Annotated in this window: 105 protein-coding genes and 2 tRNA genes (2 of these 107 running past the window's edge); 62 read left to right on the top strand and 45 right to left on the bottom strand. The window is 70.3% G+C overall.

Going from position 1 to position 112,135, the window contains the following annotated elements; translation table 11 throughout:
* A protein-coding gene (locus tag AC4GYY_RS07085) for a MarR family winged helix-turn-helix transcriptional regulator (protein ID WP_491119566.1) crosses the window boundary here: on the bottom strand, window positions 1-333 show its 5' portion. Its footprint begins 156 nt before the window's first position; only the first 333 of its 489 coding nucleotides appear in the window; the start codon lies at window positions 331-333; its stop codon lies beyond the left edge, outside the window.
* An 84-nt stretch (window positions 334-417) separates the two neighbouring features.
* Here AC4GYY_RS07085 and AC4GYY_RS07080 point away from each other — a divergent pair, with 84 nt between their 5' ends.
* The 11 genes from AC4GYY_RS07080 to AC4GYY_RS07030 all read left to right on the top strand — a co-directional run bounded on the left by AC4GYY_RS07080 (window position 418) and on the right by AC4GYY_RS07030 (window position 8,990).
* Window positions 418-1,494, top strand: a complete 1,077-nt coding sequence (locus AC4GYY_RS07080; protein ID WP_491120226.1) for a branched-chain amino acid aminotransferase — start codon at window positions 418-420, stop codon at window positions 1,492-1,494.
* 39 nt (window positions 1,495-1,533) lie between these two features.
* Window positions 1,534-1,605, top strand: a tRNA-Gln gene (locus AC4GYY_RS07075).
* A gap of 139 nt (window positions 1,606-1,744) precedes the next feature.
* Complete coding sequence (locus tag AC4GYY_RS07070; protein WP_491119565.1) at window positions 1,745-2,512, top strand: histidine phosphatase family protein; 768 nt, start codon at window positions 1,745-1,747, stop codon at window positions 2,510-2,512.
* Window positions 2,509-3,393 (top strand): NAD(P)H-hydrate dehydratase, encoded by an 885-nt coding sequence (locus AC4GYY_RS07065; RefSeq protein ID WP_491119564.1) that lies wholly within the window; start codon window positions 2,509-2,511, stop codon window positions 3,391-3,393. Before AC4GYY_RS07070 ends, AC4GYY_RS07065 begins: the two co-directional genes overlap by 4 nt.
* A gap of 108 nt (window positions 3,394-3,501) precedes the next feature.
* A complete protein-coding gene (locus AC4GYY_RS07060; protein ID WP_491119563.1) occupies window positions 3,502-3,960 on the top strand; it encodes a hypothetical protein in 459 nt (152 codons plus the stop codon).
* On the top strand, window positions 3,957-4,925 hold the full coding sequence (locus AC4GYY_RS07055) for a cytochrome c oxidase subunit II (protein WP_491119562.1): 969 nt from the start codon (window positions 3,957-3,959) through the stop codon (window positions 4,923-4,925). Before AC4GYY_RS07060 ends, AC4GYY_RS07055 begins: the two co-directional genes overlap by 4 nt.
* Window positions 4,926-4,942: 17 nt before the next feature.
* Window positions 4,943-6,790, top strand: coding sequence for a cbb3-type cytochrome c oxidase subunit I (locus AC4GYY_RS07050; protein ID WP_491119561.1), 1,848 nt, complete (start codon window positions 4,943-4,945; stop codon window positions 6,788-6,790).
* A complete protein-coding gene (locus tag AC4GYY_RS07045; protein ID WP_491119560.1) occupies window positions 6,787-7,404 on the top strand; it encodes a cytochrome c oxidase subunit 3 in 618 nt (205 codons plus the stop codon). Before AC4GYY_RS07050 ends, AC4GYY_RS07045 begins: the two co-directional genes overlap by 4 nt.
* Window positions 7,401-7,709 (top strand): hypothetical protein, encoded by a 309-nt coding sequence (locus AC4GYY_RS07040; protein WP_491119559.1) that lies wholly within the window; start codon window positions 7,401-7,403, stop codon window positions 7,707-7,709. The genes AC4GYY_RS07045 and AC4GYY_RS07040 overlap by 4 nt, the downstream gene beginning before the upstream one ends.
* On the top strand, window positions 7,697-8,575 hold the full coding sequence (locus AC4GYY_RS07035; protein WP_491119558.1) for a cytochrome c oxidase assembly protein: 879 nt from the start codon (window positions 7,697-7,699) through the stop codon (window positions 8,573-8,575). Before AC4GYY_RS07040 ends, AC4GYY_RS07035 begins: the two co-directional genes overlap by 13 nt.
* Window positions 8,568-8,990, top strand: coding sequence for a c-type cytochrome (locus tag AC4GYY_RS07030; protein WP_491119557.1), 423 nt, complete (start codon window positions 8,568-8,570; stop codon window positions 8,988-8,990). Before AC4GYY_RS07035 ends, AC4GYY_RS07030 begins: the two co-directional genes overlap by 8 nt.
* 60 nt (window positions 8,991-9,050) lie before the next feature.
* Here the strand turns inward: AC4GYY_RS07030 and AC4GYY_RS07025 are convergent, their stop codons facing one another.
* Window positions 9,051-9,803, bottom strand: coding sequence for an ankyrin repeat domain-containing protein (locus AC4GYY_RS07025; protein ID WP_491119556.1), 753 nt, complete (start codon window positions 9,801-9,803; stop codon window positions 9,051-9,053).
* A gap of 37 nt (window positions 9,804-9,840) precedes the next feature.
* The gene (locus tag AC4GYY_RS07020) at window positions 9,841-11,523 is read right to left on the bottom strand and encodes a Tle-like phospholipase domain-containing protein (RefSeq protein ID WP_491119555.1); all 1,683 of its coding nucleotides are present in this window, start codon (window positions 11,521-11,523) and stop codon (window positions 9,841-9,843) included.
* A 118-nt stretch (window positions 11,524-11,641) separates the two neighbouring features.
* Here AC4GYY_RS07020 and AC4GYY_RS07015 point away from each other — a divergent pair, with 118 nt between their 5' ends.
* Genes AC4GYY_RS07015 through AC4GYY_RS06990 form a run of 6 tightly spaced genes read left to right on the top strand, consistent with a single transcriptional unit; the run spans window position 11,642 to window position 17,507 of the window.
* Window positions 11,642-12,547 carry a 3-oxoacyl-[acyl-carrier-protein] synthase III C-terminal domain-containing protein gene (locus AC4GYY_RS07015; protein ID WP_491119554.1) on the top strand — a complete coding sequence of 302 codons (906 nt, stop codon included), beginning with the start codon at window positions 11,642-11,644 and terminating at the stop codon, window positions 12,545-12,547.
* Entirely contained in the window at window positions 12,544-13,485 is a 942-nt protein-coding gene (locus AC4GYY_RS07010; RefSeq protein ID WP_491119553.1) for an NAD-dependent epimerase/dehydratase family protein, read from the top strand. The genes AC4GYY_RS07015 and AC4GYY_RS07010 overlap by 4 nt, the downstream gene beginning before the upstream one ends.
* The gene (locus AC4GYY_RS07005; RefSeq protein WP_491119552.1) at window positions 13,473-14,300 is read left to right on the top strand and encodes an MBL fold metallo-hydrolase; all 828 of its coding nucleotides are present in this window, start codon (window positions 13,473-13,475) and stop codon (window positions 14,298-14,300) included. The genes AC4GYY_RS07010 and AC4GYY_RS07005 overlap by 13 nt, the downstream gene beginning before the upstream one ends.
* Before the next feature lie 8 nt (window positions 14,301-14,308).
* A complete protein-coding gene (locus tag AC4GYY_RS07000; protein WP_491119551.1) occupies window positions 14,309-15,427 on the top strand; it encodes an ATP-grasp domain-containing protein in 1,119 nt (372 codons plus the stop codon).
* 2 nt (window positions 15,428-15,429) lie between these two features.
* On the top strand, window positions 15,430-16,536 hold the full coding sequence (locus AC4GYY_RS06995) for a GNAT family N-acetyltransferase (protein ID WP_491119550.1): 1,107 nt from the start codon (window positions 15,430-15,432) through the stop codon (window positions 16,534-16,536).
* The gene (locus AC4GYY_RS06990) at window positions 16,533-17,507 is read left to right on the top strand and encodes a Rieske 2Fe-2S domain-containing protein (RefSeq protein ID WP_491119549.1); all 975 of its coding nucleotides are present in this window, start codon (window positions 16,533-16,535) and stop codon (window positions 17,505-17,507) included. Before AC4GYY_RS06995 ends, AC4GYY_RS06990 begins: the two co-directional genes overlap by 4 nt.
* Here the strand turns inward: AC4GYY_RS06990 and AC4GYY_RS06985 are convergent.
* Complete coding sequence (locus tag AC4GYY_RS06985; RefSeq protein ID WP_491119548.1) at window positions 17,483-18,766, bottom strand: hypothetical protein; 1,284 nt, start codon at window positions 18,764-18,766, stop codon at window positions 17,483-17,485. The two genes, AC4GYY_RS06990 and AC4GYY_RS06985, sit on opposite strands and share 25 nt — an antisense overlap.
* 35 nt (window positions 18,767-18,801) lie before the next feature.
* Here AC4GYY_RS06985 and AC4GYY_RS06980 point away from each other — a divergent pair, with 35 nt between their 5' ends.
* Entirely contained in the window at window positions 18,802-19,182 is a 381-nt protein-coding gene (locus tag AC4GYY_RS06980; protein ID WP_491119547.1) for a hypothetical protein, read from the top strand.
* 4 nt (window positions 19,183-19,186) lie between these two features.
* On the opposite strand, the gene AC4GYY_RS06975 is transcribed toward AC4GYY_RS06980, so the two are convergent.
* The 14 genes from AC4GYY_RS06975 to sctU form a co-directional block, all read right to left on the bottom strand.
* Window positions 19,187-19,525: a hypothetical protein gene (locus tag AC4GYY_RS06975; protein WP_491119546.1), complete on the bottom strand. Its 339-nt coding sequence runs from the start codon at window positions 19,523-19,525 to the stop codon at window positions 19,187-19,189.
* Window positions 19,526-19,565: 40 nt separating this feature from the next.
* On the bottom strand, window positions 19,566-20,870 hold the full coding sequence (locus tag AC4GYY_RS06970; protein WP_491119545.1) for a phage tail tip lysozyme: 1,305 nt from the start codon (window positions 20,868-20,870) through the stop codon (window positions 19,566-19,568).
* Between the two features lie 80 nt (window positions 20,871-20,950).
* A complete protein-coding gene (locus AC4GYY_RS06965; protein ID WP_491119544.1) occupies window positions 20,951-21,823 on the bottom strand; it encodes a hypothetical protein in 873 nt (290 codons plus the stop codon).
* A gap of 63 nt (window positions 21,824-21,886) precedes the next feature.
* Complete coding sequence (locus AC4GYY_RS06960; RefSeq protein WP_491119543.1) at window positions 21,887-22,396, bottom strand: hypothetical protein; 510 nt, start codon at window positions 22,394-22,396, stop codon at window positions 21,887-21,889.
* A gap of 82 nt (window positions 22,397-22,478) precedes the next feature.
* Complete coding sequence (locus AC4GYY_RS06955) at window positions 22,479-22,682, bottom strand: hypothetical protein (protein WP_491119542.1); 204 nt, start codon at window positions 22,680-22,682, stop codon at window positions 22,479-22,481.
* A gap of 66 nt (window positions 22,683-22,748) precedes the next feature.
* On the bottom strand, window positions 22,749-23,474 hold the full coding sequence (locus AC4GYY_RS06950; RefSeq protein ID WP_491119541.1) for a DUF6683 family protein: 726 nt from the start codon (window positions 23,472-23,474) through the stop codon (window positions 22,749-22,751).
* An 85-nt stretch (window positions 23,475-23,559) separates the two neighbouring features.
* Complete coding sequence (locus tag AC4GYY_RS06945; protein WP_491119540.1) at window positions 23,560-24,165, bottom strand: hypothetical protein; 606 nt, start codon at window positions 24,163-24,165, stop codon at window positions 23,560-23,562.
* A gap of 138 nt (window positions 24,166-24,303) precedes the next feature.
* Window positions 24,304-24,654, bottom strand: coding sequence for a helix-turn-helix domain-containing protein (locus AC4GYY_RS06940; RefSeq protein WP_491119539.1), 351 nt, complete (start codon window positions 24,652-24,654; stop codon window positions 24,304-24,306).
* Window positions 24,651-25,427, bottom strand: a complete 777-nt coding sequence (gene sctT, locus AC4GYY_RS06935) for a type III secretion system export apparatus subunit SctT (RefSeq protein ID WP_491119538.1) — start codon at window positions 25,425-25,427, stop codon at window positions 24,651-24,653. Before sctT ends, AC4GYY_RS06940 begins: the two co-directional genes overlap by 4 nt.
* Before the next feature lies 1 nt (window position 25,428).
* Window positions 25,429-25,698, bottom strand: a complete 270-nt coding sequence (gene sctS / locus AC4GYY_RS06930) for a type III secretion system export apparatus subunit SctS (RefSeq protein ID WP_491119537.1) — start codon at window positions 25,696-25,698, stop codon at window positions 25,429-25,431.
* Window positions 25,699-25,710: 12 nt separating this feature from the next.
* Entirely contained in the window at window positions 25,711-26,412 is a 702-nt protein-coding gene (gene sctR / locus AC4GYY_RS06925; RefSeq protein ID WP_491119536.1) for a type III secretion system export apparatus subunit SctR, read from the bottom strand.
* Between the two features lie 6 nt (window positions 26,413-26,418).
* A complete protein-coding gene (locus AC4GYY_RS06920) occupies window positions 26,419-27,420 on the bottom strand; it encodes a FliM/FliN family flagellar motor switch protein (RefSeq protein ID WP_491119535.1) in 1,002 nt (333 codons plus the stop codon).
* The gene (locus tag AC4GYY_RS06915) at window positions 27,417-27,731 is read right to left on the bottom strand and encodes a FliO/MopB family protein (protein WP_491119534.1); all 315 of its coding nucleotides are present in this window, start codon (window positions 27,729-27,731) and stop codon (window positions 27,417-27,419) included. The genes AC4GYY_RS06920 and AC4GYY_RS06915 overlap by 4 nt, the downstream gene beginning before the upstream one ends.
* On the bottom strand, window positions 27,731-28,882 hold the full coding sequence (gene sctU / locus AC4GYY_RS06910; RefSeq protein WP_491119533.1) for a type III secretion system export apparatus subunit SctU: 1,152 nt from the start codon (window positions 28,880-28,882) through the stop codon (window positions 27,731-27,733). The genes AC4GYY_RS06915 and sctU overlap by 1 nt, the downstream gene beginning before the upstream one ends.
* Window positions 28,883-29,362: 480 nt before the next feature.
* On the opposite strand from sctU, the gene AC4GYY_RS06905 reads away from it, so the two are divergent.
* From AC4GYY_RS06905 to AC4GYY_RS06850, 12 genes are read left to right on the top strand one after another with little or no spacing between them, the layout of a single operon-like run.
* On the top strand, window positions 29,363-30,076 hold the full coding sequence (locus AC4GYY_RS06905) for a lytic transglycosylase domain-containing protein (protein WP_491119532.1): 714 nt from the start codon (window positions 29,363-29,365) through the stop codon (window positions 30,074-30,076).
* Entirely contained in the window at window positions 30,073-32,073 is a 2,001-nt protein-coding gene (locus AC4GYY_RS06900) for an FHIPEP family type III secretion protein (protein WP_491119531.1), read from the top strand. Before AC4GYY_RS06905 ends, AC4GYY_RS06900 begins: the two co-directional genes overlap by 4 nt.
* 20 nt (window positions 32,074-32,093) lie before the next feature.
* Window positions 32,094-34,169 carry a type III secretion system outer membrane ring subunit SctC gene (gene sctC, locus AC4GYY_RS06895; RefSeq protein WP_491119530.1) on the top strand — a complete coding sequence of 692 codons (2,076 nt, stop codon included), beginning with the start codon at window positions 32,094-32,096 and terminating at the stop codon, window positions 34,167-34,169.
* A complete protein-coding gene (locus tag AC4GYY_RS06890) occupies window positions 34,166-35,287 on the top strand; it encodes a hypothetical protein (protein ID WP_491119529.1) in 1,122 nt (373 codons plus the stop codon). Before sctC ends, AC4GYY_RS06890 begins: the two co-directional genes overlap by 4 nt.
* Before the next feature lie 33 nt (window positions 35,288-35,320).
* The gene (locus tag AC4GYY_RS06885; protein WP_491119528.1) at window positions 35,321-35,641 is read left to right on the top strand and encodes a hypothetical protein; all 321 of its coding nucleotides are present in this window, start codon (window positions 35,321-35,323) and stop codon (window positions 35,639-35,641) included.
* A gap of 12 nt (window positions 35,642-35,653) precedes the next feature.
* A complete protein-coding gene (locus AC4GYY_RS06880) occupies window positions 35,654-36,052 on the top strand; it encodes a hypothetical protein (protein ID WP_491119527.1) in 399 nt (132 codons plus the stop codon).
* Between the two features lie 20 nt (window positions 36,053-36,072).
* Window positions 36,073-36,837 (top strand): type III secretion system inner membrane ring lipoprotein SctJ, encoded by a 765-nt coding sequence (gene sctJ / locus AC4GYY_RS06875; protein ID WP_491119526.1) that lies wholly within the window; start codon window positions 36,073-36,075, stop codon window positions 36,835-36,837.
* The gene (locus AC4GYY_RS06870) at window positions 36,834-37,331 is read left to right on the top strand and encodes a hypothetical protein (protein ID WP_491119525.1); all 498 of its coding nucleotides are present in this window, start codon (window positions 36,834-36,836) and stop codon (window positions 37,329-37,331) included. The genes sctJ and AC4GYY_RS06870 overlap by 4 nt, the downstream gene beginning before the upstream one ends.
* On the top strand, window positions 37,328-37,924 hold the full coding sequence (locus AC4GYY_RS06865) for a FliH/SctL family protein (protein WP_491119524.1): 597 nt from the start codon (window positions 37,328-37,330) through the stop codon (window positions 37,922-37,924). The genes AC4GYY_RS06870 and AC4GYY_RS06865 overlap by 4 nt, the downstream gene beginning before the upstream one ends.
* Window positions 37,921-39,249: a FliI/YscN family ATPase gene (locus tag AC4GYY_RS06860; RefSeq protein ID WP_491119523.1), complete on the top strand. Its 1,329-nt coding sequence runs from the start codon at window positions 37,921-37,923 to the stop codon at window positions 39,247-39,249. The genes AC4GYY_RS06865 and AC4GYY_RS06860 overlap by 4 nt, the downstream gene beginning before the upstream one ends.
* A 7-nt stretch (window positions 39,250-39,256) precedes the next feature.
* Entirely contained in the window at window positions 39,257-39,718 is a 462-nt protein-coding gene (locus tag AC4GYY_RS06855) for a hypothetical protein (protein WP_491119522.1), read from the top strand.
* Window positions 39,715-40,359 carry a hypothetical protein gene (locus AC4GYY_RS06850; protein ID WP_491119521.1) on the top strand — a complete coding sequence of 215 codons (645 nt, stop codon included), beginning with the start codon at window positions 39,715-39,717 and terminating at the stop codon, window positions 40,357-40,359. Before AC4GYY_RS06855 ends, AC4GYY_RS06850 begins: the two co-directional genes overlap by 4 nt.
* A 15-nt stretch (window positions 40,360-40,374) precedes the next feature.
* Here the strand turns inward: AC4GYY_RS06850 and AC4GYY_RS06845 are convergent, their stop codons facing one another.
* Both AC4GYY_RS06845 and AC4GYY_RS06840 read right to left on the bottom strand, forming a co-directional pair.
* Complete coding sequence (locus AC4GYY_RS06845; protein WP_491119520.1) at window positions 40,375-40,872, bottom strand: DUF427 domain-containing protein; 498 nt, start codon at window positions 40,870-40,872, stop codon at window positions 40,375-40,377.
* A gap of 16 nt (window positions 40,873-40,888) precedes the next feature.
* A complete protein-coding gene (locus AC4GYY_RS06840; protein ID WP_491119519.1) occupies window positions 40,889-42,253 on the bottom strand; it encodes an ABC1 kinase family protein in 1,365 nt (454 codons plus the stop codon).
* Between the two features lie 192 nt (window positions 42,254-42,445).
* On the opposite strand from AC4GYY_RS06840, the gene AC4GYY_RS06835 reads away from it, so the two are divergent.
* The 7 genes from AC4GYY_RS06835 (at window position 42,446) to AC4GYY_RS06805 (ending at window position 47,398) form a co-directional block, all read left to right on the top strand.
* Window positions 42,446-43,594 (top strand): zinc-dependent alcohol dehydrogenase, encoded by a 1,149-nt coding sequence (locus AC4GYY_RS06835; protein ID WP_491119518.1) that lies wholly within the window; start codon window positions 42,446-42,448, stop codon window positions 43,592-43,594.
* Window positions 43,595-43,605: 11 nt separating this feature from the next.
* Window positions 43,606-44,151 (top strand): hypothetical protein, encoded by a 546-nt coding sequence (locus tag AC4GYY_RS06830; protein ID WP_491119517.1) that lies wholly within the window; start codon window positions 43,606-43,608, stop codon window positions 44,149-44,151.
* A complete protein-coding gene (locus AC4GYY_RS06825; RefSeq protein WP_491119516.1) occupies window positions 44,148-44,390 on the top strand; it encodes a glutaredoxin domain-containing protein in 243 nt (80 codons plus the stop codon). Before AC4GYY_RS06830 ends, AC4GYY_RS06825 begins: the two co-directional genes overlap by 4 nt.
* Window positions 44,391-44,522: 132 nt before the next feature.
* Window positions 44,523-45,323, top strand: a complete 801-nt coding sequence (gene xth, locus AC4GYY_RS06820) for an exodeoxyribonuclease III (protein ID WP_491119515.1) — start codon at window positions 44,523-44,525, stop codon at window positions 45,321-45,323.
* The gene (locus tag AC4GYY_RS06815; protein WP_491119514.1) at window positions 45,320-46,054 is read left to right on the top strand and encodes a DUF72 domain-containing protein; all 735 of its coding nucleotides are present in this window, start codon (window positions 45,320-45,322) and stop codon (window positions 46,052-46,054) included. The genes xth and AC4GYY_RS06815 overlap by 4 nt, the downstream gene beginning before the upstream one ends.
* Window positions 46,051-47,076, top strand: coding sequence for an ATP-dependent DNA ligase (locus AC4GYY_RS06810; RefSeq protein ID WP_491119513.1), 1,026 nt, complete (start codon window positions 46,051-46,053; stop codon window positions 47,074-47,076). Before AC4GYY_RS06815 ends, AC4GYY_RS06810 begins: the two co-directional genes overlap by 4 nt.
* Window positions 47,066-47,398 carry a hypothetical protein gene (locus AC4GYY_RS06805; protein ID WP_491119512.1) on the top strand — a complete coding sequence of 111 codons (333 nt, stop codon included), beginning with the start codon at window positions 47,066-47,068 and terminating at the stop codon, window positions 47,396-47,398. The genes AC4GYY_RS06810 and AC4GYY_RS06805 overlap by 11 nt, the downstream gene beginning before the upstream one ends.
* Before the next feature lie 4 nt (window positions 47,399-47,402).
* Here the strand turns inward: AC4GYY_RS06805 and AC4GYY_RS06800 are convergent, their stop codons facing one another.
* Window positions 47,403-47,894, bottom strand: coding sequence for a nucleoside deaminase (locus tag AC4GYY_RS06800; protein WP_491119511.1), 492 nt, complete (start codon window positions 47,892-47,894; stop codon window positions 47,403-47,405).
* Window positions 47,895-47,956: 62 nt separating this feature from the next.
* On the opposite strand from AC4GYY_RS06800, the gene AC4GYY_RS06795 reads away from it, so the two are divergent.
* Entirely contained in the window at window positions 47,957-48,787 is an 831-nt protein-coding gene (locus AC4GYY_RS06795) for an aldo/keto reductase (protein WP_491119510.1), read from the top strand.
* A 62-nt stretch (window positions 48,788-48,849) separates the two neighbouring features.
* On the opposite strand, the gene AC4GYY_RS06790 is transcribed toward AC4GYY_RS06795, so the two are convergent.
* Window positions 48,850-48,925, bottom strand: a tRNA-Thr gene (locus AC4GYY_RS06790).
* A 152-nt stretch (window positions 48,926-49,077) separates the two neighbouring features.
* Between AC4GYY_RS06790 and AC4GYY_RS06785 the strand changes: the two genes are divergently transcribed.
* Window positions 49,078-50,295, top strand: a complete 1,218-nt coding sequence (locus tag AC4GYY_RS06785; RefSeq protein WP_491119509.1) for a PAS domain-containing protein — start codon at window positions 49,078-49,080, stop codon at window positions 50,293-50,295.
* Here the strand turns inward: AC4GYY_RS06785 and AC4GYY_RS06780 are convergent.
* Entirely contained in the window at window positions 50,292-51,515 is a 1,224-nt protein-coding gene (locus AC4GYY_RS06780; RefSeq protein WP_491119508.1) for a multidrug effflux MFS transporter, read from the bottom strand. The two genes, AC4GYY_RS06785 and AC4GYY_RS06780, sit on opposite strands and share 4 nt — an antisense overlap.
* Window positions 51,516-51,642: 127 nt before the next feature.
* Here AC4GYY_RS06780 and AC4GYY_RS06775 point away from each other — a divergent pair, with 127 nt between their 5' ends.
* Window positions 51,643-53,454, top strand: coding sequence for a diguanylate cyclase (locus AC4GYY_RS06775; RefSeq protein ID WP_491119507.1), 1,812 nt, complete (start codon window positions 51,643-51,645; stop codon window positions 53,452-53,454).
* A 65-nt stretch (window positions 53,455-53,519) separates the two neighbouring features.
* The gene (locus AC4GYY_RS06770; protein ID WP_491119506.1) at window positions 53,520-54,539 is read left to right on the top strand and encodes an LLM class flavin-dependent oxidoreductase; all 1,020 of its coding nucleotides are present in this window, start codon (window positions 53,520-53,522) and stop codon (window positions 54,537-54,539) included.
* Between the two features lie 109 nt (window positions 54,540-54,648).
* On the opposite strand, the gene AC4GYY_RS06765 is transcribed toward AC4GYY_RS06770, so the two are convergent.
* Genes AC4GYY_RS06765 through AC4GYY_RS06750 form a run of 4 tightly spaced genes read right to left on the bottom strand, consistent with a single transcriptional unit; the run spans window position 54,649 to window position 60,963 of the window.
* On the bottom strand, window positions 54,649-56,142 hold the full coding sequence (locus AC4GYY_RS06765) for an MFS transporter (RefSeq protein WP_491119505.1): 1,494 nt from the start codon (window positions 56,140-56,142) through the stop codon (window positions 54,649-54,651).
* Window positions 56,139-57,608: a tryptophan halogenase family protein gene (locus AC4GYY_RS06760; RefSeq protein ID WP_491119504.1), complete on the bottom strand. Its 1,470-nt coding sequence runs from the start codon at window positions 57,606-57,608 to the stop codon at window positions 56,139-56,141. The genes AC4GYY_RS06765 and AC4GYY_RS06760 overlap by 4 nt, the downstream gene beginning before the upstream one ends.
* Window positions 57,605-59,170 carry an alpha-amylase family glycosyl hydrolase gene (locus AC4GYY_RS06755; protein WP_491119503.1) on the bottom strand — a complete coding sequence of 522 codons (1,566 nt, stop codon included), beginning with the start codon at window positions 59,168-59,170 and terminating at the stop codon, window positions 57,605-57,607. Before AC4GYY_RS06755 ends, AC4GYY_RS06760 begins: the two co-directional genes overlap by 4 nt.
* Window positions 59,167-60,963, bottom strand: a complete 1,797-nt coding sequence (locus AC4GYY_RS06750) for an alpha-amylase family glycosyl hydrolase (protein WP_491119502.1) — start codon at window positions 60,961-60,963, stop codon at window positions 59,167-59,169. Before AC4GYY_RS06750 ends, AC4GYY_RS06755 begins: the two co-directional genes overlap by 4 nt.
* 164 nt (window positions 60,964-61,127) lie before the next feature.
* On the opposite strand from AC4GYY_RS06750, the gene AC4GYY_RS06745 reads away from it, so the two are divergent.
* Complete coding sequence (locus tag AC4GYY_RS06745; protein WP_491119501.1) at window positions 61,128-62,150, top strand: LacI family DNA-binding transcriptional regulator; 1,023 nt, start codon at window positions 61,128-61,130, stop codon at window positions 62,148-62,150.
* A 29-nt stretch (window positions 62,151-62,179) separates the two neighbouring features.
* Here AC4GYY_RS06745 and AC4GYY_RS06740 read toward each other — a convergent pair whose 3' ends face one another.
* On the bottom strand, window positions 62,180-64,546 hold the full coding sequence (locus AC4GYY_RS06740; protein WP_491119500.1) for a hybrid sensor histidine kinase/response regulator: 2,367 nt from the start codon (window positions 64,544-64,546) through the stop codon (window positions 62,180-62,182).
* Between the two features lie 429 nt (window positions 64,547-64,975).
* Here AC4GYY_RS06740 and AC4GYY_RS06735 point away from each other — a divergent pair, with 429 nt between their 5' ends.
* Together AC4GYY_RS06735 and AC4GYY_RS06730 are read left to right on the top strand one after the other, a co-directional pair.
* On the top strand, window positions 64,976-65,602 hold the full coding sequence (locus AC4GYY_RS06735; RefSeq protein ID WP_491119499.1) for a hypothetical protein: 627 nt from the start codon (window positions 64,976-64,978) through the stop codon (window positions 65,600-65,602).
* Window positions 65,603-65,811: 209 nt separating this feature from the next.
* Entirely contained in the window at window positions 65,812-66,927 is a 1,116-nt protein-coding gene (locus AC4GYY_RS06730; protein WP_491119498.1) for a TIGR03032 family protein, read from the top strand.
* Here the strand turns inward: AC4GYY_RS06730 and AC4GYY_RS06725 are convergent.
* From AC4GYY_RS06725 to AC4GYY_RS06715, 3 genes are read right to left on the bottom strand one after another with little or no spacing between them, the layout of a single operon-like run.
* Window positions 66,924-68,234, bottom strand: a complete 1,311-nt coding sequence (locus AC4GYY_RS06725; RefSeq protein ID WP_491119497.1) for a sulfotransferase — start codon at window positions 68,232-68,234, stop codon at window positions 66,924-66,926. The two genes, AC4GYY_RS06730 and AC4GYY_RS06725, sit on opposite strands and share 4 nt — an antisense overlap.
* A gap of 2 nt (window positions 68,235-68,236) precedes the next feature.
* Window positions 68,237-69,457, bottom strand: coding sequence for a dipeptidase (locus AC4GYY_RS06720; protein WP_491119496.1), 1,221 nt, complete (start codon window positions 69,455-69,457; stop codon window positions 68,237-68,239).
* Window positions 69,454-70,137 (bottom strand): helix-turn-helix domain-containing protein, encoded by a 684-nt coding sequence (locus tag AC4GYY_RS06715; RefSeq protein ID WP_491119495.1) that lies wholly within the window; start codon window positions 70,135-70,137, stop codon window positions 69,454-69,456. The genes AC4GYY_RS06720 and AC4GYY_RS06715 overlap by 4 nt, the downstream gene beginning before the upstream one ends.
* A 102-nt stretch (window positions 70,138-70,239) precedes the next feature.
* Between AC4GYY_RS06715 and AC4GYY_RS06710 the strand changes: the two genes are divergently transcribed.
* From AC4GYY_RS06710 to AC4GYY_RS06675, 8 genes are read left to right on the top strand one after another with little or no spacing between them, the layout of a single operon-like run.
* Entirely contained in the window at window positions 70,240-72,219 is a 1,980-nt protein-coding gene (locus AC4GYY_RS06710; protein ID WP_491119494.1) for a serine hydrolase domain-containing protein, read from the top strand.
* Complete coding sequence (locus AC4GYY_RS06705) at window positions 72,219-73,208, top strand: dipeptide epimerase (protein WP_491119493.1); 990 nt, start codon at window positions 72,219-72,221, stop codon at window positions 73,206-73,208. Before AC4GYY_RS06710 ends, AC4GYY_RS06705 begins: the two co-directional genes overlap by 1 nt.
* Complete coding sequence (locus AC4GYY_RS06700; protein ID WP_491119492.1) at window positions 73,205-74,482, top strand: peptide MFS transporter; 1,278 nt, start codon at window positions 73,205-73,207, stop codon at window positions 74,480-74,482. Before AC4GYY_RS06705 ends, AC4GYY_RS06700 begins: the two co-directional genes overlap by 4 nt.
* Window positions 74,483-74,539: 57 nt before the next feature.
* Window positions 74,540-76,777 carry a TonB-dependent receptor gene (locus AC4GYY_RS06695; protein ID WP_491119491.1) on the top strand — a complete coding sequence of 746 codons (2,238 nt, stop codon included), beginning with the start codon at window positions 74,540-74,542 and terminating at the stop codon, window positions 76,775-76,777.
* Window positions 76,778-76,779: 2 nt separating this feature from the next.
* Complete coding sequence (locus tag AC4GYY_RS06690; protein WP_491119490.1) at window positions 76,780-77,826, top strand: N-acetyltransferase DgcN family protein; 1,047 nt, start codon at window positions 76,780-76,782, stop codon at window positions 77,824-77,826.
* Window positions 77,827-77,842: 16 nt separating this feature from the next.
* A complete protein-coding gene (locus AC4GYY_RS06685; protein WP_491119489.1) occupies window positions 77,843-78,946 on the top strand; it encodes a YkvI family membrane protein in 1,104 nt (367 codons plus the stop codon).
* A complete protein-coding gene (locus AC4GYY_RS06680) occupies window positions 78,943-80,499 on the top strand; it encodes a serine hydrolase (protein ID WP_491119488.1) in 1,557 nt (518 codons plus the stop codon). The genes AC4GYY_RS06685 and AC4GYY_RS06680 overlap by 4 nt, the downstream gene beginning before the upstream one ends.
* 2 nt (window positions 80,500-80,501) lie before the next feature.
* Window positions 80,502-82,457 carry a serine hydrolase domain-containing protein gene (locus tag AC4GYY_RS06675; RefSeq protein ID WP_491119487.1) on the top strand — a complete coding sequence of 652 codons (1,956 nt, stop codon included), beginning with the start codon at window positions 80,502-80,504 and terminating at the stop codon, window positions 82,455-82,457.
* Between the two features lie 53 nt (window positions 82,458-82,510).
* Here the strand turns inward: AC4GYY_RS06675 and AC4GYY_RS06670 are convergent, their stop codons facing one another.
* Window positions 82,511-84,151: a M28 family metallopeptidase gene (locus tag AC4GYY_RS06670; protein WP_491119486.1), complete on the bottom strand. Its 1,641-nt coding sequence runs from the start codon at window positions 84,149-84,151 to the stop codon at window positions 82,511-82,513.
* A gap of 145 nt (window positions 84,152-84,296) precedes the next feature.
* On the opposite strand from AC4GYY_RS06670, the gene AC4GYY_RS06665 reads away from it, so the two are divergent.
* From AC4GYY_RS06665 to AC4GYY_RS06655, 3 genes are all read left to right on the top strand, one after another.
* Window positions 84,297-85,736 carry an NAD-dependent succinate-semialdehyde dehydrogenase gene (locus tag AC4GYY_RS06665; RefSeq protein WP_491119485.1) on the top strand — a complete coding sequence of 480 codons (1,440 nt, stop codon included), beginning with the start codon at window positions 84,297-84,299 and terminating at the stop codon, window positions 85,734-85,736.
* A gap of 63 nt (window positions 85,737-85,799) precedes the next feature.
* Window positions 85,800-86,798, top strand: a complete 999-nt coding sequence (locus AC4GYY_RS06660; RefSeq protein WP_491119484.1) for a hypothetical protein — start codon at window positions 85,800-85,802, stop codon at window positions 86,796-86,798.
* 126 nt (window positions 86,799-86,924) lie between these two features.
* On the top strand, window positions 86,925-87,764 hold the full coding sequence (locus AC4GYY_RS06655; RefSeq protein ID WP_491119483.1) for a hypothetical protein: 840 nt from the start codon (window positions 86,925-86,927) through the stop codon (window positions 87,762-87,764).
* 39 nt (window positions 87,765-87,803) lie between these two features.
* On the opposite strand, the gene AC4GYY_RS06650 is transcribed toward AC4GYY_RS06655, so the two are convergent.
* Together AC4GYY_RS06650 and AC4GYY_RS06645 are read right to left on the bottom strand one after the other, a co-directional pair.
* The gene (locus AC4GYY_RS06650; protein ID WP_491119482.1) at window positions 87,804-89,063 is read right to left on the bottom strand and encodes a glycosyltransferase family 4 protein; all 1,260 of its coding nucleotides are present in this window, start codon (window positions 89,061-89,063) and stop codon (window positions 87,804-87,806) included.
* Window positions 89,053-91,083: a hypothetical protein gene (locus AC4GYY_RS06645; protein ID WP_491119481.1), complete on the bottom strand. Its 2,031-nt coding sequence runs from the start codon at window positions 91,081-91,083 to the stop codon at window positions 89,053-89,055. Before AC4GYY_RS06645 ends, AC4GYY_RS06650 begins: the two co-directional genes overlap by 11 nt.
* Before the next feature lie 374 nt (window positions 91,084-91,457).
* On the opposite strand from AC4GYY_RS06645, the gene AC4GYY_RS06640 reads away from it, so the two are divergent.
* From AC4GYY_RS06640 to AC4GYY_RS06630, 3 genes are read left to right on the top strand one after another with little or no spacing between them, the layout of a single operon-like run.
* The gene (locus AC4GYY_RS06640; RefSeq protein ID WP_491119480.1) at window positions 91,458-92,273 is read left to right on the top strand and encodes a sulfotransferase family 2 domain-containing protein; all 816 of its coding nucleotides are present in this window, start codon (window positions 91,458-91,460) and stop codon (window positions 92,271-92,273) included.
* 14 nt (window positions 92,274-92,287) lie between these two features.
* Window positions 92,288-93,085, top strand: a complete 798-nt coding sequence (locus AC4GYY_RS06635; protein WP_491119479.1) for a hypothetical protein — start codon at window positions 92,288-92,290, stop codon at window positions 93,083-93,085.
* Between the two features lie 14 nt (window positions 93,086-93,099).
* Window positions 93,100-93,888, top strand: coding sequence for a hypothetical protein (locus AC4GYY_RS06630; protein WP_491119478.1), 789 nt, complete (start codon window positions 93,100-93,102; stop codon window positions 93,886-93,888).
* A gap of 3 nt (window positions 93,889-93,891) precedes the next feature.
* On the opposite strand, the gene AC4GYY_RS06625 is transcribed toward AC4GYY_RS06630, so the two are convergent.
* Window positions 93,892-94,935, bottom strand: a complete 1,044-nt coding sequence (locus AC4GYY_RS06625) for a hypothetical protein (RefSeq protein ID WP_491119477.1) — start codon at window positions 94,933-94,935, stop codon at window positions 93,892-93,894.
* 119 nt (window positions 94,936-95,054) lie between these two features.
* Here AC4GYY_RS06625 and AC4GYY_RS06620 point away from each other — a divergent pair, with 119 nt between their 5' ends.
* Window positions 95,055-97,235, top strand: coding sequence for a M3 family metallopeptidase (locus AC4GYY_RS06620; RefSeq protein ID WP_491119476.1), 2,181 nt, complete (start codon window positions 95,055-95,057; stop codon window positions 97,233-97,235).
* Between the two features lie 62 nt (window positions 97,236-97,297).
* Here AC4GYY_RS06620 and AC4GYY_RS06615 read toward each other — a convergent pair whose 3' ends face one another.
* The 3 genes from AC4GYY_RS06615 to AC4GYY_RS06605 all read right to left on the bottom strand — a co-directional run bounded on the left by AC4GYY_RS06615 (window position 97,298) and on the right by AC4GYY_RS06605 (window position 101,020).
* Window positions 97,298-98,953, bottom strand: coding sequence for a M10 family metallopeptidase (locus AC4GYY_RS06615; protein WP_491119475.1), 1,656 nt, complete (start codon window positions 98,951-98,953; stop codon window positions 97,298-97,300).
* Window positions 98,954-99,092: 139 nt separating this feature from the next.
* On the bottom strand, window positions 99,093-99,863 hold the full coding sequence (locus AC4GYY_RS06610) for a hypothetical protein (RefSeq protein ID WP_491119474.1): 771 nt from the start codon (window positions 99,861-99,863) through the stop codon (window positions 99,093-99,095).
* Window positions 99,860-101,020 carry an acyl-CoA dehydrogenase family protein gene (locus AC4GYY_RS06605; protein ID WP_491119473.1) on the bottom strand — a complete coding sequence of 387 codons (1,161 nt, stop codon included), beginning with the start codon at window positions 101,018-101,020 and terminating at the stop codon, window positions 99,860-99,862. Before AC4GYY_RS06605 ends, AC4GYY_RS06610 begins: the two co-directional genes overlap by 4 nt.
* An 84-nt stretch (window positions 101,021-101,104) precedes the next feature.
* Between AC4GYY_RS06605 and AC4GYY_RS06600 the strand changes: the two genes are divergently transcribed.
* Window positions 101,105-101,875 carry an FkbM family methyltransferase gene (locus tag AC4GYY_RS06600; RefSeq protein WP_491119472.1) on the top strand — a complete coding sequence of 257 codons (771 nt, stop codon included), beginning with the start codon at window positions 101,105-101,107 and terminating at the stop codon, window positions 101,873-101,875.
* A 39-nt stretch (window positions 101,876-101,914) separates the two neighbouring features.
* Here the strand turns inward: AC4GYY_RS06600 and AC4GYY_RS06595 are convergent, their stop codons facing one another.
* The 7 genes from AC4GYY_RS06595 to AC4GYY_RS06565 all read right to left on the bottom strand — a co-directional run bounded on the left by AC4GYY_RS06595 (window position 101,915) and on the right by AC4GYY_RS06565 (window position 110,435).
* The gene (locus AC4GYY_RS06595) at window positions 101,915-103,204 is read right to left on the bottom strand and encodes a choice-of-anchor tandem repeat GloVer-containing protein (protein WP_491119471.1); all 1,290 of its coding nucleotides are present in this window, start codon (window positions 103,202-103,204) and stop codon (window positions 101,915-101,917) included.
* A gap of 165 nt (window positions 103,205-103,369) precedes the next feature.
* A complete protein-coding gene (locus tag AC4GYY_RS06590) occupies window positions 103,370-104,215 on the bottom strand; it encodes an HTD2 family dehydratase (protein WP_491119470.1) in 846 nt (281 codons plus the stop codon).
* Entirely contained in the window at window positions 104,215-105,777 is a 1,563-nt protein-coding gene (locus AC4GYY_RS06585; RefSeq protein ID WP_491119469.1) for an acyl-CoA dehydrogenase family protein, read from the bottom strand. Before AC4GYY_RS06585 ends, AC4GYY_RS06590 begins: the two co-directional genes overlap by 1 nt.
* Window positions 105,770-106,981 (bottom strand): acetyl-CoA C-acetyltransferase, encoded by a 1,212-nt coding sequence (locus AC4GYY_RS06580; protein WP_491119468.1) that lies wholly within the window; start codon window positions 106,979-106,981, stop codon window positions 105,770-105,772. Before AC4GYY_RS06580 ends, AC4GYY_RS06585 begins: the two co-directional genes overlap by 8 nt.
* 4 nt (window positions 106,982-106,985) lie before the next feature.
* Entirely contained in the window at window positions 106,986-108,188 is a 1,203-nt protein-coding gene (locus AC4GYY_RS06575; RefSeq protein WP_491119467.1) for a CoA transferase, read from the bottom strand.
* 151 nt (window positions 108,189-108,339) lie between these two features.
* The gene (locus AC4GYY_RS06570) at window positions 108,340-109,512 is read right to left on the bottom strand and encodes an acyl-CoA dehydrogenase family protein (RefSeq protein WP_491119466.1); all 1,173 of its coding nucleotides are present in this window, start codon (window positions 109,510-109,512) and stop codon (window positions 108,340-108,342) included.
* Window positions 109,513-109,520: 8 nt separating this feature from the next.
* The gene (locus AC4GYY_RS06565; protein WP_491119465.1) at window positions 109,521-110,435 is read right to left on the bottom strand and encodes an SDR family NAD(P)-dependent oxidoreductase; all 915 of its coding nucleotides are present in this window, start codon (window positions 110,433-110,435) and stop codon (window positions 109,521-109,523) included.
* A 116-nt stretch (window positions 110,436-110,551) separates the two neighbouring features.
* Between AC4GYY_RS06565 and AC4GYY_RS06560 the strand changes: the two genes are divergently transcribed.
* Window positions 110,552-111,718: an acyl-CoA dehydrogenase family protein gene (locus AC4GYY_RS06560; protein ID WP_491119464.1), complete on the top strand. Its 1,167-nt coding sequence runs from the start codon at window positions 110,552-110,554 to the stop codon at window positions 111,716-111,718.
* A gap of 82 nt (window positions 111,719-111,800) precedes the next feature.
* Window positions 111,801-112,135, top strand: partial view of a S8 family serine peptidase gene (locus AC4GYY_RS06555; RefSeq protein WP_491119463.1) — the beginning only. The gene runs 1,762 nt beyond the window's last position; 335 of the gene's 2,097 nt are visible here — the first part of the coding sequence; it begins with the start codon at window positions 111,801-111,803; its stop codon lies beyond the right edge, outside the window.

Below are 112,135 nucleotides of genomic sequence, written 5' to 3'. Positions count from 1 at the left end.
GCCTGCGTCCGTGAGCCGCAGCAGCCGCTGGCGCCGATCGCGCGCGCCCGGCCGGGTCTCCACCAGTCCGCGTTCGCTCAGCTCGCCCAGCACCCGTCCCAGCGACTGTTTGGTGATCGCCAGCAGCGCCAGCAGGTCGCTCACCGTCATGTCGGGCTTGCGCGCGATGAAGTAGAGCGCGCGGTGGTGCGCGCGGCCGAGCCCCATCTCCGCCAGCCCCCGATCGATCGCGCGCGTCACGTGCGCGTTGCCGAAATAGAGGAGTTCCAGCCCCCGGCGGATCTCGGGCTCGCGCAGGAACAGGGGCGAGGCAGGCTGGGGTGAGGCAGTCATGTTGACCGGCATAGCCATCGCCCGTACGCATCCGCAAGCCGCGCCGCGCCTCCGACCGCGGCGCAATGGAGCCTTTTCAACGTGATCTTCGCTCGCCAGCCCCACCCGTCCCCCATCCCGGACGCGGAGCGCAGCGCGATGCTCGTCGACCCCGGCTTCGGCCGGGTGTTCACCGATCACATGGCGGTGATCCGCTGGTCCGAGGAGCAGGGCTGGCACGGCGCCGGGATCGCGCCGCGCGCCCCCATCGCCTTCGATCCAGCGACCGCGGTGCTCCACTATGCGCAGGAGATCTTCGAAGGACTCAAGGCGTATCGGCTGGACGATGGCGGGATCGCGCTGTTCCGCCCGGAGGCAAACGCCCGTCGGCTGCAATCCTCGGCGCGGCGGCTGGCGATGCCCGAGTTGCCCGAGGCGCTGTTCCTCGGCTCGATCGAGGCTCTGGTCCGCGCCGACGCGGAGTGGATCCCGCCGATCGACGGCGGCTCGCTCTACCTGCGCCCGTTCATGATCGCGAGCGAGGTGTTCCTTGGGGTCAAGCCCGCCGCCGACTATCTCTACATGGTCCTCGCCTCCTCCGCCGGATCCTATTGGAAGGGCGGGGCGCGGGCGATCTCGCTCTGGGTCAGCCACGATTACACCCGCGCCGCGCCCGGCGGCACCGGCGCGGCGAAATGCGGCGGCAATTACGCGACCAGCCTGGTCGCGCAGCAGGAGGCGATCCGGCGCGGCTGCGACCAGGTGGTGTTCCTCGACGCGGTCGAGCGTCGCTGGATCGAGGAGCTGGGGGGCATGAACATCTTCTTCGTGTTCGCCGACGGCAGCCTTCGCACGCCGCCGCTGACCGGCACGATCCTGCCCGGGATCACCCGCGATTCGATCCTGACGCTGGCGCGCGACGCCGGGCTGACGGTGCGCGAGGAGCCCTATGCGCTCGAAGACTGGCGCACGGACGCCGCAAGCGGGCGTCTGGTCGAGAGCTTCGCCTGCGGCACCGCGGCGGTGGTGACCCCGATCGGCCGGGTCGCCGGCCCCGATTACGGCTTCACGATCGGCGGCGGCGCCACAGGGCAGACGACCCAGCGGATGCTTGATGCGCTGACCGCGATCCAGCGCGGCCGCGCCCCCGATCCGCACGGCTGGCTCCGGCGTCTCGACTAAGCGGGATCACGCGCTATAAGCGCCGCCTCCCAGACGGATTGGGGCGTCGCCAAGTGGTAAGGCAGCGGCTTTTGGTGCCGCCATTCGCAGGTTCGAATCCTGCCGCCCCAGCCGGGCCTGTGCGCCCGGCGCCGGGAGCGACGGGCGCGCCCATGCGCTGTGCGCGGACCCGAACCCGAACCCGAACCCTGGAGCGAAAGGCGCCCACGTCCATGATCGCGCCACGATCCGCCGCCCGATCCGTGCTCGCGTGAGCACGCCCAGGCATCCCAGCCGGCTGTGGATCGTCCGCCACGGCGAGAGCGCAGGCAACGTCGCGCGCGACGAAGCGCACGCCAGCGGCGCGGCGCGGATCGCGCTGTCGGCCCGCGACGTGGACATCCCGCTCTCCCCGCGCGGCCGGGACCAGGCGACCGAGCTGGGGGCATGGTTTGCCACGCTCGACCCCGCCCGGCGCCCCGAGGTGCTGCTCGCCTCGCCCTATGCGCGCGCGCTCGAGACGGCGCGCCTGTTCCGCGCCGCGGGCGGGGCGGCCGGGGACGAGCCGATCTGCATCGACGAGCGGCTGCGCGAGAAGGAGTTCGGCATCCTGGACGGGCTGACGACCAGCGGCGTCGCCGCCGTCCACCCCGAGCAGGCGGAGTTCCGTCGCATCCTCGGCAAGTTCTATCATCGTCCGCCCGGGGGCGAGAGCTGGTGCGACGTCATCTTCCGCCTGCGCGCGATCATGGACACGATCGCCCTTCACCACGCCGAGCGGCGGGTGATGATCGTGGCGCACCAGGTGGTCGTCCTGTGCCTCCGCTACGTGATCGAGCGGCTGACCGAGGAGGAGATCCTCGCCATCGACCGCGACGGGGACGTCGCCAACGGATCGGTGACCGAATACGCCTTCGACCCCGCCCTCGGCCACGCCGGGGGATTGTCGCTGATCCGCTACAACGCCGTCTGTCGGCCGCGGGACGGGGTGGCGGCGGTCACGGCGGAGCCCGAGCGCACGACGGGGGTGAGGGGATGAGCCGCGACGCGACACCGATCGACAGTGGCTGGATCGCCGCCAATCCACTTCCGGTCCACGCCAGGGGTACCACCAAGAACAGCCGCGGTCGGGTGCTCGTGGTCGGCGGTTCGCGGTCGGTGCCCGGCGCGCTGCGGCTGACGGGGGAGGCGGCGCTGAGGGTGGGCGCGGGCAAGGTCCAGCTGGCGACGGTCGCGTCGGCGGCGCTCGCACTCGGCATCGCGGTCCCCGAAGCGGGCGTCGTCGCGCTCGCGGAGGATGACGAGGGCGAGATCGGCGCGGGCCCGCAGACCGGCCTCGCCAAGCCGCTCGCCGGCTGCGATGCGGCGGTCGTCGGCCCCGGCATCACGGCGGCGGGCGCCGCGGGATCGGTCCTGCGCGCGATGCTCGAGCAGTGCGGCCGCGAGGCGATGCTGGTGATCGACGCGGTCGCGATCGCGTGCGCGCGCGACTGCCGGCACGACCTGGCGGCGCTCCGCGGCAGGCTGGTCCTCACCCCGCATCACGGCGAGATGGCGGCGCTGACCGGCAAGGACGAAGGCGAGATCGCCAAGGACGCGGCCGCCACCGCGCTGCAGGTCGCAGCGGAGCTCGGCGCCGTCGTGGTGCTGAAGGCGAGCGATACGGTCATCGCCGATCCGCAGGGCGCGCTGCTGCATTATGGCGGCGGCGGGACCGGGCTGGCGACCGGCGGGTCGGGAGACGTGCTCGCGGGGGCGATCGCCGGACTGCTGTCGCGCGGCGCATCGCCGTTGGTCGCGGCGGGCTGGGGCGTCTGGCTCCACGGCCAGGGCGGGCGCCGGGTGGCGACCACCGGGGGACCGATCGGCTTCCTCGCACGCGAGGTTCCCGTCGAATTCCCCCGGCTCCTCCCGCAATGATCGGCTGACCCGGCGGCGGCTCGCGCAGCCTGATGCAAAGCAATCGACATCCGCGCACCCGGAGAGCAGACCCGCCGGATGCAGGCGCGTCCCCGCAAGGCAAGATGGATGTCCGCCCGGCCGCGCGTTCGCCCGATCGTCCTCGTCGCGCTCGGCGTGGCGGCGTGCAGCAACGAAGCGCGCGACCTGGGGCCGACCTCGCCGCTGACGCGCCCCGCAGGCGACGCGGATGCGCGCATCGCGCTCTATCAGGACAACCTCTACCAGCTTTCGCAGGGCGGGCGTTACTTCGCGTGGTACGGCTGTTCGGGATGCCACGGGGAGTCGTCGCCGGGCGTCCAGAACCTTGCCGACCGGGTGCGCGACGGCGGCTTCGCGGCGGTCTTCGCGCGGATCGCCGATGGTCACGGGCGACTGGCGTTCGCCGCGCGTGTGCCGGTGGAACAGCTGTGGCAGATCACCGCCTACGTTCGCGATCTGCCCAGGCACACGCCGGAGAAGCGCAGGCGGCTCACCGTCGATCAGAAGGGCGAGCCCGCAGGCGCGACGTGGGGCGGGCCGCAATGAAGCGCGCACTGGCGAGTGCGCTGCCGCTCGCCGCGTGCTCGGGCGTGCAATCGCCGCTGGCGCCGCAGGGCGATCAGGCGCGTGCGCTCCACCATCTGCTGCTGCTGATGGTCGGCGTGACGGGCGTCGTCTATCTGGTGGTGTTAGGGGGGCTCGGGTGGGCGCTCTGGCGAGGTCGCCGGGTGCCGGCGAAGGCCGCGCGGGACGACCGGGCGCTCGACCGTGGCCTTCCGGCCGCGGCGGCGATCATCGTCATCGGCCTGACCGTGCTGATCGTCGGCAGCTTCGTGGCCGACCGGGCGCTGTTCGCGACGCGGGGCGCTCCGGCCCTGGAGGTGCGGGTGATCGGGCATCAATGGTGGTGGCGGGTCCAATATCGGGATCCGACGAGCCGAACCTGGATCGAGACCGCCAACGAGCTCCACCTCCCGCGGGGCCGCACCACCCGCGTGACGCTCGCCTCGGCGGACGTGATCCACAGCTTCTGGGTGCCGAACGTCGCCGGCAAGCTCGACATGATCCCCGGCCGGCGCAACGTGCTCGATCTGACGCCCCGGCGCGACGGCTGGTTCCGCGGGCAATGCGCGGAGTTCTGCGGCGCGCAGCACGCGCATATGGCGTTCGACGTGAAGGTCGAGAGCCCGTCGGCGTTCTCCGCCTGGCTGGCGGCGGAGGCGCGGCCTGCGTCCACGGCGGCCGGTCGCGGCGCGCAGGTGTTCGCCGGCGCCTGCGCCGCCTGTCACCGGATCCGCGGCACGGTCGCGAACGGGCGCGCCGGCCCGGACCTGACGCACCTCGCTTCGCGCCGCTCGATCGCCGCGGGGACGCTGGCGATGACGCGCGGCGGGCTGCAGGCGTGGATCGTGCAGCCGCAAGCGCTCAAACCGGGGACGCAGATGCCGGCCGTCGCCCTCGCGCCAGCCGACGCCGACGCGGTCTCGCGCTACGTGGCGGGGCTGCGATGACGCCCGATCAGCCCCGGATGGACCGGCTCTCGCTCACCTGGCGCGATGCGCCGGGGCTCTGGGGGTTTCTCACCACGGTCGATCACAAACGGATCGCGGCGCGCTACATCGTCACCGCGCTGCTGCTAATGTTCCTCGCCGGGATGCTCGCGCTCGACATGCGCTGGCAGCTGTCGGTGCCCGAGAACACGCGCATGGGGCCGCAGCTCTTCGACGAGAGCTTCTCGCTCCACGGCTCGACCATGCTGTTCCTCGTGTCGGTGCCGGTGATGGAGGCGATGGCGCTGTGGCTGGTCCCGCTGATGCTGGGGCAGCGCAACATGGCGTTTCCCCGATTGGGGGCGTTCAGCTTCTGGCTGTATCTGGGCGGCGTGCTGACGCTGTGGATCGCGCATGCGATGGACGTCACGCCCGATCTCGGCTGGTTCGAATATCCGCCGCTCAGCGGGCCGACCTATTCGCCCGGCCACCGCGCCGACATCTGGGCGCAGATGATCACCTTTACCGAAGTCGCGGCGCTCGCCGCCTCGGTCAACGTCGCCGCCACCATCCTGAAGATGCGTCCGCCGGGGATGACGCTGGCGCGGATGCCGGTGTTCCTGTGGGCGATGCTGGTCGCGTCGATCATGACCATCCTGTCGATGCCCGCGATCATGCTGGTCACCTCGATGCTGATCGCCGACCGGCTGGTCTCGACCCACTTCTTCTCGCCTGCGACCGGGGGCGACGTCCTGCTGTTCCAGCACCTGTTCTGGTTCTTCGGCCATCCGGAGGTGTACATCATCTTCATCCCGGCGACCGGCTTCGTTTCGTCGATCGTCGAGACGTTCTCGCGGCGGCCGCTGTTCGGGCACAACGTCCTGGTGCTGTCGATCATGTCGATCGGCGCGCTCGCTTTCGGGCTTTGGGTCCACCACATGTTCGCAGTCGGCCTGCCGCGACTGGGGAATGACTTCTACACCGCCGCGAGCATGGCGATCGCGGTGCCCGCGGGACTGCAGATCTTCTGCTGGATCGCGACGATCTGGAACGGCCGCCCGTGGCTGGCGACGCCGATGCTGTGGGTGATCGGCTTCGTCGTCACGTTCGTGCTCGGCGGACTCTCCGGGATCATGACCGCGTCGGCCGCGCTCGACCTGCAGCTGACCGACACCTATTTCGTCGTCGCCCATTTCCACTACGTGCTGGTGGGAGGCGCGATGTTCCCGCTCTTCGGCGCGTTCTGCTACTGGTATCCCAAGGCGACCGGACGGATGATGTCGGAGGCGTGGGGCCGCATCGCCTTCGCGCTGATCGTCGGCGGCTTCAACCTCGGCTTCTTCCCGATGCACTTCCTGGGGCTGATGGGGATGCCGCGGCGCGTCTACACCTATCCCGAAGGCATGGGTTGGGACACGCTCAACCAGGTCGCGACCGCGGGCAGCGCGCTCTCGGTGGTGGGCGGGCTCGTCTTCGTCGGCAATGCGTTGTTGAGTTATTGGCGGGGCGCGCCGTCGGGGGACGATCCGTGGAACGGCTCCACGCTCGAGTGGGGCAGCGCCTCGCCGCCGCCGGCGTGGAACGTGGCCTATACGCCGACGGTCGAGTCGCTCACGCCGATGTGGGACGATCGCTTGGCCTTGCGCGTCTACGACGGCATCGCGATCGACCGACGCGAGGTGCTCGTGACCTCCGTCGCCGACGCGACCCCGCTCTACCGCCAGAAGAGCGCGGCGCCGTCGATCTGGCCGCTGGTGTCGGCGCTGGCGGTCACGGCGATGTTCCTCGGCAGCATCTTCACGCCGTGGGCGATCGTCGCCGGCGCGCTGCCGATCGCGGCGGCGCTGATCGGCTGGTTCTGGCCCAAGCCCGGGGAGGCGAAATGACGTCCCCGCGCGAGATCGAGATCATCGGCGATCTGTCGGACCTTCCCACCACCGAGGAGGGCTCGCGCCACCTCGTCTGGTGGGGGAACATCGGCTTCATGGTGATCGAGGGCACCGGCTTCGCACTCGCCGCCGCGGCCTATCTTTATCTCATGACCCAGCTGCCGCACTGGCCGCCGCCGGGCGACCGCGCGCCCGACCTCACCTGGGGCGTGATCTTCACCGCCGGCTTGCTCGCGAGCGAGATCCCGAATCTGTGGGTGCTCCGCTGCGCGCGTCGCAAGGACGCGCGCGGCGTACGCCGCGGCGTGATGGCAATGGCGGCGATCGGGCTCGCCCTGTTCGTGCCGCGCGGGTTCGAGTTCGCGCACCTGAACGTCGACTGGCACACCGACGCTTATGGCTCGGTGGTCTGGCTGCTGCTGGTGCTTCACACCACGCATATCGTCACCGATTGGGGCGATACCGCGGTGCTCGCGGCGCTGATCGTCACGCGGGAGGTCGAGCCCGATCGCTTCGCCGATATCGAGGACAATGCGAACTATTGGAGCTTCGTGGTCCTGACCTGGCTGCCGATCTACGCGCTCCTCTATTGGTCGCCGAGGGCGGTGTGAGCGCGCGCGCGCAGGCCTGGACCGCGCTGGTCTTGCCGCCGGCGGCCTGGTTCGTGTTCGAGCAGGGCCTGTCCGCGCTGCTTCACGCCGATTGTTCGCGCACGGGCGTCGGCATCGTCTGGGGCGCGGCGAGCCTGGGTGCCTGTGCGCTCGGCGCGCGGCTTGCGTGGCGGCGCGCGCATCCGCAGGGCGTGCAGGCCGATCCCTGGCTCGCGCATCTGGCGATCGCCGTCGCGGCGATCTTCGCGCTCGCGATCGCCTTCCAGACGCTCGCGATCCTGCTGGTGCCGGCATGCCTGCGCTGAGGCGGCTCTTCCTGGCGCTCGCCGCGCTGTGGACCGCGCCCGCCTGGGCGCACGAGACCGGCCGCCCGCACGACGAGCCGCCGGGCTGGACGCTCGATCCCGCGATCGTGGTGCCGCTGCTCGTCGCAGTCGGCGTTTTCGCGGTCGGCTGGCGGCGGCTCCGCGCTCGCTCCGGGCGGGGCGCGGCGGCGCTCGTCGGGCGCGCGCGGCTGTTCGCGTCCGGCTGGGCGACGCTCGCGCTCGCACTGGTCTCGCCGCTGCACGCGGCGGGAGAGCGGTCGTTCGCCGCGCACATGCTGGAGCACGAGCTGATCATGCTCGTCGCCGCCCCCCTGCTGGTGCTGTCGGAACCGCTGGCGATCATGCTCTGGGCGTTCCCGCCCGTCGCCCGACACCGAATGGGCGGCTGGGCAGGAGCGCGACCCGTCGCGGCGCTCTGGGCGACGCTCTCCCGGCCGGTGGCGGCCACGCTACTGCAAGCCGCGGCGCTGTGGCTGTGGCACGCGCCCTTCCTGTTCGATCGCGCACTGGCGAGCGACGGTTGGCACGTCGCGCAGCACCTGTCGTTTCTGGTCAGCGCGCTCCTGTTCTGGAGTGCCATGTTGTCGCGCCGCACTCCCGCAGGAGTCGCCGCTCTGTGTCTGGTCGCGACCTCGATCGTATCCGGCGCGCTCGGTGCGCTAATGGCGTTTGCGACGAGCCCTTGGTACGCCGGCTACGCCCGGCTCGGCACCGCCCCCTTCGGCCTGACTCCGGCGGAGGACCAGCAACTGGCGGGGCTGCTGATGTGGGTTCCGGGCGGCCTGGTCCACGCCGGCGCGGCGCTCGTGCTGATGCGCCGGGTGTTGAGGCCCGCGCGTGCTTAGGCGCCCGCTCCCCGCCAGCCTGATCTGGCTCGTGTCGCTGATCCTGCTCGTGGTCGGCGTCGCGGCGCTCGCCGGCGTGATCCTCTACGCACAGACGCAGGCAGCCGCACGGACGCGCGCAGAGGGGGCGGCGCACGGCTCCACCGAGGCGGGTCGCGCCGCGCTCGTTCGCTACGGCTGCGGCGGGTGCCACGTCATCCCCGGCGTCGCGGGGGCGGGCGGCATGGTCGGCCCGAGCCTCGCAAAGATCGCCGTCCGGGCCGAACTCGCGGGCAGGCTTGCCAACCAACCCGAGGCGATGGTGCGCTGGCTGATGCATCCGCAGCAGGTGGCCCCCGGGACCGGCATGCCGGAGATGGGCGTCACCCAGCGCGACGCCCGCGACATGGCGGCTTACCTCTACACCGAAGACTGACTTCCAACCGCTGCGGGTCGCGAGAGCGCGGACCTTCCGCGCCGCCCGCGCCACCCGTCCTCACGCAGCGCTCGGGGGCCATTCGCCGCGGGCGGCGCGATCGGCGAGGTCGCGCGGAGCGGGGGTGGGCTGTGGCCAGCCCAGCGCGCGGGCGTGGGTCCACAGCCGCGCTTGCGCCGCCGCATCGACGGGCGACTCGGTCACCATCGGCGTCGTCGCCGCGGTCGCCAGATTGGCGCCGGCCGCATCGAGCGCCCAGGGGTCCGCGCCGCGGGCGATCAACAGCTCGGCGATCGCGAATCGCTCCATGTCCAGCGCGAGGTGGAGGGGGCGGCGGCCGAGCGGCCCCGTCACGTTCGGGTCGGCTCCATAATCGAGGAGCAGCCGGACTCCGGCCGGCGATCCCAGCGCGATCGCCGCACGGAACGGCTCCAGCACCGCCCCGGCCGGCGTCGGCGCGGCGTTCGCCTCGAGCAGCGTCAACGCGAGGTCGGGCTCTCGGGCATAAAGGGCGAGGATCAGCGCCGCGCCGTCGCCGGCCGGATCGGGCGAGGCCCCGCGCGACAGCAGGATCCGCAGCAGCTCGGGGCGTCCGGTCGCGACGGCGATCTCGGCGAGCGACAGCCCGGCCGCGGTCTGGCGCGCGAGCGTCGGATCGCGGGCGAGCAGATCGTCGACGCGCTCGGCGTCCGCCGCCAGCAGCGCATCGATCAGCGATCGGCCACTCGCCCCCAGCGCCGGATCGCGGCGCAGCGCCTCGGCTTCGGGCAGGTCCGCCCCGTCGACGAAGGCCTCGGTCGCGATCCCGTCCATGGGCCCGGCCTTCACCGCGGCGCGCGGGCTGTCAAGCTCAGCGGCCGCCGGTGCTCGCCAGCACCCAGTCCATCATGTGGCGGTTGATCGGTGCCATCGGTCCGTACTGCTGGAGCCAGCTCGATCCCGCGGGCGCGACGCCGGGCAGGCGGTGCGTCGTGCCGAAGGCGTCGGGAAGCGGCAGCGCCTCCTGCACCGTGGTCAGGAACTCGCCGGGGACGCTGAAATTGTCGGCGGTACCGGGCAGCCGCCCCGCCTCCTTCGCGACGTGCCGGCCCTGCATCCGCGAGATCGGATTCAGGCCGGCGGCGTTGAAGGTGATCGCCTCGCGACCGGACGCATTGGCGGCGTGCGCGGCGAGGCCGCCGCCCAGCGAGTGGCCGACGAAGTCGACCTCGATCGACGGATCGACCCGCGAGATCGAGCGTCCGATCTCCAGCGCGCGAGCATAATGGTTCGAGGGCAGGCCGACGCCCTGGAGCCCGTTGGAGACCCAGTCGCCGGCGCGGCCGCCCGAGCCGCGGAACGCGATCGTGTATGCCTCATGGCCAGGCGTGCCGCTCGCATAGACCTCGGCGTGAAACGCGCCCCGATCGAGCATCGCGGGCTCGAGGTTGAGCTTCGCCAGCTCGCCGGCGTCGGTCACCGCCCGCGTCCCTGCCGGCAGCGTCCCGCGGCCATAGACGTGCTCGGCCAGTTGCGCCTTGGCGTGGAGTTCGGCCGGCGGCAACTCGGCCCGCGCCAGCGGCTGCGCGCCGGTGAGTGCCGGGCCTGCGTCGTTGGCGGCGGTGAGCGTCGGGGCGCGCAGCTCGCCGCCGTTGCGGGCGAGCGGGGCGAGATCGTTCGCCGCCTGGCGGGTGACGCCGGGCGCGGCTTCGCGCACCACCTGTGAGACGACGGCGTTGCCGCTCTCTCGCGCCAGCGCTTCCGCGCCGCCGCGGGCCGCGCCCTCGGCCACGCCGCGCGCGCCCGCGGTCAGGGCCGCGCGCGCCGGACCGCCGCCGACCGGGACCAGATAGGTCGCGACGGTGCCGACATCCATCCCGATCTCCTCGGTCCGGCCCTCCGCGAGCGCTGCGCCGTAGCGATCCGCCGTGTCGCCGACGAAGCCGCTGGCCGCATCCCATGCGTCCTGGAGGTCGCGGCCGACGCGGCTCGGGTCCTGGATCGCCGAGGAGACGTAGCTGCGGGTCGCATCGGCGGCGGTGCCGACCGCGCCAACGACCTTGTCGCCGAGTTCGGCGCGCGCGGCGGGGGAGACCTGCGCCTCGACCAGCGTCGTCCCCAGCTGCCCGACGGTCCCGACCAGTCCGACGCCCTCGCGCAGCACGCCGCCGGCGACGCCGACGGTGAAGCGGGTGTTCGATTCGACGCCGGTGATCGCGCCGCGCAGCCCCTGCGAGACGATGTCGTTGCCGGTGATGTGGCTGCGCGCATAGTCGGCCGCGCCGCCGAGGGCCTGCCCGGTCGCGTTGACCGCGGTCGTGATCCCGCTGCGGCCGGCTTCCGTCGCCTGGCCGATGCCGTCGCGGACGGTGGCGGCGACCGCGCGGACGTCGCCGTGGCCGATCGCGTCACCGAGCCGGCCGAAGAAGCCTTTGGGCTCCGGCGCCGGAGGGTTCCAGCCGGACCGATACGGAGCCGCCTGCGGCGCCACCGGGGATCGCGGCGGAGCAGGAGGGGGCGGCGGAGGTGACGCCTGGCGGACCGGATCGAGCATGACTCGCCTTTCGGCTGTGGAACGGCACCCGACATGGCGGCTTCGGCCCGACGCCGCCATAATCGGAACGATTAGCGGTGCGCTTGCAACCGTCGCTGCTCGGCGGGCATGAGGGCGCATGGGGTTCGCGCTGGCCGGGACTGGGGTGTACGAGCCGGCGGCGCGCGATGGCCGCCCCCGTGCGAGCGCGGTGGAGACCACCTCGACGATGGCCGCGGCCGCTGCGCGCGAGGCGCTCGCGGGCGCCGGCTGGGCGACACGCGACGTCGACGCGCTGATCGGTGCAGCGAGCGTGATGGAGCAACCGATCCCCGGGACGGCGGCGCTGATCGGGCGGCGGCTAGGTCTGGCGGGCGGCGCGACGTTCGACGTCAACGCGACCTGCCTGTCGGCGCTGGTCGCGCTCGACCTCGCCGTCATGGGGGTGACGGCGCGGCGCTGGCGACGGGTGCTGATCGCGGGCGCGGACCTGCCGAGCCGTGCCATCGATCCGGCCGATGCCGACCTCGCCAGCATCTTCGGCGACGGCGGGGCGGCGATGGCGGTCGAAGAGGGGGAGCATGAGGTGCTCGCGAGCCGGTTCGAGACCTGGCCCGACCACGTCGATCTGTGCGCGCTGGAGGCGGGGGGCACCCGGCTCGATCCGCGCGGCGATCGCGACGCTTTCCTCGCGGCGAGCCGGTTCCGGATGGCGGGGCCGGCGCTCTACCGAGCAACGGCGCGCGTCTTTCCTCCCTTCCTCGATCGGCTGCTCGCCGCCGCCGGCGTCCGTGCCGACGAGCTCGACCTGATCGTTCCGCACCAGGCGAGCCGCCCGGCGCTCGACCATCTCAGGCGGATGCTGGGCGGGGATCCTGCGCGAACGGTCGACATCTTCGACGCGCACGGCAACCAGGTCGCGTCCAGCCTGCCGCACGCGCTTCACGTCGCGCGGGTCTCCGGCCGGTTGCGGCCGGGCTCGACCGTGCTGCTGGTCGGAAGCGCGGCGGGGATCACGCTGGGCGGAATGGTGATCCGCTGGTGAGTCGCGTAGCGCTCGTCACCGGCGCGACCGGCGGTCTCGGGCGCACGCTCGCGCCGATGCTGGCGGCGGCTGGCTGGACGGTGCGCGCGACCGGGCGGCGACCCCGCGCGGGCGAGCCGATCCGCGCGCTCGATCTGACGCGCGAGGCCCCCTGCGACTTGCTGGAGGAAGTCGACACCGTGTTCCACCTCGCGGCACTGTCGGCCCCGTGGGGGCCGCACACCGTGTTCGAGGCCATCAACGTCGCGGCGACGCGGCGGCTGGCGGCGGCGGCGGCGCGCGCGGGTTGCCGACGCTTCGTCCATGTCTCGACGCCGTCGATCTACGCCGAGGCCCGCGATCGGATCGGTCTCAGCGAACGCGATCCGCCCGCGCGGCGCTTCGCCAACGCCTATGCCGCAACGAAATGGGCCGCCGAGCAGGCGCTTGCCGAGGCCAGGATCGCGGTGACGATCGTGCGGCCGAGAGCGATCGTCGGCCCGGACGATAGGGTGCTGCTGCCGCGTCTCGTCCGGGCGATCGGGCGGGGCCGCGTTCCGCTGCCCCGCGGTGGCGCGGCGCTGGTCGAGCTGACCGACGCGCGCGACGTCGCCTCCGCGCTGATCGCCGCTGCCGACTCGCCGCCGACCGTCGTCAACGTCTCCGGCGGCGCGCCGCGGCCGGTGCGCGCGATCGTGGAGCGGGTCGCGGCGCGGCTGGGGCGGCCGATCCGGATCGTTTCCGAGCCGCGCCGCGGGGCGCTGGCGCTGGGCGGCGCGCTGGAGGTGGCAGGGCGGATCGTCGGCCGCGAGCCGCCGCTGACGCGCTACACCGCGATGACGCTCGGCTGGTCGCAGACCTTCGATCTGGCGCACGCGCGCGCCCACCTCGGCTGGACCCCGACGGTCGCGCCCGAGGCGGCGATCGACCATGCGCTGGGGGACCGATGCGCCGGGTGATCCTCACCGGGTTCCGGGTCGGCCATTGCCGCCACCCGCAGGCGATGACGATCCGCGGCGGCCGCTGGGCGCCGATCGAGTTTCCCGCGCTCGCCTTCCTAATCCGCCATCCCGAGCAGGGCTGGGTGCTGTTCGACACGGGCTACGATCCCGCCTTCTGGCGGGCGACGCAGCCGTTCCCCGAACGCCTGTACCGCTGGGCGACCCCGCCGACGCTGCGCGCGGGGGAGGACCTCGGCGCACAACTGGCCCGCGTCGACGTCGACCACCGCGACGTCCGCCACGTCGTCCTGTCGCATTTCCATGCCGACCACATGGCGGGAACGCACCGCTTTCCGAGCGCGACGATCCATGCGGCGCGCGCCGGATATGACGCGATGTGCGAAGGCGGCCGGCTGGCGAGCGTGCGCCGCGGGATGCTGCGCGCGCTCTCGCCTTCCGACCTGCCCGCGCGCACACGCTGGTTCGAGGATGCGCCGTGCGTCGCGCTCCCGGGCGATCTCGCGCCCTTTGCGGACGGCGCCGACCTGCTCGGCGACGGCAGTCTGCTGGCGGTGCCGCTGCCGGGGCATTGCCCCGGCCATTGGGGGTTGGTGGTCCGCGAGGAGGCCGGGCTCCACTTCCTCGTCGCCGACGCGGCCTGGTCGAGCGCCGCGATCCGCACCGACACGCCGCCGCCCTGGCTGACCGCGACGCTGCTCGGCGACGCGCGGGCGGGCCGGGCGACGCTGCACGACCTTCACCGGCTGCGGACCCGCAATCCCGACATCCGCCTCACCCCCTCGCACTGCGCCGAGTGCGCCGCGCGGCTGTGAGCGGGTTGGTGATCGTCACCGGGGCGCGGGCGCCGGTGGCTCTGGAGGTCGCGCGGTCGTTCCGCGCGCTCGGCTGGACCGCCCATCTCGCCGACTCGGTCCCGGCGACCGCCGCCCGCTGGGCTCGCCCGTCGTTTCCGGTCCATCGCCTGCCGTCGCCGCGGAGGCGCTTCGCCGAGTTCCGAGCGACGGTCGCTCGGCTGGTCGAGTGGACCGGAGCGACGCTGGTCGTGCCGACCTGCGAGGAGGTGTTCTATCTCGCCGCCGCGCAGCCCCCCGCCCCGCTGTTCGCGCCGTCGCTCGACGTGCTGCGCGAGCTCCACTCCAAGGCCCGGTTCGCCGAACTGGCCGTGCGCGCCGGACTCGCCATACCCGCGACGCGGCCGATCACCGATCGTGCGCAGCTCGTCGATCTCGAACGCGATCGAACCGTGCTCAAGCCGGAGTTCTCGCGCTTCGCCGCGGCGACGCTGGTCCGCCCGACGCGCGCCCAGCTCCGCCCCCTCCGGCCCACGCCCGAGCACGCCTGGGTGGCGCAGGAGTATGTCGCGGGCGAGGAGCTGTGCCTGTGGTCGGCCGTGCGCGAGGGGCGGGTGACCGCGCACGCGCTCTACCGGCCGGCGCTCCGGCATGGGCGGTCCGCCGCCTACGCCTTCGAGGCGGTCGACTGGCCGCCGGCGGTCGCGATCGCCGATCGCATCGCTGCGGCGACGGGAATGACCGGGCATCTCTCGTTCGACCTGATCCGCACGCCGGACGACCGCGCCGTGCCGATCGAATGCAATCCGCGCGCGGTCAGTGGCGTCCATCTCTTCGCCGGCGATGCGCTCGCCCGCGCGATCCTCGGCGAGCCGCGGTCCGCGCCGGCCGCGGGGACACGGCGGCATCTCGCGCCGGCGATGGCGCTGATGTGCGCGCCGCGGGCCGCCGTCCGCGGCGACCTCCGCGCGTTCGTTCGGACGTGGCGAGAAGGGTCCGACGCGATCGGAAGACCAGGCGACCGCCGGCCCGTCGCCGGCGCGATCGTCGACGCCGCTCGCTTCGCCGCGCTGGGCCTCACGCGGCGGCGGAGCCCGACACGCCAGACCACCGCCGACATCGAGTGGAACGGCGAGCCGATCGGATGATCGTGTTCGATCCCGCCGATCCGGCGGCGCGCTGGGCCGACATCCCGGTGGCCGAGCGGGCGTACATCGCCGCACTGGCGGAGGGGGTCGGCGCGCGCGTGGCCAACGTCGATCCGCGCTGGCTGGCGCTCGCGAGCGGCGGGCGGGTGCTGCCGGTGACGGTCGACGACGGCGCGCGACGCGACAGCTATGTCTGCTCCCCCACGGCAGCGTATGTCGCATATGCGCAGCGGGAGACCGAGATCGTCGGCATGCGCGGCGGCAGCGTGGTGCGCGGCGCGCTCGGCGGGGCGGGAGCGCTGCTGCGCGCGGCGCGGATCGACCGGGTCGTCCATGTCGACAATTGGCTGCTGTCCACCAATCTCCACGGCGATTGGGAGGGCCGCGACCTGCCGGCGATCCGGGAGCTCCTCGCCACGCGCTTCCCCGATCACCTGCTCGCAATCCGATCGGTCGACGCCTGGTCGAGCCCGGCGCTGGCGGCGGCGGTCCGTGCGGACGGGTGGGCGATGGTCCCCTCGCGCCAGGTCTGGGTCGTCGACGACCTCGCGCGCGACTGGCTCGGGCGCAACGCCTACGGCAACGACCGGCGCCTGGTCGCGCGCTCGGGGCTGACGATCAAGGCCGCGCGCCCGGAGGACGCCGATCGGATCGCCGACCTCTACCGCCAGCTCTACGTCGCCAAATACAGCTCGCTCAATCCCGTGTTCACAGGCCGCTGGATCGGCGAGACGATGGCGTCGGGGCTGATCGACTACCACGTCGCGCGCGACAGCAATGGTCGTGCCGTCGCGGTCGCCGGGCTGCTCGCGCGGGGGGACGTGGCGACGCCGCCGGTGGTCGGCTACGACACCGGGTGGCCGCAGTCCGCGGGGCTGTACCGGATCGCGTCGTGGATGTTCATGCGAAAGACCATGGAGCGGGGATTGCGGCTTCACGGCTCGGCCGGCGCCGCGCATTTCAAGCGGTTGCGGGGCGCGCGGGGCGTGATCGAACATTGGGCGATGGACGCGCGCCATCTCTCCCGTCCACGCCGCCTCGCGATCGCGGCGCTGGCAGCGGGGCTGGAGCGCTGGGCGGTACCGATGATGCGGCGGCACGGCTGGTGAGCTGGCCCGCCGCGATCGCCGCCGGCTGGCACCCCGTCGCCGAAGCCGCGCGGCTCGGACCGCGACCGCTCGCCCGGCGGTTGCTGGGCGCCTCGCTCGTCGTCTTCGCGGGCGAGCGGGGGCCGGTCGTGCTGCGGGACCGCTGCCCGCACCGCGGCATGCCGCTGTCGCGGGGGACGGTCGCGGCGGGGCGGATCGTGTGCCCGTACCATGGCTGGGCGTTCGGCGCGGGCGGGGCGTGCCGGGCGGTGCCGGGCGCGACCGCGGTGCCGGACATCGCCGCCGAGGCGCTACCCGTCCGGGTCGAGGCGGGCCTGATCTGGACGACGCTCGGTGGGGGACCTTTTCCGGCGCTGCCGCCGACGATGACCGACCCGGCGCTCGACCGCTTCTGGTGGGCGCCGGGCGCCTCGTCGGCACGGGTACTCGACGCGCTCGAGAACCATCTCGATCCCGCGCACCCGCATCTCGTCCATTCGTGGATGGTCCGGGCGCCGGGCGGACGGACGCCGACCCGCGTCACGATCGAGATCGCGACCGATCGCGCGTCGGCGACCTACCATGAGCAGGGGCGGGCGACCGGGCTGATCCCGCGCCTGTTCGAAGGCCGCCGGGCCACCAGCATCGGTCGGCTCTGGCCGCCGACGATCGGCGAGGTCGCGTTCGAGGGACCCGACGGAATGCGCCTGTCGATCGCGGTCGTCTTCGCACCCGAGGACGCCGCCACCACGCGCCCCTATGCGCATTTCGCGACGCCGCGCGGCCGGACGCCGGCGTGGCTCAAGCGTGCGTTGCTGAAGGCGGTCCATTGGCCGATCCTGGCGCAGGATCGCCGCGTGCTGGCGGCACAGGCGTCGCGCGAGGGGCCGTACGCCCTCGGCCCGCTCGACGTCATGGGCCCGGCGATCTGGGACTTCGCGAACGGTCGGGCGCCCGCGCCGCGGGTCTATGAGGCCGAGATGCTGCTCTGATCGTCGCGCCAATCGCGGCGGACACGGCGGAGCTTGGTCGCATCGGCTGGCGGGACGCCGTGGCCGACCGCGATCTCCGCCGCCGCCCCGATCCGCGCGAGCGCCGCGGTCAAAGCGCGCGACACCGCGTCCGCGTCCGCGCCCGCGGGGATCGCCGCCGCGATGTCGTGAGGGCCGGTCTGGACGATGCGGAAGTCGTCGATCCGCGGATCGGCGTCGAGCAGGGCATTGCGGAGCACGTCGGGGCTGACGGCGACGCCGCCCAGTCGCAGCATGTCGTCGGCGCGACCCGCCACCGCCGCCACCGCCTGAAACGCCGACCCGCACGGGCAGCGATCGTCGGACAGCCGCAGCAGATCGTTCATCCGGTAGCGCGCAATCGCCTGCGTGCGGCGGGTGAAGTCGGTGACGATCGGCTTGGCGAGTGTGCCGTCCGGCTCCCATTCGAACGCGACGACGTCCTCGGCGAGATGGAGCGTCCCGTGCGCGCACGACACGCCGAACAGCCCCTCCGTCGCCATGTAGATCTGCCGCACGGGACGCCCGGTCGCCACCGTGATCGGCCCGGCGTCGACGGGATCGAGCACCTCCGCGGCGCTGAACGCGGTCACGCCGCGAGCGAGCAGCCCGCGCTCGGCGAGCAGCCGCAGGATCTTGGGCGGCGCGACGACCGTATCGGGCGCGAAGGCGGCGAAGCGATCGCTCCAGGCGTCGACGCCGTCCGCGAGATCGAACAGGCCGAGCCGGATGCGGCTGCCCCCGTGCGCCGAGGCGTAGAGCCGGGTGAAGCCGGGCAGCGCCAGCGCCACGCTGTGCCGACGCCACAGGGCGTCGGGAAGCGCTTTCGCCAGGAGCGTGCCGAGCCAGACGTAGCACTCCGCCTCGCTGACGACGAAGTAGCCGCGATTGCCGCTCGTCCCGGTGCTGCATCCGATCGTCCGATCGCCGATCCGGTTTTCCCCGTCTGCCAGCGCCGCACGCACCTCGTCGAGCGCCAGCCCCGGCGCGTTCATCGCTGCGAAGTTCGCGAGCACGGTCGCCTTGTCGGTGATCGGCCAGGTCTCCGGCCGATCGGGATCGATTCCGGCGTAGAAGGGCATCGACCGCGCGAAGTGGCGGCCGAGCGCGGCGAGCCGGCGCTGTCGATAGACCGCGATCGCGGGGCGAGAGGTGAGCGTCGCCGCCCGCCACCGCGCCAGCGCATAGGCGCGCGCCGCGATCGTCAGCCCGCGCATCGCGGGAACCCGCAGCCGCCGCACCCGGTTGTCGCACCGGGCCAGTCGGGAGGACGGCGATGATCGGAGTGGCGGTGGTGATGATGGCGCAGGCCCCGGTGGACGCGGCGACGCGCAAGGCGATCCTCGACGCCGCCCGCGTCCCGGTCGCGGCGAAACTCGGCAAGCCGGTGCTGTTCAAGGTCATGCATCTGCGAGTCAGCGATGACTGGGCGTTCCTGCGCGCCGAGATGCAGGGGCCGGGCGGCGCGCCGGTCGACTATGCGGGAACGCCGCTGGCCGATGCCGCGGCGAACGGCGCGGCGTCGCACGTCTATGCTGCGTTGCTTCGGCGGCGCGGCGCGGCTTGGCACGTGGTCGACACCGCGGTTGCGCCGACCGATGTCGCGTGGATCGACTGGGCGGCCCGCCACGGCGCACCCCAGGCGATCTTCGGCTGATGCCTCAATACGTTCCGTGCGCCTGGCCCGGATAGGACCAGGTAAGCGTCGTCTTGAGGTCGTAGGTCGAGAGGACGACGTTTCCACGATTGCGTTCATACGCCATCGCCGGCCGGCCATCGAGCTTGCCCGCCCACCAGCCGGTCTGCTGACGGGCGACGAACACGAACGTCCGGCTTCCCGAACGGAGCACCAGGCGGTGGACGCCGCCCGGCTTCGCGGTGTCGCCGAGTTGACACGCCCGTTCCGGCGCATAGTCGATCGCGCAACGCACGGCGGTCGTTTGCGCGGCGGAGGGCGCGGCCGAAGCGGCGACGCCGGCGAGAGCGAGAAGGAACCTCATCGCGCTCCCCAACGTCGCCCTCCCGTGCCCGGTTCCTGTGTCAGCGCGCGATGTCGTTCGCGCGTTGCGCCCGGCGGACCGCCTCGCCCGCGGTGTCGGCCGGCCGCTCGTAGAGCCGGCAGACGATCGACGCCGCGTCCCCCGGCGTCGTCGCGCCCTTGAGCGCATTGCCCGCGGCGCCGTTGCTGTGGGTCAATTCATACTGGACGAAGCGCAGCTGCTCGTCGAACGAGGAGCCGTGGATGTCGTGGCCCGACCACGCCTTGAAGTCGGCCTGGCGCGGACCTTCCCACTGCGCCAGTCCATATCCCGGCCCGCCGCCGATCTGGTTAATGCCCGCGTCCATCCCGCTCTCGGCGTCGAGGTTGGCGACGATGCCGATCGCCTGCGCGCGGCTCCAGCCCTGGTTCTGGAAGAAGCCGATCGCCTGGTCGATCTTCTGCGAGCGCGATCCGCCGCCGGTCACCGCCGGCGAGGCCGCGGGCGCCTGCTCGCTCGCCGGCGCGCGCAGGATCTTGGCGCCGTGGCTCAGCGCCCAGGACAGGTTGCCGTAGCCGATCTTCTGCGTGCCGTCGGCGTTGGTGTTGTTCGATCCGATCATCTTGCCGTCGCCGGCATAAATCTCTGTGTGCGACACGCCACCGCCCTGGATGATGACGACGTCACCGGGCTTCGCCTGGGCGGCGGACACCTCGGTCCAGCCGCGGCCGCGCAGCGTCGTGTTGAGCTGCGCGACCGAATCGGTGTGGAGGTTGCCGGGCAGCTGCCCCGCCTCGGTCAGCACCGCCGACACGAAGTTCGCGCAGCAGATATTGCTGGGCACGCCTGCGTTCATCGGCAGATTGTCGTTGGCATTGCCCTTCAGCGAGGACGCATTCTGGCCGAGATACTTCTGCGCGGTCGCGAGGACGTTGCCCGTTCCGCCGCCTGCGGTGGTGCCGCTCGTCCCCGTGACGCCGCCGCTGCCGCCGGTTCCGTGGCTGCCGCCGGGAATGGTCAGCGTCTGGCCGGGGTGGATGAGATTGGGGTTCGCGATGCCGTTCGCTTGGGCGATCGCCTGGTAGCTGGTGCCGTATCGGCCCGCGATCCCGCTGAGCGTGTCGCCGGCCTGCACGGTATAGCTCGCGCCGCCGCCCTGGCCCGCGGGGATCGTGACGTGTTGGCCCGGCCGGATCAGATCGGGGTTGCCGATCTGCGGATTGGCCCGCTCGAGCGCGGCGAGGCTGACGCCGCGGCTCTGCGCGATCCCGGACAAGGTATCGCCCGCCTTGACGATGTAGCTCGATTCGCCGCCGCGCGATCCGCCTGCGACGTTGCTGGTCTGCTGAACTGCTCCGACGGTCATGAGTCCGCTCCCGGATGGATAGGGTGCGGATCGTGGTACGCCGCACGGGCGGCGGCGTCGCTAATCGGAACGCTTAGGCGTCACAGCCGCTCGCGCCGCTCGACCCGGTAGGTCATCTCAGAGCCGAACGCCCGCACCGCGGCGCGCAGATTGGCGTCGGACGCGGGATCGCGCGCGATCGTCTCGATCAGCTGGAACGCGGTCGGGCCGTAGCGCTTGCTGGCGAACAGCGGCAGCGCCGCCTCGGGCACGACGCGCTCCGCGCCCGGCCACCGCGACAGGCACGCCAGCCCGGCGACCGTCGCGCGAAGCTCCTCCGGCGAGATGTCGGCGTGTTTGACTCGCCCCGACGTGCGATATTCGGCCGGATAGGTACGGTCGAAGTCGGCGATCACCGCCGCCTGCGTTCCCGCGTCGGCCGAGGTCGGGGTGCGGCACGTCGATGCGCCGCGCGCGCCGAAGCCGATGCGCCCGTCCGCGCTCGCGGTGGCGACCGCCGGTCGACCGTCGAGCAGCCGCATCCGTCCATTCTCATATCGGAAGCGGATCGGCGGGCCGCCCGCCGCGGTCGCGGCCATGGTCACGACATAGCCGGTTCGGCCGACGCCGCCGCGCGCCGCGGCGGCGCACGTCCCGAACGGCTCGCTCGTCACCGGCGCACCCGCACTCGGCGCGAACACCACCAGATAGCGGACCGGACAGTCCCCGGCCGCCTCGCCCCGGATCAGATGGTAGGTTCCGCCGCGGGTCCGCGTGCTCGCGGCCACCGCGATGCGGTCGACCAGCTGCGCGCCGAACGGGCGCGAGATCACGATCGACCCGAGCGCCAGCGCCTGCTCGCTGCCGGCGCTGACGACCGCAATCGCAGGCTTTGCCCGCGACGCCGTCCGAGCCGCCGCCGGCGATACGGCGGTGAGCCCGATCGCAAGCGAAAGGATGGTTCGACGGATCATGATGGCGCCCCTCACGTCGGCCTGGATCGCCGGCACAGCGCGCCAGAAGCGGTGGCGGTTCCCTTAGAGCCCCGCCGCCCGCGACAGCTGCCCGGTCGCCGCGCCGAGTCGCTGGAGCACACCGTCGACCCCCTCGCTGGCGGGAGCATCGAGCGCCGCGTCGAGCGCCTGGCCGAGCCCCGCCACCTGCCGGTCGCCCGGCGCGCCCGACAGTCCGGCGACGTGGACGAGCGCGGCGCGGGTGAAATCCTCGAGACCGCGGCGCAGGTCGCCCTCCTGAGTCGGGGAGGCGCCATGCTGTCGTGCGATGTCCCCCGCAAGCTGGTCGAGCCCGTAGATGTCGCCGCGCCGCGAGAGGACGGCGGGATCGGCGCGAAAGCCGTCGGTTCCACCCGCACGCTCGGCCCAGGCGGCGGAGCCCGCGCTGCTGCCGCCGCTCGCGCCGACCCAGGCCAGCACGCGGTGACCGAGGCTGCCGATCGTCTCGGCAACGGTCGTGCGCGCGCCCGACGCCTGCGTCTGCCCGGTCGGGGCGAGCGGCGACGTCGAGGAAAGGCGGTCGATGCTGGTCATGGCTCGGTCCTGCGGCCGCATCTCTCGCGACCTTCGGTGGGAATATGGCGGCCGCGGCGAGCGACCGCCATCGTCGTTTCGATTAGTCGGCGAAGCGATCGAGCGGGCTCGGCTGTTCGACCAACTTGTCGAACGCGGTAGGCCGCTCGCGCAGACCCTCCGACTGCGTCTCGGTGGCGGAGTCCTGTGCCGCCATGGTGCTGTCGGATTGCTTTTCGGCGGGGGTGGCGTGGGCGACGTCGAGCACCTTCGTGCCGGCGACGCTCGCTCCGAGCGAAATGGACATGGGACACGCTCCTTTCGAAGCCTGTCCCATGCCACAGGCGCCGTGCGGGCGCGCTAGTCGATGCGATTACTGAAGGCCGTTCGCGGTCAGCGTCATCCGCGTGAGATCGATCTGGTACGAGGCCTTGACCCCGTTGACCGCCGCCGCGCGCATCGGCCCGGAAGCGCCGGGGTTCTTCGCGCCCTCGGTGGCGAGCGAGCCGGAGAACATCGCCTGGATGAGGCTCGCCTCGGCGATCTCCTGCTTCAGCGCGTCGCTCGCGGACAACATGCCCGGCGTGTCGGCCATCGCGAGCGCGATCTGACGCCGCAGGCCGTTCATCTGGGCGCGCGTCGGATCGCCGCCGTTGGCGCGCGAGGCGTACCACGCCGAGGCGAGATAGAGCGCGGTCGCGTCCACCACGTTGTTCGGCGACATGCCGTACGGCGCCATGTACTTGACGATCCCCGCCCGGAACTTGCCGCTGGCGAAGAAGGCGCGCAGCGTCGCGGCTTCGCCCGCGTTCATCTTGGCCGCGAGCGCGACCGTGCGCGCGTAGACCTGGTTGCGGGCCGCGGACACGGGGCGGAAATTGGCGCGGGCCAGCGCCTGCGCGGGGGCGATCGTCGGCCGCGCCGCCGCCGGGCGGCGCTGCGCGATGCGCGTACCGATCTGTCGCCGGGCGTAGCTGCCCGCCGCGGCGGTGCCGGCGTAGCCGACCATCGTCGTGGGATTGAGCGCGAACACCTGCGCCGAGGCGGGGGCAGCCGCCCCGATCAGCGACACCGTCACGATCCAGCCGAACGACTTCATCTCTCGTCTCCCGTCTTCCTCTTCCGAACGAACGAAAGGGCGGCCGGGAATGATCCCGGCCGCCAGTCTCACGCCCGTCAGGTGATCAGCCGCCCTTGCGCGCGGCGGTGGTGAGCGACTCGCCGGCCGTCTTCAGGGCATTGGTCGCCGAGTTCATGAACAGGCCGAACTCCTGGCTCTTGGCCGAGAACTCGAGGCTGGCGCTCGGGTCCGACTTGTCGGCGGCCATCTTGTCGGCCATGTCCTGCATCTCGCCGGCCAGCTTGTCGGCCTTCTCGCCGAGTGCGCGCGCCATCGCCATCAGCCAGCTGCCGCCCTTGCCGCCGGCCTTGGCTTCCTTGGCCTCGGGTCCGCCGGCGATGTCGCTTGCGGTCTTCATCAGCGTGTCGAGGAGCTTGCGGCCCATGTCGGCGGCGTCGGTCACGCCGGCGCCGGCCGCCTTGGCGAAGCCCTCGGCCGCCTCGCTGAAGTTCTGGATGCCACCGAGCGGATCGCCCGAAGCCATCGCGAACTGACCCTGCGCCGCGTCGATCATCGGCTGCGGCAGGTGAAGCATGTCGCCGACCTTCTGGATCAGGTTCTGGCCGAACGACGAGATCAGGTTCTTGCCGGCGAGGTTCGCGACCGCGCCCAGCGGAGTCGCGCTCAGCGCCTTGGTGACCATGCTGACGGGGTTGAGATTGAGAGCCATGACGATGTCCTCCAGTGAATGATCGGTTCGCACTCCCGATCAGCGGTGGCGATGCCGTCGCCTCGGGATGACCCCTGTATGGCGACGCCGCGGGGCAGATGCGCTCAGCGGAACGACTAGACGCGCTAGTCGAAGCGACTAGTCCGCCGGGTAGAACAGCAGACCGGCCAGTGCGGCGAGCTCGCGCATGCCGTCGAGCTCGAGCTTGCGCGCGACGTTGGACAGGTGGACGCGCACGGTGTTGTCCGAGATCATCAGCAGGGTCGCGATGTCGGCGTTCGAACGTCCCCAGCCGAGGAAGCGGATACAGGTCAGCTCCATCGGGGTCAGCCGGAGCAGCGACTCGCGATGGCGCTTCGGCACCCGCGCCGCCTCGACCATATGCTCGCCGAGCGCGACCGGGGCGGCGGCGCCGGGCAGCGCGTCGGCCTTGCGCAAAAGTTCGGCGATCGCGGCGAGCCGTTCGTCCTCCGCCGCGACCTCGGTCACCGGGGTAGGCCCGCGAGGATCGCGCGGATCACCTCCGGTCGGCTGGCGATGTCGCGCACGATCGCGGTGACGAAGCTGCCGGTCAGGAGCAGCAGCACGAACGTCGCCGCGAACGCCTTGATCGACAAGGACAAGGTGAAGACGTTCAGCTGCTGCGCGAAGCGGTTCATCAGCCCCAGCGCGGCGTCGATCAGGAACAGGACGGTGAGCGCTGGTGCGGCGAACAATGTCGCCAGCACCATCAGCCGGCCGAACTCGCCCTCGAACAGCGACAGGCTGCGCCCGTCGAGCACCGGCATCGGCGCGGCGATCGGCCAGATCGCATAGCTTTCCATGATGACGCGCAGCAGGATCGACAGCCCGCCCATCGACACGAAGACCACGCTCGCCAGTCGCCCGAGGAATGCACCGTTGAGCGAGGTCTGGTGGCCGGAGAGCGGATCGACCACCTGCGCCAGCGTCGCCCCGACCTTGGTGTCGATGATCTGCCCCGCCGACTCGAGCGCCCACAGCACCGAACCGAAGAAGAAGCCGATCACAAGGCCGACGAACACCTCCTTGACCAGGATCGTCGCCCATTGCGCCGGTCCCAGGATCGAGGGGTCGAGCGGCGGCTGGATCGCCAGGCTGACGATCCCGAGCGACACGAAGATCGAGTTGCGGACGAGCGCCGGCACGGTCTCGCTCGCGAACATCGGCAACAGCATGAACGTGGCCGCGACCCGCGCGGTCGCGACGCCCAGCAGCAGGATCTGGTCGGCCCAGCCGCCCACCCTATTTCCGGATCATGGCGGGGAAGTCGGTGAAGATGCGGTCGCTGAACCGGTAGAGCGAGCCGCCGAGCAGCGCCGAGGTGACGAACAAGGTCAGCACGATCGCGAAGAACTTCACCGTATATTGCAGCGTCTGTTCCTGGATCTGCGTCGCCGCCTGGACGATCGCGACGATCAGCCCGGCGATCGAGGCGACGATGATCGGCGGCGCGGAGAGGACGAGGACGAGCCACAGCGCGTCGTTGGTGAGGTTGACGAAATCGCCGTTCATGGCAGCGCCCCGCTATACATAGCTGAGCACCAGGCCGTGCGCGAGCTTCACCCAGCCGTCGACGAGCACGAACAGGAGAAGCTTGAACGGCAGCGAGATCGTGGTCGGCGACAGCATCATCATCCCCATCGCCAGCAGGATGTTCGAGATGACGAGATCGATCACCAGAAAGGGGAGGAAGATCAGAAACCCGACCTGGAAGGCGAGGGAGAGCTCGCGCACCACGAAGGCGGGGATCACGACGATGAAGTCGCGGTCGGTCATCGTCTGGACGCGGTTCGGGTCGGCGACGCGCTGTGCGGTGCGCAGGAAGAAGCCGCGCTCGCTGGGCGCGCTGTGCTTCAGGAGGAAGGCGCGAAGCGGCTCCTTGCCGGCCTCCACCGCATTCAGCATGGTCCCCGTCGAGGACAGGACGCTGCCGCCCGCAGGCGGCGGGGCGCCCGCCTCGCCCTGCGCCTGCTGGATGGTGTTCTGCGCGATCGCCGCCTGCATCTGCTGGCCGACCGGATACATGACGTAGAGCGTCAGCACGAGCGCCAGGCCGTTGAGGACGATGTTGGGCGGCACCTGCTGAAGGCCGAGCGCGTTGCGGAGCAGGCTCAGCACCACGACGATCTTGGTGAAGCTGGTCACCATCACCGCGAAGAACGGCGCGATGGCGAGCGCGATGACGACGACGAGCGCGGAGCCCGGCGTGAAGGTCGACAGCTCCATGCGCGCTCAGCCCTCGACCGCGCCGGCGGGATCGCTCGCGACTGCGGTGAACAGGACGCCGAAGCCGTCCCCCACCGCCATCAATTCGCCGGTGCCGATCACCGCGCCCCCCGCGACCACCCGGACCGGGAGCGTGCCTCCCGTGCGCGGCACGGGCAGGACGCTGCCTGGCGCAAGCCCGGCGACGTCGCGCGCCGAGAGCATTCCGCCCTCGATTTCAATCGTCGCCGGCACCTTCATCCGATCCCAATCGACGCCCGAGGCCCCCGGCGCGGGTTCGGCGCGGTCCGCGGGCGCGGGAACGATCTCATCCTGCAAGGTCATGCTTCCCTTCATCGGTTCGAGCCGGCCCTGAACGACGCCGCGGCGCCCCGGCAGGAGAATACGCGCACTCAGGGGCATCGGCCCCAGCAGGTAGAGGTCGCCGACCGCAATCGTCCCGAGATGGATCGCAGGCAGCGGCGGCGCGTCGATCTGCGCCGTCCAGGGCGCGTGCAGCGACGCAAGGAGCGCGCTTTCCGCGCCCGGCAGCGTCGGCGGGCCGACCTCGCCTTCGTCGGGGACGGCGACGATCAGCCGGTGGCGGATCGCATGCCGCGCGCACGACGAGTCGAGCCGAAGCAGGATCGCGTCGTCGGGCGGATCGAGGGTGAGTCCTTCGGGGTGGAGATCGGCGCCGATCGCGCTTTCCAGCGCGACGACCAGCGGCTCGATCGCGCCGAGCAGGCGCGCGGCGACCGCAGCGTCGGGGCCGCCGGCCGCCCCGGTCAGCCGAACCAGCTCGCCGTCGACGAGCAGCGGCGCGATCGCCACCCGCCGCGACCCCGCACCGAAGGATACCCAGGCAGAGGCGGCGCGGCGGTCCCGGCCGAGCGCGACCCGGGCGGCCAGCGTCTGCTCGCCGAGGCGACGGGCGTTGAGCGCGGCGATCAGCCGCGTCTGGCGGAGCGCGCGTCCCTGGTCCAGCGAGGGCAGGCGATCGTGCAGCGGCAGCGGACGCTGGCTCACGCGCGAACCTCCTCGGCGGCGTCGGTGCGGCCTTCGCCCCAGTTGCGCAGCAGCGTCACCGACCCGGCGGAGACGCCGATCAGCATCAGCTCGCCCTCCGCCTCGACCAGCATCAGCCGCTCGCGCTGACCGACCGCGAGCGCGCGCACGAAGCGGAGCTGGCGCTGCGGCTCGCCCTCGCGCGTGCCGATCCCGCGCTCCTGCCATTGGCGCAGGAAGCGCAGGCAGACGTAGGCGAGCCCCAGCACGATCGCGAGCGCGATCACCATGCCGATGAACCCCGTGACGGCGGTGCCGATCGCCGTATCCATCAATGCGCCTCCTGCGCCTGTGCGCGTTCCAGGTCGTGGTGCTGCGGGGCCTCGCCGCTGCGGACCTTCTTGGCCCAGAGGATGATCTGCGCGATCGCCTCGAACATGTCGCGCGGAATCAGCTCCTCGACCGCAGCGTCCTCGTAGAGCTTGCGAGCGACCGTCACGTGGCGGACGATCGGCACGCCCGCCTCCTCCGCCGCCTCGCGCATCGCCTGGGCGAGCGGACCCTCGCCCTTGGCGGCGACGATCGGGACGGGCGAGCTGTCGGCGTCGTAATCGATCGCGATGGCGATGTGGGTGGGGTTGACGACCAGCACGTTCGCCCCGCGCGCCGCCCCGACGGCGTTCTGCGACGCCCATTCCTCGTGCAGCTGGCGGCGGTTCCCCTTGAGGAGCGGATCGCCCTCGTTCTCCTTATGCTCCTGGCGGATGTCGCGCAGGCTCATCCGCATCTTCTTCATGAAGCTGTGCTTCTGCCAGCCGAAGTCGAGCACGGCGACCAGCACGAACACCGCGAACGTCCACAGCAAGGCCTGGCGGACGAGCGCGCCGGTGTAGGCGAGGACCGAAGCCGCCGCCGCCCGCCCGTCGGTCGCGGCGGCGGGCTGGAGCAGAGGGCCGGTGCGGTCGATGATCTCCGCCAGCGAGCCCTTCAGCACCAGCCACAGGATCAGCACGATCAGCGCCGCCTTGGCGAGCGTCTTCAGCGCCTCGATCAGATTGTCCATGCTGAACATCTTCTTCAGCCCCTCGACGGGGTTGAGCTTGTCGAGCGAGGGCTTGAGCTTCTCGGTCGTGAAGACGCCGCCGGCTTGGAGGAACTCGGTCAGCAAGCCGGTCGCGGCGGCCGGGATCAGCGCCACGGCGGAGATCGCGACGAGCGTCCACACGGCCTCCACCCCAAGCGACCTGGCGGCGAGATCGAAGGGCTGCGACCCGGAGAGCAAGGCGAAGCCGTGGTCGAACAGCGCCGCGATCCGTGCGCCGGCAAAACCCGCCCCGAAGATGAAGACGATGAACCAGACGAACAGCGTCGCCGTTGCGGTGACGTCTTTCGACTTCGGCACGTCACCCTTCTTGCGCGCGTCGGCGAGCTTCTTGGGTGTCGGCTTCTCGGTCTTGTCGCCGCTGTCGTTCTTCTCGGCCACGCACTGCTCCCGCCGTCCCGATCACGCCTCTGCGCGGACCGGCCGCTCCGTCGGAACGTTCGTCGTCGCCAACGACGCCACAAAGACGCCATAATATGTCGGACCGCAGGACCCGTTCGCGTGTTCGACCGCGTACTAATCGGCTCGTCTACAGCCGAAGTCAAGCTCGCGACCGATCGACCGGCGTCAACAAAGTGTCATTTCCCAGCAGGATAGTCGCCGCGTTGATACCGAATCGTCCAGATCGGGGGCGATCGTGCAACGATGTCGACGCTGAAACATTGCGCCATAAAACAGCCTTAATGCAAGACGGATCGTGGAAATTGCGGGACGAGCCGAGCCGAACCGGGGTGGTCGGATCGAGGCCGCGGCGCCATCCTTATGGACGTGGGCGTTCGTCGCCCCGGATCGCAGGACCCCGCGATACCAGAAGACCCCCCGCGCCAGCCATGGCCGGAAGGGGAGGAAAGGAGCGGTGGCATGACGGCCAAACGGACGATCGCGCTGACAATTGCCTTGGGCGGCGGGGCGCTCGTCGCGTCAGTCGCGGCCGGCGCGCCCCGCGCGACCGATTGCGGCGCGTCCACGATCTCCGCACGCTTCAGCGAGGCGGCACGCTTCTGCACTGGCGGCGTGGCGTCCCCGGCGCCGGCGCCCGCCGTCGCTCCCGCCCGGCCGATCGTGGTGCGGGAGACCGCCAATGTCAGCGTCAGCATGCCCGGCTATCGCCGCCGCCTTGCCGCCGCCGTCCAGCAGGTCCGGAGCCGCGGCGGCGCCGCGGCCCCCGACGCTCTGATTGTCGCGATCGGTCGTCAGTACCGGATCGACCCGCACCTGCTCGCCTCGATGGTGTCGACCGAATCGGCCGGGCGCATGAACGCGGTCTCGAACAAGGGCGCGCTGGGGCTGATGCAGGTGATGCCGGGCACCGCGCGCAGCCTGGGTGTCCGAAACCCGCGCGCGCTGCTCACCAACCGCCCGCTCGCGCTCGCCACGGGCGCCGCATATCTGAAGCAGCTCCAGGGCACGTTCGGCAACAACGTGCCGCTGGTGGTCGCCGCCTATAACGCCGGACCCGGAGCCGTTCGGAAATACAAGGGCGTGCCGCGCTACCGCGAGACGCAGGGCTATGTCCGTACCGTGATCGGCCGCTATGCCGCGTCGCGCGGGATGGTGTCGGGGGCGGGGCGGTGAGCGTCCAGCATTATCTCGCCGCCGACGCGCGGCCGGTGAAGCAGGGGTTCGCGGCGCGCTTCGCCGACGTCGGGCTTGCGGCGCTGGTGGTGATGATCATCGCGGCGATGATCCTGCCGCTGCCGACGATGCTCATCGACCTGCTCGTCGGCATCAACATCACCTTCGGCGTCATGCTGCTGCTGACCACGCTCTACGTCCGCGGCGCGCTGGAGTTCTCGTCCTTCCCGTCGATCCTGCTGATCTCGACGCTGTTCCGGCTGTCGATCTCGATCGCGACGACGCGGATGATCCTGGTCCAGGGCCACGGCGGGCACATCATCCAGACCTTCGGGACGATGGTCGCGGGCGGCAACATCGTCGTGGGACTGGTGGTGTTCCTGATCATCACCGTCGTCCAGTTCATCGTCATCGCCAAGGGCGCCGAGCGCGTGGCCGAGGTCGCGGCGCGGTTCAGCCTCGATTCGATGCCTGGCAAGCAGCTCTCGATCGACAGCGACCTGCGCTCGGGCCTGATCGACAAGGACGAGGCGCGCCGCCGCCGACGCGTGCTCGAGCTCGAGTCGAAGCTCCACGGCAGCCTCGACGGCGCGATGAAGTTCGTGAAGGGCGACGCGATCGCCTCGATCGTGATCGTCGTCGTCAACCTGATCGGCGGGCTCGCGATCGGCGTCATGCAGCAGGGGCTCGACCTCGGCGCCGCCACCCACAAATATTCGATCCTGACGATCGGCGAAGGGCTGGTCGCGCAGATCCCGGCGCTGCTCGGTGCGATGGCGGCCGGGCTGATCGTCACCCGCACGAGCGACGAGGACGATCCGAGCAACCTCGGCCAGACGATGCAGCGCCAGCTTTCGGGCAATCCGCGCGTGCTGCTGGGGGTCGGCGCGATCGCTTTCCTCATGGCGCTGGTCCCGGGCTTTCCGGTCGCGGTGTTCCTCGGGCTCGGCTTCGGCGCGATGCTCACGGGCGCGGCGATCCATCCGCGGCTCCAGCCGCTGATGCTCAAGCATCTCGGTCCGATCCGCACGATGCTGCCGGGGCAGCGCGAGACGCCGCCGCCGGTGACGCTGGTGGCGCAACCCGCCGTGGCCAAGCCGGTCGTACCGCTCCTGCTCGAGCTTTCGGGTCCGCAGCCGAACGCCGCCGAGGGCGCGGAGCTGGCGTCGGCGCTCCAGGACATGCTGGAGCGGTTGCAGTATCGCTCGGGCGTGCCGCTGCCGCGGCTCGCGATCCATTTCATGGCACCCGAGGCGCGTCCCGCCTGGCAGCTGCTCGCCTACGAACTGCCGGTCGGCAACGGCGAGCGCGGCGACGCCGGCGCGCTGGTCGCCGCGATCGAGGGCGTGCTCCGCCGCAACCTCGCGCGGTTCCTGGGCGTGCAGGAGGCGGTGAGCCTGCTCAACACCATCGGCGAGGACTATCCGGAGGTGGTGAAGGAAGCGGTCCGCGCGATCCCCGCCGCCCGCATCGCCGAGGTGATGCGCCGTCTCGCCGAAGAGGAAGTTCCGCTCCGCAACATGCGCGACGTGCTCGAGGGGCTGACCGAGGCCGCGCAGAGCGAGCGCGAGACGCCGCGGCTCGCCGACATGACGCGGATCGCGCTGAAGCGCTACTTGATCGATGCGACCGCCGCGCAAGGAGAGATCCGCGCCTTGGTGGTGACGCCCGAACTGGAGGCTATGGTGCGCGACTCGACCCGGATCGTCGACGGGGCCGAGCGGCTGGCGATCCAGCCCGAGGTCGCGCAGAGCCTGGTCGCGACGATCGCCGAAACGGCGGCGACGACCCGCGCCAACGCCTTGGTCACCAGCTTCGAGGTACGCCGCGCCGTCAGGAAACTGATCGAGCCCGATCTGTTCGATCTGCCGGTGCTGGCGTTCAACGAGCTGTCGGCGATGACGCGGCTCGAGATGGTGGGGCAGATCGGGCTGCCGCCGGGCGGGATCGCGCACGACGCCGCGACCCCCGCGCCCGAGCCGATGGCGGCGGAATGATGATCATGGGAGAACAGGGCTTGAAGCGACGTCGACCGATCCTGCTGACGGGGAGCACGATGCTGCTGGCGACCGCCACGGCGAGCTGGGCGATGGCGCCGAGCGGACCGGCGTCGCCGCGGCCGGTGTCCCGGACCATCCCGCTGACCGTGCAGGCGGTTCCCGACGCGATGGCGACGCCGCCGCTCGCGGCCGGGCGCACCGCCACCACCCAGCTGGTCCCGCTCGCCGCGCGGGCGACCCCGCCCGCCCCGGCTCCCAATGCCGCGCCGACTCCCGGCGGCAGCGTGAGCGTCGGGACGACGGCGGCCGCGGGCCAGCCCGGCGATCTGGTGCTGTCGCCCCGCGATCAGCCGATCTCCTCGTTCCTGCGCGACCTGTTTGGCCGAGTGGGTCGCCCGGTTGTGCCCAGCGCCAACCTGACGGGAACCGTCAACGGCGTGTTCCGCGGCTCCGTCGCGAAAATTTACGCCGACGTGGCGCGTGCGTTCAACCTGGTCAGCTACGACGACGGCGCCGCGCTCTACGTCTATGCGGCGAGCGAGGTGTCGGTGCAGACGCTGGACGTCGGCATGGCGGCGGCGCAGCGGGTGGCCCGCCAGGTCGCGTCGCAGCGGCTGGTCGACCGTCGCAACTTCGTCCGGATCGCCGCCGACGGCAACCTGGTCGCGAGCGGCACCCCGCGGTTCCTCCAGCAGGTGACCCAGCTCGCCCGCGGCGGCGGCGGCGCGGCGAACGTTCCTACGGGAAGTCCGCTCGCGGGCGGTCTCTCCGCGCCGATCGGACCGCCCCCACCGACGCCGCTCGAGTTTCGGGTGTTCTATCTCAAATACGCGCGCGCCGAAGATACCGTGACGAGCGCGGGCGGGCGGGAATTGCGGTTGCCCGGCCTGGCGACCATCCTTCAGAACCTGGTCCTCGACCAGCGACCGGGCGGCAGCGCTCCGGCGCCGGGCTCGACCCCGAGCTTCGGTGCGACGCTGGTCCGCCAGAGCCAGCCGCGACTGAAGGGGCAGGGGCTCGGCGCCGTCCAGCCGAACACGGCGCAGACGCCCTCGCTGGGATTGCCGGTGCCCGGCCTCTATCCCAATCAGGGAGCGAGCGACGTGCTCGGCTACGGTGGCGGCGACGGCGGTACGGTCGCGCCGCTGACGAGCGACATCGTCCGGATCGAGCCCAATCCGTATCTCAACGCGGTGATCGTGCGCGACGTGCCCGAGCGGATGGCGGCCTATGATTCGCTGATCCGCGCGCTCGACGTCGAGCCGCAGGTCGTCGAGGTCGAGGCGTCGATCATCGACATCGACACCGAAAAGGCGCGCAAGCTCGGCATCAATTGGCGGATCGCGACCAGCGGCTTCGGCTTCCTGTTCGGGGACGGCACGGACAACGACCGCCGTCTGATTGGCCGCGGCAGCAACTCGCGCCGCGCCGTCGACCGGATCACCCCGGCCGCGAAGGGCGGGACGATCTCGACCATCATCGGCGACCAGCAGCAGTTCCTGGCCCGGATCACCGCGCTGGAGACCGAGAACGTCGCGCGCATCGTCTCGCGCCCGCAGGTGCTGACGCTGTCGAACGTCGAGGCCGTCTTCGACCGCACCCGCACCTTCTACGTCAAGGTCGCGGGCCGCGAGGAGGTGGACCTGTTCAACGTCGTCGCGGGCACCGTGCTCCGGGTCAACCCGCACGTGTTCCGCGATCAGGACCAGACCCGCATCCGGATGATCGTGAACGTCGAGGACGGCTCGATCAGCGAAGAGTCGCTGGTGGAGGACCTGCCGATCGTCGAACGGTCGAGCGTGTCGACCCAGGCGATGGTGGTCGATGGCGAGAGCCTGCTGGTCGGCGGCATGACCACCGACGCGGACACCAACAGCGCCTACAAGATCCCGCTGCTCGGCGATATTCCGCTCCTCGGCAATCTCTTTAAGATGCAGCAGAAGCGGCGTGCGCACACCGAGCGGCTGTTCCTCATCACGCCGCGTCTGGTGTCGCTGGGCGCGCGGGTCGGCCCGGCGACGGTGACCACGACGACGCAGGTCGCCCCGCAGCCGGTCCGCCCGGTCGATCCCAGCGGGAGGCCGCTGCCGTGACCGCCGCTGCGCCTGTGCTGCGCGTCCTGTCCGGCCGGCTCGCCGGGACGGAGAAGGCGCTGCCCGCAACCGGCGCGGTGTCGATCGGACACGCCTTCTGGCACGACGTCGTCGTCCGCGATCCGGCGACCAAGGGCATCGCGGTCGACCTCGCGCTCGACGCGGACGGCGCGGCTACCGCAACCGTGCTGGAGGGCGAGGCCGAACTGCTGGGCCGTGCGATCCCGGCGGGCGAGACCGCGATCGTGCCGCCCTACGTGCCGCTGACGATCGGCGGCGTCGCGCTCGCCTGGGGTGAGGGCGAGAGCCCGCGCTGGCAGGACGCGACCGGGCTGATCGCCGCCTCGCCCACGCCGCCCGATGCGCCGCCGAGCGCGCGCGACCACGCGCTGGCCGTCGCCGGGCGCGCCGGCGAGGGGCTGGGCGCGATGCTCACCCGCGGCCGCGTCACCGCGCTCGCCGCCGCGGTCGGCGTCGTCATCGTCGCCACCGCGACCATGCCGGTGGTCGATGCGCTCAATCTGCGCGGGACTCCCGAGGTTCGGGTGGAGCGCGCGCTCGGCGCGGCGGGCCTTGCGGGGCTCGACGCGAACGAGGACCCGGCGAGCGGCGCGGTGACGGTCACCGGTGTCGTTGCAAGCGAGGGCCAGCGGCAGCGGGCGATCGCGACTCTGCGCGACACGGGCGTTCCCGGCAGCGTCGCGGTGATGACCAGCGCCGACCTCGCGCGTGCGGTCGCCGACGTGGCGCGGATCCACGGGCTTCAGGCGGTGGCTCGGCCCACCGGGCGCACCACCGTCGAGCTGCGCACCACCCCGCTCGAGCCGGGCGCGGCGGCGAAGCTGGCGCAGGCCGTGCGCGGCGACGTCCGCGCGTTGACCGCGCTGAGCATGCGCGACGATCTGCCGCCGGTCGATCTCGCTCCGCTGAAGAGCATCCAGGATGCGACCAAGAAGGTGTCGACCGTCGTCGGCGGCGATCCGGGATTCATCCAGACCGTTGACGGGGCTCGCTATTTTCCCGGCGCGGTGATGCCCAGCGGGCACCGGCTCGTCGCGATTCAGGGGAATACCGTCGTATTTGAGAGAGGCGGGCGTGAGACCCGCGTAGCGTTCTGAGCGTTAAAGGGTTTGCCAAAAGGAGTAACGACGATGACCGATATTTCGAGCACGAGCGGCCTTGGCATGATGGCGGCCTCGCCGCTGACGAGCAGCCGGATGAACAAGGGCGGCGGCAGCGGCCCGGGCACCTGGTTCGAGGCGCTCGCCGACGCCTGGGGCCAGACGCTGGACGGGCAGGCGCAGCGGATCGAGCAGATGTCCAATCAGGTGGGCGAGGGCGGCGGGGATAATCCCTCGCAGATCACCAAGCTGACCGCGGAATCGATGCGGATGAGCTTCATGGCGAACAGTTCGTCGTCGTCGATCGACAGCGTCGGCAAGGCGCTCGAGACCATGGCGCGCAAGGGCTAAGGAGAGGATCCCATGTCGATCGAAGCCATTGCGGCGGCGAGCGCCGGGATCGGCGCGGGGGCGATGCCTCCGCCCGAGACGGTGCAGGCCGGTCCCAACGCCTCCATCGCCGACATCGCCAGCTTCCAGTCGTCGATGACCGCCGCCTCGGCGGCGCCGGTCGGCGGCCCGGACGCGCTGAGCCCCGCGCTCAAGTCGATGTTCAGCCAGCTGGAGAAGGTCAACGGCGAGGCCAAGAACGTGGCCGACTATGCCAATGCCGCGTCGCTGAAGGGCGCGGACATGACGCCTGGCGAGGTGGTGAACCTGACCATGAAGTGCCACGAGTTCATGTTCCACTGCCAGCTGACCTCGAACATCGCCAACCGCACGTCGGACGGCATCCAGCAGCTGTTCCGGCAGCAGTCGTGAGACGCGAGGGGAGGACGGGCATGGACTGGACGAAGCGGCTGCGGCTGTTCCTCGCCGGGCTCGGGCTCGTCCTCCTCGCCGCCTGCGGGCGGGCCGAGCTGTTCGGCAAATTGAGCGAGGGACAGGCGAACGAGATGATCGCCGCGCTCCAGCGCGCGGGCATCGCCGCCGAGAAGACCGACGGCGGCGAAGCGGGATGGACGCTGACGACGTCCAAATCGGACTTCGGCCGAGCGGTCGAGATCCTTCAGGCGCAAGGCTATCCGCGCCAGGATTTCGCCACGCTCGGCACCGTGTTCAAGAAGGAAGGCTTCGTCTCCTCCCCGACCGAGGAGCGCGCGCGGCTGAACTGGGGCCTGTCGCAGGAGCTGTCGCGGACGCTGACCGAGATCGACGGCGTGGTCCAGGCGCGCGTCCATCTGGCGCTGCCGGAGGATGCGCCGCTCGCGGAAACCAAGGCGCCCGCCTCGGCCTCCGTCTTCATCAAATACCGCCCGGGCACCGACATCAACGCGCAGATCGGCAAGATCAAGGCGCTGGTGGTCAATTCGATCGAGGGGCTGAAATACGAGAACGTCAGCGTCGAGACCTTCGCCGCCGCGCCCGCGCCGGTCGCCGTCGCCGGCGCGGCGGACGGGGAGAGCGGCGGCGGCGTGATCGCCTTGCTGATCGGCGGTGCGCTGCTCGTGCTGGGGCTGCTCGGCTATCCGGCCTTCCGGCGCTGGCGACTGCGGCGGCAGGCCGCGACCCGACGCGCGATCGTGCCGCAGGAGATCGATGCGTGACCGCCGCCGCCGAGCGTGCGCAGCTCGCGGCGATCGGCGGCCACCTCGTGCAGCTGGCCGACCAACCCGGTGGGCGTCGCGCGCAGGCGCTGCTGGGCGAGCACCCGGCGGCGCCGGTGAGCTTCGCGGACCTGGCACGGGCGCCCGTCTGGCTGCACCGGCCCCGCGCCGACCTGCGGGACCTCGCCGTGGCGGCGGCCCTGGTCGCGATGGCGCCCGCGATCGCCGCCTCGATCGACGGAGCGTGGCTCGGGGAGCTTGCCGCGCTTGCCGGGGAGAGCGCGCTGGATCGCGCGATCGCCCAGGCGCCGCGGGTGCCCGGCGGCGGTCTGGCGCCGTGTCCCGCCGCCGAGATCGAGGCGCTCGGCTTCGATCTGATGCGGATGGCGCTGCCGCCGGCGCTCGCGCGCTACCTGTCCTGGGCGCCCGGCGGATCGGGTCCGGCAACCCCGATGCTCGCCCGATTCTGTCTGGCGGAAGCCGCGGGCGCGTGAGCGGGTTCGTCCTGATCCGCGCGGATGCCGCGGCGACGCTGCTGCGCGGCGACCCGATCGTCCGTGCCGCCGACGTGCCGCGCCTGACCGACGCCGACCGGCTGCTCGCCGCGGCGACCGCGCTGCGCGACGACGCGCAGGCGGCGAGCGCCGCCGCCGCCGAACAGGCGCAGGCGGACGGCTATTCCGCCGGCCGTGCCGAGGGCATGGCCGCGGGCGCCGCGGACATCCGGGCGGAGCTGCTTCGGCTCGCGGCCGCCGACGCCGAGCGGGCCGCCGCGCAGCGCGCCGATCTCGCGCGGCTCGGGCTGGAGGTGGTCCGCCGCGTCGCCGCCGACCTGGGCGCGCCGGAGATGGTCGCGGCGCTCGCCGAGAAAGCCGCCGCGGCGATCGCGCCCGACACGCCGGTGACGGTGCGCGTTCCCCCGGTCGCGCTGACGCGCACCCGCGAGCGCGTCGGCGCGCGGGCGACGGTCGAGCCCGACGAGACGCTGGGCGCGACCGATTGCGTGCTCGCGACCCCGCTCGGCGAGATCCGGGCCGGGCTCGACACCCAGCTCGCGCAGCTCGCCCGCCAGTGGGGCCTCGAATGACCCAGCTCGCCGCCGTGCCTTCGGTCGACGACCTGATCGGGGCGCTCGGCCGCGCCCCGACGGTCGAACGCCGCGGGCGGCTGGTCGAGGTGCTGGGAACGACGCTGCGCGTCACCGGCATCGCCGCGCGGATCGGCGAGACGTGCGAGGTCTGCGACCCGCATACGGGAGAGGGCGTCCTGGCCGAGGTCGTCGGCATTTCGGGCGACGCGACGATCCTGACGCCGCTCGGCGATACCCGCGGACTTTCCCCCGACGCCGAGGTGATCCTGCGCGGCGGCGAGACTCTGGTCCCTTACGGTGCGGCGCTGCTCGGGCGCGTGCTCGACGGGCGCGGACGGCCGATCGACGGCAAAGGCGCCTTGCCCAAGGGCCTGCCCACCACCCCGCTCCACGCCCCCGCGCCGCAGCCGATGGAGCGCGCGCTGATCGACCGCCCGCTCGAGACCGGGGTGCGCGCGATCGACACCCTGCTGACGCTCGGCGACGGGCAGCGGATGGGCGTGTTCGCCGCGGCGGGCGGCGGCAAGTCGACCTTGCTCGGCATGCTCGCCCGCTTCGCCAAGGCCGAGGTCATCGTCATCGCGCTGATCGGCGAACGCGGGCGCGAGGTGCGAGAGTTCATCGAGGATGCGCTCGGCGCCGATGGGCTCGCGCGATCAGTGATCGTCTGCGCCACTTCGGACCGCGCAGCGATGGAGCGGGTCCGCGCCGCGCATCATGCGACCGCGATCGCCGAGGGGTTCCGGCGCGAGGGCAAGAGCGTGCTGCTCCTCATGGATTCGGTCACGCGGTTCGCGCGCGCGCTGCGCGAGATCGGGCTGGCGGCGGGCGAGCCGGCGGTGCGCCGCGGCTTCCCGCCCTCGGTCTTCGCGGAGCTGCCGCGGCTGTTCGAGCGCGCCGGGACCGACAAGAATGGTTCGATCACCGGCATCTACACCGTCCTGCTCGAAGACGAGGACGGGGGCGATCCGGTGGGAGAGGAGGTCCGCTCGATCCTCGACGGACATATCCTGCTCTCGCGCAAGCTCGGTGCGGCGGGACATTATCCGGCGATCGACGTGCTCGGCAGCCTGTCGCGACTGTTCCCCCGGCTCGCGGGCAAGGACCACCGGACCGCCGCCACCCAGGTCCGCGCGCTGATGGCGAAGCACGCCGAGATCGAGTTCCTGGTCCAGGTGGGTGAATACCGGCCGGGGACGGACGCGGTCGCGGACCGGGCGATCGCCGCCAAGCCCGAGATCGACGCGCTCCTTCGGCAGGAGGCGGACGCGCCGACGCCGATGGTCAACGCGCAGCTGATGCTGCGGAGCATCGGCGGATGAGCGCGCGATGAGCACCTTGGGCGACCAGCGCCGCCAGGCCGCCGACCTCGTCCGGCTGCGCGAGGTGCGGATGCGCGCCGCCGCCGCCCGCCTCGCCGAGGCGCGCGCCGCGACCGTCGCCGCCGAGCGTGCGCGCGCCGAGGCGGACAATGCCGCGACCCTGGCCGCCGACGCGCATCGCGGCGCGAAGGAGGGGCTGGCCCGCGATCCGGGCGAGGCCGAACGGCTGCTCGCGGTGCTCGACCGCCGCCGGTTTGAGCGCAGCCTCGCGATCGAATCGCTGAGCGACGCGCGCGACGCCGAGCACGCGCGGATCCGTGAGGAAGCGGAGCGGCGCAAGGCGATGATCCTGGCGCAGGCCCGCCACGACGTGCTTGCCGAACGGCTCCAGGCGATGCGTCGGCGCGCGTGGCGGATGGAGGAGGAGCGCGTCGCCCTCGACGCCGAAGACGTGAGGAGGTTCCGATGACCGACGCCGCGATCACCCGCAACGCTCCGGCGCGCGCGCCCGCGAAGGCCGAGCCGCACCGCGCCCAACCCGGCGCCGAGGATGTCCGGGCGATGTCCGACGCCTTCGCCCGGGCGCGTGGCGAGGGGCGGCAAACGGTGGGGCAATCGCTTCAGCAGGGCGCGCGTCCGCAGGGCGAGCGCAAGCCGCCGGCGCAGGCTCCCGCAGCCGACTTCCGGGCCGAGCTGGCACAGGCGGCCGGGCTTCGCGCCGCCGACGAGCGCGGCGCGCTCGACCGGCGCGAGGCGGAGCGCGGCGGCGACCAGGCGCTGGGCCTCGTCGCGCCGGCGCAGGCACCCGCGCAGGGCGCCGCGCCGCTTCCCGCTCCCTCCCCGCACGTCGATCCGGCGGGCTTCGCGCAGATGCTCGCCGACCTGTGGACGCGCGAGAACGGCCGTGGCGACAGGCGCGTCCAGGTCAGCTTCGGCGCGGAGGCCTGGCCCGCGACGGGCGCGGTGCTGGTGCAGAGCGCCGACGGGTTGCTCGACGTCAGCATCGATATGGCGTCCGGCCAAGCGCGCACGCCGGGCGAGGCGCTGTCGCAGGCGCTGGCGGACGCCGGCCTACGGATCGGACGGGTCTCGGTGAACGAAGCCGTCTGATCGGGAGGCCGCCGCTTACCAGAAGCGGCTCCCCGGCCCTCCCTTGAACGGGCCGGCGACCGCCGAGGTGATCCACCCGCCATAGAATCCGCCGGGCTGCGGCCGGACGCGCTCGCCGTCGACGAAACAGGCGTCCAGCGCGGCGGCGTAGAAGGCGACGTGGTCGCGCAGGATCACAAATCCCCCGGTCGGATCGGGATAGGACCAGGCCGCGCGCTCGCGACGCTGGCCGCCACCGACGACATCGAAATAGCGGGCCTGCCCCTTCCACTCGCAGAAGCTGCCGCCCGCGACCGGCGACAGCGCCCCGGCGGCAATGTCTTCGGGCGGGATGTAATAGCTCGGCGGGTGGCTGGTCTCGAGCGTGCGGACCGCGCGCCGCGTGTCGGCGATCACGACGCCGCCGAGTTCGATCCGGATGTGCGCGCCGGTCGGCTCCGCCACCGCCGGACGGGGATAGTCCCAGACGCTTTCCTGGCCGGGGCGGACTGGGTCTGGCGTGACGGGCGGCATCGACGGCGTCAACGCCTCACGGCGTACTTGGAGCCGCGGAGGGCTCCGCGCCGATCGCCGCTGCGGCGAGGCCGCGCACGTCGACCTTCGCCTTCAACCGCGCCGCGAGAAGCGCGGTGCCGCTCACCTTGCGCTGGACGAACAGGGTCTCGACGTCGGGCACGTGCCAGGTCGCGCGATCCTCGATCATCGCGCGCGCCTCCTCGCGGATCACCGGGACGAAGGCGCGGTCGCCGAAGTCGAACGCGCCGGGCCGGTTCAGCGCGGCGTCGATCGCGCCGATCATCCGATCGACTCCGGCGCGGTGCCGCGTCGCGGCCTCGGCCCCGATAAAGCCGGTTTCCACCGCGATCGTGCGGACTCGGTCGAGATCGCGCGCGAGCCCCGCCTCGATCAGCCCGCGATAGGCGGCGGCGGTCTGGGCGGGCACCGCGCGGGCCGCACCGAAATCGAGCAGGACCAGTCGGCCGGTCGCGGGCTGCCAGCGGTAATTGGCGAAGTTCGGATCGGTCTGCATCATGCCGAACGCGAACAGCTCGCGCAGGACCAGCGAGACGAGCGCGGTCATCGCCTCGTCGCGGGTCGCCTGATCGGCGTCCGCCAGCGTCTCGATCGGCCGCCCCTCGACGAACTCCATCGCCAGCACGCGCCGGGTCGTCAGCGCCTCCTCGAGCGCGGGCACGACGTAGCGCGCGTCGCCCGCGAGCCGCTCCCGGTAGCCGCGCATCTGCTCGCCCTCGCGGAGATAGTCCGCCTCCTCCTTCAGCTGCCGCTTGGCCTCGGCGAGCAGCGGGGCGAGATCGAGCGCCGGCGGCAGCAGGCTCGACACGCGCAGCAGGGTCGCGACGTTGTCGACGTCGGCGTCGATGCTCTCGGCCACCCCGGGATATTGCACCTTCACCGCCAGCACGCGCCCGTCGGGCAACGTCGCGCGGTGGACCTGGCCGATCGAGGCCGCGGCGATCGGGCCGGCTTCGAAGCGGGTGAACCGCCGCCGCCAGTCCCGGCCCCATTCGGCGCGCAGGACCGTGTCGAGCTGCTGCGGCGGCATCCGGTACGCCTGGTTGCGGAGCCGCGCGAGGATCGTCGACAGCTCGGGCGGCAGGAGGTCGCCGGCGTCCATCGAGATCATCTGGCCAAGCTTCATCGCCGCGCCGCGCAGATGCGACAGCCGGTCCGCGACCCGCGTCGCGTTGGCCGGGGTCAGCATCATGCCCGCGACGGTCGGCCGTTCGCCGGCGGCGAGCCGGCGCGCGCCCTCGGCCAGCATCCCGCCCGCCACCCCGCCGGCGAGCCGGCCGAACGTGCCGAGCCGCGCGAGGCGGCCGGAGGGGATCGCGCGCCCGCGCTCGCGCGGGTCGGAAGGGTCGTCGTCGATCATCCCGACAGGACCGGCGGCGCGCGCGTTCGTTCCGTGGAGCGCGCGGCCGGCTCGTGCGCCACCGGCCCGATCGGATGGTCGAAGACCGATATGGATCAGTCATCTTCCCTGGCGATCGGCGCGGGATCGGGGAACCGCCGGTCGAGTCCTTCGGTTGGAAGATCGAGACCGACCGGTCGTCGAGGAGCTCCGATGCTAGCGATGAACTACCGCGGGCCGTACCGCGTCCGTGCCGACGAACGGCCGATGCCGGAGATCCTCCACCCGGAAGACGCGATCGTGAAGGTCACCCGCTCGTGCATCTGCGGTTCGGACCTGCATCTCTACCACGGCATGGTCCCCGACACCCGTGTCGGCATGACGTTCGGTCACGAGTTCTGCGGGATCGTCGAGGAGGTCGGTCCCGAGGTCCGGAACCTGAAGGCCGGCGATCACGTCCTGGTGCCGTTCAACATTGCCTGCGGGAAGTGCCACTTCTGCCAACAGGGGATGTTCGGCAATTGCCATGAATCGAACGCGCAGGCGACCGCGGTCGGCGGCATCTTTGGCTATTCGCACACCGCCGGCGGCTATGACGGCGGGCAGGCGCAATACGTTCGTGTGCCCTACGCCGATGTCGGGCCGACGGTGATCCCCGACTGGATGGACCCGGACGACGCGGTGCTCCTGACCGATGTGGTGCCGACCGGCTACCAGGCGGCGGAGATGGGCGGCATCCAGCGCGGCGATACCGTGGTGGTGTTCGGCGCGGGCCCCGTCGGGCTGATGGCGGCGCGCTCCGCCTGGCTGTTCGGCGCGGGGCGGGTGATCGTGATCGATCACGTCGACTACCGACTGGAGTTCGCGCGGACCTTCGGCCCGGCCGAGGTCTATAACTTCCGCGAGATCGACGACGTCGTCGTCTTCCTCAAGAAACAGACCGACTCGCTCGGCGCCGACGTGTGCATCGACGCCGTGGGCGGCGACGCGGCGGGCAATGCCATCCAGTCCATGCTCGGCACCAAGCTGAAGCTGGAGGCGGGGAACGCGATCGCACTCCACTGGGCGATCAATTCGGTGAAGAAGGGCGGGATCGTCTCCATCGTCGGCGTGTACGGGCCGACCGGCAACATCGTCCCGATCGGCAACGTCGTGAACAAGGGGATCACGATCCGCGCCAACCAGGCGTCGGTGAAGCGGCTGCTGCCGCGGCTGATCGATCATCTGAAGGCGGGACGCATCAATCCCAAGGCGATGATCACCCACCGGGTGCCGCTGACCGATGTCGCGGACGCCTATCACCTGTTCTCGGCCAAGCTCGACGGCTGCATCAAGCCCATCCTGCTGCCGAACGGCGCGTGAGGAGCATCACCATGAGCAAGGCGCTGGTCGACACGGCGGCGATCCCCGGCTGGGGGGTCGACGCCAATCCCGAAAACGATCCCACCTATCCGATGCGTCACCAGGAGGACCAGCAGAACCGCGGGCTGACCTGGGCGCGGCCGGATCAACAAGCGCCGACCGTCGAGATCCTGCGCTCCATCGAGCACAACCGGCTTCCTGCGGTGGTGGGCACATCGACCCCGCCGAGCGGAATTTCCGGGATGATCCGCCGCTACGCCTTCCGGCGGAGCGAGTCCGACTGGTGGCATTGGCTGCTGCTGATGGGCGCCGACCGCATCAACGTGGTCGAGGGCGTGATCGAGGACCTGGCCGGGGGCAAGGTCCCCAACGTCCCGGCCGAGATGGGCGTCGCCGCCGAATGGAAGCACAACAAGACGGGCCTTGCGACCAAGATCGGCGTCGGACTTGCGCTGACCGCGGTGCTGGCCTTCGCGCTGCGCGGCCGGACCCCCGTCGCCGATCCGGCGCTGCCCGTGCCGCCGCGCCTTCAGGACGACCAGGACGACATCGCATGACCGACACCGCAATCCTCTACCGAATGGTGCTTCCCGACCACACCTGCCCGTTCGGCGTGCGCGCCAAGGCGATGCTGGAACAGGCGGGCTATGTGGTGGACGACCGCCTGCTCCGCACCCGCGAGGAGGTGGACGCGCTTGAGGCGGAGCTCGGCGTCGACACCACGCCGCAGGTCTTCATCGCGGACGAACGGATCGGCGGCAGCGACGATCTGGAGCGATTCCTGGCGGATCGCTGAGGAGCGGTCGGAGCCTCGGGGTCGGCATCCCGGTGATCGCTCGAGCCGTCGCACCGCACCCTGCTCGGCGCGATCCTCCCCGACGCGGCCCGCGCCGAGTCCAGGAACCTCGAGGTTGGAGCCGAGCACGCCGTGAAGATCGCGACCTACAATGTGAACGGCGTCAACGGCCGATTGCCGGTGCTGCTGCGTTGGCTCGCCGAAGAGGCGCCGGACATCGTGGTCCTCCAGGAACTGAAGGCGCCGCAGGACAAGTTTCCCGAAGCCGCGATCCGCGACCTCGGCTACGATGCGATCTGGCAGGGCCAGAAGAGCTGGAACGGCGTCGCGATGCTCAGCCGTGTCGGCGCGATCCACGAGACCCGGCGCGGGCTCCCCGACGATCCCGATCCCGCGCAGAGCCGGTACATCGAGGCGGCGGTGAACGGCATCCTTGTCGCCGGGCTCTATCTGCCCAACGGCAATCCCCGCCCGGGTCCCAAGTTCGACTACAAGCTCGCCTGGTTCGACCGGCTGATCGCGCACGCCGCGACCCTGCTGGCGAGCGGCGCGCCCGTCGTGCTCGCGGGCGACTTCAACGTGATGCCGACCGAGCGCGACGTTTACAAGCCGGAGCGCTGGACCGAGGACGCGCTGTTCGCGCCGGAGGTCCGCGCCAGGTTCCAGCGCCTGCTCGACCAGGGCTGGACCGACGCGCTGCGGACGATCCACCCGGACGCGACGATCTACACCTTCTGGGACTATTTCCGGAACGCCTACGGGCGGGACGCCGGGTTGCGGATCGACCATCTGCTGCTCAGCCCCGCGCTCGCCGAGCGGCTGGCCGACGCGCAGGTCGACCGCCAGGTGCGCGGCTGGGAGAAGACCAGCGATCACGCGCCGACGTGGATCCTGCTGAAGGACGCCAAGCCACCGCGGGCGAAGCGCTCGTGAAGCCGGGACTGCTGATCGGCACCGCCGGCTGGTCGATCCCGAAGGCCGCGGCGGCGAGCTTCCCGGAAGTCGGCTCGCATCTCGAACGCTACGCCGCGCGGATGCCGGCGGTCGAGATCAACTCGTCCTTCCATCGCCCCCACCGGCGCACGACCTACGAGCGCTGGGCGGCGAGCACGCCGGCGGGCTTCCGCTTCTCGGTCAAGCTGCCGAAGGAGATCACGCATACGCGCAAGCTCGTCGAGGCCGACGCGCCGCTCGCGAGGTTCGTCGACGAGTGCGGCGGTCTCGGCCGCAAGCTCGCGGTCATCCTCGTGCAGCTGCCGCCGAAGCTGGCGTACGACCGCAACATCGCGGACGCCTTCTTCGACGCGGTGCGCACCCGCCTGCCGGACGACGCCGCGATCGCCTGCGAGCCGCGTCACCCGACGTGGTTCGGTGACGACGCGGAGGCTTGCCTGCGCGCGCACCGCGTCGCGCGCGTCGCCGCCGATCCCCTGCTGGCGCCCGGCGGCGAGCGGCCGGGCGGCTGGACCGAGCTGCGCTATCGCCGCCTTCACGGATCGCCGCGGATCTATTCCTCGCTTTATGGACGGCAGCGGCTCGAAGCGTCGGCCGCGGAGATCGCCGCGGAGCCGGACGGCGCTTTGTGGTGGATGTTCGACAACACCGCCTCGGGCGCCGCGACGACCGATGCGCTGACCCTCCGATCGCTGGTGACCGCGCGATGACCTCGCCCGCCGCGATGCCGATGGAGGCCAAGCTGGTCGCCGACCTGCCCGGCGAACCCGGCTGGCAGTTCGAACCCAAATGGGACGGCTTTCGCGCGCTGGTGTTTCGCGACGGCGGGGACGTCGAGATCCTGTCGAAATCTGGCAAGTCGCTCGCGCGCTACTTTCCCGAGATCGTCGCCGCGATCGCCGGGATCGAGCGGACGCACTTCACCCTGGACGGCGAGCTGATCCTGCCGATCGGCGAGACGCTGTCGTTCGACGCGCTCCAGGCGCGGCTGCACCCCGCCGCGAGCCGTATCGCCAAGCTGTCGCGCGAGACGCCGGCGCAAGTGATGCTGTTCGACTGCCTGATGCTCGACGGCGAGGGTCTGATGGCGGCGCCGCTGAGCGAGCGACGGTCGGCGCTGGAGCGATTCCACGCCGCGCATGGAACCGGGTCGCTCTTGCTGTCGCCGCGGACCACGGACATCGCGGCGGCGCGCACATGGCTGGCGCGCAGCGGCGGCGCGCTCGACGGGGTCGTCGCCAAGCGCCTCGACGAGCCGTATCGTGCGGGCGAGCGCGCGATGCTCAAGGTCAAGCAGCACCGCACCGCCGACTGCGCGGTGGGCGGGTTCCGGCGGGCCGAGGGGGGCGGCGTCGGCTCGTTGTTGCTCGGCCTGTACGATGACGACGGTCTGCTCGACCATGTCGGCTTCACGTCTGGGATCGCGGCGGGCGAGCGCCTGGCGCTTGCGGAGCGGCTCGACAGCCTGATCGAAGCGCCGGGCTTCACCGGCAAGGCTCCGGGCGGGCCGAGCCGCTGGAATGACGGCAAGGAGCGGGAATGGGAGCCGCTGAGGCCGGAGCTGGTGGTCGAAGTGGTCTACGACCAGGTCACCGGACATCGCTTCCGGCACGGGACGAAGCTGTTGCGATGGCGGCCGGACAAGACCCCGGCGCAATGCGGGATGGATCAACTCGCCTACGAACTGCGCCCGGCCGAGCTCGCGACGGTAACCACGGACGATGGCGATTAAGGCGCAACCGATTGTGACGCCGGACGGTCGCTACATCGTCGTGCGAGGGCGGCTCTGGCGACGCGCCGATCCGAACCTGCCGGAGGCTGAGCGTCAGGCCCGAGTCGCCGAACTGATGCGCGCGCGCCGGGCTGTGCGCGCTGCGCTGACCTCGGGCGAAGCCGAAGCTTTGACGATCGCCCGGGCCGCGGTCGACGCCGCCAAGGTCGCGCTAGGCGAGCGTGGCCCTGTCTGGTGGGACGACGACGAGGATCTGAACCGCCGGCTGGCGAAGACCACGCGCTACGCCGCATGGTATGCCTCGCTCGACCCGTCGGCGTGAGCGGTCAGAGGTTCGCCTGCTCGTCCGCCGGAAGATCGGCGTCGGGCGGGTAGTAGAGCTTGGCGCAGTCTTCGCGCAGGCAGCCCCCTTCGATGGTGATGTCGTCCCGGTAAGCGTCGGCGATGAACGACAGCGTGTCGACGTGGCGCGCTTCGAAGTACATCGGGTGGACGTCGTCGCGTCCGGCCCCGTAGACCACCCGACCGACCTTGGACCAGATCGACGCCATCGTGCACATCCCGCACGGCTGAAGCGTCGAGTAGAGCGTGGCGCCGCGGAGTTCGAGCTCGCCGCTTTCCTCGCACCCGCGCCGGATCGCCATCATCTCGGCATGGGCCGTCGCGTCGGGCAGCTCCTTGGTCTGGTTGCGCTCGGCGGCGATCACCCGGCCGTCGAGCAAGATCACCGAGCCCAGCGGGGAAGTGGAGGGATCCGATCCCTTGGAGCGCGCCACGGCGATCGCCATGCGCATCCAGCGCTCATCGTCTTCGGTCATGCCGGCTCAACGTGGGAGCGGCGAAGTTGGTCCGAACGCCGCTCGTCGGCGTTGACGACGCCATGAAGACGATCCGATTCCCCGATGGGACGCAGGTGCCCGCGCTCGGCCAGGGCACCTGGATGATGGCCGAACGACCCGACCGACGCCGTGACGAGATCGCGGCGCTGCGGGCGGGGGTCGATCTGGGCATGACCCTGATCGACACGGCCGAGATGTATGGCGACGGCGCGTCGGAGCAGTTGGTCGGCGAAGCGATCGCCGGACGGCGGGATCACGTGTTCCTCGTCAGCAAAGCCTATCCGCACAACGCCTCGCGCGCGCGTCTGCCGCAGGCGTGCGAGGCCAGCCTGCGTCGGCTGGGCACCGACCGGCTCGACCTGTACCTGCTCCACTGGCGCGGCGGCGTCGCGCTCGCCGAGACCGCCGAGGCGATGGCGCGGCTCGTCGCCGACGGGAAGGTCCTGCGCTGGGGGGTCAGCAATCTCGACACCGACGATATGGCGGAGCTCATGGCGAGCGGCGGCGCCGCCTGTGCGACGGACCAGATCCTCTTCAACCTGACGCGACGCGGGCCGGAGCACGATCTGCTGCCGTGGCTGGCGGCCCACGCGATGCCGACGATGGCGTACAGCCCGGTGGAACAGGGCCGGCTCGCCGGTCACCCCGCGCTGGCGGAGATCGCCGCCACGCTCGACGCCACGGCGGCGCAGGTCGCGCTGGCATGGCTGCTCGCGCGCGACGACGTGATCCCGATCCCGAAGGCCGGCGCGATCGCGCATGTGCAGGAGAATCGCGCGGCGGCCGACTTGACGCTGGACGCCGCGGTGCTCGCCCGGCTCGACCGCGCGTTCCCGCGACCGCGCGGGGCGACGCCGCTCGAGATGCTCTAGGTTGACGACCGGCGGCGTCGAGACGCGCAGTCGCACCGACGGCGCCCGATGAATACTTTGGATGGTGCCGCCTACAGGACTCGAACCTGTGACCCCCGCATTACGAATGCGATGCTCTACCAGCTGAGCTAAGGCGGCCGGGACGTGCGCTGGGCGCGCGTCGCCGCAGGCCGCTATCAGGTCGGGTGGGGGCTGACAAGCATGGTCGCGCAGCCGGTGTTTTACGTCGCATTTACCCTGTGTGTGGCAGGCCCCCGCGGGGAACGTCACCGCCGTAGGGATCTCGCGCAATGAACATGGCCAGGGGCTTCGGCGACGAGCGCCGCGAGCATCGTCCGCAGGGCGGTCGTGACGGCGCGTCGCAGCTGACCATCGGCGGTGACGAGCGGCGGATGCACGTGCGTGCGTACAACCACTGGGTGTCGCTGCTGAAGGGGCGTGCCTATCCCTCGATCCAGGATCTCGACCCCGCCGGGATCGCCGATTTCGCCCCGAACAGCGTGCTGCTCGATTTCACCGGCGGGCTCGACGCGCCCACCTTTCCCTATCTCGGTCGCGCGCTGCGCGAGGAGTGCGGGATCGCGGAGACGGTCTCGCGCGTCGCGGAGGTCCCCGCGCGGTCGCTGCTGTCGCGGCTGACCGATCATCATCTGCAGATCATCGCCAATCGCGCGCCGATCGGGTTCGAGGCGGAGTTCGTCGGTACCCGCGGCGTGACGACGCTCTACCGCGGCATCCTTATGCCTTTCTCGTCCGACGGCGACCGGATCGATTTCATCTACGGCGTGATCAACTGGAAGGAGGTCGCGGACGAGGCGATCCAGACGGCGCTGACCGCCGAGCTGGCGCAGGCGGTCCGCGCGACGCCGAGCCTGGACGGCAATCGGGTCGCGATCTGGGCGGACGGCCCCGGCGCGACCGAAGAGGCGCCCGCGCCGGAGGGTCTGGCCGATCACCTGGCGCTCGCCCGTGACGGCGCGGAGGCGCTGCGCGTCGCGGACGGGCGCAGCCGCATCGCGCTCTACGAAGCGCTGAGCCGGGCGCACGACTTCGCACTGGCGGCGGCCGCGGACGCCGACGGGTTCGCCGAGCTGCTCGAGGACGCGGGGATCACGCGGCAGGCGCGCGCGCCGATGACGCCGGTGGTCAAGCTCGTCTTCGGGCTCGACCATGACAAGACCCGGCTGACCGAGTTCGCGGCGGTGCTGACCTACGCCGCGCGCACCGGCGTGGGCCAGGGCGCGCTGGCGGACCATCTCGGCCGCCAAACCGGCGGGATCAAGGCGATCGTCGCCGCGGAGCGCGCGCGGCGTCGGCCCGCAGAGCGTCGCGAGCTGACGGCGCAGGTCGCGGCCTGGCCGACCCTCGCCACGGTCGCGATCGCGACCGGAGTCGAGGCCGGTGGGCTGGTCGTGCTGGTCGCACGCGGGACCGCGGACGGCGGGGTCGAGATCGTCGGTTCGGTCGCCGATGCGCGGGTCGTGGCGGCGGCGGCGCGCGCGCTCTAGCCCGGCTGCATCCGCGCCCGGAGCAGCTGCCCGCCCTCGATCACCCAGACCAGCATCAGCACCGCCACCGCGATCGCCAGCGTCCCGAGCGCGAGCGGGAGGGTCGTCCCGGCATAGGCCTGGCCGATCGCCGAGCCGACCAGCACCGCGCCGACGGTCGAGACGAAGCCCTGGATCGAGGAGGCGGTCCCGGCGATCGCGCCGACCGGCTCCATCGCCATCGCGCCGAAGTTCGCGCCGCACAGCCCGATGCAGCCCATGCTGAGCGCCTGGAAGGCGAGGAAGGTCCACAGCGTCTCCCCTCCGGCCAGGATCACCGCCACCCGCACGAGCGAGAGCGCGAGGAGCGTCAGCAACGCGGTCTGCGAGATCAGCCGCGTGCCCAGCCGCTCGACCAGCCGGCTGTTGAGGAAGGACGCGGTCCCCATCGCCCCCGCACACACCGCGAACAGCAATGCGAAGCGGCGGCCCGCCCCGAATTCGTCGACGAACACCTGCTGCGAGGTGGAGACGAAGGCGATGATCCCGCCGAAGGTCAGCGCCGAGGCGGCGGCGTAGCCGATCGAGAAGCGATTGGTGAGCGTCAGCCGGTAGCTCTGGGCGAGCGATTCGAGCGAGATCGGGCGGCGGCGCTCGCGCGCGAGCGTCTCCGGCAGCCGCAGCGCGGTCCAGGCGAGGACGACGGCGGCGAAGCCGCCGAGCGCGTAGAAGATGAACCGCCACGGCCCGATCAGCAGCAGCCCGGTGCCGAGCGTCGGTGCCATCACGGGCACGATGAAGAAGATCATCTGCGCGACCGACATGGTCCGTGCCATCCGTCGTCCCGACGATCCGTCGCGGACGATCGCGACCGCGAGGACGCGGGTCGACGCGGACATCAGCCCCTGGAGGAAGCGCGCGCCGAGCAGCGCCGCGAAGGTGGCGGCGGAGGCCGCGAACACGCTCGCCCCGACGAAGCCGGCCAGGGTGATCAGCAGGATCGGCCGCCGGCCGTACCGATCGGCGAGCGGACCGTAGACCAGCTGACCCGACCCGAAGCCGAGCATATAGACGGTGACGACCCATTGCCGGTGATTGGCCTGCGTCACCGCCAGGTCGTGCCCGATGCTGGCGAGCGCCGGCAGCATGAGGTCGACGCCGAGCGCGTTCACCATCATCACCGCGGCGATGAAGCCGACAAACTCGCGAGGGGTCATGCCGGCGGGGGCGGAATCGGTCATGGCGAGCCTATCGGGGACGGGGTCGTCCGCGGCAACCCGGCATCGCCGCGCGCGGACCCGCCCCGAACGGATCGGTCTTCACGCCTCGTTTAGGATTTCGCAGCGGTTTGCCCCGTAGGAACGGGCGATGCGGCTCGCGACGATTACCAACTGGGCCTATGGCGCGACGGTCGCGCTGACGCTGGTGTCGGGAGCGGCGATGCTGGTCACCTCGCGGGCCGGCGAGCGCGAGCGCGCCGCGGTCGAGCAGCGCACCCGTCTCGATGCCGTCACCGGAACGCTCGACGAGGAGGTGTTCGCGCTGACCGATCATGCGCGCCAGTTCCTCGATACCGGCGATCCGAGTTACCGGCTGCTTTACGACCGTGAGGCGGCGCAACTCGCCAGGCTCGACGCCCGGCTGCGGCGGCTGCGCGACGCGGGCGCGGCGGAGAGCGAACTCCAGGCGCTGCGCTCGGCGATCGCCTGGGGCGACGCGCTGCGCGACGAGCAGCGCGCGGCGCTGGACCGCCACGATCGCGGCGATGAGGCCGGAGCGCGGCGGCTGCTGTTCGGGGCCGAATATGAGCGCGAGCTGGACCGCGTCCGCGCCGGAGTCGAGCGGTTCCGCGATCGGCTGGACGCGCGCGTCGCCGGCGAGGTCGCGGACGCGACCCGCGTCGCCAGGACCTGGGAAAGCGTCTCCCGCGGCGTGCTGGCCGCGACGGGCCTGCTCTTCCTCGCCGTGCTCTACTTCGTCTTCAAGCGACGGGTGCTGCACCCGGTGGTGCGGCTCAGCGATGTCGTCACCCGGCTCGCCGCGCAGGATTGGGGTGCCGAGCCGCCCCAGCTCGACCAGATCGACGAGATCGGCGACATGGCGCAGGCGGTACGGGTCTTCCGCGAGAACGGGCTGGAACGCCAGCGACTGGAAGTCGAGCGCGACCGCGACCGGGCGATGCGCGACCTGTTGTCGCGAATGACCCAGCGCCTCCAGGGCTGCAACACGCTCCACGATCTGACCGCGGTCGTCACCCGGTTCGTCCCCGAGATCGCGCGCGGGCTGGCCGGGCGGCTGTACCTGCTCGAGCCCGAGCGCAACGCCGTCGTCGAGGTGTGCCGATGGTCGGGGCCGACCCATTCGCGCGCCGAATTCGCCCCGACCGCGTGCTGGGCGCTGCGTCGCGGCCTGCCGCACCGCCCGGCGGGCGCCAGCGTCGACGTGCCGTGCGACCATCTGGACCTCGCAGGCGACACGGTGCCCGACAGCCTCTGCCTGCCGCTGACCGCCCAGCGCGAGACGATCGGCCTGCTCTACCTCGAAGCGGCCGAGCAGCCGATCGACGCGCTCCCGGCGAGCGGCGGCGACCTCCTGATGCTTGCGGAGACGATCGGGCTCGCGCTCGCCAACCTGCGCCTGCGCGAGGCGCTGCGCGAGCTGGCGATGGTCGATCCGTTGACCGGCCTCGCCAATCGCCGCCGGCTGGAGGCGAGCCGGGAGCAGCTGGCGATGGAAGCCGGGCGGCTGAACCAGTCGCTCGCCTGCCTGATGCTCGACGTCGATCATTTCAAGGGGTTCAACGACCGGTTCGGGCACGAGGCCGGCGATCTGGTGCTGCGCGAGGTGGGTGGCGTCCTGCGCGATGCGACGCGCGCGCATGGCAATGCCTTTCGGTATGGCGGCGAGGAGTTCCTGCTGCTGATGCCGGGGCTCACCGTCGACCAGGCGCGGGCGCGGGCGGAGGAGGTCCGTGGGCGGATCGCGTCGCTGCGGCTCCGGCACGACGGGGTCGAGCTGGGCGGGATCACCGTCTCCATCGGCGTCGCCGCGGCTCCCGAGCACTGCCCGTTCGACCGGCTGATCGTGACCGCAGACGCGGCCGTGCGCCGCGCGAAGACCGAAGGCCGCGACCGTGTGGTGCCGGCGACCCCGCGGGAGGCGGCGGCCGTCGCCGCCTGAATGGAAACGCTGCGTTCCGCAGCGCTCGTCTTTCCGTTCGGTGCGCGGCTCGCCATGTTTCGCGCATGACCAAATCCATCGGCTTCCTCTCGTTCGGCCACTGGTCGGATACGCCCCATTCCGCCACGCGCTCGGCGTCCGACGTCCTGCTCCAATCGATCGACCTCGCGGTCGCGGCGGAGGAACTCGGGCTCGATAACGCCTCCTTCCGCGTCCACCATTTCGCGCGCCAGCTCGCGTCGCCCTTTCCCTTGCTGGCGGCGGTCGGCGCGAAGACCAGCCGCATCGAGATCGGCACCGGCGTGATCGACATGCGCTACGAGAATCCGTTCTACATGGCGGAAGACGCGGGTGCTGCCGACCTGATCGCGGGCAGCCGGCTCCAGCTGGGCCTGAGCCGGGGCTCGCCCGAGCAGGTGATCGACGGCTGGCGCTATTTCGGGTTCGCGCCGCTCGAGGGCGAGAGCGAGGCCGACATGGGCCGTCGCCACGCCGAGGTGTTCCTGGAGCTGCTGAAGGGAACCGGCTTCGCCGAGCCCAACCCGCGCCCGATGTTCGCCAACCCGCCCGGGCTGCTCCGGCTGGAGCCGCATTCGCCGACCCTGCGCGACCGCATCTGGTGGGGCTCGGCCTCGAACGCGACCGCGGTGTGGGCGGCGCAGATGGGCATGAACCTCCAGAGTTCGACGCTGAAGGCCGACGAGAGCGGCGAGCCGTTCCACGTCCAGCAGGCCAAGCAGATCCGCGCCTATCGCGAGGCGTGGGCGGCGGCGGGGCATCAGCGGACGCCGCGCGTGTCCGTCTCGCGTTCGATCTTCGCGATCACCGACGAGATGGACCGCCGCTATTTCGGGCGTGGCGAGAGCAGCGATCAGATCGGCATCATCGACGACATGCGCGCGGTGTTCGGCCGCTCCTATGCCGCCGAGCCGGACGTGCTCGTCGAGCAACTCCGCGCCGACGAGGCGATCGCCGAAGCGGATACGGTGTTGCTGACGGTGCCGAACCAGCTCGGTGTGGACTATAATGTCCACGTGCTGGAGAGCGTGCTGACGCATGTGGCGCCGGCGCTGGGATGGCGGTAGCCTCGACTCCCTCCGTTCGTCCTGAGGAACGGCTGAGTGCAGCGAAGACGTGTATCGAAGGACCTGCGGCGGGCTGTCCTTCGATACGGGCCTTCGCTTCGCTTAGTCTCTACTCAGGACGAACGGTTGAGGTCACCACCCTCGTCATCGCCCCTGCCGCCACCAGCAGCGACGCCGCGGCGAAGGCCATCGTCCAGATCGGCTCGCCGGGGAAGAAGGCCTTCATCACGCTTCCCATCACCGTCGCGACCAGCAGCTGCGGCACGACGACGAAGACGTTGAACAGCCCCATGTAGACGCCGAGCTTCGCCTGCGGCAGCGAGGAGGCGAGGATCGCGTAGGGCATCGCCAGGGTCGAGGCCCAGGCGACGCCGATCCCGACCTCGCTCAGCAGCAGCCAATTGGGGTCGCGGATCACGAAGAAGCTCGCGAACCCCGCCGCCCCGCACAGCAGCCCGACGATATGCGCCCGCGCCTGCCCCAGCCGCCGCGCCAGCGCGGGGAGCAGTAGCAGCGCGGCGAGCGTCGCGACCCCGTTGTAGGTCGCGAACAGCACGTCGACCCAGCTCGCGCCGTGCTGATAGGCCGGGTCCGTCGCCCCGGTCGCGCCGAAGAAGCGCCGCGCGACGATCGGCGTGGTGTTGATCCACATGATGAACAGCGCCGACCAGCTGAAGAACTGCGCCACCGCCAGCCGTTTCATCAGCACCGGCATCCCGGCGAAATCGCCGACGATGCTGTCCAGCATCCCCGGCGCGCGCCCCGCCTTCGCCCGCGCCACCGCGAGCGCGCTGAGCGCGGCATAAGCGAGGAGCAGCGCGCCCAGCAGATAGACCTCCTTCTCCAGGCCCGCGCCCCAGCAAAGCGCGATCACCGCCGCCCCAGCTGCCGCCCAGCCGAGGCTCGCGCCGAGCCCGCGCGTGGCGAGCGCCGCCGGATCGGTCGCGGGCTCGGGCGGGGCGAAGCGCGCCATGTCCTCGGGCGAATATTCGCGCGTCGTCAGGATCGTCCACGCGACCGCGCCGAGCAGCATCGCCGCGCCGAACCAGAAGGCGATCCGCACCGTAGCGGGTACGCCCCCGCCGACCACCGCGTTCGACACGCCGGCATGTTCGAGCGCCCACGGGAAGATCGACCCCACCACCGCGCCCGCGCCGATGAAGGCGGTCTGCACCGCATAGCCGGCGGCGTGCTGCTCCTTGTCGAGCATGTCGCCGACGAAGGCGCGGAACGGCTCCATCGAGACGTTCAGGCTTGCGTCGAGCATCCACAGCATCGTCGCCGCCAACAGAAGCGAGGGCGCGAGCGGCATGAAGACGAGTGCCAACGTCGCCAGCAGGGCGCCCGCGAGGAAGTACGGCCGCCGCCGCCCGAAGCGGCCGAGCCAGGTGCGGTCGCTCAGGTGACCGATCACCGGCTGGACCAGCAGCCCGGTCAGTGGGGCTGCGACCCACAAAGCGGGGAGGTCGTCGAGCTTGGTGCCGAGCGATTCGAAGATCCGGCTCATGTTGGCGTTCTGGAGCGCAAAGCCGATCTGGATGCCGAAGAAGCCGAACGAGATGTTCCAGAGGCCGCGCCAAGACTGGTGGGGACGAGTGGTCATGGCTGGGTCCGTTCGGCGAGGACGTCGGCGTGGGGCCGGAAGTTGAGCAGGCAGCGATCGAGCAGCCGGTCGATCGCGGCGAGGTCGACGACGGGCGGGGACGGGCGGAGCTTGGCCGGGTCGGGGAAGACGTCGTAGCCGGCGAACAGGCAGCCCCAGGAGAGCGGCGCATAATAGCCGCCGATGCCGAGGTCCGCGATCGCCTGTGGCAGGTCGCGCCCGGTGAACCAGGCGGTCATCACCGCCTTGAGATCGTCGGAGAGCCGGTCGTGCGCGGCATTGTCGCGCCAGAAGGGCGTGTCGCGGCGGGTGTTGAGGCGGTAGTGCGCGACGATGTAATCGCGGACCCCTTCGTAGCGGCGAGCGATGCGGGCGTTGAAGGCGTCGCGCTCGTCCCTCGGCCAGGCTTCGATGAAACCCTCGACCGTCGCCTGCACCAAATGGAGCGCGGTCGCCTCCAGCGGTTCGATGAATCCCTGCGCCAGCCCGATCGCGAGGCAGTTGCCGGTCCAGGTGTCCGCGACGTGGCCGACCCGCATCTCCAGATGCCGGACCGGCGCATCCTCAGGGAGCGACAGGTGGCGGCGCAGCTCGGCGGCGGCGGCGTCGGGGTCCAGGTAGCGGCTCGAATAGACGTAGCCGTTGCCTGTGCGGGCGGTGAGCGGGATGCGCCACGCCCAGCCGCTCGACAGCGCGGTGGCTTTGGTCTGGGCGAGCGGGGCCGGGTCGGCGGGGGTGGGGGTCACCACCGCGCGGTTGCAGAAGAGGTTGTTCGCGAAGGACAGGAACTCTGCGCCGAGCGCCTGCTGCGCGAGCGCGCCGCGGAAGCCGCTCGCGTCGACGAACAGGTCCGCTGCGATCCGGTCGCCGCCCTCGAACATCAGCGATTCGATCGCGACGTCCGATACAGCGACATCCACCACGCGGCGCTGGACGTGCCGCACGCCCCGCCCGGTCGCGACGCCGCGCAGGAACGCGCCGACCTTGTGCGCGTCGAAATGGTAGCCGTAGCCCGGCCCGAACGGGAACGCTTCCGCCGCGACCGGCGCCAGCCCGGTGCGGGCGATGCGGGTGGCGAGGAAGAAGCAGTCGGGGTCCGCCTCGACCTCCGCTCCGGTCCGTCGCGCCAACGCGCTGTGGTGGAACGCGCCTTCGGTATGCAGGTCGGTCGGCGCGGCGAAGGGGTGGAAATAGCGCCCGCGCGTCGCGGACCAGCCTTGGAACGCAATCCCCGCCTTATAGGTCGCGTCGCACGCCGGCATCCATTCGGCCTCGTCGACCCCGATGCGGTCGAAAAACGCCTTCAGCTGCGGCGTCGAGCCCTCGCCGACCCCGACGATCGGGATGTCCGGCGCCTCGATCACCGTCACTGCCGACTGCGGCCACGCCCGCTCGAACAGGCACGCCGCCATCCAGCCGGCGGTGCCGCCGCCCAGGATCGCGATGCGGAGCGGCGGCGCGCTCATCCCGCCCGCAGCACGGCGGCTGCATATGGGCCGAGCTGCGTCGCGTCGCCGTCGCCGCACGCGATCAGCGGCTCGGCGGTCCCGCCGTTCCACACCGCCGGCTCGGGCGAGAGGTTGAAGGCGCAGCGCAGCCGCACGCCCTCATGCTCGCGCTCGAACTCGAGGACCTGCGCGTCCGCCCGGTCGAAGCGGATCGAACCCAGCCGCAGCGCCGGCTCGGCGCGGCGCAGCGCGAGCACGTCGCGCGTCCATGCCAGCAGCGACCCCTCGCCGTGGCGGTCGACCGCGAGCGCGGCATGATCGGCGCCGAGCGGGAGCCACGGTTTCGCCGCGCCGAATCCGAGATGCTCGGCATCCCCGCGCCAGGGCATCGGCGTCCGCGCGCCGTCGCGGGACAGGGTAAGCGGCCAGTTGGCGATCGCCTCGGGATCGCGCAGGTCCTCGAACGCGATATGGACCTGCGGCAGACCTAGCTCCTCGCCCTGATAGAGAAAGATGTCGCCGCGCAGGCACCCCAGGAGCAGCATCTTGACGCAGGCGAAGGCGTCGCGGTGGGCGGGGTCCGCCCAGCGCGAGACGGCGCGGGGCGCGTCGTGATTCTCGAACGCCCAGCTCGGCCAGGACGCGCCGGGTCCGTCGGGCCAGCGTTCGAGCGTGTCGCGGACCAGCGCCGGGGTCAGCGCGGGCGCGTAGAGGAACTCGAAGCCGTAGGCGGTGTCGAGCCGCCCTGGCGCGGTGTAAGCGCGCCGCGTGGCGTCGCTGTCCGGCCCGCCGACCTCGGCCACGGTGAACCGTCCGCCGTACGAATCGAGCAGCGCCCGGACGCGCTCGAGAAAGGGCAGCACCTCGGGCTGGTTCATCGTGTGGCGCTGTGTCTGGAAATCGTAGGAGCGGGTGCGCTTGGCGTTGGTCGCGCGCGGCGGATTGTCGCGCAGCCCGGCGTCGACGATCGCATGGTTGATCGCGTCGAGCCGGAAGCCGTCCACTCCGCGGTCGAGCCAGAAGCGCGCGGTCGCGAGCAGCGCGTCCTGCACCGCGGGGTTCCGGACATTGAGCTGGGGCTGCTCCTTCAGGAAGGAGTGGAGATAATATTGCCCCCGCCGCGCATCCCACGTCCACGCCGGGCCGCCGAACACCGACTGCCAGTTGTTCGGCGGCGAGCCGTCCGCCTTCGGATCGGCCCAGACGTACCAGTCGGCGCGGGCGTTGGTCGCGTCGGCGCGGCTCTCCTTGAACCAGGCATGCTGGTCCGAGGTGTGCGACCAGACCTGGTCGATGATGATGCGCAGGCCCAGGGCATGGGCGCGCGCGATCAGCACGTCGAAATCGTCGAGCGTCCCGAAGATCGGATCGACGCCCTCGTAATCCGCGATGTCGTAGCCGAAGTCCTTCTGCGGGCTGGTGAAGAAGGGCGACAGCCACACCGCGTCGACGCCCAGCGACGCGACGTGATCGAGGTGCGCGGTGATCCCGGCCAAGTCACCGATGCCGTCGCCGTTCGCATCGGCGAAGCTGCGCGGATAGATCTGGTAGATCGCCGCACCCCGCCACCACTCGGTCACTTCGTCCCTCCGATGCGACACACCGCATAGCCGAAGGCGGGCAGGGTGACGCGCAGCGCCCCGGGCGCGCTGACTCCCGCACAACCCTCCCCCGCGAGCGCGGTGGTGGTGGCCCCGCCGGTCTCGATCGTCACCTGCCGGTCGATCGCCGCTGGCGACGTGTTGAACGCGATCAGCACTTCGTCTCCCGTCGTCGGATCGAACCGCGATACCGCGAACAGCCCCGGTTTGTCCTCGCTCGCGCGCGTCACCTGCCTCCCGCGCGTGAGCGCGGGGGTCGTGACGCGCAGGCGGGCGAGCTTGGCGATCTCCCGGAACAGCGGATTGTCCGTCCCGAAATGCGCGGTCGCGGTGGTCGTGTCGGTGCCGAGCAGGCGGTTGTCGTTGTAGACCGCGACCTTGCTCGCGAACTGATCCTCGCGCGCGTCCTGATCCTCGCCGTCGCCGACGAAGCCCTGTTCGTCGCCCGCGTAGATCGTCGGCGACCCGCGCAGTAGCAGCAGCATCGCGTGCTGAAGCTGGTCGCGCGCCAGCACTTCGGCGTCGCTGGCCTGCGGCAGCGCCTTGCGGATGAAATAGGCCGCGCGGCCCTGGTCGTGGTTGCCGAGGAAGGTCGGCAGCGTCCGCGCGGTCGCTTCGCCGCCCTCGTAGAGCACGTCGGCGGCGAACACGTCGGCGAGCTTGTCGGTGCCGGCCTTGCCCGCGGCGACATCGTTGATCGTCCGCGCGAAGGCGAAGTCGAGCACCGCGGGCAACTTGTCGACGCGCGTGTGGCGGGTCAGCACCGCGAGATCGGGGGTCGCGACCTCGCCGAAGATGTGGAAATGCGGGATGCCCTTCGCCTTGGCGCGCGCCTGCATCGCTGGGACGAACGCCTGCCAGAACTCGGGGTTGACGTGACGTGCGGTGTCGATGCGGAAGCCGTCGATCCCGAACCGGTTGATCCAGCCGCCGAAGATGTCGATCATGCCAGAGACGACGCGCGGATGTTCGGTGGCGACGTCGTCGAGGGTGGTGAAGTCGCCCGTCGTGACGCTCTCGCCGCGCCACTCGGACGCGCCGCGATTGTGATAATAGATCGGGTCGTTGAGCCAGTCGGGCTTCTTCACATGCTCCTCGCCCTTGGGAACGTAGGGCGTGTAGGCGAAGCTCGGATCGGTCAGCTTCGCGAAGTTCGCGGCGCTCAGATCGTCATAGCCCGTGAACCCCGGGTTGATCGCCTTGCCGGCGACGCCGCCCCTCCGCTGAAAGGGATCGTCGGCGATCGAACGGTAAGGGCACGCGCTCTCGCACTCGCGGTACCGGATCACGTCGGCGGTGTGGTTGACGACGATGTCCATATAGACCTTCATCCCCGCGCCGTGCGCCGCGTCGACCAGCGCCTTGAAGTCGGCGTCGGTCCCGAAATGCGGATCGACATGCTCGAAGTCTGTGATCCAATAGCCGTGATAGCCCGCGGACTCGTGGCCGGGCGTGCCCTGCACCGGCTTGTTCCGGAAGATCGGCGCGACCCAGATCGCGGTGACGCCGAGCTGTTTCAGGTACGCGATGCGCCGGGTGACGCCCCCGAGGTCGCCGCCGTGATAGAAGGCCTTGTCGGTCGGATCGAAGCCGGTCGTCAGCCGATCGCCGGTCAGCCCGCCGCGGTCGTTCGCCGGATCCGCGTTGTCGAAGCGATCGGGGAGGAGGAAGTAGATCACCTCGTCCTCGGGCAGCCGGTCGCGGTAGCTCTGCGCGGCGAGCGGCGACGCCGAAGCCATCAGCGCCAGCGCGCCGAGCGCGATCCGAGACATGCGGCCCATCGTTCCTCCCGCCCGGCCTCGCGCCGGATTCCCGATCTGTCCTGCGGGCAAGCGGCGGCGAAGGGAAGGCAAGGGCATACGTATTCAGCCGCGGGCTTCCGTGATCGACCGGGAAGGCGTAGGCTGCGCGATCAGCGGAGGAGAGCGCGGCGGCCATGGCGGCCAGCGAGAAGACCACCTCGTTCGACATCGCCGCGCTCGCGGGCGTGTCGCAGCCGACCGTCTCGCGCGCGCTGCGCGGCGACAAGACGGTCAGCGCCGCGACGCGGATGCGGATCGAGGCGATCGCGCGGCAGCTGAACTACACCGTCGATCGCGCCGCTTCGTCGCTCCGCCGCGGCCACACCAACACGCTGGCGCTGCTGTTCTTCGAGGACCCGCTGGAGGACGGATCGAACATCAACCCGTTCTTCCTGTCGATGCTGGGCTCGATCCTCACCACCGCCTCGCGGCTCGGCTACGACCTCCTGACCTCGTTCCAGCAGCTCTCCGAGGACTGGCACGTCGGCTTCGAGGATGCGCGCAAGGCCGACGGGCTGCTGCTGCTCGGCTACGGCAATTACGAGGCGTATCGGCCGCGGCTGGAGCAATTGGTGCGCCAGGGGACGCATTTCGTCCGCTGGGGGGCGGTCGAGCCCGGTGTGCTCGGCACCGTGATCGGCTGCGACAACCGGCTGGGCGGGCGGCTGGCGGGCGAGCATCTTCTCGCGCGCGGCTGTCGCCGGATCGCGTTTCTGGGCGATGCGTCGGACGCCTATCCCGAGTTCCGCGACCGCTATCGCGGCCTCGCCGACGCGCTGCGCGAGGCCGCCGCGCCGGTCGATCCCGGACTCCATGTCGATGCGCTCTCGACGCAGGCGGACGGCTATGACGCGGCGCTTCGGCTGCTGGCGCGCGGCATCGCGTTCGACGGGGTGTTCGCCGCGTCGGACCTGATCGCGCTCGGCGCGATGCGCGCGCTGGAGGAGGCGGGGCGGCACGCGCCGACCGGGATGCGGATCGTCGGCTTCGACGACATTCCCGCCGCCAGCCTCACGCTGCCGCCGCTGACCACCGTCGCGCAGGATTATGCGCGCGCTGGCGCAGCGCTCGTCGACTCGCTGATCCGCCAGATCGGCGACCAGCCGACCGACAATGCCGTGCTGCCGCCCCGGCTGGTGGTCCGCGCCTCGACCTGACCGCGCCAGCGCCCCCGGGCGCACCGGCTTCAGGTCGGTTCGAGCAATCCGCGGATCCGCAGCGCCAGCGCCTCCATCGCGAACGGCTTCGTGATCATCTCCATGCCCGGCTCGAGGAAGCCCGAGGCGAGCGCGGCGTTCTCGGCATAGCCGGTCATGAACAGGACGGTCAGCCCCGGGCGCAGCTCGCGCGCCGCCTCCGCCAGCTGGCGGCCGTTCATGCCGGGGAGGCCGATGTCGGTGACGAGCAGGTCGATCCGCCGCTTCGATCGCACGATCTCGAGCCCCGCCGGCCCGTCCGCCGCCTCGATCGCGGCGTAGCCGAGCTCCCCCAACTCCTCGAGGATCAGCCCGCGGACGATCGGCTCGTCCTCGACCACCAACACGACCTCGCCGTCCTCCGCGTGATGCGCCTCGCGCAGGGCGGGGAGCGTCTCGTCCTCGGCCTCGTCTCCGCGGAAGCGCGGCAGGTAGAGCTTGAAGGTCGTGCCTTTGCCGACCTCGCTGTAGATCTTGGCATATCCCTCGGACTGCTGGGCGAAGCCGTAGATCATCGACAGCCCCAGTCCCGTGCCCTGACCCAACGGCTTGGTGGTGAAGAACGGCTCGAACGCCTTGGCGATCGTGTCGGCGTCCATGCCGACGCCGGTGTCGCTGACGCCCACGCAGACATATTGCCCCGGCTTCACCCCGCGCTGCTTCGCGGCATAGGCCTGGTCGAGATGGGCGTTGCAGGTCTCGATCGTCAGCTTGCCGCCGTCGGGCATCGCGTCGCGGGCGTTGATCGCGAGGTTGAGGATCGCGCTCTCGAGCTGATTCGCGTCGCATTTGGTGATCCACAGCCCGCCCGAGAGCACCAGCTCGAGGTCGATCCGCTCGCCGATCGTCCGGCGCAGCAGGTCCTCCATCGACGCGACCAGCGCGTTGGCGCGGACGGGGCGCGGATCGAGCGGCTGGCGCCGGGAGAAGGCGAGCAGCCGGTGGGTGAGGGCGGCGGCCTTGCCGGCGGCGCTCGATGCGCCCGCGATGAAGCGGTCGAGGTCGTCGATCTTTCCCTGGGCGACGCGGCGCTGGACGATTTCCAGGCTGCCCGTGATTCCTTGCAGGAGATTGTTGAAATCGTGCGCGATGCCGCCGGTCAGCTGGCCGACCGCTTCCATCTTCTGCGCCTGGCGGAGCGCCGCTTCGGTGTCGGCGAGCTGGGCCGCCGCCTCGACCGCTTCGGTCACGTCGCGCCCGAAGCCGTAGAAGGTGCCGTGCTCGGGGACGGTCGTCCACTCGATCACGTGCTGCTCGCCGCGCTTGTCGCGCATCACCGTCTGATATTGGAGCAGCGCCCGCCCCGCCCGGAGCGCGTCCACCCGATCGCGCCAACGGGCGTCGCCGTCGACCATGAAGTCGGCCGTGCGATGTCCGATCGTCTCGGCGCGGCTCCAGCCCAGGACCTTGGTCCAAGCCGGATTGACGTCCGTGACCACCCCGGAACTGTCGGTCACCGCCTTCAGCACCGGCGACAGCGTCCAGATCCGCTCGCGGTCGCGTGCGAGCAGGCGTTCCTCGGTGATGTCGCGGCCGACCGCATGGATGCGCTCGGCGTCCGGGACCGCGGTCCAGGAGAGCAGCCGGTAATCGCCGCCGCGCGTGCGGTAACGGTTTTCGAACGCGAGCGTCGTCCGACCATGCGCGAGCGTGTCGATCTCCTGCGCAGTGCTCGCGAGATCGTCGGGATGGATGAAGCCGGCGATCGGCTGGCCGACCATCTCCTCCTCCGCCCAGCCCAGCATCCGCGTGGCCGAGGGATTGACCGCGGTGATGACGCCCTCGGTGGTCGCGACCAGCAGCAGGTCCTGGGACAGCGACCACAGCCGGTTGCGGTCGTCCTGGAGCCGCCGTCGGGCGAGGACCCGGTCGGTCGTCTCGATCACGACCGCGATCACCCCGATGGTCGCGCCCCGCTCGTCGACCGCGGGCGAATATTCCAGATCCATCCACAGCACCCGCGGGGTGCCGTCGCGAATCAGGGTCAACTCCTGATCCTGATAGGACAGGGTCCCGCCTTCGCGGTAGACCTTCTGCATCACGTTGGCGTTGAAGTCGGCGACTTCGTGCCAGCCCTCGAGCACGTTGCTGCCGAGCAGGTCCGGGTGGCGCGCGCCCGCGAACAGCCGATAGGCGTCGTTGTAGATCATCACGCCGTCGTCGCCCCAAAGAGTGACGATCGGCACCGGCGAGCGCACCGCGAACGCGAGTACGGATTGCATCGCGGTGGACCATCGGTCGATCGGGCCGACGCCGGTCGCCGCCCAGTCGTGCCGCGCGATCAATCCGCCCAGTTCACCGCCGCCCGTAAGAAAGCCCGGACTCTCTGCGCCGTCCGCCGTCCGCCCCTGAACCACCCGTCACCCTCTTGGCCAGCCCGCATCGTCGGAGCGCACCTTCTCGTAATCGTCGAACCGACGGCGGGCGTGGGAGTTCCAAGCGCCGCCCGGCCTCGATCCCGGCAGTCGATGCAGTTCGACATAATTCCTACTAAGCCTTGGGTGAATTGAAGCGGGGAGCCTGGGCAGTCCTGATGAATGCAAAAATCGAAACTTAGAGTTCCGATAGTTGCAGAGTTTGCAACCGAAAGCTCTCATTAGGTATTGCTCATCGCCATGTTGCGCGTACACTCTGATTCGCGACTCGGGGGAGTTCCGTATAGTTCTGGTATCTTTGCCCGGCCCGCCGGTAGCGTTCGCGTATGTCCGCACATCGGTTCAGGGAGACTTAACATGATTGTTGGTAATCATCGCGCGCAGGATCATAGCATCGACGTCATTTCGCCGATGAAGCTGAAGACGATCAGCTTCGACGACATCGACACGAGCCCCTACGGCGCCGCCACCATCGTCAACGGCTACGCCAAGCTCGACTGGTCGAACATGTACGTCCTCAACAAGGAAACGTCGGGGATCGATTACTATGGCAACAGCGGCTATATCACCGGCGTGACGTCGGGAGATCAGGCTGCCTACACCGGGTTCGGATCGCCCGCTTCGGTGTACATCGCCGACGGCTCGTTCACCTTCAACAGTGTCGAGATGACCTCGGGCTGGAACAAGAAGGAGTCGGTCGAGATCACCGGCTACGACAAGAACGGCAACGAGATCTTCGACACCACCGTCAAGATCACGGACAAGGGCCCGACCCATGTCGAGTTGAACTGGGCTGGCGTCTCGGAAGTCGTCTTCACCCCGCTGAGCGGCAAGCCCGATCCCAACCTGCTCGGCAGCGGTCTGCACGTCGTGTTCGACGACATGGTCGTCTCGAAGGTCAAGGGCACCGCGGCGGTCGGCCTGGACCAGCATTCGGTGCTCGGTCATGACGCTTTCGCGTCCGCCGGCGCGGGTCATTCGGACGCGGTGCTGCTGCATCACGACCTGCATCAGCCGACGCATATCGTCCTCGCCTGACGAGCTCATGCAACTTGGGGTGGTCCGAACGTCGGGCCACCCCGCCTTTTCGCGTCGTGCTTCGGGCCGGAGGGCGGATCGTCCGATCCAGGCTCGCCGCCCGATCGTTCGCCCGGCCTCCCATCGGCGCGCCGGCTCTTCCCGCTTCGCAGGGTCGCAAGCGTGGGCCGTTGCTTGACCGCCGGCAGGCGAGATGGAACGACGCGACCATGAGCACCGGCATCTCTCCCGTCGAACTCCTCAGCAGCGCGGTGCCGGATGGCGAGGAGACGCCGTCGGACACCAATCTGAGCGCATCGGCCGGGCTGCCGGATTGGTTGTCGCGGCACCGCGTCAGCCTCGCCTTCTCCTGCTACCAATCCTCGCAGCTGTTCCTGGCGGGCGTCACCCCGGCCGGCCAAATCTCGTTCAGCTACCAGGCGTTCGGCCAGGCGATGGGGCTCGCGCGCAAGGGCGGCAGCCTCTATCTCGGCGCGCTGTTCCAGATCTGGCGGATGGAGAACATGCTCCAGCCCGGGCAGATCGTGAATGGCGTCCACGACGCGGTGTTCGTCCCGCGGCTGGCATGGACGACCGGCCATGTCGACATCCACGAGGTCGGCATTCTCCCCGACGGCAAGCCGATCTTCGCCGCCACCCGCTACAATTGCCTCGCGACGGTCGATCCGGTCCACTCGTTCCGCGTCGCCTGGAAGCCGCCCTTCATCTCGGAGATCGTCGCGGAGGATCGCTGCCACCTCAACGGCATCGCCATGGATCGCGGCAAGCCCCGCTACGTCACCGCGGTGCGCGAGGCGGACGTGGTCGAGGGCTGGCGTGACGGCCCCGATCGCGGGCTGCTGATCGACGTCGAGCGCAACCGCGTCCTTCGCGACGATCTGTTCATCCCCCACAGCCCGCGCCTGCACGACGGCGCGATCTACCTGCTCGAAAGCGCACGCGGATATCTGGTCCGGATCGATCCGCGCTCGGGCGAGAAGAGCGACGTCTGCTTCCTCCCCGGCTTCATCCGCGGTCTCTCCTTCCACGCCGGCCACGCGCTCGTCACGCTGTCGCGGCCGCGCAAGAGCAGCTTCGACGGCGTCCCGCTCGACGACGAGATCGCCAGACGCGGCGAGGGGACCTGGTGCGGGGTGGCGATCGTCGATCTGGCGAAAGGCGAAATCGTCGAGTGGATCAAGCTGGAGGGCAAGATCATCCAGCTGTTCGACGTCGTGACCCTGCCCGACATCCGCTGCCCCATGCTGATCGGCCCGCGCAGCGACGAGATCGCGAACATCGTCAGTATCGATCCCGGAAGCCTGCCCAAGCCGCGCCCGCGCTAGGCGCTTGCGTCGCCCTCCTCGAACGGCTGTGCCGGATTGCGATGCGGGAAGTCGGTCGCCGGCGCCGGCACCCCGAGGAAGCCGCATAGCCTGTCCCACCCGTCGCCCGCGAACAGGTCGAAGCGCAGGAACCGCTCGGTGGGCTTGTCCCGGAAGAAGGCGAGGACGCGGGCCTGATGCTCGGCATAGGCGGTCTCCAGCCTCGCCGCATTCAGCGACGTCAGGAAGTACATCAGCTTCTGGTTGACGCCGTGGCGGGTCGTCGTCGCCGCGGCGGCGAAGCCGTGGTCCGAATGGTCGAACGCGGGAATGCCGTGGAACGTCAGATTGTGGTTCTGGTACGATTCGCGCCAGCTCTCCTCCGGACGCTCGGTCAGGACGAACTTGGCGTTTGGGAACAAGGCGTAGAGCGTCTCGAAGGCGTGCGCCGCGAACGAATCGGTGATGGAATCGAACACCATCACGTCCTCGATCGCGAGATGCTGGTGGGTGATCGGGCAATGGTGGTCGGCGTGGAACAGCCCCAGCTCGGTCAGCGCCGCCGCGAGCGAGGTCGTACCCGTCTTGGGCAGACCGATGCCGATGACGCGCGGCTCGCGCAGCAGCTCGGCCATGTTGGTCCGCCACCGCCGCGCGATGATCGCGAAGCGCGGGTCGAGACCCTCGCCCAGCCGGTCGAACGCGGCGAGGAAACGCTCGCGGCTCCGCAGCGCGAACAGGAGCGTCAGTGTCAGCGTCGCCTTCTCCGCCGCCGTGCCGTCGAGGTCGCCGGCCCGTGCGAGCAGCGAAGCATAGATCGCCCCCGCCTCGGCCCGCTCGAAGAACATGGCCGTCCACCATGCCGCGCGCTGCGCGAGCCGGACCGAGTCGACGCGCGGGACCGCGCGTTCGAGCGTCTCGCGCGCGAACGCCGCGTCGGGGAGCATCGCCGCCGCCCCGACCAGGGTGAGCAAGTCGGACGCCGGCAGGTCGCCGCTCGCGTACGCGCGCAGCTCGGCGCGGAGCGGATCGCGCTCGGCGTAGGAAGCCCGGCGGCGGCGGAGCAGCAGCCCCTCGCGCCGGAACCGCTCGATCGCGAGCCCGCGGTCGTCGGGATGATCCGTCGCGCCGCGCCGGACCGCGTCGACCGCGGCGGCGAGATCGCCCGCCTGCGCATGGAGCCGCGCCAGCCGCAGCCAGATCCTCGGGTTGCCGCGCACCTTGGCGAGCAAGGCCTCGGTCCACCGCGCCGCGGTGGCCGAGTCGTTCGCCGCGACCGCCGCCTCGATCCGGGCTCGGATCGCCGCCGGCGTCTCGTCGCCCGCCACCCTCAGCGCGCCAGCTGCGCCTTGACCCGCTCGGCGGCTTTCATGACCCGCAGAACGTTTTCGCCCGCCACCTTGGCGACGTCGGCGTCGGACCAGCCGCGCCGCATCAGCTCGGCGAGCAGCGCGGGATAGGTCGACACGTCGGCAAGCCCCTGCGGCAAGGTCTCGCCCACCCCGTCGTAATCGGACCCGAGCCCGACATGATCGACGCCCGCGACCTCGGCGATGTGCGCGATATGGTCTGCGACCTGCGCCAGCGTCACCCCCGGTGCGGGATGCGCCTTCAGCCACGCCGCATAGTCCGCCGCCGCCTTCTCGGGCTGGCCGATGTCGAGGCCGTTGTACGGCGGTGAGTTGAGCCGCGCCTTCTCGGCGAGCGAATCCGCCGACCAGCGGCGATAGGCGTCGGAGACATAGGGCGGAGCGTAATTGACCATCACCACGCCGCCGTTCTTCGCCACGAGCTTCAACACGTCGTCCGACACATCGCGGGGATGATCGTCGAGCGCGCGGGCGGAGGAGTGGGAGAAGATCACCGGCGCCTTCGTCACCGCCAGCGCGTCGCGCATCGTGCCCTCGCTGACGTGGCTGAGGTCGACCAGCACCCCCAGCCGGTTGAGCTCGGCGACGATCGTGCGGCCGAAGTCGGTCAGCCCATTGTGCTTGGGATCGTCGGTGGCCGAATCGGCCCATTCGATCGTGCGCGAATGGGTGAGCGTCAGATAGCCCGCCCCGAGCGCGGCATAGGCACGCAGCACGCCCAGGCTGCCGTCGATCTGGCCGCCGCCCTCGACCCCGATCATGCTCGCGATCCTGCCCGCCTTGTGCGCGCGGCGCACGTCGGCGGCGGTGCGCGCCAGCGCGAACGTGTCGGGATAGCGTTCGGCGAGCGACTGGACGAGCGCGATCTGCTCGATCGTCTGCTCGACCTGCTCCTTGCCCGGCAGCGTCGGGTCGACCCAGACCGACCAGAACTGCCCGCCCACCATTCCCCGCCGCAATCGGACGATGTCGGTGTTGTACGCCGGTTTCTTCGCCGAGAGATCGCGCAGGTCGATTGTCCAGCGCGCCTCGCCTTCGCGTTCGCGCAGCGCCTCGGCCCAGTCGTTGTGGCCGTCGATCAGCGGCGTCGCCTTGAGCACCCGGGCGACACGGGTCGCCTCATCCTGCGCGGGGGCAGGGGTGGCCAGCAGCGCGAACGTGGCAAAGAGCGCGCCCCTCACAACCCGCCTCCCGAGCGGCGCGAGGCAGGGGGATCGTTCTCGTTCTCCGCGGGCCCGCCGCGGCCGTGGTGGAGGCTGAGGAGCGACTCCATCAACTCCTCCTCCTCGCTCGACATGACCGCCAGCACCTCCGCCTCCTCGCAGCCGGCGGCGGCCAGATAGGCATGCCCCATGCTCGAATCGATGTAGATCGCCTGCCCGGGCTCGAGCGTGACCGGATCGTAGAATTCGGTCTGCACCTCGACCCGCCCCGACAGGACGTAGAGGAACTCCTCGCCCGAATGGCGCACCAGGTCGCCGAACTGCTCGGCGGAGCGCGCGCGAATTTTGGTGACGACCGGGATCATCCGCTTCCGCCGGAGCTCGGTGCAGAGATAGTGATAGTCGTAATTGGGCGTCTCCACCCGCACCGAGCGGGCGATGTCGCCGACGCTGCGCCGCGCAGTCACGGCTTGGACCGACTCCCCGGTCTCCTCGGCGAACAAATCGGTCATCCGCATTCCCAGCCGTTTCGCGAGGGCCTGGAGCTTGTCGTAGGTCAGCGTCAGCCGGTCGTGCTCGATCTTCGACAGCGTCGAGACCGGGATCCCGGACTTCGCGCTCATCTCCTTGAGCGTCCAGCCCTCGCGCGCGCGCAGCCCCTTGAGCAATGCGCCGAGTGTCGGGGGGGTGGTCGGCACGGCTGGTCCTTCGCCCGTTGACGTTCGACCTGTTTAGGATCATCGTGTCCTAATCAGGATAGCGACAAACGATATCTGATGGGAGGCGCAGCGGCAATGGGAATGCGTGCGAGGCTCGGCTGGCTGGGGGCGACGCTCGGCGCGCTGGCGATGGGGACGATGACGGTCGCGCAGGCGCCGGCGCCGCTGGCGCCGGCCACGCCGGTCACGAGCCCGCTCGTCGCATCGGGCGCGGCGCATGTGCTGACCGGCGAAGACGTGACCGCCTGGCTCGACGGCTACATGCCGTACGCGCTGAAAAGCGGCGACCTCGCCGGCGCGGTGGTGACGGTGGTCAAGGACGGGCAGGTGATCGCCGGCCGTGGTTACGGCTACGCCGATATCGCCGGGCGCAAGCCGGTCGACCCCAGCCTCACGCTGTTCCGTCCCGGTTCGGTGTCGAAGCTCGTCACCTGGACCGCGGTGATGCAGCAGGTCGAGGCGGGGAAGATCGACCTCGACGCCGACGTCAACCGCTACCTCGATTTCACCATTCCGCCCTTCGACGGCAAGCCGATCACGATGCGTCAGATCATGACGCATACCGCCGGCTTCGAGGAGGCGAACAAGGGGCTGATCACCTATGATCCGAAAGACGTGGTGCCGATCGGCGTCTATCTGAAAGCCTACGTCCCCAAGCGCGTCTACGAGCCCGGCACGACCCCGGCCTATTCGAACTGGGCGACGACGCTCGCGGGCTACATCGTCGAGCGCGTCTCGGGGATGTCGTTCGACGACTATGTCGATGCGCGCATCTTCAAGCCGCTCGACATGAGGACCGCGACCTTCCGCCAGCCGCTCCCCGCGCGGCTGCGCCCGCTGCTGGCGGTCGGCTATCCGCAGGCGTCGGTCCCGGCCAAGCCGTTCGAGATCGTCGTCGCCGCGCCCGCGGGATCGCTCTCCGCCTCGGGGCTCGACATGGCCAAGTTCATGATCGCGCACCTCGAGGGCGGACGCGGCATCCTCAAGCCCGAGACCGCGGCGATGATGCACGATTCGCCGCTCGCCAAGGTCAACCCGAAGTCGCTGATCCCGCCGCTCAACCGGATGGAGCTCGGCTTCTTCGAGACCAACATCAACGGCCGCGAGGTGATCGCGCACCTCGGCGACACGAACAACATGCACACCTCGCTCCACCTGTTCACCAGGGAGCATGTCGGCTTCTACGTCTCGTTCAACGCGGCCGGTCGCGAGGGCGCGGCGCATGTCGCGCGCTGGCAGCTGTTCCAGGACTTCGCCGATCGCTACTTCCCGTCGACGGTCAAGGACGGTCGCGTCGACGCCAAGACCGCCGCGGCGCACGCCCAGGCGATGGCGGGGCAGTGGCAGGTCAGCCGCTCGTCGCTGACCAACTTCGTCAATATCCTCAACCTCATCGGCCAGGTGAAGGTCGCGACCGATGCCGACGGCGCGCTGACGATCCCCAGCCTCAAGGGCGCGAACGGCGCGCCGCAACGCTGGGTCGAGATCGCGCCCTATGTCTGGCGCGACCGTGACGGACACGATCTGCTCGCCGCGCAGGTCGCCGACGGCAGGCCGGTGCGCTGGAGCTACGGCCTCGCCGCGCCCTTCATGGTGTTCGACCGCGTTCCGCCCTTGCGCTCGGCGGCGTGGCTGCTGCCGGCACTCTACGCCAGCCTGGCGGTGCTGCTGCTGACCGTCCTCTACGCGCCCGGCAGTTGGTTCGTCCGCCGCCGCTACGCCCTCGCGAAGCCGGTCGCCGGACCGTCGCTGCGGGCGGCGCGCGCGTCGCGGGTGATGGCGCTGGCGAGCCTGCTGGTGCTCGGCGGCTGGTTCTGGCTGATCTCGACGATCTTCGCCGACGGATCGCCGGGCGACGCGGTGCTGCTAGTGCTCGAGATCGCGGGCTGCATCGTCTTCGTCGGCGCGGTGCTGATCGCCGGCTGGAACCTTGCGCAAGCGATCCGCGACGGGCGACACTGGACGCGCAAGCTGTGGGCGGTGCTGCTGCTCCTCGCCGCCCTCGTCGTGCTGTGGACCGCCTGGTCATACAGCCTCCTCGCGATCACGACGCACTATTGATGCTGACGCTTTCGACCGAGACGGCGGTCCTCCGCCTCGCTAAGCCGTTCCGCATCTCTGGCTATGTGTTCGAGACCGCCGAGGTGCTCGTCGTCACGCTTCGCGACGGCGCGCGCCGCGGACGCGGGGAAGGGGCAGGGGCTTATTATCTGGGCGACGACCTCGCGAAGATGCAGGCCGACGTCGAGATGGCGCGCGAGGCGATCGAGGCGGGGCCGACCCGCGAGGAGCTCCGCACAATCATGGCGGCCGGCGGCGCGCGCAATGCGGTCGACGCGGCGCTGTGGGAGCTGGAGGCGAAGCGTGCGGGCGTGCCGGTGTGGCGGCTCGCGGGGCTGGCGGAAGCGCCCAAGCCGATCGTCACCACCTTTACGATCGGCGCCGACACACCCGAGGCGATGGCCGAGAGCGCGCGCCGCTATGCCGACGCGAAGTCGATCAAGGTCAAGCTGACCGGCGATCTTCCGCTCGATCTCGCCCGCGTCGCCGCGATCCGCGGCGCGCGCCCCGACGTCTGGCTCGGCGTCGACGGCAACCAGGGGTTCGTCAAGGCCGATCTGATCCCGCTCGTCGAGGGGCTGCTGCCGCACCGCGTCTCGCTCCTCGAGCAACCGCTCGCGCGCGGGTGCGAGGCCGATCTCGAAGGTTTCCTCTCACCGATCCCGATCGCGGGCGACGAGAGCCTGTTGACCCTCGCGGACGTCGCCTCTGCCAAGGGCCGGTTCGACGTCGTGAACATAAAGCTCGACAAGTGCGGCGGCCTCACCGAGGGGCTGCTGATCGCTGCCGAGGCGCGCGCGCGCGGCCTCGGCGTCATGGTCGGGACGATGGTCGGGACCAGTCTCGCGACCGCGCCCGGCTTCGTGCTTGGGCAGATCGCCGACCTCGTCGACCTCGACGGTCCGACCTTCCTCGCCGACGATCCCGCGCCGCGCGTCACATATGAAGGCGGCACGCTCTACGCCGGGCCGGACGTCTGGGGCGGATGACACGCGAGCCGACCTGGTTCGGGCAGCCGCGCGGGCTGACGATCCTGTTCCTGACGAACATGTGGGAGACCTTCTCCTACTACGGAATGCGCGCGCTCCTGGTCTTCTACATGACCAAGCAGCTGCTGATCGGGCAGGAGCGCGCCTCGCTGATCTACGGCACCTATACGGCGTGTGCGTACTTCACCCCGATCGTCGGCGGGGTGATCGCCGACCGCGTGCTCGGCAAGCGTCGCGCGATCGTGATCGGCGGCACGATCATGGCGGTCGGGCATTTCCTGATGGCGTTCGAAAGCCTGTTCTACGTCGCGCTGGCCACGATCGCGCTGGGCAACGGACTGTTCCTGCCGAGCCTGCCGAGCCAGATCGACGACCTCTACGAGCCCGGCGACCCCCGCGTCGGCTGGGCGTACAACGTCTATTACGTCGGGGTGAACATCGGCGGCTTCCTCGCCCCGCTGATCTGCGGGCTGCTCGGCGAGACCTACGGCTGGCATTACGGATTCGGCGCGGCCGGGATCGGGATGGTCGCCGGCGTGCTCATCTACGTCTGGGGGCAACGCTACCTGCCCGCGCAGACGCGGCACCCGCCGGTCGAACGGGGCCAGGCGGCGAAGGTGGGCTTGTCCCGCACGACGATCCTGCTGCTGGTCGCGGTGGCGCTGTCGGTAACGGTGTTCCGCGGCGCATACGAGCAGGTCGGCAACACGCTTCCTCTCTGGGCGGACACGGGCGTCGACAAGCGGGCGGGGACGTTCGCGATCCCGATGACGTGGTTCATCTCCTTGAACCCGCTGTTCGTGATGCTGATGACCCCGTTTCTCCTGCGCTGGTGGCGGCGGCGCGCGGAACGGCGCGGCGAGCCCGCGCCGACGCGGCGGATGGCGGCGGGCGCGCTGGTGGTCGCTTGCGCCTATCTGCTGCTCGCCGTCGTCGCCGCGCTGTGGCCGAACGCCGCCTGGCCGTGGCTGATCGTGTTCTTCGCGGTCTTCACGCTGGGCGAGCTCTTCATCCTCCCGACCGGCCTCGGCCTGTTCGCGCGCGCCGCGCCCAAGGGGCTGGGCGCGACGACGGTCGCCGCCTGGTATCTCGCGATCTTCGCCGGCAGCCTGTTCGCCGGGCTGGTCGGCACCTTGTGGAGCCGGATGGGCCATCCGCTCTACTTCGTCCTGCTCGCCGGGATCGCCACGCTTGCGGCGCTGCTGCTACGCCTGATCGAGCCTTTGGCGCAACAGGCGCCGCTCGATCACGCCACCCGCTCCGAATCTGCTTGACCAGATTTCCGATCAGGACAAAACTTCTCCAAATGGATGAATGAGGGGAAAATCGAGATGACGCGCACGCTGCTTTGGATCACCACGGCCACGGCCGCCTTCGTCGTCACGCCCGCCCTCGCGCAATCGACCTCCGCACCCACCGTCGAGCCGACCGCGTCGCCCGACGCGACGAACGGCCAGCCCGAGGACGTGATCGTCACCGCGCAAAAGCGCGAGCAGACGTTGATCGACGTGCCCCAGTCGGTGTCTGTCGTCAGCGGCGCGGCGCTGGACCGACAGCAGGCCTTCACCTTCCAGGATTACGCCAAGCTCGTCCCCGGTCTCCAGATCGCGCAGTCGAACCCCGGCGAGGGCCGCGTCGTGCTTCGCGGCATCAATACGGGCGGCGTCGCCGCCACCGTCGCCACCTATGTCGACGAGACGCCGTTCGGCTCCTCGACGGGCCAGGCCAACGGCGCGATCCTGGCGGGCGAGATCGATACGTTCGACATGGCCCGGATCGAGGTGCTGCGCGGGCCGCAGGGCACGATCTACGGCGCGTCCTCGCTGGGCGGCGTCATCAAGTTCGTCAGCGCGACGCCCGACACGACGAAGATCGAAGGCCGCGCGCGCGCCAGCGTTGAGGCCACCGACGGCGGCAAGATGTCGTACAACGGCTCGGCGATGCTCAACGTGCCGCTGTCGTCCACGCTCGCGGTGCGCGCCTCGGGCTTCTACCGCCGCTACGGCGGCTTCATCGATTCGGTCGGCGAACTCGGCTCCGACACGGCCAAGAACATCAACGGGACCGACAGCTACGGCGGCCGGATCTCGGCGCTGTGGAAGCCCGTCGACATCCTGTCGGTTCGCCTGACCGCCATCGTGCAGGATTTGAACAGCGATGCGTCGAGCACGGTCGAGAGCGACCCCGTCTCGCTGCTGACGCAGCGGGGTTACGTTCAGTCGCAGTACGTTCCCGAATATACCGACGTCCGTTACCGCGTGTACAACGGCACCGCCGATCTCGACCTCGGCTTCGCGACGGTGACCTCCTCGACCAGCTATTCCACGCTCAAGGAGGCGCTGCGCGACGACCTCACCGTCCTTTACGGCGGGCTGCTCGGCGTGTTCGATCCGGCGACGGGACCCCTCGTCGACATCGGCCTGGTCCAGCAGACCAACAACGAGCGCTTCACGCAGGAGGTGCGCCTGGCGTCCGCCAAGAACGACGTCTTCGAGTGGCTGGTCGGCGGCTATTACAACCATGAGACGGCGGCGATCCTCCAGCGGATCGACGTGTACGATCAGGGGACGCTCAGCATCTCGCCGCTGCTGCCGCAGCTCGCGGACATCTTCAGCCGCTCGCGCTACGAGGAGATCGCGGGCTTCGCGAACGGCACGCTCCACCTCGGCCGCGTGTTCGATCTCGATTTCGGCGGCCGCTACAGCCACAACGATCAGGACGCGAACCAGGGCGGGACCGGGCTGCTCGCTCCGCCCGCCCTGTCCTCCGCGTCGAAGGAGGGCGTGTTCACCTGGTCGGTCGCGCCCAAGGTGAAATTCGGCGAGCACGCCTCGCTCTACGCCCGCGTCGCCAAGGGCTTCAGGCCCGGCGGCCCGAACATCGTGCCGCCGAGCGCGCCTGAGAGCGTCAAGACCTACAAATCGGACTCGCTCGTCAGCTACGAAGTCGGCCTCAAGCTGGAGACCGCGGATCGCACCTTCAGCCTCGACGCGGCCGCGTTCCATATCGACTGGAACGATATCCAGCTGTTCGCGCAGATCGACGATTTCGGCGTCAACGCCAACGGCGGAAAGGCGGTGAGCAACGGTTTCGAGTTCACCGCTACCGCGCGCCCGACCCGTGGTCTCGAGATGTCGGTCAATGGCGCCTATACCGATGCCAAGCTGCGCGAGGATACCGATCCGCTGATCAACGGCCGCGACGGCGACCGGCTGCCTTTCACCCCACAATGGGCGGTGTCGGTCAACGGCGACTACGACTGGCAGGTCGGCGGCGACACCAGCGCCTACGTCGGCTCGTCGCTGCGCTTCGTCGGTGAGCAGGCCGGGCCGTTCAGCACGGCGGCGGCGCTCGCCGGGCGGACCTACAAGATCCCATCCTATGCGGTGTTCGATCTGCGCGCCGGGCTCGACTTCGGGCGCTTCTCGGTCGAGGCCTATGCCAAGAACCTGTCGAACGCGGAGGGCAAGACCAACGTCACCGGCGAGGGCAACTTCCCGTTCGGCGCGGTCGGCACCGGAGTGATCCGCCCGCGCAGCTTCGGGCTGACGTTCGGCGCCGGGTTCTGAGCGTGGCCGACGCCGACCTGCTCGCCGGCCCGGCCGGGGCGGCGCACGCGCTGCCCGCGCCGTATCTCCTGTTCCTGGGCGACGTGACCGAGACGGGGTTCGCCAAGACCGCGTTCGGTCTGCGGGATTGGGCCGGCGACAAGTGCCTGGGCGAGTACGCGCTGCCCGGCGCGACGGTCTCGACCGGGCTCACGGCGCTCACCCCAGTTGCGGCGGCGGCGGCGGGGGCGCGGGCGATGGTGATCGGGGTCGCGAACCAGGGCGGCGTCATCCCCGCCTCGTGGCTGCCGGCGCTGATCGCGGCGATCGAGGCCGGGCTGACGCTGGTCGCGGGAATGCACGCGCGGCTCGCCGATCTGCCCGAACTGGCGGCGGCGGCGGCGCGGCACGGGGTCGCGCTGATCGACCTGCGCGTGCCGCCTGCCGACCTGCCGATCGCGAGCGGACGCAAGCGCACCGGCCGCCGCCTGCTGACCGTGGGCACCGATTGCGCGCTGGGCAAGAAATACACCGCGCTGGCGCTGACGAACGGCCTCGTCGCGCGCGGCGTCGACGCCACCTTCCGCGCGAGCGGGCAGACGGGAATCATGATCGCGGGCGCCGGCATTGCGATCGACGCGGTGATCGCGGACTTCGCGGCGGGGGCGGCGGAGCTGCTCAGCCCCGACGCCGCCCCCGATCACCTCGACGTGATCGAGGGGCAGGGGTCGCTGTTCCACCCCGCCTATGCCCCGGTGTCGCTGGCCTTGCTCCACGGCAGCCAGCCCGACCTGTTCGTCGTCTGCCACGAGCCGGGGCGCGAGGCGATCCTCGGCACCGCGGGCTACCGCCTGCCGCCCATCGAGGCGGTGATCGAGCAGACGGTGGCGATGGGCCGCCTCACCAATCCCGCCATCCGCTGCGCCGGGGTCAGCCTCAACACCGGCGCGTTGCCGGCGGACGAGGCGGCGCGGGTGATCGGCGAGACCGGCGCACGGCTGGGCCTGCCCGCGGCGGACCCGATCCGCGGCGGCGAGCCGTTCGAGCGGCTGCTGGACGCATGCGCGTGACAAGACCGGCGCAGCCATGAGCACCCTTGCCGATCGCTTCCGCCGCTGGGTCCTGCCGGGCCTCGCCTTCAAGGCGGTGGTGATCGGCGGCGGCTATGCGACCGGCCGCGAGCTCGCCGAGTTCTTCCTGCCCGCCGGGCCTTGGGGTGGGCTGTTCGCGATGCTGCTCGCGACCGCGATCTGGGGCGTCGTCGCCGCCGCGACCTTCCGCTTCGCCTACGTCACCCGGTCGCAGGACTATCGCGCCTTCTTCCAGGCGCTGCTCGGCCGCGGCTGGGTGGTGTTCGAGGCGGCCTATGCCGTGTTCATCGTCATCGTCCTCGCCGTCTTCGGCGCGGCGGCAGGGGCGATCGGCGCGGCGACGCTGGGACTGCCGCCGCTCGCCGGGACGCTGGCGCTGATGGCGGGGATCACCGCCTGCGTCGCGTTCGGTAACGCCGGGGTCGAGCGCGTGTTCGTCTGGGTCTCGGTGCTGCTCTACGCCACCTACGCGATCTTCCTCGTGCTCGCGCTGACTGGGGTGGGCGACCGCATCGCCGCTGCTTTCGCCGCCTCGCCTGCGCCCTCGGGCGACTGGGCGCTCGGGGGGCTGACCTATGCCGGGTACAATATCGTCGGCGCGGTGATCGTGCTGCCGGTGACCCGCCACTTCCGCTCGGGGACGGACGCGCTGATCGCCGGCGCGGTCGCCGCGCCGCTGGCGATGCTGCCCGCGCTGCTGTTCTTCGTCAGCATGACGGCGTTCTTGCCCGAGATCGCCGATGCGGTGCTGCCCTCGGACTTCATGCTCGTCCGCCTCGGCCACCCGCTGTTCCACCTCGGCTTCCAGGTGATGATCTTCGCGGCTTTGCTCGAGAGCGGGACCGGGATGGTCCATGCGATCAACCAGCGGATCGCAGCCGCGCGTGGGCTGACCCTCAAGCCCGCCACCCGCGCCCTGCTCGCGCTCGCGCTGCTCATCCCCTGCATGCTCGTTGCCGAGCGCGTCGGCCTCGTCGGGCTGATCGCGGCGGGCTACCGCGCGCTCGCGCTCGCGGTGATCGCGATCTACGTCCTGCCGCTGCTGCTCGCGACCCTGCTCGGGCGCACGGCGCTGGCCAAACCGGAGCCGCTCGCATGAGATTCGCCGCCCCCATCCTCGGCTGCGCGCTGGCGCTCGCCGCCACCTCCGCGCTCGCCGCCCCACCCGAAGGCTTCGACGCGCATGTCGATCAGGTGATGCGCGCGTCCGGCACCCCCGGCATGGCGGTCGCGATCGTCGAGGACGGGCAGGTGACGCTCGCGCACGGCTTCGGCGTCCGCAAGCAGGGCGGGGAGCCGGTCGACGCCGACACGTTGTTCCTGATCGGCTCGACCGCCAAGGCGATGACCGCCGCAGCGCTCGCCACGCTGGTCGATGCGGGCAAGCTCGGCTGGGACGACCGTGTCGTCGATCGGCTCCCCGGTTTCCAGATGAACGACGCCTGGGTCACTCGCGAGATGACCGTGCGCGACCTGCTGGTCCACCGCAGCGGGCTCGGCCTGGGGGCAGGGGACCTGCTCTACGTTCCGCGCGGCAGCTACAGTCGCGCCGAGATCACCCGCCGCCTGCGCTTCATCAAGCCCGCGACCAGCTTCCGCAGCGCCTATGCCTATGACAACATCCTCTACACCGTCGCCGGCCAGCTGATCGAGGCGGTGACCGGACAGACCTGGGAAGCGTATGTCAAGGCGCACGTCTTCGCCCCCGCCGGCATGACGCGCGCGACCGACGAGCTGACCGCCTTCTGGGCCGATCCCAACCGCGCCTTTCCCCACGCGCGCTACGGCGGCGCGGTGCGCGGAACGGGTACGATGCGGATGCTCGACGAGCACGACCAGCTGCCCCAGGCCTCCGCCCCCGCCGGGCTGATCGCGGCGAGCGCCAACGACATGGCGCGCTGGCTCCAGGTCCAGCTGTCGGGCGGCGGCAAGGTCTTCTCGCCCGCGCAAGGCAAGGAGATGTGGACCCCGGTGACTCCGATCCCGATCACGGCTTTGCCCGAGCCGGTCGCCGCGACGACCCCGACCTTCGACGCCTATGCGCTCGGCTGGGAAGTGCGCGACTATCACGGTGCGCAGATCGTCTGGCACGCGGGCGGGCTGTTCGGGATGACCTCGACGGTGGTGCTGATCCCCGAGAAGCACGTCGCCTTCGCGATCACCCTCAACAGCGAGGAGGCGGAGCCGCGCCACGGGCTGATGTGGCAGCTGATCGACCATTACCTCGGTCTGCCGCACCAGGACTGGCCTGCGAAGTTCAAGGCGTATCGCGCCGCCCGGATCGCCGCCGCCGAGAAGGTCGTCGCCGAAAAGACCGCAGCCCCGGCCAAGGTCGGCCCGTCCCTTCCACTCGCGCGCTACGCCGGACGCTACGTCGACGCGTGGTACGGCCCGATCGCGATCGGCTCGGACGCCAAGGGACTGACGGTGAACTTCACCCCGACCCCGCGGATGACCGGGCGGCTCGAGCATTACCAATACGACACCTTCGTCGCCCGCTTCGACGACCGGAACATCGAGCCCGCGTATCTGACCTTCGCGCTCGACGCCGAGGGCAAGGTCGCGCGGATCACCGCCAGGCCGGTGTCGCCGATCGCCGACTTCAGTTTCGATTACCAAGACCTGCTGTTCACCCCCGAAACCGGGAAATGACCATGCGCAAGCCGCTCCTCGCCCTCCTCGCCGCGCTGCTCGTCGCCGCCACCCCGGCGAAACAGCGCCCGGTGGCGCCGGCGCCCGCTTCCGCCGAGACCACGCCGCAGCCGGTGACGCCCGCGAGCACCCCGCAGCTCACCGAGGCGGACGTGGCGGCGTGGATGGATGGCTTCATCCCCTCCGCGCTCAAGGGCGGGAAGATCGCCGGCGCGCAGGTCGCGGTGGTCAAGGACGGCCGGCTCCTCTTCGAGAAGGGCTATGGCTTCGCCGACGTCGCGAAGAAGACGCCGATGGACCCGCGGGCATCGCTGATGCGGATCGGCTCGACCTCGAAGCTGCTCACCTGGACCGCGGTGATGCAGCTGGTCGAGGCGGGCAAGATCGACCTCGACGCCGACGTCAATCGCTACCTTGATTTCCGCATCACCCCGCCCGGCCGCGCGGTGACGATGAACGATCTGATGCAGCACAAGGGCGGGTTCGAGGAGGGGCTGAAGGATCTTCTCGCCAGCGACCCCAAGCTGCTCAAGACGACCGAACGCTACCTGAAGGAGAACACGCGGCCCTTCCTGTTCGCGCCCGGCGTCGCGGGAGCCTATTCGAACTACGGCGTCGCGCTGGCGGGATACATCCTCCAGCGCGTCTCGGGCGAGCCGTTCGAGACGTACATCCAGCGCCATATCACTGGCCCGCTCGGGATGGCGCACACCACCTTCGTCCAGCCGCTCCCGCCCGCGCTCGCGCCGCTGGCGTCCAAGGGCTATCGCACGAGCGACGGACCGGCCCAGCCCTACGAGCTGGTCGAGACCGCGCCTGCGGGCAGCGTCGCCGCGACCGCCGACGATATGGCGAAGTTCATGCTCGCCCAGCTCGGCGGCGGCACGTGGAACGGCGTCACGATCCTCAAGCCCGAGACGATCCGGCTGATGCACACCCCCGCCGCGCGGCCCGCGCCGGGGTTCGACAGCATGGCGCACGGCTTCTTCCACCAGTTCCGTAACGGCCTGTCCGAACTCGGGCACGGCGGTGACACGATCGTCTTCCACACCGATCTCGTCCTATGGCCCGAGAAGAACGTCGGCCTGTTCGTCAGCTTCAACAGCCGCGGCGAGCGCGATGCGGTGTACGGCGCGCGCGAGCGATTGGTCGACGGCTTCACCGACCGCTACTTCCCCGCACCCGTCAAACAGACTCCGCCCGCCATCGCCAGCGCCAAGGCCGATGCGGCGGCGCTCGCCGGCCATTACGAGACCTCGCGCCGGGTCGAGACCGGCTTCATCAGCCTGTTCTATCTGCTCCAGCAGGACGCGGTGGCGGCGAACCCCGATGGGACGATCAGCGTCTCGTCGATCGAGGGCAAGGCCTTCCGCGAAGTCGCGCCCGGCCTGTGGCGGGAGGTCGACGGCGCGCGGCAGCTCAAGGTGACCGAGATCGCGGGTCGGCGCGCGATCATCGACAGCCAGAACCCGGTCGGGGTGCTCCAGGCGGTGCCCTTCTCGCGCAATCCGGTGCTGTTCCAGATCGTGCTCGGCCTGTCGCTCCTGATCCTGGTGCTGACCGTCCTCGTCTGGCCGATCGCGTGGCGCATCCGCCGCCGCTACGCCGCGCCGCCGATCGCGAGCGGACGTGTGGCGACCGTCCGGCTGCTCACCCGCGTCGCCGCGCTCGCCGACCTGCTCTATCTGTTCGGCTGGTACCGGGTCCTCGCGCCGATCCTCGACCAACATGTCGACGCATATAATTCCAGCCTCGACGGTACCATCCGCGTGCTCCAGGTCGCCGCGATCATCCCCATCGCGGGCGCGGCGCTTGGCGTGTGGAATGCGGTGCTTGCCGTTCGCCATCGCTTCGGCTGGAGCGTCCGCCTTCGCGCGGTGCTGGTCGCGCTGGCGCTGGTCGGCGTGCTTTGGGCGGCGTGGATGGCGCGGCTGATCGGCTGGAGCCTCAATTATTGAGCCTATCCGTCACCCCGGCTCGAGGCCGGGGTGACGAAGTCTGGCGGATCACCCTACCTCCGCTCGCTCGCGGTTGCATCCCGCAGCCCGCGGAACTCGCTGTCGGCCGCCCAGTTCGGCCACGCGCGCTCGTCCGCCAGCCGCCGACCGACGTCGTACAGGATCGTTAGGTCGCCCTGGACGCTGCTCGTGTCCCACTTGGGATCGAACTCGTCGGCGGGCTGGTGGTATTTGTCGCGGATATAGACGTCGGCCAGTTCCTTGCCCCGCGCCTCGCCGCCGTTCACCAGATCCTGCCCGGCGTCGTAGGAGACCGCCGGCACGCCGCGCTTGGCGAAGGGGAAGTGATCCGAGCGATAGAAGCTGCCGGCCTCTGGCCGCGCATCGGGCGTGTAGCGGCGCTGCTGCTTGGCCGCCTCCTCGGTCAGCATCGTCAGCAGGTCGAGCTTGGCCGCGCCCGAAATGCTGAAGTCCTTCGTCTTTTCCGCGCCGAACGGACCGTCCATGTTGATGACGCCGGCCGTGGTCGCCAGCGGGCGCAGTGGGTTGGCGGCGTAATATTCGGAGCCGAGCAGCCCCTTCTCCTCCGCCGTCACCGCGAGGAACAATACCGAGCGGTCGGGCTGCGGCCCCTTGCCATAGGCGCGCGCCAGTTCGAGCAGCGCCGCGACGCCCGAGGCGTTGTCGAGCGCGCCGTTGTAGATGCGGTCGCCCTTCGCATCGGGCTGGCCGACGCCGAGATGGTCCCAGTGCGCCGAGTAGATCACCGTCTCCGCCGCATGCGTCTTGCCCGGTACCAGCCCCGCGACGTTGTGCGAGGTGATGACCTCCGGCTTCACCGTGTAGCTCGCCGAGAAGGTCGCCTTGAGCGGCATCGGCTTGAAATCCGCCCGCCGCGCCGCTGCCTTCGCCGCCTCGAAGTCGAGGCCCGAGCGCTTGAACAGATCGACCGCGAGGTCGCGCTGGATCCAGCCCTCCAATTGCGTGTGGCTCGCCTCCGGGTCCTTGCGGACGATGTCGAACATCGTGTTGGTGTTCGAGTTCTTGACCGTGTTCCAGCCATAGGAGGCTGGAGCGCTCTCGTGGACGATCAGGATTCCGGCCGCGCCCTGCCGCGCTGCTTCCTCGTATTTGTAGGTCCAGCGGCCGTAATAGGTCATCAGCTTGCCGCCGAACTGGCCCTCTCCGCCCTCGAAGTCGGGATCGTTGACCAGGACCACCATGATCTTGCCTTTGAGGTCAACGCCCTTGAAGTCGTCCCACTTCCGTTCAGGCGCCTTCACGCCGTAGCCGACGAAGACGAGTGGCGCGTCCTTGATCGACACGGCGGTCTGCCCCGTCAGCGCCGCGCGCGCGGCGATCTCGTTCCCCTGGCTGAGCGGCAGCGCCGAACCCGCCACCGTCATCGAGAGCGCCGGTGTGCCGACGATGTCCGCCTTGAGCAGCGGCACATCCTGGAACCATGTCCCCCGATCCCCCGCAGGCGTCAGCCCTGCGGCCTGCATCTGGGCGGCGATGTAGGTCGTCGCCTTGGTCTCGCCGGCGGTCGCGGGGCCGCGGCCCTCGTAGGCGTCGCTCGAGAGCGTCTGGATGTCCTGCGAGATGCGCGCGGTGTCGAACGCGGGCGCGTCGGCGAGGGCGGGTGCGGCGGCCAGCGCGATCGCGGCGGCGACGGTGGCGAAGCGAAGTTTCATGGCGACCCCTTCTTGTGTCCGCCGCTGTCATGCAGGCTCACGTCGCCGGGAGCAACCAGATCAGCATCGCTGTCCGATCTCCGGCTTTGCAAGGGCGTCGGCACCCCTACATGGGGGCCGATCCGATCCCCAGGAGATTGCCCGCGTGACCTATCCCGATACCCAGCTCTTCATTGCCGGCCGGTGGCGCGACGCCACCGATGGCCGCTCGCTCGGCGTGCAGAACCCGGCGACCGGCGCGGAGATCGGGCGCGTCGCGCATGCGGGTCGCGCCGACCTCGACGCGGCGCTCGCCGCCGCCGAAGCCGGCTTCAAGGTCTGGCGCGACCATACGCCCGCGCAGCGCAGCGTGATCATGCGCAAGGCCGCGGCGCTCATGCGCGAGCGCGCCGTCGACATCGCCCGGCTGCTGACGATGGAGCAGGGCAAGCCCGTCGCCGAGGCGAAGGGCGAGGCGATGGCCGCCGCCGACATCATCGAATGGTTCGCCGAGGAAGGCTTCCGCGTCTACGGTCGCCTCGTCCCGCACCGGAGCAACATCGCGGTGCGCCAGATGGTGGTGAAGGACCCGGTCGGCCCGGTCGCCGCCTTCACGCCGTGGAACTTCCCGATCAACCAGGTCGTCCGCAAGATCGGCGCGGGCCTCGCGTCGGGCTGCTCGATGATCGTCAAGGCGCCCGAAGAGACTCCGGCCAGCCCGGCGGCCTTGATCCGCGCGTTCCAGGACGCCGGCATCCCCGAAGGCGTCCTCCAGCTCGTCTACGGCACGCCGTCGGAGATTTCGGAGTACCTCATCGCCAGCCCGGTGATCCGCAAGATTACTTTCACCGGCTCGACCCCGGTCGGCAAGCTCCTCGCGGCGCAGGCGGGCAAGCATATGAAGCGCGTGTCGATGGAGCTCGGCGGCCACGCGCCGGTGATCGTCTGCGACGACGCCGACGTCGAGCTGGCGGTGAAGAGCGCCGGCGGCGCCAAGTTCCGCAACGCCGGGCAGGTCTGCATCTCGCCGACCCGCTTCCTCGTCCACCGCAGCGTCGAGCGCGCGTTCTCGGAAGCGTTCGTGCGCGTCGCCGAGGACGTGAAGGTCGGCGATGGATTGGCCGAGGGGACCCAGATGGGACCGCTCGCAAACGAGCGTCGTCTGGCGGCGATGGCCGAGTTCCAGCACGATGCGGTCGCGCGCGGCGCGAAGGTGCTGACCGGCGGCGCGCGGATCGGTGACGCAGGCAACTTCTGGCAGCCGACCGTCCTTGCCGACGTGCCGCTCGACGCGAAGCTGTTCAACGACGAGCCGTTCGGCCCCGTCGCGGGCCTGCGCACCTTCGACGATCTGGAGGAGGCGATCGCCGAGGCGAACCGGCTGTCGTTCGGCCTCGCGGGCTATGCCTTCACCCGCTCGCTCAGGAACGCCGATCTGCTCGCGCGCCGCGTCGAGGTCGGCATGCTGTGGGTCAACACCCCCGCCGCCGGCTCCGCCGAGCTACCCTTCGGCGGCATCAAGGATTCGGGCTACGGGACGGAAGGCGGTCCGGAGGCGATGGAGGCCTATCTCAACACCCGCGCGGTGGTCGTCGCCAATGTCTGACGCATGAGGGAAGGGCCGCCGCCGGACTTGACGGCGTTGCGGCCCCCGACCAAACAGCCGGGCGTGAAGATCACCGTCCACATCGGCCTGGAAAAGACCGGCACCACCACCATCCAGGGCTTCTTGAACCGGAAACGGGACGACCTGCTGGCGGACGGGATCCTGTTCCCGACCGCACCGGGCAAGTCGAACCAGACCCTTCTGGCGGCGGCGGCGATGACCGAGGCGGTGAACATCCGCGCTCGCGCGCTCCAGAAGCTCGGCCCGGACTTCGCCGACACGCTGGCGCGTGATCTCCAGGCCGAGATCGACGAGGCGGAGCCGCGGCGACTGCTGTTTTCGAACGAGCACTGCTCGTCGCGCCTCCACACCGCCGAGGAAGTGCGGCGGCTCAAGACCTTTCTCCAGCGGTTCGGCGACGAGATGGTCATTCTCGTCTATCTGCGCCGCCAGGACGAGTTCCTGCTCAGCACCTATTCCACCTCCGTCAAATCGGGATCGGTCAAGCCGTTCGCGGTCCCCAAGGGGCGCAAGCTCCAGGCGCGGTACGACTACCGCGTCCTGCTGGAACTCTGGAGCGGAGTCTTCGGCCGCGCGGCGATACGGCCGCGGCTGTTCCAGCCGAACACCTGGGTGGGCGGCGAGCTGCTGACCGATTTCTGCGACGCCGCCGAGCTCGATCTCGAGGAGCGCGAGGCGCCCACCCGCAACCTGTCGCTCTCGGCGGAAGGGCTAGAGCTGCTGCGGCTGATCAACAAGCGCTCCGGCGGCGAGCGTGACGGCAGCGTGGTTCGCGCGGCCGGCAAGCTGACCGAGGGGCCCAAGCTCTCGCTCAGCACCGCCACCCGGCGCGAGTTCCTGCATCATTTCGAGGAGAGCAATCGCTGGGTCGCGGAGACGTTCTTCGGGCGCGAGCAGCTGTTCGAAGACGTACGCGAGGACCTTCCCGAAACCTTGCTCCCGCAGATTCCACCGGAGCGTTTCGACGAGCTGCGGCTCGCCGTCGAGGCCGAGACCGTGGACACGGCGCCGCGCCGCCGCGCGCGCGCCCGCGCGGAGTAGCGCTCCCAAGGCACCGCCTGTCCGGTCCTGGTACGGTTCGTTACGTCCGCGGCGAATGTGCGCTTGACGCGGTGCACCATGTGCAGAATGGGGCTCGCATTCGCGATCAGGACACAGGTGGGGGCCATGTCGACACGAGGAGCGATCGAACGGGTCGGGGATAATTTCGTCAGCGGCTGGATCAGCTCGCCGATCCGAAGTCTGAAGGACGCGACGGTGCTCGCCTTCCAGGGGCGCGATTGCATCGGCTCCGCCAAGATCGAGGGATTCCGCCAGGACATCGCGGATGCGCAGCTCGGCGACGGTTTCTCCGGCTTCGTCATCCATACCATGCCGATCGCCGCGGCCGACCAGGAGCGGATCTGGGTCCGGCTCGAAGGCGACGACGCCATCTTCGTGACCGCCGGCTATCACGAGCCGCCCAAGCCGCCCGTCGCGCAAGGCCCTGAACTGACGGTCGAGCGTCTGAACGATCGGCTGCGCTCGGTCCGCTGGATGCGCGACCGCGACTGGATCACCCCTGCCCAGGCCGACCTGCTCCGCGCGCTGCTCCGCTACGGCGTGTACGAGCTTCGCATCGGCGACCCGGCGGAGGAGACCAACACGCTCGACAAGGTGCGGGGCTCGCTCGCGACCTTGCTGGGCCTGGTCCACCGCCGCGACGTGACGATCGACGTCCAGCTCTGTCCGACGCCCGAGGCGCTTACCGAGGCGCTCCAGGACCAGGAGAAGGGCGACGACTGCTACGTGGGGCTATGGTCCGCGGCGCGGAACCGCGTCGAAGTGGCGGAGGGCTCGCACGTCAAGCATGCGCAGCAGCATGCCGCGCATCTCGCGGGCGTCACCTATGAGTTCGGCGTGTCGCAGGTGCTGGTGCTCGATCCGCGCGTGACGGTGATCGTGCCGGCGACCGTCTCCCAGACCCTGCTGCTCCGCGCCGCGACGTTCCGCCCCGACGAGGCCTGACGCGGACTCGACCGGATGGTGTCGTCGGCGCGTCGGGCGTTACGCCGCGACCGCCGACTCCGTCCGCGGCGTCTCGCGCCGGAAGAGATCGAGGTACCCCCGCGCCATGTCCTCGGCGGTCAGCGTCCGCGGCAGCTGGCCGACGAGACGGGCATGCGCTTCGGGATCGGAGGCCCGGGCGAGGGCGCGCAGGAGATCGGTGACGTTGCCCGGCGCGAAGTGGAACCCGTGGACGCCGTCGCGGACCTTCTCCGCCATGCCGCCGATCCCGCTCACCAGCAGCGGCCGCCCCGCGGCGAACGCCTCCTGGATCACGACCGGCGAATTCTCCCACCACAGACTCGGCACGACGACATAGTCGCACGCCGCCATCAGATCGCCGACGTTCTCGTTCTGATACGGTCCCGAATATTCGACGACACCCGCGGCGACCGCGCGATCGAGCCGCTCGACGAACTCCGCCGACTGTCCGACCAGGGGACCGTGGATGCGGATGATCCGCCTGCCCGCGGCGCGCTCGTCGGCGGCGGCGAAGATCTCGGCCGCGCGGAGCAGCACGTCGACGCCCTTGTAGGGGTTGATCTGGCCGAAATAGCCGAACACCCACGGCTGATCGTCCTCGGCGACGCCGCGCGCCGGCCGCGTGGCGAGCGGACGGCCCAACCCGTTTTCGATCACCGCGATGTCGGTCGGCGTCCCGATCCAGTTGGCGAACCGGTCCGCCAGGAACTGGCTCGGCGACACCAGCCCCGTCATCGCGGTCAGCATCTCGCGCATCTGGCCCATCCGCGAGGCGAACTGGAACACGTCGTGCTCGGGCCAGCAGCCGACGCAATTCCCGGGCTCCGAGCGGCTGCACAGCCGCCGATGCTGGCGCGTCACCATCTGCCCGTCGCTCTGGCACATCGCGAGGAACTCGTGGAGCGTCAGGTACGTCCGCGCGGTCCCGGCCCGCGCCACATCGAGCAGCGACTGCGTGCCCAGGTAGATGAAGTGGTGGAAGTTGATGATTGTCGGCCGGGTCTCCGCCAGGATCGCCTGCAGCCGCCGCCGGATCCGCTGCGGGCTGATGTGGTAGAACCAGTCGTGCTCGGTCTCGGAGAAGGGGATCAGGAACTCGCGTCCCTTCGCCTTGATCGTGACGCGCCCGATGTCGCGCTCCTTGCACGCGGCGATGAACACCGCGTCCTCGCCCAGGCTCAGCAGTCCTTCGAACAGGGTATAGGCGCTGATCTCCGCGCCCCCGGAATTGACCGACGGGTGCGCGTGACTGACGATCGCGATCCGCTCACCGGGCATTGGTCATCCTCGCTCGGACAAGATGCGCCTCGATCTCGGCGTCCACCTCGACCGTCAGCGCCGCGCCGCGACGTTCGTGATAACGGATCACCATGTCCTCGACGATCCGCGCGTTCGGCACGATCGCCAGGTCGCGGCTGAGCAGCGTCGAATCGAGCCGCGGCGTCGCGCTCTCGGCGTAGCGGGCGAAGCCGTCGGCGGTCCAGCACACCGCGCCGACCGGGCGGAGTTCGGCGATCTCCGACAATCCTTCCTCGCGGTACAGGAACACGAGCGGATCGTCGGCGGCTCCTTCGACATAGGCGATCGCCTGTGCCCATGCGGGCCAGGACAGGCGGCAGCCGGGCTGGACGTAGACGAAGCGCGCCACTCCGATGTCCGCGACGAGTTCGGCGAGCGCGCGGGCGACCGGCGCGCGGCCGTCGTGCTGGACGATCCCGACCGCGTCCTCTGCCAGCACGTCGCGGATCGCCTTGGTCACCGCCGAGCGATCGTGCCCCGGACCGAGCACGAGGGTGATCGCGAGATCGCGATGATCGCCCAGCGCGCGCGCGAGATCGGTCGCCGCCAGCCGCGCGTCGCTCGCGGTCAGCGGCATCCCGAACAACACCGCTTGCGCGCCCTCACGGCGATGCAGGTGATGGAGGCCCGGCCGCTGGCGCATCGCGGTGCGGGCGAACGACCGGCACAGCTCGGGAAAGAACGCCTCGCGGGCATAGGCCGGGAAGTGCGTCGCCAGTTCGCCGAACGCATTCGCCGTATAGCCCGAACGCAGCACCTGCGCCGACGTCGGCACCCCGAGCGCGGTCCCGTCGTCGAGCCCGAGCTCGACCGCGGGTTGCCCCGGCTGATCGGCAAGCGCGCCGAGGCACAGCGCGGTGAACCCCGAGCGTCCGGTGCGATCGGCAAGCGGCGGAAAGCCAGTGCCGAGATCGGGCCGCGGCGTGGTGATGATCCGATCGCCGGTCGCCTCGGCGCCGGCGGTGCCGTGCGTGACGCTCACCGTCGCCAGATCGCCGCGCGGGGTGAGCACCCAGCCGCGGACGAGCGCGCCGAAATCGGGGAAGATCGTCACCCGGTCGAGCGAGGCGTAGCCGCCCACCGCCTCGGGCGAGACCGGGCCGTCGGCGCCGATCCGCGCCGCCTGCGAGATCATCTCCTTGTCGGCCGGCTCCGCCTTGGTCGCGTTCTTGAGCCAGGCGAGCCCCGTCGCCAGCTCGAGGAACTTGAACGGCCGCCAGGAGCGCATGAAACGCTCGGCCTCACCGAAGGTCAGGATGAAGTCCTGATCGCCGCGCCAAAGGTGGGCGTCGGTCCGCAAGACCCCGCAGAACGCCACCGCGTCGGCCGGCAGATCGGGTCGCGAGTAGGTGGCGCAGAAGATCGAGCCCGGCACCTTGCGACCCTCGACCAGGATCAGCGCCTTGCTCTGCCGCGGCACCTCGCCGACGGTCCAGCCGCCGATCAGGAACAGACCGCGGCGGACTCGCGAGACGACCTCGATGTTGCCCTTGTGCGCGGTTGCGGGGAAATTGGTGGGCATCATGGCCAGCGCGCTGGCGTCGTGGCGCAGGCCCTCCAGGATCTCGATCAGCTCCTGCGCCGAGCGCGGGTCGCCGGGCGAGGCCATCACCGACAGCGGCGACTTGCCCTCCCCCTCGTACAGCAGCGCCGCCAGCTCCTCCCCGGTCGGCAGGTCGACGCCGAGCAGCACGGTGCCGGTCGTCGCGTCGCGGACCTGAAGCGGCTTACCGCGATCCTCGGCGCGGAGCGATGCGGCGAGCGCCATCGACGGCGGCGAGAAGCGGAAGCCCACCCACGGCTCGTCGGCGAGATGCGCCGGCACCGCCGCCTTCAGGTCCGGGCGAAGCACCCGCGTGCGCTCGGAGGCGAGGACCACGCTTCCCGCGACCAGCTCGACCTCGGTGTCGCCGCCGGAACACACCGCCCAGCCGACGATCCCGACCTGCGGGTTCCACTGCTCCACCCGGCCGCGCACGGCGTCGTTGGCCTGGGCCATCAGGCGCTCCGCGAGGCGGCGGGGGAGGGGGAAGCGCCGGGGAGGGCCAGCGCGCGCGGAGATTCCGCCCTCAACGAACATCCCCCGGACCAAGACATCACGGAGGCGCGCCTAGCATCCGAGCGGAGCGCTCGCCAGTCGATTCTACCGCGCGGTCGCGCGCCCGGTCATCGTCCCATCGGATCGTCGGGCGGTTCGCCGCCGACGGGACGATCCGGGCAGCACGCCGCGATCACATCCGGATCGCAACGGTTTCGGCTTAATCCCCATTGAAGCACTATGGGATCGGCGCTTGACCCGACCGCCAGCGCCCGTAGAACCCCAGGCGATGCGCCCGGACGGAAATCCGGTGCTCCGGGGTCGAAAGCGCGAATATGCTGAACAGTCTCATCGAAGGACGATTCGACGAATATCTCGACACGACCCGGCGCGGGGCGAAGCTGTGGTTGTTCGTCCACGTTCCGAAGACCGCCGGCAGCTCGCTGTCGGGCGAGTTCTCCGCGGAGCTGAAGCCCTATTACAACCTCCACATCGATCACGCCGACCGCGGACGCTCCGCGAAGGAGCGGTTCGACGACAAGGTGTCGGAGTTCCTCGAGGCGGCGAAGACGCGCAGCTTCCGCAGCGCCAGCGGCCATATCTGGCAGCAGCACGCGCAGGCGATCCGCAAGGCGATGCCGGGCGTCCGCCAGATCACGCTGCTGCGTGAGCCGGCCGCGCGAGTGCTGTCGGATTACAATTACCAGCGCTCGCCGATGCATCCGCTGCATGAGGAAGTGATCGCGCGCACCCCCGACTTCATGAGCTTCGCCGAGCAGCCGGGGCCGCGCAACCGGATGGCCCGGCACCTCGTCCCGATGGCGATGATCCGGCAGGAGCGGGTCGAGGAGGCGGTCGAGCATGTCCGGCGCACGTTCGCCTTTATCGGGCTTCAGGAACGTTACGACCTCTATTTCCGGCTGCTGACCCTGCTCACCCAGGGCCGGATCAAGGAGCCGGGCGACAAGAAGCGGGTCAACGAGGCCAAGGAGACATCGGCGCTGACCGATGAGCAGCTCGAGCGGGTCCGCGAATTGAACCGGGTCGACTTCGCGATCTACGACGCGGTGGCGGGCTGGCTCGGCCCGATCGAGACCGACCTCGCCGCCTGGCTCGACTCGGTGGAGAGCCCCGCCGAAGCGGCGGCCTGAACGAAGGGACGATCGTGGCTTTCGACCAGTTCACCACGCTCGGCGTCGCCGAGTTCATCGCCGCGAACCGGGACCCCGAGGCGCTCTGGCTGTTCGTCCACATTCCCAAGACCGCGGGCTCGTCGCTCTCGAACGAGTTGGCGCGGCTGCGTCGCCCCTATCGCAACATCCATGTCGACTACACCGACCGCCACGTGCCTCACGCCGAGCAGATCCAGCGCGCGGTCGATCGGTTCATCGCGGACGCCAAGGAGCGGAGGTTCCTCTCTGCCTCCGGCCACATCACGATCGAGCACGCGCGCCAGATCCGCGCCGAGATCCCCGGCACCAAGCTGTTCACTTTCGTCCGCGAGACCGCGGCGCGGGTGATCTCCGACTATCGTTATGCGCGGACGCCCAAGCATCCGCCGTACCAGGAGTTCATCGCCGCTTATCCCGACATCGAGAGCTACATCCGCGACCCGCGCTCGCAGAACAAGACGAGCGTTCATCTCGGCGGCGGCGATGTCGCCAAGGTCTTCGCCGAGTTCGACTTCATCGGCGCGCTCGAACTCTACCCGCTGTCGTTCAACATCCTGTTCGCGCTGATGGGCGAGGATGTCCTGCCGCAACTGCATGAGCGCAAGACGCCGCAGACCGCGGACAACGAGGTCGCCGCCTCGAACAAGCTCGACGAGGCGATCCGCGCGGTCAACCAGGACGACGTTCGGCTGTTCGATGCGGTGCGCGATGCGTTGCGCGCGCGCCGCGTCGGCTGGAACGAACTTCGCCGGACCCGGTCGCCCCGCGCGCTCGCCAAAGCCATACCATAAGGTCGCAACCCTCGATGTCATTCGCGTCTTTCAGCAACACGTCGCTCGACGACTATCTGGCCAAGGCCGCAAGTCCGGAAGCGCTCTGGTTCTTCCTGCACATTCCCAAGACCGCAGGCACGTCGATGAGTTCGGAACTCGACCGACTCCGGTCGCCCTATGTGAACATCTCCGTCGATTACGAGCGCACCGACGTCAGCCACGATTTGGCGGTGAAGCAAGCGGTCGTGCAGTTCGCGACCGCCCAGATCGCCAGTGCTCGGTCCGCGTCCGGACACGTGCCGCTGGTGGTGCTCGACGAGGTCGTGGGCCAGCGACCGGGGCTCAAGCTGTTCACCCTGCTGCGCGATCCCGTGGGGCGCGTGGTGTCGGACTACACCTATCAGACGACCCCCGCGCATCCGCCGTTCGAAGCGTTCAAGAAGCGCTATCCGTCGATCGAGGATTACGTCCTCGCCTCCTCCGAACAGAACAAGATGGTGAGCTTCCTGTCGGCCGGGCAGAACGGCCAGACGTTCGAGCAGACCTACAAGCAGATCGAGCAGCGGTTCACCTTCATCGGTGTCACCGAACTCTACGACATGTCGTTCAACATCATCACCCGGCTGATGGGAAAACCCTCGCATTCGGAGGAGCGTCGCCGGGCCACCAGTCCGGAGGCGAAGGCGCGGGTCACCCTCTCCCCGTCGCTCGTCACGCTGATCCGCCAGGCCAACCATCTCGATCAGCAGCTCTACGACCGCGTCGCCGGCGCGCTGCTCCCCAAGATCGCGGCCTGGCGTGCGCTCGACGCGCGCGGCTGAACGTCAGGCCTCGATCGCCCGGCCCGCCCTCGCGCCGCGATCGAACCCGCCCAACTCGATCGCATAGGCGGTCATACGCTGGGCGGTCCGGGTGACCCGCCTGGCGAGGGCGTCGGGCAGGTCATCCAAGGTCCGCGGCGATACCGGCGCCGGCGGCTGGGGCGGGCAGGCGACCTCCCAGGGGACGTCGAAGAAGCGCTCGGCGACCCAGCGATTGTCGTCGGCGTAGCGCGCGAGCAACTCGGCGCGCATCTCGGCAGTGAAGCCGTTGAAGGGCGCGTCGCCGAACCGTTCGTTCGCGGTCTCCGCCACTCGCTCGCGCAGCGCTGCGGGAGCGACGGTGTCGAACCTTCCCTCCGGATCGATCGCGTCCTGGATCAGGTCCATGATGATCAGCCCGATCGCCCCCATGCTCGGATTGCGCTCGGCCGGCGCATCCACCGGCAGTCGCGCCGCGGCGTCGCCGAACTCCGGGTGTGACAGGATCGTCCGGGTGATCCCGCGCGCCTTCGCGTCCGAATTGTAGGGCAGGACGATCATCCGCCAGCCGTTGGCCTCGTACAGCTCGATCTTGAGTCGCCAGTCGCCGCGCCCGTGCTCCAGGCTCTCGCCGAAGAAGGCGTCGAAATCGCGCTCGTTGCGGCGCATCGCCTTGCGCCGCTGGGCGAACCCCGAATTGTAATGCGCGACGGGATCGCGAACCGAGAGGATCGCCACTTTGTCGAACCCGTCGAGCCGCGGCGTCAACGCCGGAACGAGGGCATTTGCATACTCCACCGATCCCAGCGCCTCGGCGGAGATCAGCACGTCGAGATCGCGGTGTCGGTCGAGCTCGTCGAGCGTCGCCGCGCGGACCCGTTCCGCATTCGGAGCATCGCTTAGCCCTGCGAGGGCCAACGCGACGTTGCGGTGGTTTCCCTGCCGCGGAGTCTTTTCGGGGACGACATAGCCCGCCGCCATCATCTCGGCGCGATGCGCCTTCAGCCAGACCTGAAAGGCGGTGGTTCCGGTCTTGGCCGCGCCGATGTGAGCGATGAAGCGTCGCATTCCGGCGGACTAGGTACGCGCGAGACTCCGGGCAAGGGCGCGGTTTGACAGCGCTGGTGCCGTGTCTATGCCGCAGCCATCCGCCGATCCCGGCCGGCCCCTCCAATTCGGAGCCCTCGATGCGTCTCCTTCTTCTCGCCGCCGTCGCCCCGCTCGCGATCACCGCCGCCGCGGCACAAACCCTGCCTGCCGCCAATCCCTTCGCGAAACCCAGCACGCTGCCCTATGAGGCCGCGCCGTTCGACAGGATCAAGAACACCGATTACCAGCCCGCGATCGAGGCGGGGATGGCCGAGCAGCGCGCCGAGGTGAACCGGATCACCGCCGACCGCGCCGCGCCCAGCTTCGACAACACGATCGTCCCGCTCGAACGCTCGGGCCGCCTGCTCGAGCGCGCGGCGCTGGCGTTCGGCGCCGTGTCGGGCGCCAACATCGACGACACGCTCCAGGCGGCGCAGACCGCGCTCGCGCCCAAGTTCGCCGCCCATTCCGATGCGATCAATCTCGACGCGAAGCTCTTCGCGCGGGTGAAGGCGGTCTACGACACGCGCGCATCGCTCAAGCTCACGCCCGAGCAGCTCCAGGTGCTGACGCTCACCTACCAGAACATGGTCCGCGCGGGCGCGCTGCTGAGCCCGGCCCAGAAGACCGAGCTGAGCGCGGACAACGCCCGGCTCTCGACCCTCGAGACCGCGTTCCAGCAGAAGCTGCTCGCCGCCGCCAAGGCGGGCGCGCTCGTCGTCGACGACAAGGCCAAGCTCGCCGGGCTTTCCGACGCCGAGATCGCCGCCGCGGCCGCTGCGGCGAAGGAGCGCGGGCTTACCGGCAAGTGGGTGCTCCCTTTGCAGAACACGACCGAGCAGCCCGCGCTCGCCTCGCTGACCGACCGTGCCACCCGCGAGTCGCTGTTCACCGCCGACTGGACCCGCGCGGTGAAGGGCGACGCCAACGACACGCGCGACACGATCGCGCAGATCGCCATGCTGCGCGCGAAGAAAGCCAAGCTGCTCGGCTTCTCGACCTGGGCCGATTACGTCCTCGAAGACCAGATGGCGAAGACCCCGCAGACCGCGCTCGCCTTCATGCAGCAGCTGGGCCGCCCGCTCGGCGTCGAGCAGCGGCGCGAGGCGGGCGAGCTCCAGGCGCAGATCAAGAGCGAGGGCGGGACCTTCCAGCTCAAGCCCTGGGACTGGCAGCTCTATGCCGAGAAGCTTCGTAAGGCGCGCTACGACCTCAACCAGGACGAGCTGAAGCCCTATTTCGAGATCAACCGCGTCTTGAACGAAGGCGTATTCCGCGCCGCGCACGAACTCTACGGCCTCAGCTTCAAGAAGCGCACCGACATCCCGACGTGGCAGACGGACATGATGGTGTACGAGGTGTTCGAGGAGAACGGCCAGCCGCTCGGCCTGATGTACTTCGATTATTGGAAGCGCGACAACAAGCAGGGCGGGGCGTGGATGTCCAACCTCGTCAACCAGTCCAAGCTGATCGGCACGAAGCCGGTCATCTACAACGTCGCCAATTTCACCAAGCCCGCCGCCGGCCAGCCGGCGCTGATCAGCTTCGACGACGTGACGACGATGTTCCACGAGTTCGGCCACGCGCTGCACGGGCTGTTCGCGAGCCAGGTCTATCCCAGCGTCTCGGGCACCAACACCGCGCGCGACTTCGTCGAGTTCCCGTCGCAGTTCAACGAGAACTGGGCGCTCGATCCGAAGATCCTGCCGCACTATGCCGTCCACTATCAGACCGGGAAGACGATTCCGCAGGCTCTGGTCGACAAGATCAAGCGTGCCGAGACCTTCAACTCGGGCTGGGAGACGGGGCAGGCGCTCGCCTCCTCCATGCTCGACATGAGCTGGCACGCGCTTCCGGCCGACGCGACCAAGCAGGACGTCGATGCGTTCGAGACCAAGGCGCTCGCCGCGACCGGGCTCGACACGGCGGACGTGCCGCCGCGATATCGGACGAGCTACTTCCTGCACATCTGGGCGAATGGCTATTCGGCCGGCTATTACGCCTACCAATGGACCAAGATGCTGGCGACCGACAGCTTCGACTGGTTCCAGCGCAACGGCGGGCTGACCCGCGCCAACGGCCAGCGCTTTCGCGACCTGGTGCTGTCGAAGGGGCATACCGAGGATTATGCGCCGATGTTCCGGGCCTTCTACGGCAAGGACCCGGACATCGGCCCTTACCTGAGAAGCATGGGCCTGACCGCGAGTGGCGAGCGGTTGCCCCCGGCCGGCGAGGCCGCACCCGCCAGCAATGCGGCTTCGCCTGCGGCGAAGGACTGATCCAGGCACGAAAAAGGGCGGCGGAGCTGTGCTCCGCCGCCCTCGTCTTCGCCGCCCGATCGTTACGCGAGCGCGAGATGCGCGAACGAGTTGTGAAGCGGCGCATGGCTGAAGTCCGCCATCGCCAGACCATGGTTCCCCAGCGCTTCGCTCGGTGCGAAGGCATTGGCGATCGGCGTGACCGACGGCAGCGCGCCAAAGGCGAACATGCCCGCGTTGACCGAGCCGGTCGCGACGTGGAGGAGATCGACCGATCCGCCCTTCCAAGACACCAGCGATCCGTCCCCGCCGTCGGTCTTGACGGTGAGGTTCGAGAAGTCGTTCACGCCCTTGACGTTGATGCGGACCAAATCGACACCCTTGCCGAAGTCGGCGATGGTGTCGGCGCCGCTGCTCTTGAGGAAGTAGAACACATCGTTGCCGACGGAACCGGAGAGCTGGTCGGCTCCGGCGCCGCCGATGAGCGTGTCGTTGCCCTTGCCGCCGTTGAGCGTGTCGTCGCCGGCGCCGCCGTCGAGGGAGTTGTTGGCGACGTTGCCGAGCATCTTGTCGTTGCCGGTGCCGCCGATCGCATTCTCGATCAGCGACCGCTTGTCGCCCTCGAACAGCAGCGCGTTGGCGACGTTGCCCTCGGCAAGCGCGGTGCCGTGCGAATAAGCCCGGTGGTTCACCAGCTGCGCCGTCGAGAAGGTCGAGAACTCGCCGGGGTTCAGGTTGACGTCCAAGTTGGTCGAATAGTTCGACAGGTCGTAGGTGTCGTTGCCGTTGCCGTCCCACAGCGTCATCGAGATCTTGTTGGCGGTGGGCACGGCTTGTTCGACGCCGTTGATAGACTGGACGCCGGTGTTCGGGTTCCAGGAGTAGACGGTGTTGCCGCTTTCGGTGTTGAAGTTGGCACCGTAAAGATATTGAAGCGCCGCGATGTCGTCCTGCATGTAGGTCTGCGGCTGGTTGGAGCCGTCACCTTCGAACTGGACGCTGTTGTCCGGATCCGAGCGATAGGTCATCAGCGACCAATCCTGCCCGTCATGGTCCGACGGCAGCGAGGTCGAGCCGTAGCGCGGATCCCCGTTCGGATTGCCGTCGATGTACCCGGTCAGATCGGCGTTGGTGTAGTCCTGGTGACCGTGCTTGAGCCCGAGCGTGTGCCCGGTCTCGTGCATGACCGTCGCCTGACCCCAATTGCCCGGCTGCGGCGTCAGATAGAAGGGCTGGTTGGTCCGCCCGAACCACACGTCGCCCGCCTGCTCGTTGGCGGAGGGGAAGTTGGCGTAGGCGGAGGGAACCTGGCTGTACGACGTCTGACTGTAGCGCAGGTTGGCGTGGTCGCTCTTGGTCTCGGTGATCTCGGTGAAGGTCAGGTTGGTGTAGCGGGAGACCAGGTTCAGCGCATAACGCACCGCATCTTGCTGCTGGTCGTTGAACACGATCTGGAACGCCGGCTCGGAGTTCGCCGGATAGCCCTGGCCGCTGTAGAACTTGCCGCTGGTCGGGAAGCTGAAGGTCAGATTGGTGATCGTGTAACGCGATCCGATCAGCGTCGCGTCGATGTCCTGATTGCCGCTGAAGTCCCAGTGACCGGTCTTCTTGTTGAAGGTCTGATCGATCAGAGACTCGATCTTGTCGCCCTGCGTGTTCGCGTCGGTGGGCGAATCGTACGGCCTGTGAAGACCGTCATAGGGGCTGGTCGAGCCGGTGCCCTTGTCGGAAAGTGCCATGTCATGCTCCCTGTTGGTGGCGGGCCGTCCCCCGGCCCGACTGCCGACACTTTCTAACGGCCGCCACCCCGATCACAAGGCGTGTTCGGGTGCCGAGAAGGGGATGGCGACACCTTCTTGCGGCGGGCCGCCCCGCGCGTCAGTCGGACGACGGGCTCGACGGGCCTGACGGCAAGCCGGAGGTCGCGCGACGTGCGCTCTCGCTGACTCCGCGGAGCCGGATCAGCGGGTGCGTGGTGCGGTAGGATCGGACCACCGCCCACTGCGGCGCGGCGCCGGCGTCGCGCATTGGCCGGTGGGTCTCCAGCCATGTCCCGCGGCCGGCCGCGATCACCGCCTCCCGCGTGCAGCCGTAGCGCAGCAATCGCCAGTCGACATGGCCCTCGAACCCGTCGCTTCGCACCGCGGCGATCAGCTTGCGTGCGCCGGCGGCGGTCAGCAGATAACCGTCGCCTCCCGGCGCGGCGCGCGGGGGCGGCATCGGAAGCTTGTGCGGCAGGATCGTCGCCGCCGGGACCACCGCCAGGTCGCCTCGCGCCGCCGCGGGATCGGCCATCCGGTGGTTGACGTGGAGCAGGTCGAGATCGTCGGGCAGGTCGAGCGCGAACAGCCGGTGGAGCGCCGCGGGGCGCGCGTCGTCCTCGATCACGAGCGCCGCGCCGTTCATCGCCGCGATCGTCTCCCAGGCGAGAACGTGCGCCAGGAACACCCCCAGCGTCCCCGCCTCGCCGCGCGCGCGTCCGGTGAGATAGGTCTTCGCCGCCTCGGGCAGCGCCGGGATGACCCCGGGCGAGCGGCGCAGGTCGAACCGAGCGAGCCCGGCGAAGGCGTCGCGCGTGCCGGCCATCCGCTCGGCGTCGCGCTCCAGGTTGATCGCCAGGATCGGAACGGGCTGGTGCGTCAGGATCACCCCCCCTGCGCCGCCTTCCAGTCTCGCTTGATCTTCTTGGCCAGGCTCCACTTATGCACCTCGGTCGGGCCGTCGTAGATCCGGAAGGCGCGGATCTCGCGGAACACCTGCTCGACGATCGTGTCGCCGCTGACGCCGGTGCCTCCCATCACCTGGACGCAGCGGTCCGCGATCCGCATCAGCGCCTCCGACACCTGCACCTTCGCCATCGAGCTCTCCGCCGTGCCCAGCGCGCCGGTGTCGAGCACGTCCGCGCACCAGTCGATCATCAGCTCGGCCTGTTTCAGGTCGATCAGATTCTCGGCCAGCATGAAGCCGACGCCTTCGTGATCGACCAGCGGCTTGCCGAACGCATGGCGGCGGCAGGCGTAATCGGTCGCGATCTCGTTGGCGCGCACGCACGCCCCCAGCCAGCGCATGCAATGCGTCAGCCGCGCCGGCGCGAGGCGCACCTGCGCCAGCGCGAAGCCCTCGCCCGGCTCGCCCAGCATCTGGTCCGCGGTCACGCGCAGGCCCTCGATGGCGACCACCGCATGTCCCCCGGGCATCGACGAATCGATCGTGTCGAGCACCCGTTCGATCCGGATCGCCGGGTCCGGCAGCTCGACCAGGAACATCGTCGCGCCTTCGTCGGCCTTCGCCATGACGATCCCGACCTTCGCGCCCTCGGCCCCGGTGATGAATGCCTTGCGCCCGTCGATCCGCCAGTGGTTGCCGTCGCGCACCGCAGTGGTCTGGAGCATCGACGGGTCGGAGCCCGCGCCGCCGTCGGCGGCAGGCTCGGTCATGAAGAAGGCCGAGCGCGCCTCGCCCGCGACCATGGGGTCGAGAAAGCGCCGCTTCTGCTCGTCGCTCGCGCGCTTGCCCAGCAGGTACATGTTGCCTTCGTCGGGTGCGGCGACGTTGACCGCGACGGGCCCGAGCGGCGACAGCCCCGCCGCCCGCAGCACCACCGCCACCTCGCGGTGATGGAGGTGGCGCCCGCCCTTCAGGATGTGCGGCGTCAGCACCCCGGCCGCCGTCGCCTTCGCGCGCAGCTCGCGGACCAGATCGTCCGAGGGGCCGTGCGCCCCGCACCGGGGATCGCGCTCGAACGGCGCGACGACGTCGCGGACGAACCGCTCCACGTTGCGGGCGATCTCGGCGGCGTCGGTCATGGAGCTCTCCGGATGGTTGCGGCAGGCGTTACGCGAAGCGAGTCGCCTTGGCGATGGGAGCGTTCCGGCCTAAGCCGCCGTCCGATGACCGACCCCGATTTTCGCAAGCTCGGCTTCGTCGACGTCGGCGCGCGCGGCGGGCTCCAGCGCAAGTTCGCCGCACACCGCGACCGCCTGCGCCTCGTCCTGGTCGAGGCCGAGCCCGCCGAGGCGCTCCGGCTGGCGCAGGCGAGCGAAGGCGGCACGCTCTACCAGGTGGTCGATGTCCCGCTCGCGCACGTCGACGCCGAGCTGACCCTTTACGAGACCCGCAACAAATATTGCTCCTCGCTGCTGCCGGCGAACAGCGCATATCTCGAGCAATATGAGATCGCGCGCCTCTTCAGACTCAAGCAGACGATTCCGCTCCGCTGCGCGCGTTACGACACGCTCTACGCCAGCGGCGGCCTCCCCGAACCCAATATCGTCAAACTCGATGTCCAGGGATTCGAGCATCAAGTGCTCGAAGGATTCGGCGACCTTTTGCGGCATTGCTACGCGATCGAGCTCGAGACCCATTTCTACCCGCTCTACCACGGGCAGAAGCTGCTCCACGACATCGTCGCCTATCTCGCCGGCTACGACATGGTCCTGCGCAAGCTCTCCAGCCCGCGCAGCCCGAAACTCGACGGCGACCGCCACTTCGACGGCGATCTCGTCGAGGTCGACGCGACCTTCACCAAGTCGCGCAAATGGGCCGACGGCCAGGACGACGCCGTCCGCGCCGACCTCGATCTTGCCTGCGAGATCATCGGCGTCCCCGCCGACCGGCGGGTGAAGATCCGGTCGTTCAACGTGAAGCCGGAAAAAGGGTAGGCGCAGCGGCGAGGTGACGTCCCCGGCCGCGTCGGCCGGTCACGGCTTGAACGAGTAGATCAGACCGCAGCCATAACCATTGCACTCATCCTGACTCCCGCCGGAGAACGTGGTCCCGTAGAGCCGATGCCCGACGACTGTCAGTCCACCCGGCGCGACCCCGTCGAAGCCGCCGAAGGAATATTCGATCGACTCCTTCCCGTCTTTCGTCAGAGAGTAGATCGTCCCCAGCGAATACTGCCCACCGACGTTCGTCGTGCCGTACAGCTTTCCTGCGAACGGCACGAGCGAGCTTTCCGGCGTCGCACCATCCAGTCCGGAGCCGAAGGCGTGCAGGACCGTCTGCTTGCCATCCAGCGTCAACGAGAACGCCACGCCCTTGTCGAACCGTCCGGCCTGCGCCGCCGTGCCATAAAGCACGCCGCCATCCATGGTCATGCCGGCGTCGGGCGCGCCGCCATCGTCACCACCTTTGAAGGAATACAGGAGCTTCACCTTGCCCTTCCGGGTGACCGAGAACACCGATCCCCAGCCAAAGGCTCCGCCGTTGGGTGCGGTCACGTACATGACGTCGTTGACGACGAGGAAGCGCGAGTTGACGAACCAGCCGATCGAATCGGACAGCCGGGTGACGACCTCGTAGTCGCCGGCCGGAGTGATGGAGTACACCACTCCGCATCCACTCCCCCCGTTGCACGATGGATCGCCGCCCGCGGCGGTGGCGCCGTACAGCTTGCCGTAAAGCGCCACGACGCCCGCGAGCGGGAAGCGTCCATCCGCGTCATCGAAGGAGTAGAGGACCTTGTGCTGTCCGCTTCGCGTTACCGAAAACACCGTCCCCTGATGGTGAGCGCCACCCGACGAGGTGGTTCCATAGAACACGCCATCCAGTTCGGTCAGGGTCGAGACCGGGTCACCGCCGTTCCCGTCATCGCGAAATGAATACAGGACCTTGTGCCTGTCTGCGTTGGTGAACACGAAAGCCGTGCCATAGCTGCCCGACCCCCCGTATAATGTCGTGCCGAACAGCGCGCCGCCGACGTTCGTCAGCGGAGCCTCCGGGTTCGAGCCGTCCGCTCCGCCGTGGAAGGCATAGGCGATCGCAAACCTCCCCGTCCTCGCCGCGGGCGACGCCCATGGCTGCGGCAAGAGGGGCGACACCGGCTGCGCAGCCGGCTCCGCCCCGGTCGACGATCGTCCGGCAGGGCTTGCGTGATCCGCCCTGACGACGCCGTCGCCCGGCGACGCGATTCGATCATTCGCTGCCACCGGACTTGCCGCCATGACGAGCAGCGCGATCGCGCCGAGCCTCTGCTTCAGTGTCCCCACCCGTCGCCTCCCACGCTGTCCCAAGTCGCCATGCCCAACGCGGCATCGTCCGGCCCGGACGAGAACAGGAAACGCGACCGGCGCCGGATTGTAAAGTGTCGGGAAGACCTCTTGAGAGCGTCGTCGCTCCGACCTGGCGTTTTCGGGATCTTCATGGGCAGATCCTCAAGTCGCGGCTCGGGTCCCGGACGCTGACATCACCGGGGTCCCGTCCGAGGCCCACACCCCCAGCGCCAGCGCCTCGCCTTCCCCGCCGAGCGTAAGGTGCAGCGCCTCCCCCGCCACCGCCGGCGACACGCCGCGGAACGCAAAGGTCGCCAGCGCCTGCTCCCCCAAGGTCCGCCGCGCGAGGTCGAGCAGCAGCGTCGCCATCAGCGGCCCGTGGACAACCAGCCCGCGATACCCTTCCTCGCCCGTCGTGTACGGCAGGTCGTAATGGATCCGGTGGCTGTTGAAGGTCAGCGCCGAATAGCGGAACAGCAAGGGCGGCTCGGGCACGATCAGCCGGTGCGCGATCCCCTCCGGCGTGAACGAAGCCGCGCCCCGCACCGGCGGCGAGGGCGCACCGTTCGCCGCCGCTGCCTCGCGGTACACGATCGTTTGCACCTCGCGCACCGCTTCCTCGGCCCCCGCGGTGACATGCTCGACCTCGACGAAGACGAGCTTGCCCGATCCGCCGCTCTTCTCGGTCACCGCCGCGACCCGCGAAGTCCGCCGCACCCGCTCGCCGATCCGCAGGGGGGCGAGGAACTCCACCTTGCTCGACGCCCACATCCGGCGTGGCATCGGGATCGGCGGCAGCAGCCCCGCATCTGCCCGCACCGGATGCCCGTCCGGCCCGAGCAACGCGGTCGGCGCGGCGGGCGGGGCGAGGCACCAGTGGATGCCCTGCGGGGCGAACCCGTCCGCCGCCGGCGCGGTGTCGAGTGTCGCGACGAAGCGCGCGACCAGCCCGGCGTCGACCACGTCCTCGTGGCTTTCGCTCCGCCCGATCCACTCCTTGTACGCCATCAGTTGCGCCCCCCGATCAGCCCGCGCGCGATCACCTGCGCCTGGATCTCCGCTGCGCCTTCGAAGATGTTGAGGATGCGCGCGTCGCACAGCACGCGGCTGATCTCATATTCGAGCGCATAGCCGTTGCCGCCGTGGATCTGGAGCGCGGCGTCGGCATTGCTCCACGCCGTCCGGGCCGCCAGCAGCTTGGCCATCCCCGCCTCGATGTCGGAGCGCTTGCCCGAGTCCTTGGCCCGAGCCGCCGCATAGGTCAGCTCCCGCGCCGCGATCAGGTCGACCAGGCTGGCCGCGATCTTGTCGGCGACGCGCGGAAAGCCAAGGATCGCCCGCCCGAACTGCCGCCGTTCCTGGGCGTAGCTTAGCCCCAGCTCCAGCGCCCGCCGCGCCACCCCAACCGCGCGCGCCGCGGTCTGGATGCGCGCGCCCTCGAAAGTCCGCATCAGCTGCTTGAAGCCTTGCCCCTCCTCGCCGCCGAGCAAAGCGTCGGCGGGCGCGGCCATGCCGTCGAACGACAGCGCATATTCGCGCATCCCGCGGTAGCCGAGCACCGCGATCTCGCTTCCGCTCATGCCCTGGGCAGGGAAGGCGTCGGCGTCGGTCCCGCGCGGCTTGGGGACGAGCAGCATCGACAGCCCGGCATAGCCCGGCGCGTCGCCGGTCCGCGCCAGCAGCGTCATCAGGTCGGATCGCGCGGCATGGGTGATCCACGTCTTCGCCCCGTCGATCCGCCAGCCGTCCCCGGACCGGACGGCGCGGGTGGTGAGCGAGCCGAGGTCGCTGCCGGTGTCCGGTTCGGTGAACACCGCGGTCGGCAGCACTTCGCCGCTGGCGATCAGCGGCAGCCAATGCGCCTTCTGCGCCTCGGTCCCGCTGCCCGCGATCAGCTCGCCCGCGATCTCCGAGCGCGTGCCAAGCGACCCCGCGCCGATCCACCCGCGCGACAGCTCCTCGGTGACGACGCACATCACCAGCTTCGAAAGCCCGAGCCCGCCGTAGCTCTCGGGGATGCACACCCCGAACGTGCCGAGGTCCGCCATCGCCGCGACCGTCGCGTCAGGGATCAGCCGGTCCTCGAGGTGCCAGCGGTGGGCATGCGGCAGGATCTCCGCATCGGTGAAGCGGCGATATTGGTCGCGGATCGCATCGACATCCTCGTCGAGCGTCTCGCTCGGCCATTCGCCCGCGTCGAGCAGGGCGATCAACGCGCGCCGGTCCTCGGCGTGGTCCGCATCGAGCAGGTCCGCCCAGGCGCGCGCCAAGTCGCGCGCCGCCGCGCCCAGCCCGAGATCGGCCGGCCGGAACAGCTCGTTCTGCCCCATCGGCAATCCGCCGACGAGCTGCGCGACGCCCTCCGCCAGCGCCAGCTTAGCGACCAGCCGGTCGATCTCGCGATCTGACCGTTCGCTCCACGCCGCCACCGCCTCCAGCGCCGCCACCGTCGTCGCCACCCAGGCGAAGCCATGCGCCGCTCGTTGCTCTTCGTCGATCTTGCGCGTCGCCAGCCGCTCCACCAGCGCCTCTCGCGCGGCGTCGCGGTAGCGCCGGGCGGCGTCAAGCACGCTCGAACACCGCGGCGATGCCCTGACCGCCGCCGATGCACATCGTCTCCAGGCCGTATCTGCCGCCGCGCCGCTGCAATTCGCGGGTCAGATTGGCGAGGATGCGCCCGCCGGTGGCACCGATCGGATGGCCGAGGCTGATCCCCGATCCGTTGACGTTGAGGATGTCGTGGCGCGCATCGTCGTCCGACCAGCCCCAGCCCTTGAGCACCGCCAGCACCTGCGGCGCGAACGCCTCGTTGAGCTCGACCAGGTCGATGTCGTCCCAGGCAAGACCCGTCCGCGCGAACAGCCGCTCGACCGCCGGCACCGGCCCGATCCCCATGCGCGACGGCTCGCAGCCCGCGGCGGCCCAGGAGTGGAACCAGGCGATCGGCTCGAGCCCCAGCTCCTCGAGCTTGTCCTCCGCCACGACCAGGCACGCGGCGGCGGCGTCGTTCTGCTGGCTGGCGTTGCCGGCGGTGACGACCCCGCCCTCGAGCGGCTTGAGCTTGCCGAGCGACTCCAGCGTCGCGTCGGCGCGGTAACCCTCGTCGTGATCGAAGAGGAGCGCCTCGCCCTTCTTCTGCGGCACCACGACCGGGACCAGCTCGTCGGCGAACAGCCCCTTGTCCCACGCCGCCGCCGCGCGCTGGTGCGAGCGGACCGCATAGGCGTCCGCCGCCTCGCGGCTGATCCCGTAATCCTTGGCGAGATTCTCCGCCGTCTCGATCATGCCCGAGATCACCCCGAACCGCTCGACCGGCTGCGACATCAGCCGCCCGCGCGTCAGCCGGTCGTGGAGCGTCAGATTGCCCGCGCGGACGCCCTTGCGGACGTCGGTGGTGTAATGCTCGACGTTGGACATGCTCTCGCACCCGCCGGCGACGACCATGTCGCTGACTCCGGTCTGCACCATCATCGCCGCGTCGATCACCGCCTGGAGCCCCGAGCCGCAGCGCCGATCGAGCTGATAGCCCGGCACCTCGATCGGCAGTCCCGCCGCAAGCCACGCCCAATGTCCGATCGCCGGAGCCTCGCCGTTGCCGTAGCCCTGCGCGAAGACGACGTCGTCGACTTGGCGAGGGTCGATCCCGGTCCGCTCGACCAGCGCCTTGAGGATCGTCGCGCCGAGCTGTCCGGCGGTGAGCGACGACAGGCTGCCCCCGAACTTGCCGACGGCGGTGCGGATCGGGGAGACGATGGCGGCGCGGCGGAGGGTCATGGGTTCACGTCCTGGTTTGGCCGGCGACGCCGGCGTCGATGAGGCGGGCGATCTCGCCCGAGGGAAGGCCAAGCCGCTCGGCGAGCACCTGTTCGCTATGCTCGCCGTTGCGGGGGGCGGGCAGGGGCGCGCCGCGCTCCAGTTGCGGCATCGTCGCGAAGGCGCCCGCCGCGGGATAGTCGACCCCGCTCGGGTTGGCGGCGCTTCCGAAGATCGGATTGTCGCGCACCAATGCCGGATCGGCCGCCGCCTCGCTCATCGTGCGATAGGCCGAATGGACGATCCCGCCGGCATCAAGCGTCGTCGCGAGATCGGCATGGCGCCACGCCCCGATCGCCGCCTCGAACAGCGGGAACAGCGCGTCGCGGTGGGTGAAGCGCAAGCCGTCGTCCGACGCGAACGACACCCCGCGCTCCCCCTCCACCTTCGCCACCGCCTCGCCGAGGCCGAGCGCGGCGAGCAGGTTCGCCCATTGCCGGTGGGTGACGACGACCAGCATCGTCCGCACCCCGTCCGCGGTCACGAAGTCGCGCCCGAACAACCCGAACACGGTATTTCCCAGCCGCGGCCGATCCGCGCCGGTGTAGAGGACTTCGGCGAGGCTCCCCAGATTCGCGACGGTCCCGATCGCGACGTCGGAGAGCGGCAGCCGCACCTCGCCGCCCATGCCGGTCGCATCGCGCCGCCGCAGCGCCGCGAGCAGCGCGAAGGCCGCGTAGGAGCCGGTCAGCAGGTCCCACGCCGGCAGCACATGGTTGACCGGCTCCGGCCCCGCGCCGGTCAGCAGCGGGTAGCCGACTGAATTGTTGACCGTGTAGTCGAGCGCCGGCGAGCCGTCCGCCCACCCCATCACCCGCACGGTGATGAGATCGGCGCGCCCCGCCGCCAGCGTCTCGTGCGCCAGGAACCCCTTCGCCGGGAAGTTGGTGACGAACTGCCCGGTCGCGCGCACCAGCGCCTGCAACAGCTCGCGCCCCTCCGATCGCGACAGGTCGAGGGCGACCGATTTCTTGGCGCGGTTGAGGTTCTCCCAATAGAGCGAGTCGCCGCTTTCGGTCACCGGCCAGCGGCGGAAATCCGGCCCGCCGCCGATCTGGTCGACGCGGATCACCTCCGCGCCCATCTGCGCGAGGTACAGCCCGGCGGTCGGCGAGGCGACGAACGACGACGCCTCGATCACGGAGAGCCCGCCGAGGACGTCGTACATCTAGGCCACCCACATCGACGCTGCGCCGGCATCCTTCCACCCCGCGCGTTCGTGCCGAGCGAAGTCGAGGCACCTGACGGGAACCCTGCGCGCGTCCCTTGTCCCTCGACTGCGCTCGGGACGATTGGGGTGGAAGCATGCGATCATTCGCTCAGACCCCCGCCGCGGCGAACTCGCGCAGCATGTGCTTGGCGATCTGGAGCTGGAGGATCTGCGTCGTGCCCTCGTAGATCCGGTACACCCGCGCATCGCGGAAGAAGCGTTCGGCGTCATATTCGGCGAGGTAGCCCGCGCCGCCATAGACCTGCACCACCCGGTCGACGATCCGCCCGCACGCCTCGCTGGCGAAGACCTTGGCGGCCGCGGCCTTGCGCAGCACGGTCTCGCCCGCGTCGGCGCGACGCGCGGCGTCCTCCAGCATCGTCGTCGCGGCGTAGATCTCGATGTCGCTGTCGGCGAGCATCGCCTGGATCAGCTGGAAGTTCACGATCGGCTCGCCGAACGCCTTGCGCTCGGTCGCGTAGCGCAGCGCCGAGTCGAGCGCGCGCTGCGCATAGCCGACGGAAGCCGCCGCGACCGACAGCCGGCCGTTGTCGAGGCTCTTCATCGCCGTCGCGAAGCCCTTCCCCTCCTCGAGCCCCAGCAGCGCGTCGGCGGGGAGGTCGACGTCCTCCAGGATGATATCGGCAATGTGGCTCCCGGCCTGGCCCATCTTCCTGTCGGACTTGCCGCGCGAGACGCCGGGCGTGTCCATCGGCACGAGGAAGGCGGAGACGTGCGCGTTCTTGGGCAGCGGGTCCTTGCTGGTGCGCGCCATGATCAGCGCGACCTGCGCGTCCGGCGCGTTGGTGATGTAGCGCTTGGTGCCGTTCAGCACCCAGCCATTGCCTGTGCGCACCGCGGTCGTCTGCATTCCCGCGGAGTCGCTGCCCGATCCCGGCTCGGTCAGCCCGAAGCTCGCGATCTCGCCCGCCGCCAGCCGCGGCAGCCATTCGCGCCGCTGCTCCTCGGTGCCGCCGTTCTTGAGCGCGCTCGTCACCATGCCGATGTTGATCGAGATGATCGAGCGGAACGCGGGCATCGCATAGGCGAGCTCGCGGATGGTGCGCGTGTACTGCGCGATCCCCATGCCCGCGCCGCCGTATTCTTCCGGGATGGTGATCCCGAACAGCCCCATGTCGCGCATCTCCTGCACGATTTCGGCGGGGATTCGGTCGGTCTCGACGATCTCGCGCTCGGCCGGGATCATCCGCTCGCGGACATAGCGGCGGAGCTGGTCGATGAATTGGTCGAAGGTGTCGGCGTCCATGCCGGGATTGCTCATCGGGGGCCTCAGATCGGGTCGTAGGGGAAGACGTGCGCCGACACCTCGTCCGCGCGCGCGAAGGCGGGGCGGAAAGCGGGGATCAGCTCGTCTGCGATCGTCTCGGGGGTCCAGCCCTCGACCTTGGTCATCGAGCGGATCGGACGCGGCTTGTTGAACAGCAAGATCTCGTTGCGACGGACTGCGAAGATCTGGTTGTTGACGTCCTTGGCACGGTCCGAGGCGAGGAAGGCGACCAGCGGCGCGATCTTCTCCGCCCCCATCGTCTTGAACCGCTCGACGCGCAGCTTCTGCTCGGGCGTGTCGGCGGGAACCGACGAGGTCATCCGGCTCCACGCGAAGGGTGCGACGCAGTTCGAGCGCACCCCGACGCGCGCCATGTCGAGCGCGATCGCGTGGCTGAGGCCGACGATCCCCGCCTTCGCCGCCGAATAGTTCGCCTGGCCGATGTTGCCGATCAGCCCGGTGGTGGAGGTGAAGTGGACGAAGCTGCCCGACTGCTGCTCGCGGAAATAGGGCGTCGCCGCCTTCGAGATCAGGAACGCGCCGTTGAGATGCACGTCGATGACGGCCCGCCAGTCCTCGAAACTCATCTTGTGCCAGATCGCGTCGCGCAGGATGCCGGCGCTGTTCACCACCGCGTCGATTCGGCCGAACTGCTGGACGGCGCCCTCGACGATCGAGGTCGCGCCCGCGGGATCGGCGACGCTGGCGAGATTGGCGTGCGCCTCGCCGCCGGCCGCGCGGATGTCGGCGACCGTCTGCTCGGCGGGCCCCGCCTCGCCACCCTCGCCGCCGCCGCCGACGCCGGGGTCGTTGACCACGACGGCCGCGCCCTCGCGCGCGCACAGCAGCGCGATCTCGCGCCCGATCCCGCGCCCAGCGCCGGTCACCGCCACCACCTTGCCGTCGAGAATGGCCATCAACGCTCCTTGCGAACGCGGGCTAAGCCGCCCGCTTCACCGGCGCAAGGTCGCGGATTGCGTCCTTGATCGCGCGGCCCGTAGAAGCCTGCCCGATCCCAGGAGAGTCCGCCCCGATGACCATTCCCGCCGCCCGCGACGACTTTCCCGAAATCCGCGACGCCGTGCGCGCGCTCGTCCGCGAGTTCGGCGACGCCTATTTTCGCGAGGTCGACGAGGCGCGCGCCTATCCGGAAGGCTTCGTCGCGGCGCTGACCGAGGCGGGCTGGATGGCCGCGCTGATCCCCGAGGCGTTCGGCGGGGCCGGGCTGGGCCTCACCGAAGCCTCGATCATCATGGAGGAGATCAACCGAGCCGGCGGCAATTCGGGCGCGTGCCACGGCCAGATGTACAACATGAACACGCTGCTGCGGCATGGCTCGGAGGAGCAGAAGCGGCGCTTCCTCCCCGAGATCGCCGCGGGCCGCGTCCGCCTTCAGTCGATGGCGGTGACCGAGCCGACCACCGGCACCAACACGACCGAACTCAAGACCCGCGCCGAGCGGCATGGCGATACATATGTCGTGACCGGCCAGAAGGTCTGGATCAGCCGCATCCAGCATTCGGACCTGATGATCCTTCTCGCCCGCACCACCCCGCTCGAGCAGGTCAAGAAGAAGGCCGACGGCCTTTCGATCTTCCTGGTCGATCTGCACAAGGCGATCGGGAACGGCATGGAGATCCGGCCGATCCGCAACATGGTCAATCACGAGACCAACGAGGTCTTCTTCGACGGGCTCGAGCTGCCCGCGGATTCGCTGATCGGCGAGGAGGGCAAGGGGTTCCGCTACATCCTCGACGGATTGAACGCCGAGCGCGCGCTGATCGCGGCGGAATGTATCGGCGACGGCTACTGGTTCGTGGAGCGCGCGGTCGCCTACGGCTCCGAACGGATCGTCTTCGATCGCCCGATCGCCAAGAACCAGGGCGTCCAGTTCCCGATCGCCCAAGCCTATATGGAGATCCGAGCCGCCGATCTGATGCGCTACGAGGCGTGCCGGCTGTTCGATGCCCAGCAGCCTTGCGGCGCGGAGGCGAACATGGCCAAGCATCTCGCCGCCGAATCGTCGTGGAAGGCCGCCAACGCCTGTATGCAGACCCACGGCGGCTTCGGCTTCGCGGCGGAGTACGATGTCGAGCGCAAGTTCCGCGAGACCCGGCTCTACCAGGTCGCCCCGATCAGCGCGAACCTGATCCTCTCGTTCGTCGGCGAACACGTGCTGGGGATGCCGCGCTCGTTCTGAGCATGAGGGCTTGCGGCATCGCATTTACTTCGACGCGGCGCAGTCATAGCCTGAGCGTGGTCCCGGCGGCGAGGTGATCCCGATGGCATGGTACGGCAAGACGACGACCGACGTCTCGGCCACGTTCGAGAGGCTGGGGCCGCGCGGCGGATCGCCGGCGGCGCGCTCCGGCACGATCGCGGGCACGCTTGCCGACGATGCGAGCGGTGACGGGCAGCGCGGCTGGACGGTGTTCCTCGACGCGAACGACAACGGTCGGCTCGACCTCGGCGAGCGGAGCACGAGGAGCGATGCGGCGGGCCATTACGCATTCGACGGGGTCGCTCCCGGCACCTATCACGTCGTGGCTCGGGCGCAGTTCGGGTGGCAGCATTGGTCCTTCGTCGACCCCGCGCCGTCGATCGAGGCGCCGGAGCC

The sequence above is a fragment of the Sphingomonas sp. SP6 genome (assembly GCF_058313435.1).
The sequence above is the reverse complement of the archived record's forward strand: the minus strand, read 5'-3'. Positions and strand labels throughout refer to the sequence as shown.

Coding starts and splice junctions, on each gene's coding strand:
- AC4GYY_RS06605 (WP_491119473.1), bottom strand. CDS start 101,020: ATGACCGACGCCGCCGAGATCGCCCGCAACGTGGAGCGGTTCGTCCGC.
- AC4GYY_RS06770 (WP_491119506.1), top strand. CDS start 53,520: ATGACCAAATCCATCGGCTTCCTCTCGTTCGGCCACTGGTCGGATACG.
- AC4GYY_RS06950 (WP_491119541.1), bottom strand. CDS start 23,474: ATGAAGTCGTTCGGCTGGATCGTGACGGTGTCGCTGATCGGGGCGGCT.
- AC4GYY_RS07060 (WP_491119563.1), top strand. CDS start 3,502: ATGTCCGCCCGGCCGCGCGTTCGCCCGATCGTCCTCGTCGCGCTCGGC.
- AC4GYY_RS06600 (WP_491119472.1), top strand. CDS start 101,105: ATGACCGACCCCGATTTTCGCAAGCTCGGCTTCGTCGACGTCGGCGCG.
- AC4GYY_RS07045 (WP_491119560.1), top strand. CDS start 6,787: ATGACGTCCCCGCGCGAGATCGAGATCATCGGCGATCTGTCGGACCTT.
- AC4GYY_RS06785 (WP_491119509.1), top strand. CDS start 49,078: ATGAACATGGCCAGGGGCTTCGGCGACGAGCGCCGCGAGCATCGTCCG.
- AC4GYY_RS06830 (WP_491119517.1), top strand. CDS start 43,606: ATGAGCAAGGCGCTGGTCGACACGGCGGCGATCCCCGGCTGGGGGGTC.
- AC4GYY_RS07015 (WP_491119554.1), top strand. CDS start 11,642: ATGGGGTTCGCGCTGGCCGGGACTGGGGTGTACGAGCCGGCGGCGCGC.
- AC4GYY_RS06735 (WP_491119499.1), top strand. CDS start 64,976: ATGAAGCTGAAGACGATCAGCTTCGACGACATCGACACGAGCCCCTAC.
- AC4GYY_RS06630 (WP_491119478.1), top strand. CDS start 93,100: ATGTCATTCGCGTCTTTCAGCAACACGTCGCTCGACGACTATCTGGCC.
- AC4GYY_RS06885 (WP_491119528.1), top strand. CDS start 35,321: ATGACCGATATTTCGAGCACGAGCGGCCTTGGCATGATGGCGGCCTCG.
- AC4GYY_RS07020 (WP_491119555.1), bottom strand. CDS start 11,523: ATGCTCGATCCGGTCCGCCAGGCGTCACCTCCGCCGCCCCCTCCTGCT.
- AC4GYY_RS06850 (WP_491119521.1), top strand. CDS start 39,715: ATGACCGACGCCGCGATCACCCGCAACGCTCCGGCGCGCGCGCCCGCG.
- AC4GYY_RS06745 (WP_491119501.1), top strand. CDS start 61,128: ATGGCGGCCAGCGAGAAGACCACCTCGTTCGACATCGCCGCGCTCGCG.
- AC4GYY_RS06980 (WP_491119547.1), top strand. CDS start 18,802: ATGATCGGAGTGGCGGTGGTGATGATGGCGCAGGCCCCGGTGGACGCG.
- AC4GYY_RS06955 (WP_491119542.1), bottom strand. CDS start 22,682: ATGTCCATTTCGCTCGGAGCGAGCGTCGCCGGCACGAAGGTGCTCGAC.
- AC4GYY_RS06655 (WP_491119483.1), top strand. CDS start 86,925: ATGTCGACACGAGGAGCGATCGAACGGGTCGGGGATAATTTCGTCAGC.
- AC4GYY_RS06620 (WP_491119476.1), top strand. CDS start 95,055: ATGCGTCTCCTTCTTCTCGCCGCCGTCGCCCCGCTCGCGATCACCGCC.
- AC4GYY_RS06855 (WP_491119522.1), top strand. CDS start 39,257: ATGAGCACCTTGGGCGACCAGCGCCGCCAGGCCGCCGACCTCGTCCGG.
- AC4GYY_RS06675 (WP_491119487.1), top strand. CDS start 80,502: ATGCGCAAGCCGCTCCTCGCCCTCCTCGCCGCGCTGCTCGTCGCCGCC.
- AC4GYY_RS06795 (WP_491119510.1), top strand. CDS start 47,957: ATGAAGACGATCCGATTCCCCGATGGGACGCAGGTGCCCGCGCTCGGC.
- AC4GYY_RS06570 (WP_491119466.1), bottom strand. CDS start 109,512: ATGAGCAATCCCGGCATGGACGCCGACACCTTCGACCAATTCATCGAC.
- AC4GYY_RS07025 (WP_491119556.1), bottom strand. CDS start 9,803: ATGGACGGGATCGCGACCGAGGCCTTCGTCGACGGGGCGGACCTGCCC.
- AC4GYY_RS06640 (WP_491119480.1), top strand. CDS start 91,458: ATGCTGAACAGTCTCATCGAAGGACGATTCGACGAATATCTCGACACG.
- AC4GYY_RS07065 (WP_491119564.1), top strand. CDS start 2,509: ATGAGCCGCGACGCGACACCGATCGACAGTGGCTGGATCGCCGCCAAT.
- AC4GYY_RS06705 (WP_491119493.1), top strand. CDS start 72,219: ATGCTGACGCTTTCGACCGAGACGGCGGTCCTCCGCCTCGCTAAGCCG.
- AC4GYY_RS06560 (WP_491119464.1), top strand. CDS start 110,552: ATGACCATTCCCGCCGCCCGCGACGACTTTCCCGAAATCCGCGACGCC.
- AC4GYY_RS07035 (WP_491119558.1), top strand. CDS start 7,697: ATGCCTGCGCTGAGGCGGCTCTTCCTGGCGCTCGCCGCGCTGTGGACC.
- AC4GYY_RS06810 (WP_491119513.1), top strand. CDS start 46,051: ATGACCTCGCCCGCCGCGATGCCGATGGAGGCCAAGCTGGTCGCCGAC.
- AC4GYY_RS06840 (WP_491119519.1), bottom strand. CDS start 42,253: ATGATCGACGACGACCCTTCCGACCCGCGCGAGCGCGGGCGCGCGATC.
- AC4GYY_RS06590 (WP_491119470.1), bottom strand. CDS start 104,215: ATGGCGTACAAGGAGTGGATCGGGCGGAGCGAAAGCCACGAGGACGTG.
- AC4GYY_RS06960 (WP_491119543.1), bottom strand. CDS start 22,396: ATGACCAGCATCGACCGCCTTTCCTCGACGTCGCCGCTCGCCCCGACC.
- AC4GYY_RS06825 (WP_491119516.1), top strand. CDS start 44,148: ATGACCGACACCGCAATCCTCTACCGAATGGTGCTTCCCGACCACACC.
- AC4GYY_RS06565 (WP_491119465.1), bottom strand. CDS start 110,435: ATGGCCATTCTCGACGGCAAGGTGGTGGCGGTGACCGGCGCTGGGCGC.
- AC4GYY_RS06730 (WP_491119498.1), top strand. CDS start 65,812: ATGAGCACCGGCATCTCTCCCGTCGAACTCCTCAGCAGCGCGGTGCCG.
- AC4GYY_RS06685 (WP_491119489.1), top strand. CDS start 77,843: ATGAGCACCCTTGCCGATCGCTTCCGCCGCTGGGTCCTGCCGGGCCTC.
- AC4GYY_RS06625 (WP_491119477.1), bottom strand. CDS start 94,935: ATGCGACGCTTCATCGCTCACATCGGCGCGGCCAAGACCGGAACCACC.
- AC4GYY_RS06650 (WP_491119482.1), bottom strand. CDS start 89,063: ATGCCCGGTGAGCGGATCGCGATCGTCAGTCACGCGCACCCGTCGGTC.
- AC4GYY_RS06880 (WP_491119527.1), top strand. CDS start 35,654: ATGTCGATCGAAGCCATTGCGGCGGCGAGCGCCGGGATCGGCGCGGGG.
- AC4GYY_RS06845 (WP_491119520.1), bottom strand. CDS start 40,872: ATGCCGCCCGTCACGCCAGACCCAGTCCGCCCCGGCCAGGAAAGCGTC.
- AC4GYY_RS06945 (WP_491119540.1), bottom strand. CDS start 24,165: ATGGCTCTCAATCTCAACCCCGTCAGCATGGTCACCAAGGCGCTGAGC.
- AC4GYY_RS07050 (WP_491119561.1), top strand. CDS start 4,943: ATGGACCGGCTCTCGCTCACCTGGCGCGATGCGCCGGGGCTCTGGGGG.
- AC4GYY_RS06760 (WP_491119504.1), bottom strand. CDS start 57,608: ATGAGCGCGCCGCCGCTCCGCATCGCGATCCTGGGCGGCGGCACCGCC.
- AC4GYY_RS06615 (WP_491119475.1), bottom strand. CDS start 98,953: ATGGCACTTTCCGACAAGGGCACCGGCTCGACCAGCCCCTATGACGGT.
- AC4GYY_RS06800 (WP_491119511.1), bottom strand. CDS start 47,894: ATGACCGAAGACGATGAGCGCTGGATGCGCATGGCGATCGCCGTGGCG.
- AC4GYY_RS06575 (WP_491119467.1), bottom strand. CDS start 108,188: ATGTACGACGTCCTCGGCGGGCTCTCCGTGATCGAGGCGTCGTCGTTC.
- sctS (WP_491119537.1), bottom strand. CDS start 25,698: ATGAACGGCGATTTCGTCAACCTCACCAACGACGCGCTGTGGCTCGTC.
- sctJ (WP_491119526.1), top strand. CDS start 36,073: ATGGACTGGACGAAGCGGCTGCGGCTGTTCCTCGCCGGGCTCGGGCTC.
- AC4GYY_RS06700 (WP_491119492.1), top strand. CDS start 73,205: ATGACACGCGAGCCGACCTGGTTCGGGCAGCCGCGCGGGCTGACGATC.
- AC4GYY_RS06905 (WP_491119532.1), top strand. CDS start 29,363: ATGACGGCCAAACGGACGATCGCGCTGACAATTGCCTTGGGCGGCGGG.
- AC4GYY_RS06860 (WP_491119523.1), top strand. CDS start 37,921: ATGACCCAGCTCGCCGCCGTGCCTTCGGTCGACGACCTGATCGGGGCG.
- sctR (WP_491119536.1), bottom strand. CDS start 26,412: ATGGAGCTGTCGACCTTCACGCCGGGCTCCGCGCTCGTCGTCGTCATC.
- AC4GYY_RS06680 (WP_491119488.1), top strand. CDS start 78,943: ATGAGATTCGCCGCCCCCATCCTCGGCTGCGCGCTGGCGCTCGCCGCC.
- AC4GYY_RS06975 (WP_491119546.1), bottom strand. CDS start 19,525: ATGAGGTTCCTTCTCGCTCTCGCCGGCGTCGCCGCTTCGGCCGCGCCC.
- AC4GYY_RS07055 (WP_491119562.1), top strand. CDS start 3,957: ATGAAGCGCGCACTGGCGAGTGCGCTGCCGCTCGCCGCGTGCTCGGGC.
- AC4GYY_RS06835 (WP_491119518.1), top strand. CDS start 42,446: ATGCTAGCGATGAACTACCGCGGGCCGTACCGCGTCCGTGCCGACGAA.
- AC4GYY_RS06710 (WP_491119494.1), top strand. CDS start 70,240: ATGCGTGCGAGGCTCGGCTGGCTGGGGGCGACGCTCGGCGCGCTGGCG.
- AC4GYY_RS06670 (WP_491119486.1), bottom strand. CDS start 84,151: ATGAAACTTCGCTTCGCCACCGTCGCCGCCGCGATCGCGCTGGCCGCC.
- AC4GYY_RS06805 (WP_491119512.1), top strand. CDS start 47,066: ATGGCGATTAAGGCGCAACCGATTGTGACGCCGGACGGTCGCTACATC.
- AC4GYY_RS06775 (WP_491119507.1), top strand. CDS start 51,643: ATGCGGCTCGCGACGATTACCAACTGGGCCTATGGCGCGACGGTCGCG.
- AC4GYY_RS06765 (WP_491119505.1), bottom strand. CDS start 56,142: ATGACCACTCGTCCCCACCAGTCTTGGCGCGGCCTCTGGAACATCTCG.
- AC4GYY_RS06915 (WP_491119534.1), bottom strand. CDS start 27,731: ATGGATACGGCGATCGGCACCGCCGTCACGGGGTTCATCGGCATGGTG.
- AC4GYY_RS06695 (WP_491119491.1), top strand. CDS start 74,540: ATGACGCGCACGCTGCTTTGGATCACCACGGCCACGGCCGCCTTCGTC.
- AC4GYY_RS06965 (WP_491119544.1), bottom strand. CDS start 21,823: ATGATCCGTCGAACCATCCTTTCGCTTGCGATCGGGCTCACCGCCGTA.
- AC4GYY_RS07005 (WP_491119552.1), top strand. CDS start 13,473: ATGCGCCGGGTGATCCTCACCGGGTTCCGGGTCGGCCATTGCCGCCAC.
- AC4GYY_RS06645 (WP_491119481.1), bottom strand. CDS start 91,083: ATGGCCCAGGCCAACGACGCCGTGCGCGGCCGGGTGGAGCAGTGGAAC.
- AC4GYY_RS06580 (WP_491119468.1), bottom strand. CDS start 106,981: ATGACCCTCCGCCGCGCCGCCATCGTCTCCCCGATCCGCACCGCCGTC.
- AC4GYY_RS06970 (WP_491119545.1), bottom strand. CDS start 20,870: ATGACCGTCGGAGCAGTTCAGCAGACCAGCAACGTCGCAGGCGGATCG.
- AC4GYY_RS06780 (WP_491119508.1), bottom strand. CDS start 51,515: ATGACCGATTCCGCCCCCGCCGGCATGACCCCTCGCGAGTTTGTCGGC.
- AC4GYY_RS06750 (WP_491119502.1), bottom strand. CDS start 60,963: ATGTCTCGGATCGCGCTCGGCGCGCTGGCGCTGATGGCTTCGGCGTCG.